General features: G+C 59.2%; 81 protein-coding genes and 2 pseudogenes (1 of these 83 cut by a window edge). 49 read left to right on the top strand and 34 right to left on the bottom strand.

Annotation, left to right across the window (positions count from 1 at the left end; all coding sequences use genetic code 11):
- Positions 1-928, bottom strand: partial view of an MFS transporter gene (locus ACWKWM_RS23395; protein ID WP_483848418.1) — the 5' portion only. Its footprint begins 488 nt before the window's first position; only the first 928 of its 1,416 coding nucleotides appear in the window; the start codon lies at positions 926-928; the stop codon falls past the left edge of the window.
- 415 nt (positions 929-1,343) lie between these two features.
- Here ACWKWM_RS23395 and ACWKWM_RS23400 point away from each other — a divergent pair, with 415 nt between their 5' ends.
- Genes ACWKWM_RS23400 through ACWKWM_RS23410 form a run of 3 tightly spaced genes read left to right on the top strand, consistent with a single transcriptional unit; the run spans position 1,344 to position 4,069 of the window.
- Complete coding sequence (locus ACWKWM_RS23400; protein ID WP_483848419.1) at positions 1,344-1,880, top strand: cytochrome b; 537 nt, start codon at positions 1,344-1,346, stop codon at positions 1,878-1,880.
- Positions 1,881-1,938: 58 nt separating this feature from the next.
- A complete protein-coding gene (locus ACWKWM_RS23405; protein ID WP_483848420.1) occupies positions 1,939-3,036 on the top strand; it encodes a glycosyltransferase in 1,098 nt (365 codons plus the stop codon).
- Entirely contained in the window at positions 3,029-4,069 is a 1,041-nt protein-coding gene (locus ACWKWM_RS23410; RefSeq protein ID WP_483848421.1) for a hypothetical protein, read from the top strand. The genes ACWKWM_RS23405 and ACWKWM_RS23410 overlap by 8 nt, the downstream gene beginning before the upstream one ends.
- Here ACWKWM_RS23410 and ACWKWM_RS23415 read toward each other — a convergent pair.
- Together ACWKWM_RS23415 and ACWKWM_RS23420 are read right to left on the bottom strand one after the other, a co-directional pair.
- Positions 4,050-4,892: a glycosyltransferase family 2 protein gene (locus ACWKWM_RS23415; RefSeq protein WP_483848422.1), complete on the bottom strand. Its 843-nt coding sequence runs from the start codon at positions 4,890-4,892 to the stop codon at positions 4,050-4,052. The two genes, ACWKWM_RS23410 and ACWKWM_RS23415, sit on opposite strands and share 20 nt — an antisense overlap.
- 281 nt (positions 4,893-5,173) lie before the next feature.
- Complete coding sequence (locus ACWKWM_RS23420; protein WP_483848423.1) at positions 5,174-6,115, bottom strand: LysR family transcriptional regulator; 942 nt, start codon at positions 6,113-6,115, stop codon at positions 5,174-5,176.
- 108 nt (positions 6,116-6,223) lie between these two features.
- Here ACWKWM_RS23420 and ACWKWM_RS23425 point away from each other — a divergent pair, with 108 nt between their 5' ends.
- Together ACWKWM_RS23425 and ACWKWM_RS23430 are read left to right on the top strand one after the other, a co-directional pair.
- Positions 6,224-7,708, top strand: coding sequence for an MmgE/PrpD family protein (locus ACWKWM_RS23425; RefSeq protein WP_483848424.1), 1,485 nt, complete (start codon positions 6,224-6,226; stop codon positions 7,706-7,708).
- Positions 7,709-7,723: 15 nt separating this feature from the next.
- On the top strand, positions 7,724-9,181 hold the full coding sequence (locus tag ACWKWM_RS23430; protein ID WP_483848425.1) for an MmgE/PrpD family protein: 1,458 nt from the start codon (positions 7,724-7,726) through the stop codon (positions 9,179-9,181).
- 114 nt (positions 9,182-9,295) lie between these two features.
- Here the strand turns inward: ACWKWM_RS23430 and ACWKWM_RS23435 are convergent.
- Positions 9,296-10,201 (bottom strand): annotated as a pseudogene (locus ACWKWM_RS23435) (LysR family transcriptional regulator).
- Between the two features lie 137 nt (positions 10,202-10,338).
- Between ACWKWM_RS23435 and ACWKWM_RS23440 the strand changes: the two are divergent.
- Entirely contained in the window at positions 10,339-11,337 is a 999-nt protein-coding gene (locus tag ACWKWM_RS23440; RefSeq protein ID WP_483848426.1) for an NAD(P)H-quinone oxidoreductase, read from the top strand.
- A 71-nt stretch (positions 11,338-11,408) separates the two neighbouring features.
- On the opposite strand, the gene ACWKWM_RS23445 is transcribed toward ACWKWM_RS23440, so the two are convergent.
- Complete coding sequence (locus ACWKWM_RS23445; protein ID WP_483848427.1) at positions 11,409-12,308, bottom strand: alpha/beta fold hydrolase; 900 nt, start codon at positions 12,306-12,308, stop codon at positions 11,409-11,411.
- Positions 12,309-12,796: 488 nt separating this feature from the next.
- On the opposite strand from ACWKWM_RS23445, the gene ACWKWM_RS23450 reads away from it, so the two are divergent.
- The gene (locus ACWKWM_RS23450) at positions 12,797-15,046 is read left to right on the top strand and encodes a putative bifunctional diguanylate cyclase/phosphodiesterase (protein WP_483848428.1); all 2,250 of its coding nucleotides are present in this window, start codon (positions 12,797-12,799) and stop codon (positions 15,044-15,046) included.
- A 104-nt stretch (positions 15,047-15,150) separates the two neighbouring features.
- On the opposite strand, the gene ligD is transcribed toward ACWKWM_RS23450, so the two are convergent.
- Positions 15,151-18,591: a DNA ligase D gene (ligD, locus tag ACWKWM_RS23455; protein ID WP_483848429.1), complete on the bottom strand. Its 3,441-nt coding sequence runs from the start codon at positions 18,589-18,591 to the stop codon at positions 15,151-15,153.
- A gap of 157 nt (positions 18,592-18,748) precedes the next feature.
- Between ligD and ACWKWM_RS23460 the strand changes: the two genes are divergently transcribed.
- The 4 genes from ACWKWM_RS23460 to ACWKWM_RS23475 all read left to right on the top strand — a co-directional run bounded on the left by ACWKWM_RS23460 (position 18,749) and on the right by ACWKWM_RS23475 (position 21,794).
- Complete coding sequence (locus tag ACWKWM_RS23460; RefSeq protein WP_483848430.1) at positions 18,749-18,970, top strand: hypothetical protein; 222 nt, start codon at positions 18,749-18,751, stop codon at positions 18,968-18,970.
- A gap of 292 nt (positions 18,971-19,262) precedes the next feature.
- Positions 19,263-20,285 (top strand): hypothetical protein, encoded by a 1,023-nt coding sequence (locus tag ACWKWM_RS23465; RefSeq protein WP_483848431.1) that lies wholly within the window; start codon positions 19,263-19,265, stop codon positions 20,283-20,285.
- Positions 20,286-20,610: 325 nt separating this feature from the next.
- A complete protein-coding gene (locus ACWKWM_RS23470) occupies positions 20,611-21,513 on the top strand; it encodes a manganese catalase family protein (RefSeq protein WP_483848432.1) in 903 nt (300 codons plus the stop codon).
- Between the two features lie 71 nt (positions 21,514-21,584).
- Positions 21,585-21,794, top strand: a complete 210-nt coding sequence (locus tag ACWKWM_RS23475) for a hypothetical protein (RefSeq protein WP_483848433.1) — start codon at positions 21,585-21,587, stop codon at positions 21,792-21,794.
- Positions 21,795-21,899: 105 nt separating this feature from the next.
- Here the strand turns inward: ACWKWM_RS23475 and ACWKWM_RS23480 are convergent, their stop codons facing one another.
- Positions 21,900-22,271 carry a hypothetical protein gene (locus ACWKWM_RS23480; RefSeq protein ID WP_483848434.1) on the bottom strand — a complete coding sequence of 124 codons (372 nt, stop codon included), beginning with the start codon at positions 22,269-22,271 and terminating at the stop codon, positions 21,900-21,902.
- A 200-nt stretch (positions 22,272-22,471) separates the two neighbouring features.
- Positions 22,472-25,468 carry an ATP-binding protein gene (locus ACWKWM_RS23485; RefSeq protein WP_483848435.1) on the bottom strand — a complete coding sequence of 999 codons (2,997 nt, stop codon included), beginning with the start codon at positions 25,466-25,468 and terminating at the stop codon, positions 22,472-22,474.
- Between the two features lie 502 nt (positions 25,469-25,970).
- Here ACWKWM_RS23485 and ACWKWM_RS23490 point away from each other — a divergent pair.
- The gene (locus ACWKWM_RS23490; protein ID WP_483848436.1) at positions 25,971-26,303 is read left to right on the top strand and encodes a hypothetical protein; all 333 of its coding nucleotides are present in this window, start codon (positions 25,971-25,973) and stop codon (positions 26,301-26,303) included.
- A gap of 91 nt (positions 26,304-26,394) precedes the next feature.
- On the opposite strand, the gene ACWKWM_RS23495 is transcribed toward ACWKWM_RS23490, so the two are convergent.
- Entirely contained in the window at positions 26,395-26,748 is a 354-nt protein-coding gene (locus ACWKWM_RS23495; RefSeq protein WP_483848437.1) for a hypothetical protein, read from the bottom strand.
- A 253-nt stretch (positions 26,749-27,001) separates the two neighbouring features.
- Here ACWKWM_RS23495 and ACWKWM_RS23500 point away from each other — a divergent pair, with 253 nt between their 5' ends.
- Positions 27,002-27,547: a glutathione peroxidase gene (locus tag ACWKWM_RS23500; protein ID WP_483848438.1), complete on the top strand. Its 546-nt coding sequence runs from the start codon at positions 27,002-27,004 to the stop codon at positions 27,545-27,547.
- A gap of 17 nt (positions 27,548-27,564) precedes the next feature.
- Here the strand turns inward: ACWKWM_RS23500 and ACWKWM_RS23505 are convergent, their stop codons facing one another.
- From ACWKWM_RS23505 to ACWKWM_RS23525, 5 genes are all read right to left on the bottom strand, one after another.
- Positions 27,565-28,743, bottom strand: coding sequence for a GGDEF domain-containing protein (locus ACWKWM_RS23505; protein ID WP_483848439.1), 1,179 nt, complete (start codon positions 28,741-28,743; stop codon positions 27,565-27,567).
- A gap of 204 nt (positions 28,744-28,947) precedes the next feature.
- Positions 28,948-29,340 carry a glyoxalase superfamily protein gene (locus ACWKWM_RS23510; RefSeq protein ID WP_483848440.1) on the bottom strand — a complete coding sequence of 131 codons (393 nt, stop codon included), beginning with the start codon at positions 29,338-29,340 and terminating at the stop codon, positions 28,948-28,950.
- 153 nt (positions 29,341-29,493) lie between these two features.
- On the bottom strand, positions 29,494-30,426 hold the full coding sequence (locus tag ACWKWM_RS23515) for a GlxA family transcriptional regulator (RefSeq protein ID WP_483848441.1): 933 nt from the start codon (positions 30,424-30,426) through the stop codon (positions 29,494-29,496).
- Positions 30,427-30,895: 469 nt separating this feature from the next.
- Positions 30,896-31,291, bottom strand: a complete 396-nt coding sequence (locus tag ACWKWM_RS23520; protein WP_483848442.1) for a hypothetical protein — start codon at positions 31,289-31,291, stop codon at positions 30,896-30,898.
- Positions 31,292-31,327: 36 nt separating this feature from the next.
- Positions 31,328-31,876, bottom strand: a complete 549-nt coding sequence (locus tag ACWKWM_RS23525; RefSeq protein ID WP_483848443.1) for a carbonic anhydrase — start codon at positions 31,874-31,876, stop codon at positions 31,328-31,330.
- Positions 31,877-32,106: 230 nt separating this feature from the next.
- Between ACWKWM_RS23525 and ACWKWM_RS23530 the strand changes: the two genes are divergently transcribed.
- Positions 32,107-32,880 carry an SDR family oxidoreductase gene (locus ACWKWM_RS23530; RefSeq protein WP_483848444.1) on the top strand — a complete coding sequence of 258 codons (774 nt, stop codon included), beginning with the start codon at positions 32,107-32,109 and terminating at the stop codon, positions 32,878-32,880.
- A gap of 17 nt (positions 32,881-32,897) precedes the next feature.
- On the opposite strand, the gene ACWKWM_RS23535 is transcribed toward ACWKWM_RS23530, so the two are convergent.
- On the bottom strand, positions 32,898-33,863 hold the full coding sequence (locus ACWKWM_RS23535; RefSeq protein ID WP_483848445.1) for a site-specific integrase: 966 nt from the start codon (positions 33,861-33,863) through the stop codon (positions 32,898-32,900).
- A 781-nt stretch (positions 33,864-34,644) separates the two neighbouring features.
- Here ACWKWM_RS23535 and ACWKWM_RS23540 point away from each other — a divergent pair.
- Genes ACWKWM_RS23540 through ACWKWM_RS23555 form a run of 4 tightly spaced genes read left to right on the top strand, consistent with a single transcriptional unit; the run spans position 34,645 to position 39,495 of the window.
- Complete coding sequence (locus tag ACWKWM_RS23540; RefSeq protein WP_483848446.1) at positions 34,645-35,286, top strand: hypothetical protein; 642 nt, start codon at positions 34,645-34,647, stop codon at positions 35,284-35,286.
- 4 nt (positions 35,287-35,290) lie between these two features.
- Positions 35,291-37,177 carry a Mu transposase C-terminal domain-containing protein gene (locus ACWKWM_RS23545; protein ID WP_483848447.1) on the top strand — a complete coding sequence of 629 codons (1,887 nt, stop codon included), beginning with the start codon at positions 35,291-35,293 and terminating at the stop codon, positions 37,175-37,177.
- Positions 37,170-38,156 (top strand): AAA family ATPase, encoded by a 987-nt coding sequence (locus tag ACWKWM_RS23550; protein WP_483848448.1) that lies wholly within the window; start codon positions 37,170-37,172, stop codon positions 38,154-38,156. The genes ACWKWM_RS23545 and ACWKWM_RS23550 overlap by 8 nt, the downstream gene beginning before the upstream one ends.
- A complete protein-coding gene (locus tag ACWKWM_RS23555) occupies positions 38,149-39,495 on the top strand; it encodes a hypothetical protein (RefSeq protein ID WP_483848449.1) in 1,347 nt (448 codons plus the stop codon). The genes ACWKWM_RS23550 and ACWKWM_RS23555 overlap by 8 nt, the downstream gene beginning before the upstream one ends.
- A 23-nt stretch (positions 39,496-39,518) precedes the next feature.
- On the opposite strand, the gene ACWKWM_RS23560 is transcribed toward ACWKWM_RS23555, so the two are convergent.
- Positions 39,519-40,508, bottom strand: coding sequence for a DNA-binding protein (locus tag ACWKWM_RS23560; protein WP_483848450.1), 990 nt, complete (start codon positions 40,506-40,508; stop codon positions 39,519-39,521).
- Positions 40,509-41,213: 705 nt separating this feature from the next.
- On the bottom strand, positions 41,214-41,384 hold the full coding sequence (locus ACWKWM_RS23565; RefSeq protein ID WP_483848451.1) for a CGNR zinc finger domain-containing protein: 171 nt from the start codon (positions 41,382-41,384) through the stop codon (positions 41,214-41,216).
- Between the two features lie 576 nt (positions 41,385-41,960).
- On the opposite strand from ACWKWM_RS23565, the gene ACWKWM_RS23570 reads away from it, so the two are divergent.
- Positions 41,961-42,533: a P-loop NTPase family protein gene (locus tag ACWKWM_RS23570; protein ID WP_483848452.1), complete on the top strand. Its 573-nt coding sequence runs from the start codon at positions 41,961-41,963 to the stop codon at positions 42,531-42,533.
- A gap of 15 nt (positions 42,534-42,548) precedes the next feature.
- Positions 42,549-44,075: a GNAT family N-acetyltransferase gene (locus tag ACWKWM_RS23575; RefSeq protein WP_483848453.1), complete on the top strand. Its 1,527-nt coding sequence runs from the start codon at positions 42,549-42,551 to the stop codon at positions 44,073-44,075.
- 60 nt (positions 44,076-44,135) lie between these two features.
- Here ACWKWM_RS23575 and ACWKWM_RS23580 read toward each other — a convergent pair whose 3' ends face one another.
- The 10 genes from ACWKWM_RS23580 to ACWKWM_RS23625 all read right to left on the bottom strand — a co-directional run bounded on the left by ACWKWM_RS23580 (position 44,136) and on the right by ACWKWM_RS23625 (position 56,031).
- On the bottom strand, positions 44,136-45,569 hold the full coding sequence (locus tag ACWKWM_RS23580; protein ID WP_483848454.1) for an aldehyde dehydrogenase family protein: 1,434 nt from the start codon (positions 45,567-45,569) through the stop codon (positions 44,136-44,138).
- Between the two features lie 64 nt (positions 45,570-45,633).
- Positions 45,634-47,133 carry a purine-cytosine permease family protein gene (locus tag ACWKWM_RS23585; RefSeq protein WP_483848455.1) on the bottom strand — a complete coding sequence of 500 codons (1,500 nt, stop codon included), beginning with the start codon at positions 47,131-47,133 and terminating at the stop codon, positions 45,634-45,636.
- Between the two features lie 159 nt (positions 47,134-47,292).
- Positions 47,293-47,682 (bottom strand): YybH family protein, encoded by a 390-nt coding sequence (locus ACWKWM_RS23590; RefSeq protein ID WP_483848456.1) that lies wholly within the window; start codon positions 47,680-47,682, stop codon positions 47,293-47,295.
- A gap of 504 nt (positions 47,683-48,186) precedes the next feature.
- Positions 48,187-49,023, bottom strand: coding sequence for a CmcJ/NvfI family oxidoreductase (locus ACWKWM_RS23595; RefSeq protein WP_483848457.1), 837 nt, complete (start codon positions 49,021-49,023; stop codon positions 48,187-48,189).
- Positions 49,024-49,053: 30 nt separating this feature from the next.
- Complete coding sequence (locus tag ACWKWM_RS23600) at positions 49,054-49,791, bottom strand: SDR family NAD(P)-dependent oxidoreductase (RefSeq protein ID WP_483848458.1); 738 nt, start codon at positions 49,789-49,791, stop codon at positions 49,054-49,056.
- Positions 49,792-50,129: 338 nt separating this feature from the next.
- Positions 50,130-51,743, bottom strand: coding sequence for an ABC transporter ATP-binding protein (locus ACWKWM_RS23605; protein ID WP_483848459.1), 1,614 nt, complete (start codon positions 51,741-51,743; stop codon positions 50,130-50,132).
- Positions 51,736-52,557 (bottom strand): ABC transporter permease, encoded by an 822-nt coding sequence (locus ACWKWM_RS23610; protein WP_483848460.1) that lies wholly within the window; start codon positions 52,555-52,557, stop codon positions 51,736-51,738. The genes ACWKWM_RS23605 and ACWKWM_RS23610 overlap by 8 nt, the downstream gene beginning before the upstream one ends.
- Before the next feature lie 3 nt (positions 52,558-52,560).
- Positions 52,561-53,556: an ABC transporter permease gene (locus ACWKWM_RS23615; RefSeq protein WP_483848461.1), complete on the bottom strand. Its 996-nt coding sequence runs from the start codon at positions 53,554-53,556 to the stop codon at positions 52,561-52,563.
- 4 nt (positions 53,557-53,560) lie between these two features.
- On the bottom strand, positions 53,561-55,108 hold the full coding sequence (locus ACWKWM_RS23620; RefSeq protein ID WP_483848462.1) for an ABC transporter substrate-binding protein: 1,548 nt from the start codon (positions 55,106-55,108) through the stop codon (positions 53,561-53,563).
- On the bottom strand, positions 55,105-56,031 hold the full coding sequence (locus ACWKWM_RS23625; RefSeq protein WP_483848498.1) for a homocysteine S-methyltransferase family protein: 927 nt from the start codon (positions 56,029-56,031) through the stop codon (positions 55,105-55,107). Before ACWKWM_RS23625 ends, ACWKWM_RS23620 begins: the two co-directional genes overlap by 4 nt.
- Positions 56,032-56,625: 594 nt before the next feature.
- On the opposite strand from ACWKWM_RS23625, the gene ACWKWM_RS23630 reads away from it, so the two are divergent.
- Positions 56,626-58,827 carry a TonB-dependent receptor family protein gene (locus ACWKWM_RS23630; RefSeq protein ID WP_483848463.1) on the top strand — a complete coding sequence of 734 codons (2,202 nt, stop codon included), beginning with the start codon at positions 56,626-56,628 and terminating at the stop codon, positions 58,825-58,827.
- A gap of 529 nt (positions 58,828-59,356) precedes the next feature.
- Here ACWKWM_RS23630 and ACWKWM_RS23635 read toward each other — a convergent pair.
- A pseudogene (locus ACWKWM_RS23635) lies at positions 59,357-59,809 on the bottom strand (PhnD/SsuA/transferrin family substrate-binding protein); the annotation flags it as partial.
- A gap of 203 nt (positions 59,810-60,012) precedes the next feature.
- Positions 60,013-60,651 (bottom strand): helix-turn-helix domain-containing protein, encoded by a 639-nt coding sequence (locus tag ACWKWM_RS23640; RefSeq protein ID WP_483848464.1) that lies wholly within the window; start codon positions 60,649-60,651, stop codon positions 60,013-60,015.
- 611 nt (positions 60,652-61,262) lie between these two features.
- Between ACWKWM_RS23640 and ACWKWM_RS23645 the strand changes: the two genes are divergently transcribed.
- The 13 genes from ACWKWM_RS23645 (at position 61,263) to ACWKWM_RS23705 (ending at position 73,947) form a co-directional block, all read left to right on the top strand.
- Positions 61,263-61,991 carry a GntR family transcriptional regulator gene (locus tag ACWKWM_RS23645; protein WP_483848465.1) on the top strand — a complete coding sequence of 243 codons (729 nt, stop codon included), beginning with the start codon at positions 61,263-61,265 and terminating at the stop codon, positions 61,989-61,991.
- Positions 61,988-62,749 carry an ABC transporter ATP-binding protein gene (locus ACWKWM_RS23650; RefSeq protein ID WP_483848466.1) on the top strand — a complete coding sequence of 254 codons (762 nt, stop codon included), beginning with the start codon at positions 61,988-61,990 and terminating at the stop codon, positions 62,747-62,749. Before ACWKWM_RS23645 ends, ACWKWM_RS23650 begins: the two co-directional genes overlap by 4 nt.
- A 1-nt stretch (position 62,750) precedes the next feature.
- The gene (locus ACWKWM_RS23655; RefSeq protein ID WP_483848467.1) at positions 62,751-63,521 is read left to right on the top strand and encodes an ABC transporter permease; all 771 of its coding nucleotides are present in this window, start codon (positions 62,751-62,753) and stop codon (positions 63,519-63,521) included.
- An 18-nt stretch (positions 63,522-63,539) separates the two neighbouring features.
- Complete coding sequence (locus tag ACWKWM_RS23660; RefSeq protein ID WP_483848468.1) at positions 63,540-64,523, top strand: ABC transporter substrate-binding protein; 984 nt, start codon at positions 63,540-63,542, stop codon at positions 64,521-64,523.
- A gap of 17 nt (positions 64,524-64,540) precedes the next feature.
- Entirely contained in the window at positions 64,541-65,557 is a 1,017-nt protein-coding gene (locus ACWKWM_RS23665) for a zinc-binding dehydrogenase (RefSeq protein WP_483848469.1), read from the top strand.
- An 89-nt stretch (positions 65,558-65,646) separates the two neighbouring features.
- Complete coding sequence (locus ACWKWM_RS23670) at positions 65,647-66,069, top strand: PaaI family thioesterase (protein ID WP_483848470.1); 423 nt, start codon at positions 65,647-65,649, stop codon at positions 66,067-66,069.
- 3 nt (positions 66,070-66,072) lie between these two features.
- Positions 66,073-66,861, top strand: coding sequence for a VOC family protein (locus ACWKWM_RS23675; protein ID WP_483848471.1), 789 nt, complete (start codon positions 66,073-66,075; stop codon positions 66,859-66,861).
- Positions 66,858-68,378, top strand: a complete 1,521-nt coding sequence (locus tag ACWKWM_RS23680; protein ID WP_483848472.1) for a class I adenylate-forming enzyme family protein — start codon at positions 66,858-66,860, stop codon at positions 68,376-68,378. The genes ACWKWM_RS23675 and ACWKWM_RS23680 overlap by 4 nt, the downstream gene beginning before the upstream one ends.
- A gap of 45 nt (positions 68,379-68,423) precedes the next feature.
- On the top strand, positions 68,424-69,485 hold the full coding sequence (locus tag ACWKWM_RS23685) for an ABC transporter substrate-binding protein (RefSeq protein ID WP_483848473.1): 1,062 nt from the start codon (positions 68,424-68,426) through the stop codon (positions 69,483-69,485).
- The gene (locus ACWKWM_RS23690; protein WP_483848474.1) at positions 69,482-70,789 is read left to right on the top strand and encodes an acyl-CoA thioester hydrolase/BAAT C-terminal domain-containing protein; all 1,308 of its coding nucleotides are present in this window, start codon (positions 69,482-69,484) and stop codon (positions 70,787-70,789) included. The genes ACWKWM_RS23685 and ACWKWM_RS23690 overlap by 4 nt, the downstream gene beginning before the upstream one ends.
- Positions 70,786-71,544, top strand: coding sequence for an ABC transporter ATP-binding protein (locus tag ACWKWM_RS23695; RefSeq protein ID WP_483848475.1), 759 nt, complete (start codon positions 70,786-70,788; stop codon positions 71,542-71,544). Before ACWKWM_RS23690 ends, ACWKWM_RS23695 begins: the two co-directional genes overlap by 4 nt.
- Complete coding sequence (locus ACWKWM_RS23700) at positions 71,537-72,313, top strand: ABC transporter permease (protein ID WP_483848476.1); 777 nt, start codon at positions 71,537-71,539, stop codon at positions 72,311-72,313. The genes ACWKWM_RS23695 and ACWKWM_RS23700 overlap by 8 nt, the downstream gene beginning before the upstream one ends.
- An 11-nt stretch (positions 72,314-72,324) precedes the next feature.
- The gene (locus ACWKWM_RS23705) at positions 72,325-73,947 is read left to right on the top strand and encodes a gamma-glutamyltransferase family protein (RefSeq protein WP_483848477.1); all 1,623 of its coding nucleotides are present in this window, start codon (positions 72,325-72,327) and stop codon (positions 73,945-73,947) included.
- Between the two features lie 106 nt (positions 73,948-74,053).
- Here ACWKWM_RS23705 and ACWKWM_RS23710 read toward each other — a convergent pair whose 3' ends face one another.
- A complete protein-coding gene (locus ACWKWM_RS23710; protein ID WP_483848499.1) occupies positions 74,054-74,782 on the bottom strand; it encodes a class I SAM-dependent methyltransferase in 729 nt (242 codons plus the stop codon).
- A gap of 88 nt (positions 74,783-74,870) precedes the next feature.
- Positions 74,871-77,036, bottom strand: a complete 2,166-nt coding sequence (locus ACWKWM_RS23715; RefSeq protein WP_483848478.1) for a TonB-dependent receptor family protein — start codon at positions 77,034-77,036, stop codon at positions 74,871-74,873.
- A 592-nt stretch (positions 77,037-77,628) separates the two neighbouring features.
- On the opposite strand from ACWKWM_RS23715, the gene ACWKWM_RS23720 reads away from it, so the two are divergent.
- The 15 genes from ACWKWM_RS23720 to ACWKWM_RS23790 all read left to right on the top strand — a co-directional run bounded on the left by ACWKWM_RS23720 (position 77,629) and on the right by ACWKWM_RS23790 (position 98,900).
- A complete protein-coding gene (locus tag ACWKWM_RS23720) occupies positions 77,629-79,290 on the top strand; it encodes an ABC transporter substrate-binding protein (RefSeq protein ID WP_483848479.1) in 1,662 nt (553 codons plus the stop codon).
- Positions 79,287-80,219 (top strand): ABC transporter permease, encoded by a 933-nt coding sequence (locus tag ACWKWM_RS23725; protein WP_483848480.1) that lies wholly within the window; start codon positions 79,287-79,289, stop codon positions 80,217-80,219. Before ACWKWM_RS23720 ends, ACWKWM_RS23725 begins: the two co-directional genes overlap by 4 nt.
- 21 nt (positions 80,220-80,240) lie before the next feature.
- Positions 80,241-81,536, top strand: coding sequence for an acyl-CoA dehydrogenase family protein (locus ACWKWM_RS23730; RefSeq protein ID WP_483848481.1), 1,296 nt, complete (start codon positions 80,241-80,243; stop codon positions 81,534-81,536).
- Positions 81,533-82,885, top strand: coding sequence for an LLM class flavin-dependent oxidoreductase (locus ACWKWM_RS23735; protein WP_483848482.1), 1,353 nt, complete (start codon positions 81,533-81,535; stop codon positions 82,883-82,885). The genes ACWKWM_RS23730 and ACWKWM_RS23735 overlap by 4 nt, the downstream gene beginning before the upstream one ends.
- Before the next feature lie 38 nt (positions 82,886-82,923).
- A complete protein-coding gene (locus ACWKWM_RS23740; protein WP_483848483.1) occupies positions 82,924-83,976 on the top strand; it encodes an NADP(H)-dependent aldo-keto reductase in 1,053 nt (350 codons plus the stop codon).
- A gap of 198 nt (positions 83,977-84,174) precedes the next feature.
- Positions 84,175-85,062 (top strand): ABC transporter permease, encoded by an 888-nt coding sequence (locus ACWKWM_RS23745; RefSeq protein ID WP_483848484.1) that lies wholly within the window; start codon positions 84,175-84,177, stop codon positions 85,060-85,062.
- Positions 85,059-86,717 carry a dipeptide ABC transporter ATP-binding protein gene (locus ACWKWM_RS23750; RefSeq protein WP_483848485.1) on the top strand — a complete coding sequence of 553 codons (1,659 nt, stop codon included), beginning with the start codon at positions 85,059-85,061 and terminating at the stop codon, positions 86,715-86,717. The genes ACWKWM_RS23745 and ACWKWM_RS23750 overlap by 4 nt, the downstream gene beginning before the upstream one ends.
- Positions 86,718-86,746: 29 nt before the next feature.
- Entirely contained in the window at positions 86,747-88,147 is a 1,401-nt protein-coding gene (locus tag ACWKWM_RS23755; protein ID WP_483848486.1) for an LLM class flavin-dependent oxidoreductase, read from the top strand.
- 494 nt (positions 88,148-88,641) lie between these two features.
- Positions 88,642-90,327, top strand: a complete 1,686-nt coding sequence (locus tag ACWKWM_RS23760; RefSeq protein WP_483848487.1) for an ABC transporter substrate-binding protein — start codon at positions 88,642-88,644, stop codon at positions 90,325-90,327.
- On the top strand, positions 90,324-91,313 hold the full coding sequence (locus ACWKWM_RS23765) for an ABC transporter permease (RefSeq protein WP_483848488.1): 990 nt from the start codon (positions 90,324-90,326) through the stop codon (positions 91,311-91,313). Before ACWKWM_RS23760 ends, ACWKWM_RS23765 begins: the two co-directional genes overlap by 4 nt.
- Positions 91,313-92,176, top strand: a complete 864-nt coding sequence (locus ACWKWM_RS23770; protein ID WP_483848489.1) for an ABC transporter permease — start codon at positions 91,313-91,315, stop codon at positions 92,174-92,176. The genes ACWKWM_RS23765 and ACWKWM_RS23770 overlap by 1 nt, the downstream gene beginning before the upstream one ends.
- Positions 92,173-93,888 (top strand): dipeptide ABC transporter ATP-binding protein, encoded by a 1,716-nt coding sequence (locus ACWKWM_RS23775; RefSeq protein WP_483848490.1) that lies wholly within the window; start codon positions 92,173-92,175, stop codon positions 93,886-93,888. The genes ACWKWM_RS23770 and ACWKWM_RS23775 overlap by 4 nt, the downstream gene beginning before the upstream one ends.
- Positions 93,889-93,914: 26 nt before the next feature.
- Positions 93,915-95,123, top strand: a complete 1,209-nt coding sequence (locus ACWKWM_RS23780) for an acyl-CoA dehydrogenase family protein (protein WP_483848491.1) — start codon at positions 93,915-93,917, stop codon at positions 95,121-95,123.
- Positions 95,124-95,354: 231 nt separating this feature from the next.
- Positions 95,355-96,719, top strand: coding sequence for an MFS transporter (locus tag ACWKWM_RS23785; RefSeq protein WP_483848500.1), 1,365 nt, complete (start codon positions 95,355-95,357; stop codon positions 96,717-96,719).
- A 357-nt stretch (positions 96,720-97,076) separates the two neighbouring features.
- A complete protein-coding gene (locus tag ACWKWM_RS23790) occupies positions 97,077-98,900 on the top strand; it encodes an ABC transporter ATP-binding protein (protein WP_483848492.1) in 1,824 nt (607 codons plus the stop codon).
- 47 nt (positions 98,901-98,947) lie between these two features.
- On the opposite strand, the gene ACWKWM_RS23795 is transcribed toward ACWKWM_RS23790, so the two are convergent.
- The 3 genes from ACWKWM_RS23795 to ACWKWM_RS23805 all read right to left on the bottom strand — a co-directional run.
- A complete protein-coding gene (locus tag ACWKWM_RS23795) occupies positions 98,948-100,048 on the bottom strand; it encodes a sigma-54 interaction domain-containing protein (RefSeq protein WP_483848493.1) in 1,101 nt (366 codons plus the stop codon).
- An 8-nt stretch (positions 100,049-100,056) separates the two neighbouring features.
- On the bottom strand, positions 100,057-101,244 hold the full coding sequence (locus ACWKWM_RS23800; RefSeq protein ID WP_483848494.1) for an acyl-CoA dehydrogenase family protein: 1,188 nt from the start codon (positions 101,242-101,244) through the stop codon (positions 100,057-100,059).
- Between the two features lie 236 nt (positions 101,245-101,480).
- Positions 101,481-101,630 (bottom strand): ExbD/TolR family protein (locus ACWKWM_RS23805; RefSeq protein WP_483844995.1); only part of this gene is annotated, 150 nt, incomplete at its 5' end.

The following is a 101,630-nucleotide window of genomic DNA, read 5'->3' on the forward strand; positions in this document are numbered from 1 at the left end:
GCGGAAGCACAATGGCCTGGCCTTTCATGCCGTACTGCGCGGACAGGTACGTCGGCAGCCAGAACAGGAAAAACCACCACACTCCGTCGGTCATGAACTTGCCAAAGGCGAACGCCCACGTCTGGCGGTAGGTGAGCAGTTTGAACCACGAGACCTTTTTGGCAGGCGCGCCCGGCACTGGGGCAACCTTGCCTTGCTCGGACTCGTCACTGCGGATGTAGGCCAGTTCCTCGGAGGTCAGGCGTTTCTGCTGGTCCGGCTTTTCGTACAGCGCAATCCACACGCCAAGCCAGACGAAACCCAGCAGGCCGATCACGATGAACGCCGATTCCCAGCCCCACATCGCAGCGATCAGCGGCACACAGATTGGCGCCGTGATCGCGCCGACGTTGGCACCGGAGTTGAAGATGCCGGTGGCAAACGAGCGTTCTTTTTTCGGGAAGTATTCTGCGGTGGCCTTGATGGCGATCGGGAAGTTACCCGCTTCGCCAATCGCCAGGACAGCTCGCGACAACATGAAGCCTGCGATGGACACCGGAATCGCGGCGAAACCCAGCGCGGTGGTGATCGCACCAATGCCTTGCCCCAGCGGCACCGCGAACGCGTGCATCACGGCGCCGGTGGACCAAATGCCAATTGCCACCACGTAAGCGGTTTTGGTGCCGATCTTGTCAACGACGCGACCGGCGAAGAGCATCGCGATCGCATAAATGAATTGAAACACCGACGCGATGTTGGCGTAGTCAGTATTGCTCCAGCCAAATTGCGTGGACAGATCGGGGGCCAACAGACTGAGCACCTGGCGATCCAGGTAGTTGACCGTCGTCGCGAAAAACAGCAGCGCACAGATCGTCCAGCGGTATTTGCCGACGGACCGAGTGGCCGCCTGGGTGATGCTTTGCGGATGGGTGGACTCGTTCAAGTTCATGACGTCACTATTATTATTGGATGGGTGCTGGATCGCGCGACCGTTCTGGCGAGCGCGCAGAGGTACGTCTGCGAAATCGCAACATTGAAGTCAGCGGTCTAACCGCTGCTACACAGCCTGGTGTTTGAATTATCGAAAGGAGGGCGCGACTTGACGCAACCGCAAACCGCCAGGGCAGAACCCGCGGGCACGGCATTCGAACAGATGAACAAGCAGGTCGAATTCATTTTAATGACCGACATTTTTATTGTTAGGGATGACCCGACGTTAATTCGTCTGTCGTCGTACAACGCTATAGTTATAGCGACCGTTTCGGCAGACTGTCAATCTCCGCCGCAGATATACGCCCTTACGCAGCTGGTTCGCCAACTGCGCTACCCTCCATGCCTGGATGTTGAGTGGGTATAGGATTTCCATGGAACGATACACCGGCGTCGCTCAAGCTTTGCACTGGCTGACCGTTGCAGCGCTGTGCCTCTTGTTGCCTTTTGTCTGGGTCGCAGAGAATTTTCCACCGGGCCCGGTGCGCGTCTTCTGGTACATGGCCCATGAGTCCATGGGCATCAGCGTAATGTTGATGGTGCTTATCCGCCTGACCTGGCGTTGGCGCCATCGTGCGCCGGCTTATCCGTCTGGCACCGGCCGGGTGACCGGGATGCTGGCCGGGCTCAATCATGGCTTGCTCTACGCCGTGCTGCTGGTGATGCCTGTCACCGGTTATCTGATGGCCGGCAATGGCCAGGACGTACCGTTTTTCAGAGTGATCGCATTGCCCGGCTTTGCCAAGAATGAACCCTTGGGGGTCTTCGCCGACACGGTGCATGTGTGGTGTCAGTTCGTGGTCTATGGACTGATCGTGCTTCACGTGGCAGCAACGGTCTGGCATGTGGCGGTGCGCCGCGATGGCATGCTGGACCGGATGCTGCCGCCCCAGCGTGGCCCGGAGGGCTGATTCGCGGAACCAATGCCGTTTGCCGCCGCCTGAATGAATACTCAGAAGGAGGCAACGCATGTGGCGTAGCTATCAGGACAACGATCCCCTCACCCCGTTAGCAGGCGCACATCAGCCGCTGCGCATCGGCATGCTCACCCACATCAGGTTCCCGGTGTGCCAACCCTTTGCGGGTGGGCTGGAGGCATTTACCCATGACGTTACCCTCGGGCTGCGAGCACGCGGCCACAGCGTGACGTTGTTCGCCAAGGGTGGCAGCGCGGCGGAGCTAGACGCGGTGGCCGTTCCCGATGAGGACCTGTGCCGCCATCCCAGCCTGAGTAGCGCCTATGTCGCCGAGCATCATGCCTACCTGAAGCTTATGCAGGGGATCGACGACTACGGCTTCGATGTGATCTTCAATAACAGCTTGCACTACGTCCCGGTGACCATGGCCTCACTGATCCGCACGCCGATGCTGACCGTGTTGCACACGCCGCCGTTCTTCGAAATGGTCAACGCGTTAAGCGGCAATCGCCAGACGGGTCGTTTCAGCACCCTGTCGGCCGCGAACGCGCGGGAGTGGAGTGGCTTGGTCCCGCACTGCGCAGTGATCCCCAATGGCATCGATCTGCAGTGTTGGCAGCCCGGGGCGACTGTGGGTGAACACGCGCTGTGGTTCGGCCGGCTGGTGCCGCAAAAGGGCGCCCATTTAGCCATCGACGCCGCGCGCCAGGCCGGCGTGACCCTACGTTTGGCGGCGCAGGTGGAGGACGAGGATTATTTCAAAAAGCAGATCGAGCCCCGGCTGGGTCCGGGCGTCGAGTATGTGGGCCACCTGCAACGGGCTGAGCTGGCGGCTGAACTGGCGAGCGCCGCCGTGGCGCTGGTGACCCCTTGCTGGGATGAACCCTTCGGCCTGGTGGTCGCCGAGGCATTAGCCTGTGGCACCCCGGTCGCCGCTTTCGATCGCGGCGCCATGCGCGATCTGATCAGCGACGACGTCGGGTGTCTGGTTCCGCCAAACGATGTGCCAGCGCTGGCCGCCGCGATTGCGGTGGCTCGCGGTAAATCGCGACCAGCCTGCCGGGCGCGGGCCGAAGCCCTGTGGAGTCAGAACCTGATGCTGGACCGTTACGAAGATTTGCTTGCCGACGTGGCTGTGCATCATGGCTGAGCCCCACATTGGGTATTACGTTCACCATCACGGTGCCGGCCATGGCGTACGAGCCGCGCACATCGCCCAAGCATTGCGCGTGCCCGTCACGTTGATTGGCTCGCAACTGCCTGGCGAGCTGCCTGCTGGCGTGCACACGTTGCAGTTGCCCGGCGACACGGCGGCGGGCATGACCGTAGAACGCTTCGATGTGATGCACTACGCACCTTTGGCGGTGGACGGCGTACGTGAGCGCATGGCAATGCTTGCTCAATGGTTTGCTGCGCACTGGCCCTGCCTGCTGGTGGTTGACGTGTCGGTAGAAATCGCCTTGTTCGCGCGGCTGTGTGCGGTGCCAGTGGTGTACGTGCGCCAGCATGGCGTGCGTGACGATGCCGCTCACCGCCTGGCCTATGAAAGCGCCAGCGCGCTGCTGGCGCCTTATCCGGCCGAGATGGAAGCGCTGGATACGCCGCAGTGGCTGCGGGACAAAACCACTCATTGCGGCTGGCTGTCGCTTTTTAGCGGCGCACCTTCCTCCGCGCCGCAGTCCGGGCGCGTGCTGATCATCACAGGGCATGGCGGTACCGGGCTGTCTGCCGCACTGATCGAATCAGTGGCGCGCCAATGCCCTGAACGGCAATTCCGGGTTGCCGGCAGTCTGCCGCCCGGTACAGCGGCGTCCAACCTGAAGTGGCTCGGGCAGTTGAGCCAGCCGCAGGACGAAATGCGCAGCGCTGAAGTGGTCGTCGGCAGTGCCAGCGATAGCCTCGTGGGCGAGGCGGCTTCGCTCGGTTGCCGTTATATTGCGGTGGCCGAAGACCGTCCCTTTGACGAGCAGCGGCTGCAGGCGCGGCGCCTGAATGAGTTGAACGTGGCCATCGGGCTGGAACATGGCTGGCCGGCCGCCCCGCAATGGCCGGCCTTGTTCGATGCAGCGCTTGGGCTCGCTCCCGAACGCTGGCGTGGCTGGGCAGACGTCGAAGCCGCAGCGCGTGCGGCGCGGCTAATCGAGGACACAATGGTGCGGACGATCAGAACCCCGGGTGTTTAGTATTCAACGCCTGCGCCACACGGTCTGCAGACGGGACCTGGATGATTTCGAGGCGTTCGTCCGTCCAGCGCAGCAGCCCCTCTTCGCAGAACCTGCGTAACCAGCCTTCCATCGGCCATACACCCCAGCGGCTGTGGAAGCGTCGCGCATTGGCGACGATGTCCGCGAAATGGTTGAGTGGCGGATCGTACGTGGGGTGGTATTGATGGAACGCCGTTGCCAGGTTGTCGATCAGGGCCACACCTTCGTGCCGCGCCCGAAAAGCGAAGTCGGTGTCTTCGCCGCCATACCCCTGATAATCCTCATCGAACCCGCCAATGCGCGCAAAGGTAGCGCCGGTGCAGGCAAAGTTCAGTGACCAGAACAGATGATGGAGCAGGGCGTTGCCCGGTCCGGTGCGAAACTTTGCCAGCGGGTGCTCGACACCCTTCGCATAAAGCGTGGCCTCGTTCCAGCCTGGACGATTCGCGCCTTGGGGGAGGTAGCGAACCTGGCCCATGTGCAGCGCATCGGGTTGCGCCTTCAAGCCATCGCGGTAATGCGCGAGCAGGTCGTGCGCCGGAATGCAGTCCACGTCGAGAAAAACCCATTGTGCGTCAGGGGCAATGGCGGTCACGCTGTTGCGCGCCCTGGCCAATGGCAAGCCACCGGGGCCATCCATCTGCAGGGTGGTAATCGGAAACAGGCGACTGCTGAATGCGCCGGGGGCTTCGTTCATGTGCACGATCCACAAGCCCTGCGGGACGACGCTGGAAGACTCCAAACCCTGAATCAGGTTCGCAAGGTGAGTGCTGCGGCCGTGGACCAAGGTGATGACGTTCATGAGCTGCCTGCCAGCCCTGACAGCTGAGTGCCGAAACCACCTGGTGCTCGCAAATCATGTCTGGTGCTGGTACGTGCTGGCACGTCGAAACTCCTGGCAATTTCCATTATGGATGAGCCTCGCGGTTGAAAAACAATGTGTTGGCAGACCGCAGTACGCGGCGGGTCGCTTGATCCGGGTCTTGCATTCAGACGTGGGGTTGACTGGCTGGCTGCGGTGGCGGTTTCGCTCATCCGACAGAGTGTCTGTTGCAACTTTCAGATTCGCGTAACGACTGATGTTCAGCTCGCATTCCCGACTTTAATCGGCGCAGCGCAATTGGCCTCCGAGGTTGACGTCACGATCATCTGATAAAGACGCTCCGCAGCCGGGGACAGCACCCTGCCTCTGTGCTTGATCAGTCCGATAGTCCGGTTGACGACGGGCCGGGTGAGCGGTACTGCGCGTAACGCTGACTGGGTCATGTGCGCAGGGATGGCCAGTTGGGGGACCGCTGCGATCCCAAGACCTGCCGCTACCATGTCGACCACGGTGCGCACATGCCTGGCTTCACAGACCGCGTTGGGCAATTGCGGAGCTTCAGCCAGCGCCAGGTCTAGCAGCAAGCGGTTGCCGCTGGCCTTGGTCACTGCGATGTAGTCGTGCTTGGTCAACTCCGCCCAGGTCACGGATCGTCGATCAGCCAGCGGATGATCGTGGCGGCAGGCAACCACGAAGCGTTCTTTGAAGATCGGGACGAACTCCAGGTTCGCCTCCTGCACACCAATGTAGTTGATGCCGAAGTCCGCCTCATTGCGCACCACGGTGGAAAGCACGTCGCCTGCACCGTCATCGAGAACCCGCACCAAAATCCGTGGATAGAGGCGCTGATATTCCGCCAGCACCCCCAATAGGCAGTGATTCACTGCAGTTGGCACACACGCTACGGTCACCTCGCCACGGATTTTGCTGGTCCCTTCGCTGATAGCCAGCAACGACTCATCGAAGGTGTTCACCACCTGTCGCGCTTTACGTGCGAAGTCGCGTCCGCTCGCTGTCAGCTCCACGCGCCGCGTCGTTCGTTCCAGCAACCGGACCCCCAGGTTGCCTTCAAGTTTTGAAATACGCCGGGACAACGCGGGCTGTGAAAGATGCAGCTCTTTGGCCGCCGCGCTGAAGCTGCCCAGCTCTGCGACAGCGACTAACGCGCGCAGATCGCCCATCTCAACATTCATGTTCGCCATGCATAAGTACCCAAAATTATTGCAATTAACTTAGCAGACGTTGTGCCTCATGATCATTCGGTGCGTATGAGCACGTGCATCCAGACAATTACAAACACAGGAGCACCCATGAATCCATTCAATCGCCGCACCCTCCTCAAAGCTGGCGCCATCACTTCTGTCGCGGCCGCCGCGCCGGGGCTGGTGTTTTCAGCCGAACCTGCGGCGCCGCTCACAAACAAGTCTGCTGCAGATGCCCAGGAGGTAGAGGGCGTGACACGCATCCTCGCGGCCTATCTCGTCCAGGCGCGTTATGAAGACTTGCCGGCCAAGGTGCGCAAGGAAGGCTGTCGGACACTGCTCAATTGGGTCGGTGTTGCAGTGGGAGGTTCTCATCACGAGACGGTTGAAAAGGCTATTGTCGCGCTCAAGCCCTTCTCCGGCCCCGAACAGGCAAATCTGCTGGGTCGCACGGAGCGTTTCGACATCATGAACGCAGCGTTCTTGAACGGCGTGTCCAGCCATATCTTCGACTTCGATGACACGCACTTAAAAACCATCATTCACCCGGCCGGCCCTGTGGTCTCGGCGATTCTCGCGCTTTCGCAATACCGGCCAGTGTCCGGTAAAGAATTTTTGAACGCGTTGATTCTTGGCGTAGAAACCGAGTGCCGCATCGGTAACTCCGTTTATCCCAACCACTATGATGTTGGCTGGCACATTACCGGGACGGCTGGCGTATTCGGCGCCGCTGCGGCGGCAGGCAAACTGCTGGGTTTGACCGAACAACAAATGGTCTGGGCGCTGGGGCTGGCGGCGTCGCAACCCGTCGGGCTGCGGGAGTCCTTTGGTTCGATGAATAAGAGCTTTAACCCAGGTCGGGCAGCCAGCAATGGTTTATTCGCGGCCTTGTTGGCTGCGCAGAACTTCACCAGCTCAGACTCGATGATAGAAGCCAAGCGTGGCTGGGCGCATACAATCAGCACCAAGCAGGATTTTTCTGAAATCACCGAGGGCCTGGGCAGTCGCTATGAATCTGCGCTTAACACCTATAAACCCTTTGCCTGCGGCATCGTGATTCATCCAGCGCTGGATGCTGCGATCCAACTCCGAAATGAGAACTCACTGACGGCAGACCAGATCACCCGTATTGATCTGAAAGTGCACCCTCTGGTGCTGGAGCTGACCGGTAAAAAGACGCCGAAGACGGGGCTTGAAGGCAAGTTCAGTATTTACCACTCGGTGGCTGTCGCGATCATTCAGGGGGCCGCCGGGGAGCGCCAGTACAGCGACAGTGCGGTGCTTGACCCGACCGTTATAGCGCTGCGTGAAAAGGTGGTGGCGATTGTCGACCCCGCCATAAAACCCGAGCAGGTCGACATGACCATCACCCTCAAAGACGGGCGCACCCTTCACAAATTCATTCAGCATGCGATCGGCAGTCTTGAGGTGCCGATGACCGATCAACAGCTGGAAGCCAAGTTTCTCGACCTGGCCAAAGGTATTCTGCCCGAGAAGCAAACACGCGAGCTGATAGCGACGTGCTGGGGTGTCGAACAACTCGACAGCGCAGCCAGGATTGCCAACGTGGCAACCGCCACTGCCGGCGTTTGAGCCCAGGAGTTCTTCATGTCCAATCACTTGTTATGGTCTCGACGCAAAATGCTCCAGGGCAGCGCGGTGTTGATGGCTGGGCTCACGCCGTGCCGTATGCTGTTCGCAGCCGAAACGAGCACTGATGTGACCGCTCAGTTAGCGCGCTATATGGTGGCTTCCCGCAATACACCGCTGCCCGCGGAGGTCGCCATCGCTTGTAAAAACCACATTCTGGATACATTCGGGGCAATGCTCTCAGGCTCGCGGATGCGTCCAGGTCAATTGGCCACTCAATACGTGCGGGGGCAGGGCGGAACGCCACAAGCCAGCATCGTCGGTTCGAATGTGCGCACAAGCGCAGTCAACGCAGCACTGGCCAATGCCATGTGTGCACACTCCGATGAAACCGATGATTTTGAACCCGTTACCAAAGCTCACCCTGGCAGCTCGGTCGTGCCTGCGGCGTTGGCAATGGGAGAATGGCAACACAGCAGCGGCGAGGCGCTCATGCGAGCGGTCGCGCTGGGATATGACACGGGTTGCCGACTCCTCATGGCGTTGGGTCCAGACCGAGTCCGAGGCAGTCACCGTAGCGCGGAAGGGACGGCTGCCACATGGGGTGCTGTCGGCGCGGCGTCAGCTCTGGCGCGGTTCGACGAGCAAAAGACTCGCTTTGCCCTGTCGTATGCGGCGCAGCAGGAGTCGGGTCTGTGGAGCTGGGTCAAGGATCACGATCACATCGAGAAGGCTTTCGACTTTGCTGGTATAGGTTCGCGTAATGGCGTTCAGGCCGTGACGATGGTCCAGGCCGGTATGACAGGTGTGGATGACGTGCTCGACGGCACCCATAACCTGTTCATCGCGTTATCCACTGAGCCGCAGCCACTGCGCATGCTGGAAGGGCTGGGCAGCCGGTTTTATGTGTCTGAAACCGCAATCAAGACCTACTCGGTCGGCTATCCGATTCAGGCTCCGCTGGATGCGTTGCTCACGCTTCGCAAGGAGCACAACCTGACGCCCGACAAGGTCAAGAGCATCGAGGTGAAAGTGCCGAGCGATGCCATTGGTATTGTGGGAGACAGCGCAATGCCCGATGTCAATTGCGCGCATATGGTGTCTGTCGCACTGGTCAAAGGCGCAGTCTCATTCGTTGACAGCCATGACGGCGCACTCATGCATCAGCCGCAGATGGTGGAGCAACGCGCCAAGGTAAGCGTCGTAGTGGACAAGTCGCTGGACGATCCCGCCGCTCCTCGCGGCGCCATTGTGACCATCGTCCTCACCAATGGGCAGACTGTTACCCACCACACTCGCTTTCCTTCGGGTACCAAGGAAAATCCCCTGAGCGTGGAGGCCGTCAACGCCAAAGTCAGGGACCTGATCGTCCCGGTGATCGGGAGTCGGCGGAGCGAGAAGTTGATCGATCACATCAATCACTTGGAGAAGGTCAAGGACATTGCCTCGCTGCGCAGTCTGTTTGTTCAAACATGAGCAGTTGTCAGGCGGGCCGGCATGGCATTCTCCACTGCATCCATGTTGCTCGCGGGTGGCTTTGTCCGTTGCAGGAGTGCCAGGCCTGTTCAGCAGAACAGGCCGACTGCGGTCTTACGCTATTTGGCCGTTCTCATCCCGACCTCCACCGTGAGGCGGCTCAAACGCCGCCACCAGGTACTCAATCACCTTGCTCACGCGCGCTGTATGGCGCAGGTCTTTGTGGGTGACGAGCCACACGTCGTACGTGTGCGAACGTGTTCGCTGCGGCCAGACCTGGACCAAACCGGCGCGCTCGCCCATATGAAGAGGCAATTCCCCCAGCCCCAGTCCCGCGGCCACTGCGGTGCGCACTAACAGACTGCTATTGGCACTGGCTACGATGCGTGCGTCTGGCACTGTTTCCTGCGCAAGGTTGTAGCGCTCGCCGGCGTCGACATGGGCTTGAAAGGCGACGATGTCGTGCCCGACGAACCCTCTGCCGGGCGTAGGCGTGCCTCGACGCTCAAGGTATTGGCGTGACGCGAACAACCCGATCGGCCAACTGACCAGACGACGCACCAGCAGGTCTGGGTTATCGGGCTTGATAGTCCGCAGGGCAATGTCCGCTTGGCGTTTAGCCAGATTGAGCATTTCGATTCCAGCTTTGATTTCGACTCTAACGTCTGGCTAGGCCTCGTGCAGCCGAGCGACCGCGGGGATCACAAAATCAAAAGCAAGCGAGTCGGTCGAAGCAATGCGCACCAGCCCCGTCGGACGCTCATCCAGCCCTTCGATTCGGCGCTGCAACTCGTTGCCTGCCTGCTCCATTTTTTCCGCGGCGTCCAACGCAGCTTCCCCAGCCGTGGTAAGCGCGTATCCGTCGGAGGTGCGCAAGAACAACGTAGCGTTCAACGCTCGCTCCAGGGCAGCGACTCTTCGACCCACGGTCGCTTGATCGACATTCAGTGCGCGAGCGGCGCCTCTGAGTGTCGAGACACGTGCTACTGCGAGGAAGAACCGCGCGTCATCCCAATTCATGTTTCACCTAACTGATGCATTTGTGCATCAGTTGTATGCCGAAACGCTGCACTATTCCAGAGCCGCGAATGAGTATGCTGAATGCCTTCAACGTGCCGATGTCAGAGCCTGTACTTACTGTTGAATGAGGTGTTGCCATGAATGTGCCAAGCCGTATGAACTACATCGAGATTACTCAACCCGGTGGGCCGGAGGTCTTGAAGTTGGCCCAAGCCGCTGTGCCGGAGCCCGGCGGCCGTGAGGTGCTGATCAAGGTTCACGCTGCGGGCATCAATCGCCCTGACGTGATTCAGCGCACTGGCAAATACCCGATGAAACCGGGCATGAGCGCCGTGCCCGGGCTGGAAGTGGCAGGCGAAGTGGTCAAGGTCGGTTCGGCGGTCTCAGGATTCAAGGTCGGTGACAAAGTGTGCGCACTGACTAACGGCGGTGGCTACGCCGAATACTGCGTGGTGGCAGCAACTCAGGTGCTGCCAATTCCAGAAGGCGTGGACATGGTGCGCGCGGCAGCCATTCCGGAAACATTCTTCACCGTCTGGGCCAATCTGTTCGAACTGGGCCAGGCCCGTAAAGGCGCGACGGTATTGATCCACGGCGGTACCAGTGGCATCGGTACCACCGCGCTGATGCTGTGCAAAGCGTTGGGGATCAAGGCATTCGCCACCGCAGGCAGCGAAGAAAAATGCGAGCAGATCCGTGTGTTGGGTGGCGAAGCGATCAACTATCGCGAGGCCGATTTCTCGCAGGTCATCACCCAGAAAACCCAAGGCAAGGGCGTTGATGTGATTCTCGACATCATGGGCGCCAGCTATTTCGAGGGTAACGTAGCGGCTCTGGCACGGCGCGGACGTCTGGTGGTGATTGGTTTTCTGGGAGGCAGTTCGGTCAAGGACTTCAGCCTGCAAGCACTGGCCGACAAACAGGCTTCGGTGACCGGCTCGATGATGCGTTCGCGCAGCGCCGAGGAAAAAGCCGAGATCGCCCAAGCGGTGAAAGCCAATGTCTGGCCATTGCTCAGTGAAGGACAGTGCCTGCCCATCATCGATCGTGTGTTCCCGCTGGCCGACGCCGTGCTGGCTCATCAACGGATGGAAGAGGGCGAGCACATCGGCAAGATCGTTTTGCAGGTGGTGTAAGACCTACCTGATGCGTGGGAGCGGACTCGTTCGTTCCCACACTAGGTCTTCACCGCATTGGGTTTGGCGTCTCAAATGGCGCTGCTTACCGATTTATTCAAATCGAGGATGATACCGGCCAGCTCATCGGGTTTTTCCTGAGGCACGTTATGTCCGGCACCTTCGATTTCTCGGTACTGATAGTCACCGGTGAAATGCTTGCGATGTGACCGCGTGCCTTCTCTGGAGAACCCTGTAGCGCCTGCATCCAGAGCAAAGGTCGGCACCGTTATCGCAGGAAGTTTAGCCAAGGCAGCTTCGGTGGCTGAATATTCCGGAGCACCGTCCACCAGGCCGAATCGATGACGATAGGAGTGGATCACTACATCGACGAAGTCGGGGTTGTCGAACGACACTGCCGACTGCGTGAAGACCTGCTCCGAAAACGCCCAATCCGGCGACCATTGCTTCCAGAGAAGATGGCAGAGGGCTTTGCGATCTTGCAGCAGCGCATTACGTCCCCGCTCGCTGTGAAAGTAATACTGGTACCAATAGGGGACCTCGGTTTCAGGCTTGGCCGGTTGCATGGCTGACGCGATGTCTTGAATCGCATATGAACCACACGTGACCAGACCCGAGACACGCTCAGGCCATAAAGCGGCAACGATGCAGGCAGCACGGCCACCCCAGTCGTACCCCACCAGACAACCCGCGCTTATATCCAGTGCGTTCATCAGCTCGAGAAGATCATGGGCAATGGCCGCCTGTTGGCCGGTGCGCATGGTTTTTTCTTCCAGAAAGCGAGTCGGGCCAAAACCCCTGAGAAAGGGCGTGATGACGCGGGCACCGTTTGCTACGAGGATTGGCGTGATCTGATCGTAGGCATGGATGTCGTACGGAAATCCATGGAGCAGTATGACCGGCCACCCGTCTGCCGGGCCCGCATCTTCAAACACAATATTGAGTACGCCAGCATCAACATTTTTCAACATGGCCAACTCCAGATTTGGACATAAGTGTCGATATTAAGTCTGAGCGTGAGGATTGACCGTCGGTTCAGTGCAAACGTCTTTGCTGGCGCTATCACGCCAACGAGATGTCCCGGGGTAGCGCACAGAGTGCTTTTGCCCATTACATACACTTCAACTGGATAGGTTAATGGCAGTTTATCCAGCGAAGATTGCTATATGTTTATATAAGGTGCAGAACGAGAGGCTGTGCGCCGAAGCTCTTTAACTCAAAAAGCGCGGGCAACAGATTTATGAGTATTTAAGGCCCGCTTTGTAATGTAAGCATTGAATGCTGGCCTGCCGGACTTTGGCGATCAATTGAATGGTTTATAGGGTCTTTCAATCCGTGCGGATGCTTGATGTTGATGTTTTTGTAGAGCGCGCTATAAATAACAAGGCACATGATAGCCAAGTGATATCATACATTTTCATTCTGGCCCTCTTGATGGGCGTCTCGTTGAGCGATCGAAATGCCACCTGAAAAGAGCACCCAGCCTGCAAATGCTTTGAGTTTAGTGGTGCAGGCTGCTGCCCATTCGGCAGACTGTACGAGTGCATTACTTATCAGCGGGCGTCCGGCGCAATGGGAAGTTTCTGCCAGCTTCGGCGCCGAAGTTGGCTGGCCGCTGGAAAGCTCAGTGGAGCCTTTTTTGCGAAATGCTTTTTCGCAAAGCGATCTGGTCGTGATTACTGAGGTGCCCGGGCAAACACTCCCTGTTTTGTTTCACCGACTTCTAGACTTCAGCAATGGCTTGCTCATTGGGGTGGCCATTCGTGGGAGTGATGCAGACCTGCTGGGCGTAATGCTTATCAGCAGACCTCAAGAGCGACTACGTTTAAGTGCCGCCCAGACCTACGCTTTGCAGACTCACGCTGCAATCCTGAGCGGTGTACTCGAGGCTAAAAGTGCAGACTCTTTGCCCAGGGATGACCAATTAATCGAGCGCTTGCGGCTGTTGGAGTCGGTTGTGGTCAACGCAAAGGATGCAATCCTGATCACCGAAGCTGAGCCAATCAATCAACCGGGGCCCAGAATCGTCTATTGCAACCCGGCGTTCCTGGCCACAACCGGGTTCGAATCTTCAGATGTGATTGGGATGACGCCCCGTATCCTCCATTCCAAGCAAACTAACCGAGAGACCCTGGACCTCATCCGCGACTCCCTGCAGAAGTGGCAGCCCATAGAGGTTGAGCTTATCAACGCGCGCAAGGATGGCAGTGAATTCTGGGTTCAACTGAGCATCGTTCCTGTCGCCAATGAGCGTGGGTGGTTCACCCATTGGGTGTCAGTCCAGCGAGATATCAGCGAACGCAAAGAAGCGGAGCTGCTGGTACGCCAGGCGCAGGCCGACAGGGATGCGAAAATGGCGTTGGAGACCCGATTGCGCGAAAGAGAGCGCATCGAAGAGGAGCTTTCATACGCTGCGTTTCATGATGACCTGACCTCGCTGCACAATCGGGCCTACTTGATGTCCCGGCTGCTAGGCATGTTCGCCCGCGAGGAGTCGGATACGGTTCCAGCAGCCACTGTTTTGTTTCTCGATCTTGACCGGTTCAAGTTCGTGAACGACAGCCTGGGTCACCGGGCAGGTGATCATCTGCTCAAGGTGGTCGCTCGACGCCTGGAGAGTTGCATTCGTGAAGACGACGTTTTCGCTCGCGTGGGCGGTGACGAGTTTGCCATCCTGCTCACGGGTGACGAGAGGTCGTCGCTGGCGATCGATCTTGCTCAGCGCATCGTCAGCCAATTGAGTCTGCCGGTTGTCATCGATGGGCAGAATATCTTTACCTCCTGCAGCCTGGGCATCGTCACTGCGGATGTCTCGCACCAGTCGCCTGAAGATCTACTCAGAGACGCCGATGTCGCGATGTATGCCGCGAAGAAGCAAGGCCGTGGACGCTGGACAATCTTTGACGCATCCATGCGCAAAGCCGCGGTCGACGCCCTGTTGATGCAAAATGCGCTGAAACAGGCCATCGCGCGGGAGGAATTCTCAGTCGTCTATCAGCCTATTTACAACGTCAAGACCGGCGAAATCAGTGGTGTCGAAGCGTTGGTAAGGTGGCTGCATCCCGAGCTTGGCCACGTACCTCCCGATGTCTTCATTTCAGTAGCAGAGGACAACGGCGTCATCCACGAGCTGGGTCATTGGGTCATGCGCCAGGCGTGCCGTGAGTTGCAGGGCTGGAAGCTGGAATTTCCGTCGATGCGATTGCATCTGAATGTGAACGTGTCGGGAACAGAGCTGAACCGTCCCGGGTACGCGTCTCAAGTCAGCGACATCCTCACTTCATCCGGTGTGGCTGCCCATGACCTTCAGATAGAGATCACAGAATCTGTGTTCCTTCACGAACCCGAGGCCACGGCAGAGGTTTTGGAAGACCTGCGAGCACTGGGTGTTCGTGTCGCACTGGATGACTTTGGCACCGGCTACAGTTCACTTGGCTACATAGATCGCTATGCCTTCGACGTCATAAAGATCGACCGTTCTTTCATCTCTCGAATGATGTCCTTCGACCGAAGTGACGCCATCGTGCGCAGCATACTTTCATTGGGCAGGACGCTGGATCTGGACATCACGGCGGAAGGAATCGAGACCATGGCGCAGCTTCAGCGCCTGAAAGAAATGGACTGCCCGTTCGTCCAGGGCTACTTGCTCAGCCCACCGGTACGAGCGGAGGAGGTATCCACTTTATTACGCACATGGTCGAAGGTTTGAGGGGCTGGGTCACGCGTGCATGACTCACGCACCAAGCGATGACATGAACCCAGTCGGGCCTGGGACGTGGTAATTGTGCATTTTATCGTTCCGGTTTCAGGTGTTCATTTGAGACCGACGCGTCTGCGCATGTCAGCCGTGATCGTTTGTCGGGTCTGGCTCAGCTCAGCCCAAGGATCGGCGTCGAGTTCGCCCAGTCGCTCGTGGATGTTTCGGATATTCCAGGCATTGGCGCCTTTGATCTCCAGCAGCTCTTCCCGAAAGATCGGTACCGACACTGGCAAACCTTCGCGCGAGCGCACGGCGTAGGCACAGATGGTTGTGGCGCCCAACCCGTTGCGCAGGTAATCGATGAAGATGCGGCCCACGCGATTCTTGGGCCCGGAAACACCCGAGAAGCGATCCGGAAGCAGTTTTGCGATGTGCTTGACGATGCCGTGGCTAAAGCTTTTAACCGCGTCCCAATCGGCCTTCGGTGTAAGGGGCACGACCAGGTGGATACCTTTGCCACCGCTGGTCTTGAGAAACGACTTTAGCCCCAGTTCATCCAGCACGGCCAAGGTCAGTTGCACGGCCTCGACCATGCTTTTCCAGGGCAGTGCTGGGTCCGGGTCGAGATCGAGGATAAAGCGATCGGGTCGTTCGAGGTCTTTTGAAACCGCATTCCAAGTGTGCAATTCGATGGTGCTCATCTGCACGGCGCCAATCAGGGCTTCGACGTTGTTGATCAGCATGACCGGATGTCCGGTGTATTCCTTGCCCATGGTTTCGATGCCAGGGATGGCCAGCCGCTCAGCGTTTTTCTGAAAAAAAAGCTCGCCAGCGATGCCTTCGGGTGCTCGCACCAGCGCAACCGGGCGGTTAGCCAACTGAGGCAGCAGCCAGTCGCAAATACGGATGTAATAATCGGCAAGGTCGCGCTTGGTCGAACCGCTGCCTGGATCAATCACGCGCTCCGGGTGAGTCAACCTGATCTTGCCGGAGGTCGCGGATTGAGGCTTGGTCGCTTCAGCGGCTTGCGCTTTTGCGCGTGACGTTTTCGATTTACTGGAGTGAGTGGCTGTCTTTTCATCGATGGTTTGAGGACGTTCTTCAGTAATCGATTTGGCGGGTTTGTCATTGCGCATACCGTGAAAGACGGCGTGACGAACCGAGCCCTCTTTGGTGATTTGCGCGAAGGCGACTTCCGCCAGAAGAACGGGTTTGAGCCAGTGCACGCCCTTCGCTTCAAAACCTACAGGCGGATTGACCACTGAAGCTTTCTTCACTTGCAGCGGTGTGAGTTGATCGTAGATCGTGTTCAACGTGGCTTCGTTGAAGCCGGTGCCGACCTTACCTGCGTATCTCAACTCCCCGCTGTCGGTGTCGTGCAGCCCCAACAGCAGCGCCCCGAATTTGCTTCGGGCGCCTTTGGGGTCGCTGTAACCCACGACCACGAATTCCTGTCGCCGTTTGCACTTGAGCTTGATCCAGTCGTTGCTGCGGCGAGAGGTGTAAAGACTGCCAACACGCTTGCCGATCAGCCCCTCCATTTTCATCTGGCAGGCACTGTTCAACAGGGCGTCAGGCTCCTCGCCAAAGTCTTCCGAAAATCTAAGGGTTTCGTCCTCACTGCCTTCCAGCACTTTGGCCAGTGCGGCGCGCCGCTGTTCAAGCGGTACTTCGCGCATATCCATGCCGTTGAGGTAGGGGAGGTCGAACAGGTAATAAACGATGTTGCCGCTTCTGCCGACCTCGAACGCATTTTGCAGCGCCTGAAAATCAGGAACGCCTTCGTCGTTGGCGACGACCATTTCTCCGTCCAGCCAGGCCGACTCCAACGCCAGGCTGGCAATGGCTTCTGCCTGACGAGGCAGCTTGTGCGTCCAGTCGTGACCGTTGCGCGTGAAGAGTTGAACCTTGCCATTATCAACTCTGGCCATGATGCGATAGCCGTCGAACTTGATTTCGTAGCGCCAGTCACCTTCAGGCGCTGATTCAACCAACGTCGCCAGTTCCGGTTTAATGCTCTCAGGCAGATCTGAACCCACCGCTGCGTTCAACTGAGCCTTGCCCGGTTTCTTCCTGGGCGCTGGCACCTTTTCGACGGGCCTGGGGCTGGCGGCTTTGCCCCCACGTTTTTTCGGCACCAGTGTTCGCTCGCTCAACACGCTGTCGGGCAATTGTTGAACGATGTCGTATTCGGACTCGGGACGGGCAGCGTCATCTTGGTGCTTGATCAGAAACCACTGTTCTTGCTTGCCAGCAATATGAGTTTTGATCAGGTTCCAGATGCCGCTGAGTTTCTCTCCTTGGAGTTCAAATTTGAGGCGGCCCTTGGCGTAGGCCTCGGCGGGATCAGACAGCGGTTTCCAGACGCCACGATCCCAGACGACCACATCGCCGGCTCCGTAATGGCCCTCGGGAATGCTGCCTTCGAACGTGGCGTAGTCAATCGGGTGATCTTCGACGTGCACAGCCAGACGTTTTATCTTGGGGTCGAGTGAGGGGCCTTTGGGCACTGCCCAGCTTTTCAGCGTGCCATCCAGTTCCAGACGGAAATCGTAATGCAGGCGGCTGGCGTCGTGCTTCTGGATGCAAAACTGCAGCGCGGTTTGGGCTTTGGCTTTGTGCCTGGATGAGCTTGTGGGTTTCTGGGCGCCGGAGGGCTCCGGAGTCGCGTCGAAGTCTCGCTTGCGGTTGTACGTTTCAAGGTTGGGATGCGAGGGCGAAGTCGCAGTGGAGAGGTCAGCTTTCTTGGAGGGTTTTTTCGGCTTTGGCTGGGCAGCGTCGATCTGTATCCAGGTCGGTGCGTGGTCGCTGGCGTGTTCTTCTGCGCGCACCCACGCGTCCACGCCGGCCGCTTGAAGACGGGGAGCCAGTACCGGATTTAACAGCAGATGGTCGATGCGAAGCCCGGAATTCTTCTCCCAGTGCTGACGGAAGTAATCCCAGAACGTATAGATGCGTTCGTCTGGATAAAGATGCCGCAGTGAGTCAAGCCAGCCTTGCTCCAGCAATCGCTCAAAGCATTCACGACTCTCAGGTTGGAGCAGCGCGTTTTTCAGCCAGGAGCGCGTGTTGTAAATATCCTGATCGGTGGGTACGACATTGAAGTCACCAGCCAGAACAACGGGATGTTCCGAGCCCTGCAACGTGTTGACGTGTTCGATCAGATGCTCGAACCACCGGAGTTTGTAGTCAAATTTCGGCCCCGGCTGGGGATTGCCATTGGGCAGATACAGGCAGGCGACGACCACTCCGTGTGCGGCGGCCTCCAGATAACGGGCTTGGGTATCCTTCTCTTCGCCAGGCAGACCTTTACGAATCAGCAGCGGCTGCGCGTCTCGCGCCAGTATCGCCACACCGTTCCAGGAAGATTGACCCAGGTGCAGTGATCCGTAACCGGCGTCCTGAAGTGCTTGCGCGGGGAAATCCTTGTCCTGCGCTTTAAGCTCTTGCAGGCACACGATGTCTGGCTGCTCACGCTCAAGCCATCGCAACAGGTTCGAAAGTCGTGCGCTGATCCCGTTGACGTTGAACGTCGCTATCTTGAGCGATTGCATCTTTCGTTCCTTCGATTGTCCGGACCTTCTTATCTGAGGGATAGCAATCGGCGGAGTTCGGCATTTATGAGGCCGTACGAAAGATTTACCGAACGACCTCGCAATTTGCCCTTCGAACATTTATGCCGCGACTCATTCGGGGCAATCGGAGGCACACATGAACAGCAAGTCAGAGTTGGAAGGTGGATCAGGAAACGGCGCATCAATCGCGCCACTGGAACCAGGCAGACCTGATGTGATGCCCAATCCTCCCCGCGAAAACTCCAAGCCATTAGTCGAGGGTGACAGACCTTTGGACGACGAGGGAGCTGCTGAAGAAGACATGGGAGATGTGGACATCAACAATTCGGTTTCCCAGGAAAGTCCTCCACAGCAATAAATAACTCGGCCGATGAACCCGGCTACGCGCCGGGTTGATCCTTGTACCGAAGTATCAGGAACACTCCAAAATCGCATTCAACAACTCGTTCGTGCATTTCGTCGGATCTCGAAATATTCGAATGAACAGTTTTCGAATGGCAAAGGTCAAGGGATTAGCGGGCTGGGATGCATCACATTCCAGCAGCTAAAAACCAAACCCAGAAAACGTCGTGCCCTACAACTGACACTATCCGTTCAGGCACGACAACTGAGCTTTACTGCGCAGTAACTGCCACCAAAGGAATAAAACAATGATCCAAGACGAACCTGTTTATCGCTCCCCGTCTGCCTATGACCGAGTCGAAACCTACGCGCCGTTGCTCAAGCGCATTTCCTGGAGCGCAGTGATCGCGGGTGTTGTTCTGGCCATGATCGTTTCGCTGATCCTGAGCTTGTTGGGCACTGCAATCGGAACGTCGGCAATCGAGCCGTTGCGTGAAGGTAATCCTGTCGAGGGCATGGGCACCAGCGCTGGCATTTGGGTCATCGTCAGTGCCGTGATCTCGCTGTTCGTGGGTGGCTGGGCGGCGGGCAGACTTGCCCATCGCGAAGGCGGCCTGCACGGTCTGCTGGTGTGGGCAACTGTTTCTCTGCTCACCGTTTACCTTGTATCGAGCGCAGTGACCGGCGTTGTCCGCGGTGGCTTGAACCTGGCGGGTAGCGGGCTCTCTGCGATCGGCAGCGGCATCGCACAAGTTGCGCCGTCGGTAGGTGGCAAGATTCAGGATCAACTCAAGCAGCAGGGCATCGATTTCAACTTGAACGACATTCAAGGCGAACTCGAACAAGCCATGCGCCAGACCGGCAAGCCTGAGCTGAACCCTGATGCGGTTAAGCAGGATGCGCAGAACGTGCAGCAAGATGCGAAAAACACCGCGCAAAACAGCATGTCCGCACCGCAACAAGCTGACACTCAGCTGAGCGATCTCATGGATCGTGTCAAAGCCAAGGGCGATAAAGCATGGGATGCGGCTGACCGCCAAGCGATGGTTAACCTGATCAAGGCGCGCACCGGTAAAACCGACGCCGAAGCCAATCAAATGGTTGATCAGGTTCAACAGAGCTATCGTGAGGCCTACGCCAAGTATCAGCAGCTGAAGGCTGATGCCGAGCAGAAAGCCCGTGAAGCTGCTGATGTAGCAGCCAAGCGTGTTTCCCAGGCCAGCTGGATTCTGTTGATCACTCTGGTGATCTCGGGTCTGGTGGCCGCTGGCGCAGGTACTTTGGGTCGTCGCACACAGCCTGCGGCCAAGGTGGTTGCCGGTACTGTTTAAAGTAGAAGAAACAAAAAGACGCCGCTGAAAAGCGGCGTTTTTGTGTCTTTGGTTCACGCTTTTGATTGTGTATTGCCAGCGTCTAATCCATATGAATGATGATTTGTCTAAATGTTTCCGTCCGTCGTCAGAAGCGAATTCTATAGAACTAATCGGGCTGAACCACCGGTCGTGGATGTGAATATTTACTCGAATTAAATTTATAGCGTGATGCTCCTAGTTGATGAGCGTTACAGCTCTCCAGCGAAACCTGCAGTCAGCGATGTTGAATCGTTAGTTCGCTTTCGCCTTATAACCAGCAAAAGCCTGAATTAGGAGATACGCCATGTTTCTTCACAACAAACGACTTCAATACACTGTACGCGTTGCCGAACCTAACCCAGGGCTGGCCAACTTGTTACTTGAGCAGTTCGGCGGCGCGCAGGGCGAGCTTGCCGCTGCAACCCGTTACTTTACCCAGGCGTTGGCCGAAGAAGATCCAGGCCGCAAGGATCTGCTGCTGGATATCGCCACTGAAGAGTTGAGCCACCTGGAGATCATCGGCTCGATCATCGTAATGCTGAACAAGGGCGCCAAAGGCAAAATGGCCGAGGGTGTGCAGGCCGAAGGCGAGTTGTACCGCGAGATCAACGGCGCGGGCAACGATTCGCACATCACCAGCTTGCTGTATGGCGGCGGTGCTCCGCTGTGCAACTCGGCGGGCGTGCCGTGGACAGCCGCTTACATCGACACGATTGGCGAGCCCACTGCAGATTTCCGCTCAAACATTGCAGCGGAAGCCCGGGCAAAAATCGTTTACGAGCGCTTGATGAACGTGACCACCGATCCCGGCATTAAAGATGCACTTGGCTTTTTGATGACTCGCGAAATCGCGCACCAATTGTCGTTCGAAAAAGCGTTGCATTCCATCCAGCCAAACTTCCCGCAAGGCAAGTTGCCGGGGATGCCGGAGTTCAGCCGTACGTACTTCAGCATGTCCAATGGCGAGCCGAATGTGCGTGGGCCGTGGAACGATGACGCCGAGTTTGAATACGTCGAAAATCCACATCCGGCAGTCGATGGGGGGGATGGCACAGCGTCCGTGACGTTGAGTGAAGAAGACTCTGTGACGCTGACCATGATGAAAGAACGTACCAAATCCGATCTGTCGGCTGACCCGATGACTGGAGCGGACTTGGGTTCGGGTCTGGCCCAGGGCAAACCTGAGCCAGACGCCGCTATGCAGTAAGCCCTCGACCCGGCTGCAGCCTTCAAGCGTTGCAGCCGGACTTTAATGACCTTGTTCGTGAGACGGTAATTATGGCTAATCCAACGCCTGCGGGCCCATTCGAAGATGTGTTTGAACCTGTTGACGATAGCGTCACGCTGATCGACTTCGGTCGTTGCGTCAAAAGTTATGAAGTTGAGGCCACGGCGTTGAGTCGCGGTTTCAAAACGGCATTATTCATTCAGCAGTTCAAATCCGGGCTCTTGCGTGTCGATGACCAAAAAGCCCTACGCGTGCAATGACGCATTGCTTGATCGCATAAACAGTGCAAAAAAAAGGCCGCTGACGGCAACGTCAACGGCCTTGTTTTCATGACTGCGGGTCAGTCACTTGATCAGCGGCGAGACTTACCAACGGCCATCGCCACGGCCTTGATAATGGCCGTTGCCATAGCCGCGATCATCAAAGCGCGCAGGACCACGATCGTAGTAGCCGCGGTGCGGAGCCTCGAACCTGCGGTATTCAACCCTTGGGCCTACCGGCACGTAGGCCACCGGTTGGTACTGCGGCTGATAGCGGGGCACCGGCTGATAGCCCTGGTATTGCGGCCGCTGATAATTGTCGTGCCCTGATTTGCTGCTGATGATGGTGGCCAACACCGCGCCCACTGCAGCGCCTGCGATGACGGGCACGATCACGTTGCGATCATTGGCTGATGCAGCACCGGCTGCGACCAGGCTGCCTGACAGCACAACGGCTTGGATCATCTTCGAAAACATGGTGTCTCCTCTGGCGGCATGTGTGGGTTCGCCATGAACGTATGAAACACCCATTACGTGTAAAGCCAGGTCTAGACTTGGTAAAGGTTGGGTAAAGCGCATGTCGCGCGTTGCCCCGCAGGCCTTAGGTGCAGAGATTGAGTAAATCTTTTAGCGCGCTCTCCCTCTGGGCGACGATATGGACTGCGCTATCGTCAAAATCAAAAACTTCCCTGTGTCGTTTCGATCCAGGGAATGAGCATCGAACAACTGAACCCGCAAGGCTTGAAATGAACCTCGGCCTTGCCATTGAGTTCACGCTCGATACTGCGCCGTACCAGGCGCAGGCCACCCCCCTCGACAGTGCGGGTACTTGATCCAGAACCGCCTGTTTCGACCCAGTGGATGTTCAGGTTGCGCGGCGTATCGGTCAGGTTCAGTGCCGAGGTAATGGTGACGTGGCCATCGGGTACCGACAGGGCACCGTGCTGCACTGCATTGGCCATCAGTTCATGCAGCACCATCGCCAGTGTCAGCGAGACTCTCGGTTCAAGTGGTACCGCATCACCGGTGAAAGTGACTCTGTCCGAACCGCCATCGGGTTTGCGCACCAGATCGACAAGCGTTGCCAGCTCCACCGAAATCCACTCGCCTTGTGCCAGTGCATCGTGGGCCTGACTAAGGGCGAATATCCGGGCGTCGAAACCCTTTGAGAAAGACTCCAGCGAATCCGAATTGCTCGCCGTCAGCGAGGCAATGGCTTGCACCGTCGACAAGGTGTTTTTTACCCGTTGATTGAGTTCGTTGAGCAAGGCGGTGCGGGCGGCACGATCTTCAAGCTGCTGGTGCTCCAGTTTTGCGGAGATCGACTGAGCAAGATTTTGAGTAGTGCCGTTTTGCTGGAGAAACATCGACTGGCCCGCAATCAAAGGCCCATCGTAGGCGGGCAGGCTGAAGGTAAAAACGGCGCCCGCCCCAGGTTGGCTGCTAGCCCATAAATGACCGCCGTGAGCGGCAATGATGCCTCTGGAGATGTACAACCCCAGGCCGTTGCCGCTGGGATTGCCTTCCTTGACGGACCAGTAGCGCTGAAAAATATGCGGAAGGTGCTTGGCCGGAATGCCAACACCGTTATCGCGGACGTTGATCAGCACGTCGTTGCCATGGCTGACGGCGTCGATGTTGATCTGCCCGTTATTGGGAGTGAACTTGATGGCATTGCCTACCAGATTGGAGAGCACCTGAAAGATACGCTCGGGGTCGGCATTGACCACCAGCCCTTGCGCTGCGGTGCAATTGAGTTCGATGTTCTTTTCAGTGGTGAGGGCAACGAGCAGGTTACAAGCCTCTTGCAGCAAGCCGGTGACATCCAGCCCCACGCACGACAACTGGTAGCGGCCGGCGTCGATCTTGGCAGTGTCCAGCAAGTCCTCCAGAAGACTGTTCATCCGGGTGGTGGCTTTTTCGATGGTGCCCAAGGCGCGCCGGATCTGCCGGTTCTCCAGCACTGCGTCGTTGCCAGCCCAGCGCTGCATCATGCCGCACTGCATGATGATGATGGACATCGGATTGCGCAGATCATGGGAGACCACCGCGACCAGTTCGTCGCGCAGGCGAACCGCTTCCTGCTCGCGATGGACCTGGCGCTCCAGATCGTTTTCCAGCGCCGAACGCCGAATGTCTTCGGCGGCGTACAAGTCGGCGCGAGACCAGGGTTGCGCGATGCCGGTCACCTGCTGCTGCCACAGATCAAAGGACTGGCGTGGATGCAAACGGTGAGCAGCCGAGCCCGGCGTGCCAGGGCTCAAGTGCTCGGCAGGGTTACCACTCCAGTTCATGGTTGAGGTCAGTTGCGGGCGAAACCACATCACAGCATTGGCAACGGGTTTGGGCAGAATGAACGCGATAACGCCACTGGCGACATCGCCGTACGCCGCACTCGCGGCAAACTCCTGCTGCATGGAGTCGCTGTGGAACACGCCCAGCCCCTGCAGCCCGATGTGTTGTTGTCTGGATTCTCTACGCATCAAGCCGACGTCGCGGACCCATGCATGCAAGGCGCGCACTTGCTCCGGGGTCGGGCATCGGCCGAACAGGTGGAGCTGATCTTCGATCAGTACCGCAGCGCCCTGGGCCATGGTCAGGGACTGAAGCACTTCGGGGCGGCTCACCAGCCCGTCCAGAATGTCGCGATCAGCCCGGCTCATGGCCAACGCCAACTCGCCGAGCAGGACCACTTTGTCTTCGCGCTCACGTTGGATCTGCGTGGCAACAATCGCGACGATCTTGGCCGACAGCAGTTGCCCTATCAGGGCGCAGGCATCACGAATTTCGCGGGGTACCAACAGGGGTTCAGGATGGCCACAAGCGATCAGGCCCCACAACTCACCGTCGTCCAGTAGCGAAATGCTCATTGCTGAGCGCACGCCCATGTTTTTGAGGTATTCGCAGTGCACCGGCGACACGCTGCGCAATGTCGAAAACCCCAGATCCAGCGGCAATCCGGTGAAGGGTCTGAGCAGGGGCACCAGCGGTACGGGCACGTACGTCGCGTCGGGGATCACGCGAATCCAATTCAAGCGGTACAACTCGCGTGCCTGCGCCGGAATATCGGAACCGGGGAAGTTCAAGCCGCTGTAGCTGGGGAGACTGCCAGTCAGAGCCTCGGCTACCACCTTGCCATGACCTTCAGGCTCGAAGCGATAAATCATCACCCGCTCGTAGCCGGTCAACGCCTGGATCTCGTGGACGCTAATGTCGAACAGTGTCTCCAGCGTTGTGGCGGCCTGCAGGTTGCGCAACACCCGGGTAATGATCCGAGACTGGTCTTGGGCGGGCTCGACGTAGGGCTCAAGCTCAATGACCAGCGCGTCTTCAACTCTGTGCAGGGAGGCGCTGTAATCCACGGGGCCAATACTCAAGCGCAACGGATCGCTTTCGACCTCTCTATCGCTGGCGTACGCCAGTGCGATCAGCGAAGACTGCTGCGCAGACACGATCATCGAAAAAGGCTTGCCGAGCAACTCGCTGCTGTCCAGGCCCAGGTGCCGAGCGCAATTGGCGCTGATCTGCTCGATGCACAATGGCTCGCCACTGACGGTCAGCAACATCCCGTGGGGCTGGATTGCGCCGGGTACGCGAATGGGCTCGCGCGCGCAGTCTGCAAGCGCGGTCTCCAGCGTTGCATCATGCGTCGCTTCTTGCGTGTACTCGTTCATGGTGCCGCTCCGGGGTCTTGCAAACGCGAACAGTCAAATGCTGCACACGGTGTCGCAATACGGGTAAACGATGGGAGCTTTAACTAGTCACAGCAGGTAGTGCGAAGCTGCCGCAGGGAGGCGGTGTGAGGACTTCAATGAGGTAGCACTGCGCGTGTATGAGGAGGGGGGCAGATACTGGCTACCTGGCGCAACCGCCTCACCTTACAGCAGATCACGCGGTGGGTACCGGTTAATGCCGTTATACGTAAGAGCCAGCGAGAGATACTTCTATAAAAAGCTTTTTAAACAGTTTAAGTATTCATTCGAATGACTTTTTTGGGCGTAGTTGAACTAAAGGTTGATCAGGTTCCAGAACTCTTCGCGAGCAAGCTCACTCCGACAGGAAACCGAAGCCCTCTGTAGGAGTGAACTTGCTCGCGATAGTGGCTGCACAGGCGACAAAATGTCTGGATCTACAAAGTCGCCCGAATTCCTGAAAAACGAACGAGGAAAAACCAGAATGGCCTCCTATCCGCAAACGCCTGATGGCCGCTATTTCATCGTCAAGGGGCAACTGTGGCGATGCTCCAACCCGGCCCTGTCTGAAGAGGATCGCCAGCGCTACGTGAACGACTTGATGGCGGCGCGCAGAGGTGTGCGGCAGGCGAAATCTTCGCACGACCCCACGGCGTTGCAAGCAGCGCGGGCGCAGGTTCAGGCAGCGAAGGTGGCGCTGGGAGAACGGGGAGAGGTGTGGTGGAGCGATGGGGCGCCGGACTTCAATCAGCACAAGATACAGAACAGTCCTTATGCGCAGTGGTTCGAATCCCTCGATGGGCAGAGTCCGATCTAGCGAGTGTACGGTAGCAACGACCCGATGACGCGCATTCAATCTGCCGGACTGGACCGGCAGATTGATCACTCATGCTGCGAGGACGGCAGAATCAGCTTCGCAGGTCACGGGCATCGCTTTCCACTTCAGCACCGAGCATTTCCTTCGGGAAAAACTCCCCGGTCAGCCCTTGTTCGGCAAGACGGTCTTTCAGAGTGTTTTCCACCAGGCTGATGGCCTGCTTGTCGGTCAATGCATCCACTTTCAACCAGAGGCAAGGGAGATCCTGAAAATACTCGTCGTCAATTTTGACGTCGGTGGTCATCACCCGGTCTACCCGCCACAGGCACACGCTGTGCTCCAGGGACGGATCTTGCGGATGGGTCTCCTGGGAGGTCAGCCAGACTTCGTGAAAATCACCAAGGTCGGTTTCTGCCAGCTTTTCGAGTGGGATGAATGTGTTCATGGGGTCGCCTTGTCAGTGGGTTCATTACGCTGTCCAGATGCGCGCAACGCTGTCAGCAACAGCCGCGTGCTGCGCCAGAAAAATAGAGGCTTTGGCGACCAAACAGTTCAGAAAATCGCGCTGCGCGGCGAGCATTCACGCGGACCTGGCAAATCAGGAAGGACATTATCCGGCGCACGCTTTAAGGTGTCCCTGGATGCAAAGCGGTCATTTTTGACCAAAGACGACTTGGCAGTGACAACAGGAGACAGGCATGAGCGATTCTCTGTACGACATCCCCCTGAAGCAAATCGACGGTACGCCCAGCAACCTTGGCCAGTACAAAGGCAAGGTGCTGCTGGTGGTGAATGTCGCGTCCAAGTGCGGGCTGACGCCGCAATACGAAGGACTTGAGCGCCTTTATCAGAGCAAGAAAGAAGCAGGGCTTGAGGTGCTGGGTTTCCCGGCCAACAACTTCAAGGAACAGGAGCCCGGCAGCGACAGTGAGATTCAGTCGTTCTGCTCGACCACTTACGATGTGCACTTCCCGCTGTTCTCGAAAATCTCGGTCGCAGGCGATGACAAGCATCCGCTCTACAGCCAATTGATATCCGCTCAACCCGCCGCAACCGGAGACGGGCCGTTCCGTGAAAAGCTCAAAGGTTATGGCATCGAGAGCGGCGCAGGCAGCGAAGTGCTGTGGAATTTCGAGAAGTTTCTGATTGGCCGTGACGGCAAAGTGATTGGCCGGTTTGCACCGGATGTCGCGGCGGATGACCCTCGTCTGGCGGCGGCTATCGATCAGGCACTGAGTGCCTGATACCGGTATTTGCGGCGTTAGGTCGTTCGCAACGGCTCGGCCCCGGCCAAGGTTCGGTCGACCAGGCGGATGCTGTCGCGTCCGCCGCGCTTGGACTCATACAGCGCCGCATCGCCTGCCTCGACCAGCGCTGTCAGACTGGCGGGCGGCTGATCGAACAGGGTCGCGCCGATGCTCAGGGTTACCGCCTTGGGCGTGGCGAATGTTTGCGCTGCGTAGGCGTGAAAGCGCTCACGCAGCGCGCTGCCAAGAGCAACCACACGTTCGTTCGAAGCATGATTGAGCAGGATGATGAACTCGTCACCGCCCAGCCGCGCAGCCAGTGCCCCTTGGGGCAAGACGGAGCGAACCATCTCGCTCATCGCCACCAGTAAGCGGTCGCCAGCGGTATGGCCGCACGAATCGTTCACCAGTTTGAAGTTATCGATGTCGATCAACAGAAGGGCGCCAGGCCGCTCCGTAGAGACGTTGTCCAGCAAGAGCGGTGCGCGCTTTTCCAGGGCGCGGCGATTGTACAGAGCGGTCAAAGGGTCGCGCTCGGCCAGTCGCGCTATCTGCTCCTCCCGTCGATAGCGTTCGGTGCCAGTCATAGACAGCGCAATCAGCATGATCGCCATCGCGCCTTCGACCAGCGAGATCTGAATGATTTCGCCACGAAAGGCTGCCAGATCGATCAGCGTTCCGGAAATCACTGCGGTCAGCGCCTTGGCAATGTAAAACAGCCCGTGAACCAGCAGGACATAGCGCAACTGCCCGGCACCCACGCTCAATGACGTGCCATGGGGCCGCAAAAGCAGACTGGCCCGCAGCGTCACCAGCGCCACCAGCAGTGAATTGACCACGAGCATGACCTTGGACCACGACGCTTCGTCCGGTAATAACAACAGGCCCAGCCAGACAGCGAAGATCAGATACCACCCCGGCGAAAGGCGTGCCTGGGTGAACCTCGCGACGCCCAACAGGAACAGCCAGTGCGCCGTGACCAGAAGGCCGTTAGCGAACCAAATGCCGATCAGTAAAAAACCGCTGGCGCGCAGCAATGCCAGTGTCGAGCCCACGGTAATGGTGGCAAACCCGGCGCTCCAGAACACAAGCGAAGGCTCACGAACGCTGCGCCACTCGACCGCCAGGTACAACGCAGCGGCTGCGGCGAGGGCGATGCTGAGGACTAAAAGAGTGGGCGGATCGAGCGACATATCCTGGCGAGCCTTCCTGTACGGCAAAAAAAGGGCGCGATTGTAAGCGGTCAGGACAGATTGCGCAGCGTTATATCGGTTGGGCCGTTACGCTGCGGCTGTATTCTGTCACGCCTCAATTGCGCCATTTCGGGCTAGCAGCCTTCGTGCCAGATGCTCTTTTGAACACCCGCCAGGTAACGTCGCTCAGGTTCGCCGGCCGGATCAGCTTTGACAGAAACGGATTCGATTGCCGAACGGATCGCAGACTTCCAGCACTTTTCCCCACCCTTGCTCGACGATGTCTGGACGCCCGTAGCCATAACGCTTGGCCAGCAGTTCGTCTCTCAATCGTTCGATGTTGTGAGTGGGAATGAACACCGCAGAACCGGGTGTCGCGTCGCCGTGATGTTCGGACAGATGCAGTTGCAGACCGTTACGGACGATCCCCAGGTAAAGCGGCAGATCGGCCTCGAAGCGGTGCTCGAACTCGACGCTGAACCCGAGAAAGTCCAGATAGAATTCGCGCGCTTTGATCTCGTCGAACATTCGCAGGATCGGGATGGGGCTGTCGAAGGTGACGCTGGGCGGGGTGTTGTCGTGCGCAGTTGAAGACATTGTTCCTCCTGGAGTTCAAGCCGTTCGACACAGTGGGCGGCGCCGGGTCGGGGTGATCATACACAGCGGTTCAACAGCGCGGAAGTTATCCAGATCAAGGAAGTGATCATGCGCAGCCCCCCGCAGGCGGCGTTGCGCTGGCTTGGGTCGGGGTCAAGCGCGATGCAGCTTTTGGAAGGCCTGAGGGGGTTGTCCGTACGCCCGAATGAACGAACGGCGCATGCGCTCGCGATCACCGAAGCCGGTCTCTGTAGCAACGACGTCGATGGGATGATTACCTGTTTCCATCATCAAGCGCGCCGACTCTACGCGCAGGTGTTCGACAGCCTTGGCCGGCGACTTCCCGGTTTGCGCCTGAAATATACGGCTGAACTGGCGGGGGCTGAGGTTGGCGACGTAGGCCAAGCGCTCCACCGACAATTCGGCTTTGAGATGCTGCCGGGCGTAGGTCAACGCAGCCTGTATCCGATCGGTCTTGGGGTCCAGGTCTTGCATCACCGAGAACTGCGACTGACCGCCCGCGCGGCGATGGTAGACCACCAACTGCTTGGACACCTGGCGGGTGAGCTCGCTGCCCAGATCATGTTCCACCAGTGCCAGAGCGAGGTCGATGCAGGCGCTCATTCCAGCAGCGGTCCATACCGGGCCGTCGTTGATGAAGATGCGGTCTTCGTCCACCATGATGTCGGGATAGAGCCTCTTCAGGTCGGGCGCATGGGCCCAGTGAGTAGTGACGCGGCGGCCATTGAGCAGCCCGGCCTCGGCCAGCGCGGCGGAGCCCGTGCAGATCGAACCCAGGCGGCGGGTCATGGGGCTGGCGTCACGCATGTATTGGATGAGACCGGCCGACGCGGGCCTGACGACGTTGTCGCCTAACACCAGCAAGGTGTCGAAACGGCGTTGGTCGAACGGCTCGGTCTCCACGCCAAAACCCGCCGAGGATCGCACCATGCCGCCGTGCTCCGAGAGCAGCGTGATTGCGTAGACCGGTCGTCGGGCGATGATGTTGGCGACCTCGAAGATGGCGGACATCGACAGCCCCAACACTTGAAACTCTGGGTAAAGAATCAATCCTACGTTCTGCATGACATTGGCGCCTTGACCGCAACAGTGGCCCGGATGGGCCTTTGCATTACGGTTGTACGCTTAAAAGTCTTCGGCGCCAATTGCAAGCGATGGCGTGCGGCCGGTCTTTGAGCCAGCTTCTGGCCGGCGGGCGCAGGCGTCCGGCTTACCGACGAAGGGGCGCGATGCACGTCAATCCTGTTGGAGCGTGGCTTGCCCGCGAACGGGGTGACGCGGATTGTCAGACGTACCGCGTCGTCAGCTTCGCGGGCAAGCCTCGCTCCAACAAGAAGCGGTGGATCCCTCGGATTATCGCAACGTCGTTTCTGCCGGAGGGCTCGGGATTGCGCCCGACGACGGGGCGCGAAGCAACGTCAGTCCTGTGGGCGCGGTGGATCCATCAGATTATCGCAGCGTTGCTTCTGCCCGAAGGGCGTAGGAGTCCGGCTTGCCGACGATGGGGGGCGAAGCGACCCCTGTCATCGCGGTATCAATGCGCAGGCGGGTTCAGCAATACCGACAACGGCGCCAACGGGCCGACAGGTATGAATTCGAATGAGATCAACCCCGCCCGATCCAGCGGCATTTTGGCGAAGATGGCTTTGGCTTCTTCGACATCGGTCATGTTCAACACGAACACAACGCCCAGCTTGTCGTTGCGCACGTTCCATTGTTCGATCTTGCCGTCCAGATGCAGCTGCACGGTTTCGCGCACTTCCTGAGGCAATACCGCGCTGATGGCTTCCTGAGTGGAGCCCGGGGTTACAGTGCCGATGGCGATGATTTTGGTGGTCGGCACTTTGGGCAGCGGTGCAGCTTGGGCGGTGGTCAATAAACTCAACGCCAGGGTGCTGGCAGCAAGCAACGCTCTAAAGGTGATGTTCATGAATTCGACTCGTTGGCTAGGGGGTGGGTAGAAGCGTCAAACAGCGGCTGGCGCACGCAACAGCGCGGGGGGGACGACCACCTGGACTTTGCCGGTGACCACGTCGTAAACCATGCCGGTGACCAGAAACTCGCCCGGTAACTGCGGATTGGCCTTGAGTGCCGCGACGTCCAGCGCTACCGCGGAGTACGGGTCGGAAATGGCCAGGTGGTCCAGATCGGCGGGTTCAACGCCAAGGTTCTTGGCCAGCAGAGCCGGCGCATGGACCAGGCAAGGCGTGATCCCGCAATCGGTGTGATGCAGCACGATGAGGTTCCAGCCGGGCCCGACTTCTTTGCCTTGCGCCACCGCAACGGTGCGCACCAGGGCCATGTTCTGCAGGGCGGCCGGATTGACGCGGCCTCCGACGTTGCGAATCACCGCCGCTTCGCCCGTCTTGAGACCCAAAACGTCGGCAGGGTCAACGCGTGGATCAACGCAACCGATGATGACGGTCTTGAGCGTCGGCATAATTTTTAGCTGGTCACTGAATTCAGTGCTGGCGAACAATTCATTGCGCTGGGTCAGATCGTCGATAACGGTCATGAGGGCATCTCTATTGAACAATGGGATAGTTTTGGTTCGGCTGAGATGAATATTCCCGTGTTCATATGATGGCTGCAATGTCGTTTAACCCACCTTTTAGGACGTTGTTCATCCCAGGTCCCTATGAATAGCTGAATCGGCAGTGGCCCACTTTCATTGCAGGTGCAGCGCCGGTGCACTCTGGCGTAAGGTGGCTGCCGACTATTCACTCCAATCAAGGAACCACCTCCATGAAGAGCTTCGAGGCAAAGGTTGTGCTGGTGACGGGCGGGTCCAAGGGCATTGGTTTGGCATGCGCTCAACAATTTGCGGCAGAGGGCGCCCGCGTGGTGATCAGCTCTCGATCACAAGCGAACATCGACAGCGCACTGGCGCAGCTGCCCGGCGCGGTGGGATTTGCTGCCGATTTATCGGATGCGCCGGCCGCTGCAGCCTTGGTCCAGCGTGTGGAGCAGGAGGTTGGGCCGATTGCGGTATTGGTCAACTCGGCTGGCGCGGCGAAGCGCTCGCCGCCTGAAGACCTCACCCCGGATTTCTGGCGTGCAGCGATGGACGCCAAATTCTTTTCAACGATCAATGTCGTCGATCCGGTGGTCAAGCTCATGGCGGCGCGAGGCCACGGAGTGATCGTCAACATCATTGGCGCCGGTGGCAAAGTGGCAAAGCCCATTCACCTCGCCGGTGGTTCGGCCAACGCGGCGCTGATGCTGGCGACGGCGGGGCTGGGCAATGCCTACGCCGCGTCAGGGGTGAGAGTATTGGGCATCAACCCCGGGCTGACCGAAACCGGGCGCGTGGCTGAAGGCATGGCGGCGGACGCGCAGCATTCGGGGCTTTCGGTGGAGGCGGCGGTAAAGCGCAGCGTCGAAAAAATCCCCATGGGGCGCATGGCCAGGCCTGAGGAGATTGCCAACCTGGTGCTGTTTTTGGCGTCGGATAAAGCCAGCTATATCACCGGCACGACAATCACGATGGACGGCGCGGAAACGCCAGCAGTGGTGTAACGAAACCGTTTGATCAGCTACTTCAGACCGATAACGGCGCCCGGCTGCTGCGGCAGTCGTTGTGGTCGAGCCAGGGCTCCGAATGGGCTGATGGCGTCCACGTAGCGAACGGCTGACTTCACGTCCTTCCAGCCGACGTAGCTCATCAGCGACTTAAGGTCCCAGCCGTTGGCCGAGGCCCAGGTCGCGAACCCTCTGCGCAGGGAATGGCTGCTGTACAGCTCGGCCGGAACACCAGCCTGCGCGAAGATCCGCCGCAGCATGGGGATCAGGCTGTTCTGATTGATGCCGCCTTCGGCCAGATTGCCCCAGCGATCCAGTCGCCTGAACACCGGCCCCCGCGCAATGCCCGCCACGGTGATCCAATTGATGTAAGCGTCCACCGGACAGAGTGCGTTCAGCGCCGGGGTGCGAAAGGTCGTGCCGACGTTCTGTCGATCGCCTTTGGTGTGAGGCAGATAGAAAGAAATCCCGACCCCGGCCTCGGCCTGAATGTTCTCAACCTCCAGTCGCGCCAGCTCATCCCCACGAAACCCCCGCCAGAAGCCGATCAACACCAGCGCGATGTCGCGGCGGTGCCGCATGACGCTTTTGTGATCGTTACGCTCCGACGCCAGCCCGGCCTCGCGCTCCAGCCAGCCGACAGCCTGTTCAAGATGGGTGAGCAGCAACGGCGCGGCTTGCTTCTCCCGAGCGGGGTGTACGGCGCGAATGCCCTTGATCATCTGCCGGACGGTGGGTGTTTTGGTCGGGTCGGGGAAGCCCTGAGTGATGTGCCACTGAGCCAGAGCAGCCAGTCGCTGTTTGAGGGTGCTGATCGCGTGTTGGTCAGCGTAATGCGCAAGATAACGCACGATGCTGTCGCCGGTTGCCGGCAGGAACCCGCCCCACGTCACTTCGAAATGCTCGACCGCCGCGCGATAGCTCTTGCGGGTGTTTTCCCGCGTGCCGGCCTGCAGATACCGTTCAGCCTTGTTATTCACCCCGATTGCTCCGCAACGTACTTTCTCGGCACCGCCACAGCCGTTTTTCAGCTATCACATGCGATAACGCTCAATTATCTTATCAGAGGCTTAGAAACATTTAGTCATTTGTTTCAGACACATCTAGTATGATTGTACGTAGTACGCGGGCACTGAGGTAATTACTGGATAATTTAGTTCTTGGAATATATCAGTCAGCGATGGAATCCAGCCGGTTTGATTACAATTTTATCTCTTCAGCTCGTGTTTAACGTCTAAGTATCACACCACTCGGCATTTCTCCAATCGTATCTTAAGTAGTAAATTTTGTATTAATCGTCGTAATTGAGTAAATCTGGGAAATTAAGTCGTAGACTTGGTTATTGGAGAATAGCATCCATTGGTCTCAAGCCCTTAGTTTAAAAAGATTTTGTCACCTCAATCATTTCCCAACTAATAAATCCATAGTCTTTAGCTAATTATCGCATGCTGGTAATAGTTTATTGCTATTTGTGAAGGCGCGAGCTTGGTGTAGGCTTTGACCGATATGTGAGGCGGCCCCCGCTAAGAGGAATCGGACGACCTGACTTTCCATGAAGCTCATTTTGGAGAGTTGGTATGTCGTTGTTCGAATGTTGGACCTTCTATATCGGAACCGCAGGTGCCGTTGCGGTATCAATAAGAGTCTTAGTCGGTCGCGCATCTGACAAGCACTCTATAGACAAATGCATGTCGCAGCTCACAAAGCATGCTATTCGGTCGATAGTTAACCTCGACCGCAAGCCGCGATCGGGTGTCCTCAATGCCTGAGTTGCCGAACTCTTCATTCCCGTACGTTGGACTTCGCGAAGCATCCCGTCCGAAGGGTGGACATTTGTACCGCGTATTTAGCGTGACCAATCACGCACCGATTACATTGTTCTACCGGTGTCAACTGGCGACGTGGACCACGTTAGAGTTTGATCCAGCTGTCATCAGTTTCGAAGCCGTAAACCGCTGGTTCGATCATGACAATGGATCGATCTTTGTTGGTTTCCTCGTTCGATACATGGAGCATAATCATCTTCTTTATATCCCTGACCCGAAAGAGCAGGATACTTTGCAAGCACTTGAGGTTTATGCAGGCGCTCTGAATATTGTCCTGTATCCTATGGTCTCTGCCACAAGTTTCCAAGATAATTTAATTTTCTGGAATCGAGTAAGTATGCTGTCGGCAATTACTAGCGAGAACGAAAAAATTACATCAAAAGCTCTAAAGATCTTTTCTCGCGCCTTTAAAGGAAATGCATTAACTGTTGCCGAAATAGAACGGTTTCCAGAATATCACGAGAATTTAGCCCTTGCGTATGCCTTTGAGATGGTGAGGATAGGGCACTTTAGTTTAGATAAGCTTCAGGATGAGCTGATCAACAGTTCAACTCTTATTCGTCCGTCGAGATCGTGAAGTCATGAAGATATCTAAACCACGGTTTTCCAAGTACCGCTTGGTTACAGATGGAGCAGATCCAAGCTCGTGGCCCGTGTTGAACGTCGCCGCCTTGCCGGAGAAGATAAGGAGTAAGGTAGAGCAGCGTCTAAAAGCACTGCAAGCCTATTTGATACACGGTGCTTCGGTAGAGGACATCCAGGAGCTCCACAAGGTGTCTTCGTCGACGCTGTTCACAATGGTGAATAAAGCGATGGATTTTGGTCCGGACGGTGACATAGTTGGTTATCGGGCGGCACTCAATAATTTTAGAGTGACGAAATATAACCGGACAGCGTCAGTAGGAGATCAGTTACCCGATAACTCGACCAGTGGCGATGCAGGTATATTTGGCCAGTTGCTGCATAATCACCCTGACCTGGCAAAAAAAATTCAGGGCTGGGCTAAAAAATACAAGTCGCGCGAGGCTGGAGGAGTAAAACGTCTTTCTGCTTATCACGGACTTTTTCTTCAAGAGTGCAAAAAAATAGGACTTTCCACGACGGAGTATCCATTCAACAGGCGAGGCAAAGCGCGACGGGCTTTCGTGGAATGCCTAAAGCAGGTCGCGGTCAAACATTCAAACGCGCTAAGAACTCGACTGGCAGAGCAGCTTGACGGACCAACCGAAAGTGGTGTTTCAGCTCCATTGCAGGAGGTGCAAATGGATGGTCATCAACTTGATCTGCGTCTGACTGTTCAAGAGCAGGATCAGTACGGCCTGACCTTCGTTTACGAAATCCTTTGCGTTTGGATTATTTTGGTGATTGATGCGCATACTCGCTGCGTCCTTGGTTATAGCATTGCGTTGGGTAGAAATTACGATCAGACCGATCTGCTTAAAGCTATTTACCATTCAATCGCTCCTCATGAACGACCTGTGCAGGTTATCCGAGGGGCTACCTATAAAGTCGCGGGCGGATTCCCTGCTGAAAAGATGGCCGAGTTGGCTTGGGCAAAGGGACTTATTTACAAGTTCGATAATGCAATGTCCCATCATGCGACAGATGTTTGGGGCAAGATGGAATCTCTGCTTGGTTCAACTGTGGATTATGGACCACCGCATCGGCCCAATGATCGGGCAATAGTCGAGTCTTTTTTTAGATACCTAGTTGATAACTTTTCCCATCGTCTCGTGGGTAGTACTGGTTCTCATTCACGTGATGAAATCATTAAACGCTTAGCGCCAAAGGGGGGCGATTTGTCTCTTTTGCTGACTTTAGAGGAGATGCACCACGCACTAGATATTACGCTGTCGGACTACAATGGAAGGCCACATTCAGGTATAGCACCTCATTCGCCGCTGGGATTATTTGTGCGGTCCGCACAGGAGCGGGAACATTATTTCACTCGGCTCCCAAAGCGGTTTCGTGATATTCATTCCTTCACAAATAAAACTGCTGTCGCAAAGGTGCGAAGTGACGGCACACTTAGCGCCTATATAAATTTTAAGCAGGTGCGTTATCGGAATTTACCCGCTTTGAAGAATTCTGTGGGTGAGGATGTTCTTGTTGAATGGGACCCTTATGATCTGAGTTATCTAAAGGTCTACACTCGTAGCGGCGACTACCTTGGCGAAGTTTACCCACCCAGGCCCTGGACCACTCCTCACAGTGAAAAATTACGTAGCCGTTTAATGAGCGCCGTCAAGCATGAGCAGATTGAATACAATTCAGACTCGCTGGCTGACATGCTGCATGCACTGCAAGTGTCCAACGGCTGGGGCCAGCGGGATGTTGCAACCTATAATCTCAAACACACAGGGGCTGCGGTTTTGCCCGTCTTGCCGCGTCCCCCATTGCCTCCTCCCCGCGCGCCTGTAGAGCGACTGCGCCGAAGCTATATCACCCGGGGTGGCAATGATGACTAATTACGATCCTGCTTTGATCCGTCCATATCTGGTAGAATTACATCCGGTCATCAAACGAAACTATCTTCTATCCAGCGATCCTATCTCCCATGCTTGGCAGCACCTTAATAAGGCCATTAAACGCCGAAGTGGAGGATTAGTATTTTGGGGTATGTTTCGCGCAGGTAAAAGCAAAATGGTCGATTACTTGGAGTTGGAAGCTAAAGCACGATATCCCGGTATGCCAATAGGGAAAGTGAACGGTGAAGAACGGAGTGTCGCGTCCCATAAAGAATTCTATGTGACCCTCTGCGGCGCAGTAGGTGCCCCTATCAGCGGTACTGCTGGCGATTGTAAACGTCAAGCTATTAAACGCATGGTGGAGAAGGGCAGGGGAAACCAAAATCAGGTGTACCTTCTTTTTATTGATGAACCGCAAAAATGGACGGATCTGCAACTTACATGGTTATGCGAGGTCTTTGATACACTGGAACAGAACAATGTGCGTCTAATCTCGATCCTCGTAGGGCAGCGCGAGCTGGAGTCATTTCGCAAGCAATATCTTGAGAGGGGCAATGGAGTATTCATCACGCGCTTGATGAATACAGCTATCGAATTTCTTGGGCTGCGTAGTACGGACGAAGTAGCCTATGTCCTGCAAGGGTATGACACACTCGTAGACAAAGATCCGGAGTGGCCAGCTACCCGATTTTTTTTCCCCCGGGATTTTGCGCAGGGTTTCAGACTTGAAAATTGTGCAAGTTGCTTATGGCGCGCATTTAGCAACGCCTTTGAAGGTCATGCGGTATTTGTCGACTGCCAGATCCCGATGAAATACCTGACTGCTCTAGTGGAAATCTTTTTTGAGGAGTACCACGAACTGGATGACGATGCATTTGACCTGGACCCAGCTTGGTTGGAAGGCCTGCTTTCGGAAGTTTATTTCCCTGACTACTTAATAATGGCCGCCGTGAACCTTCATGGACGAGTACATGTCTGATTTTAGCGACCCATTTTACGAAGTGGACGTCGGAGGTTATCGGGGCAACGTTAGCCCTTCAGTAGAGTACTGGCCAGATGAGTCGATATACACCGTGTTGTCGCGCTTCGCTATCGCCCGGGGCATTTCGGGCGAGGCCATTGAGCGGCAGTTCAAGACCACCATTAGCATCGCTGCGCGCTTAGATGCAACGGTGGGTCTTGAAACGATGGTCGCGCTGAATCTCAACGCTGCAATGAGGGCTTTGGGAGTGAGCAGTAAAGGCTTGGAAAGCATGTTTTTTCGCGCTGTCGTTGTAGGCCGGAGTGGAGCGCTGTCCCCTTACCTGCGGTTCTGTACCATTTGCATGGGTGCTCGGCGGCACTTTGTATTCTTCCAGCAAGAGCAAATATGGCGTTGCCCATTTCACGGCACGCTCTTGCAAAGTCGCTGTCCCTCTTGCGGGCATCATATGGGCTATGCTTGGGGCGAGGATCTGTTTCTGCAGGCGTTCTGCTGTCCATCTTGCAAAGCTCCGTTAGCGGGCGCTCGCATCCGGCAAAGTTTTTACGATCTGCTGACTCCGCATCGTGAGGCGATTTTCCAACTCTACTCGAGATCCAGACGCACACAGGTACCCATACCCATCACGCACTACCGTAGCCCAGGGTTTCTACTTACGCACCCGTCCACTGCGTCTGAGGACTGGGTCGGGCAAGAGCAACTCCCGTTGCTTGAGCTGCGCGCGAGCGATGTTGACTGGCACCTCGAACACGGTATCGTGCAGATCCGGACTTTACTGGATGGCGGTTGCGAACGTTTCTGGCCTAGCCAAGTAAGGGTATGCGAACTGATCCCCCATCTTAAATCCATCCTCCGGCATGCGCGTAAGGTTTGGCGGCTTCGACTGCGCCTTGATGGCGACGTAGTCGAAGTCAGGAAGACGTCCAAGGAAGCACACTCTATGACGCGGACTTACAAAGTCTTTTGTGCCAGTTGGGCGATCAGCCAAGATCGGGTAGTGTCAGAGCAAATGGCTGACTCAATCGTGGCGGCCGCTCAAGCTTGGCTCGATCGGCATAACGAGGTCCAAGACGCACTCCGTTGGCCCCGAGCGCCCCTCGCGTGGTTCACCACCCATTGTTTTGGGGCACATATTTTGGAATGCCTCAACCGTTGCGCCGAAACCGCCGCGTGGTCTACAGATGTCGACTCCGCCTTTGTTATGGAGTACGTAAAGATAGCCGAACGAGCGCCGTGGCCGTTGGAACTGATCCGCGAAAACGAACGGCGATCCTACCGACTTTTGCATCACCGGCGATTCCTCACTCAGATGCTCTACCGTGAGCCGCCGGGATAGCTGCATGATCAATTAGAAGAGTGTTATTCCAGGGTTCGCCTATTGTGACTGCTCCCATCAGATTTTTCCTGCGCGGCATCCTCAGCCTTATGACCAAGCTCACGAGCGAGTTTACTCAGTGCGCGTGCGCATGCTCCGTGGTCGCAGTTGCAAAATGCTCTGAATCCGCATTCAGGCGTGGTCACTGGCCTCGGAACATGCGTACCTGTATGTGGTTTTTTTTGAGTCGTTGTAACAGGCCGCCTGCGGCACGTCTCGAGATCAGATTGAGTACCTATTAACTGGTACTCAAGCACCTTTGCTTTTAAGCTCAAGTGATCCCGCTCCGACAGTAAAGCCGCGTAACTAACTTTGTCACTATATTCACGCTTCAGCCTCTCCTCGTATTGGCTTACGAGGTGAAGCGCACGAACGATAATTGGGTGTTCTATCGTTGGGTTTACAGTCGTGAGGGGATAAACCTCAGGCCATACCAAAATGATGGGTCGGATATTAATCTCTTTGTAAGCCAACCTCATGCGGCTAAGGTCGGCGATCGTCCACCTTAGCAAGTAAAGTTCCCAGTAATAGCGCTCGTGCACTCGTTCCGCATTCAGCCAGCGCTCATTTTTACCCTCTAAAGCGATGATCTTAGATTGATTATGTCGATTGAGTTCTGCGGCGGTATTTATTTCGTTGTTAGCGTCGACTAGGCGTTTACGCATTTCCTCTTTTTGCGTACGTTCGCTCCGAAGCTCTTCGCTCAAACGGTAAAGAGCGAATTCAGCATGGCGTAGCCGTTCAGTATAGCGCGGCTCGGTCACGTCTAGAATGCGTGAGGATGCGGGCAATGGAGTAGTAATTACTGCTTCGCGATAGGTTTCTTTCGCTAAGCTTTGTAAGCGAGCATTAATCGAGGCAGCAGAATAGTGTCCGCCCAAGTGATCAAAAACAGTCTTTGTTGTTGGCACCCGGCCTTTGGCTGTCAACTCCGTAGCAGCTTGACGGACTTGGTCTAACGTTACGAGTGCCATACGTTTACCCCTAAATGAGCGTTTCCGTGGAGGAATTGCTTAGCCTCGTTCATCGCCTCGCCAAGCGCGAGCCTACCCATGTGATCGCTATTCGGTAGCGTGCCGAGCTTAAGCGTAGCCGATTAGCTGCAAGTCGTTAAATAAGGTTTCAGCGCGGTGTTAACTCGCTAACGAGTTTTGGTCGACGCTGGCTTCATATCGTCACAATGGTACGGTACTGTAGCAAGATGTGCTTTGCCACAAACTCATTTGACTACTGGTACTAATCACCATGTTTTGTCGCGTTGAGTCTCAACATTCCAATGAAAAGTTCGTGCTCTTGGTTTGGTAGACCACAACGCATGCGCCAGTAGGTACCAGTGGCGCTCCGTTTATTTTTTTTGGTAGCCCCTGAATTGCAAATCAGGTCTGAATAACACGACCTTATCAGACCTAACCGCAGGAACAGTAGACGATGCGGCTACAGGCGGGAGCAACACGTTTCTCGCGCTGCGGACGTAACCTAGCTCGATGCTCGCGGCCGACCATGCCGCGGACGTGCGATACACGGTAGCCTGGCCGTTTTTGCCGAAAATAGTTATTGACGCCAGCGACTAGCGCCCGCTCTTGGCCGGTCGCCGCCTGTTTGCCAACAGATAAAGTCGAGTTGGTCTCGGCCTCTTTCAGTTCCCTAGCAACTCGTTCAGCGTCGCTGGGTCACTAAGCTTACCGCCTCAATCGCTTCGCTTTTGAGCGATTACAGCAAGTCGACATAGCACACCACAGTAGTCGATGATTCTTGGCGGCATCGAAGAACAGCCGAGAGGACCCCTCACATTTTTCAGGTTGGAGATTATCAAGGTTTACCTTTGGTTTCGCTCTACGCCAGTCATTCATTGCAATGCGCTTCAAAGGCCGTGGGGGAGCATTGGCACAGTAAGAGCGGTGCCGGTAGAGACGTGAATGTCGATGTCTCGCCGTCCGGCGCAAGTTAGGCAACTTGCTGTGGTTGCCTGAGCAAAGTGTCGTTCAGGTGTTGTTTATGGGTCATCAAAGAACAGCTGCTCTGACATTTATGGCGCACCAGGCCGGCTTGTTTTTTGTAAGGATCTCAGGACATATCGAAGTGGCTGCTCGCGCCGCCGTTTATTAGAGGAATTTTGGATCGGTACGATCTCGCCCGCATGCTGGAGGACATCCCGGTGATTGACGATATAAAAAAGACAGTCAACTGGGTTCAGCGACATGGCATTCCCTCAGTGGTATGCACCTTCGCCTGCTTCAGCGTCGGCAAGGTTCTTGCAAATTACGGACAAAGCGCACGTTAGCCCGTTCAGCCATTCGTTATGTGATGTCATTGACAAGGTGCCCGGCCTCGATGCACGGGTCAGGCAGTGAGCCGGAACGCAGTAGGGCCGTGGACACATACCTTAAGGGTGTTTGCATTCGGTTTTGCGATAATTAGGAGCTCTAATGCAGCGTGTCATGATCATCGGCCAACCTGGCTCGGGAAAAAGTAGGCTGGCTCGGGAGATGGGTGATCGCACAGGTCTGCCGGTAATACACATCGACACTATCCATTGGCAGCCCGGCTGGATCGAGCGATCCATCGATGAGAAGACACGGCTGTGTCGCGAGGTCGAGGCTGGCGATCAGTGGATATTCGAAGGAGGTCATTCCGCAACCTGGGACAACCGTATCGCCCGGGCTGATCTCTTGATATGGATTGATCGCTCGTCGGTGCTCCGCTTCTGGCGTGTGCTTGTGAGAACACTGATCTACCGAGGCAGCCCGAGGCCCGATCTTCCAGAGGACTGCCCAGAGCAGTTGGGCAACCTCCCGGAATTTTTCAGCTTCATGTGGACGACCCGAAAAACGGCGCGTGCCAAGATGAGTCAGCTTGCGGCCACCGCACCCTCTACATGTTGCGTCGTCTGGCTGCGATCAAACCGTCAGACCAGACTCTTTCTCTCGACGGTCGCACCGGCGTCCTGCGCAGACTCGCCTCGAACCGTTACGGCTCAGACAACACAGCTGCGCGACTGAAGGACCTCATTTTTTATGACACAAACCTCCGAAATTCCAGTCCTGACGTTCAAGCCTGTCGATCTGAACGCCCATCTCGACGTATGCCAACGGTTCAGAATCGATGCGCATACCTGCGCTTTCGGTTCGGCGGAGGGTTTTAATAGTCTCGACCGCGGGGCAGAAGGTTATGCCGCGTGGTTATGGCAGAAGGCGATAAAGCTGCCGGGGTGTCTGGTGCATGTCTGGCGCGATGAGGAGATCATCGGCCAGATCGAAATGGGCAGGGTGGCGGGCGATCCTTCGATCGGTTATGTGAATCTTTTCTACCTCATTCCAGAACTGCGAGGGCAGGGGCTTGGCACATTGCTCGAAGCTTACGCCTGGCGCTTTCTGAGTGAGCAGGGTTGTCAGTCCCTGCGCTTGTCTGCCAGCCCGGATAACCATCCCGCCTGGACGTTTTACCAGCATGGCGGTTGGCGAGATCTGGGGCCGCGCGAGGATGTTTCGGACGTCCACTTGCTGCACAAACACGCAGACGATGATGTCGTCGGTTCGCCGCTGTTGATCAACCCGGATGACTACCTGGAAACCGAATTCGGAAGAGAGTTCACGCCTGAACGCAATCGCCACGCTTGGGAATTGGCATATGCCCGCTTGAGTGACGAGCTGTCGAGAGCCAGGCCAGGTGCGCATGTCTACCTGGTGATGGGCTTACAGGGCGCAGGCAAGTCTCGCTGGGTGTCGGACAACCTCGGCCGATTAGGCCATCGTGCGATTGTTTTCGACGCAGCGTTGCCTGCACGTCGCCACAGGGAAAGGTTGCTTGCCATTGCTCGCGACCATCAGGTGCCGGTGATTGCTATTTTTGTGAAGGCCTCCCTTAATCTGGCTCTGTCACGCAACGCCCGGCGCAGCGCTGACAAGCGCGTGCCCGAAGACGCGGTGACTAGTGTATTCCAGCTGCTGGAGCCACCCACGCAAGATGAGGGATTTATCTGGGTGCAGACCATCGAACAACACGCAAGCTTGCCCACGACGCTACAAACCGTTCGACTCAGGCTGGTGATGCCCGATGTCGGTCTTGCTGCAAAGCTGGCAGCTGCGCTGAACGCGAGCTACGAGCTGCATCGTGATTTTCTGGTGTGGAGCAAGCTGCACTGGACGCTGGAGGACACCGAGCAAAGTCTCAAACGTGCCGTTGAAGACTTCTGCACCGCCGAGGCGGAGAAACGGTATTACCTGCTTCTGCGCGACGACGATCAGCCACTGGTGGGGTGCATAGGAGTCAGACCCAGCGCAGATCAGGATCATGGTTTCGAGATCGGTTACTGGGTGGTCAAGGACCACGCTAACCGTGGATTGATGAAGGAAGCGTTGACCGCACTGGCGTCGAAGCTTTCAGGGCACACGCTGCGATTAACGACATCATCGGCCAACATCCCTAGTCAGAAACTGGCCGAAGCGGCTGGGTTCGAGCGTGTCGGCGTCCTCCCCGCCGCGCGGGTTTCAGGGCGGCTTGGAGTGTGCGATACCCTGATTTATCAGCGCGGGGCGAGGTGAAAGATCGGTTCCACATACGAGTGATGTGTGGACAGCATGACCAGCGATTTAGCCAGCATTTCAACCCAGGCAGCGAGTTACATGTTTCACCGATTGATAGGCACTTAGGCCCCAAGGCCCTAGTTCCCTGCCAATTCCGCTGCCCTTGGTGCCGCCCCAGGAAGTTTCCACGAACACTGCCTGAACAGAGTTAATCCAAACGTGGCCAACTTCTAATGCATCGGCTACCCGCTCAGCGCGTTGCAGGTCAGCGCTGACAACCGTAGCAACGAGGCCAAAACTGCTGTTGTTGGCCAGAGCTATTGCCTCTTGCTCAGTGCTGAAGCGACGTGCGCAGAGCAACGGACCGAATATTTCTTCTGTCCACAGGCGGCTGTTCTGCGGCACTTCCACATATAAGGTAGGTGTAACAAACCAGCCCTGACGATCTGGCACTACGCCGCCTGCCAGGCAGGTCAACCCCTCATTCTGAGCAATGGCGAAATACTGACTGACCTTGTCGAACTGCGCCTCGCTGGTCATAGGTCCCATATCAATTTCATGTTTAAGCGGGTTGCCAATGCGCAACTTTTCCAGTGCTGCGGCCAATCTCGGCAACAGGGTATCGGCAATCCCTTCTTGGATCAGCAGTCGGGAAGTGGCCGAGCACATCTGCCCGGCGTTCCAGCAGATACCGGCAACGATCCATTCGATGGCCTGATCAATCTCGCAATCGTCAAATATGATGATCGCCGACTTGCCCCCTAGCTCAAGTGTCACCGGTCGACAGTATTGCGCGGCGCTGTGCATGACCTGGCTACCGATTGCATTGCTGCCGGTGAAGGACAGCTTGTCCAGCCCGGGATGGCTGCTTAACGCTGCGCCGGTTTCAGCCTTACCGCAAACGATGTTCAGCACACCGGCCGGCAATCCAATTTCATCAGCGATCTCTGCGTAGCCCAACTCGATCAGCGGAGTAATTTCGGACGGTTTGAGCACTACCGTGCAGCCAGCGGCCAAGGCCGGGGCGATTTTCCAGGCGCTGGTCACCAGTGGGAAATTCCACGGTACGATCAGGCCCACTACGCCAATGGCGTCCAGGCGGGTATACGAGCTGAAGCCTGGCACAGCGAGAGCTACGTTGCGGTTCTGTTGTTCAACAAGATCCTCGGCGAGCGCCGCGTAATAGGTGAAGGTAGCGATGGCGTCGTTGAGGTCTGCCTCGGCTTCATGGCGAGGCTTACCACTGTTGCGCATCTGCATCGCGATCAGCGCTTCATATCGCTTGGCTATGGCGCCAGCAAAACCGTGGAGATAGCGAGCACGTTCCCCGGGTAAAGTATTTTTCCAGTGGCGCAGTGCCTGGCGGGCGGCAGCGATGGCTTGATCCACTTGCGCCGGGCTGGCAGCACGGACTTCGTCGAAGGGCTCGCCAACGGCGGGTTCGAAAATGCTGAAGACATCACTGCCTTCACCTTCGACCCAATCGCCACCGAGGTAGTGCGGGGTTTTCATGGTTGTACTCCTAGCGTCATTCGTGGGCACTGCGCCCGGATATGCAAAGCGGCTGAAGACGCTGTCAGGCAGAATCTGCGTTGTTCAGCACAGGTGCGGAACCACTTTTCAGACGTATCCAGCGCGGCCCGGCGGGGCCGTAGACGCTGGCGGGCTCGGGAAACAGGTTCAGTAGGCAAAGGTAGATGAAAGCGGCCATGCTCAGGGTAATCGGCAAGCTGATGTCGATGCCGCCTGCCAGATTTCCCAGCGATCCGACGAACTGACCAGGTAAGTTGACGAAACACAGGCCTACTGCCGCACTGGGAACCCAGGCACTCAGGCCGCGCCAGTTCCAGCCATGGTGGAACCAGTAACGGCCGCCCCGTTCGCCTCGGGTGAATACTTGCAGGTCATCGGGGTGATAAAAGCCACGGCGCACAATCAGGCCGAGGATCATGATCACCATCCACGGGCTGGTGCAGGTAACGATCAGCACGGCGAAGGTTGATACGCTTTGCACCAGATTGAAGGCAAAACGGCCGATAAAGATGAAGGCGATGGCAGCCACTCCAATCAGCAACGTAGCGCCTGCCCGACTCATTAGACGCGGAAACAGGCTCGACATATCCAGGCCAGTGCCATAAAGCGCTGTCGTGCCGGTGGACATGCCGCCGATCACGGCAATTAAGCATACTGGCAGGAAGAACCAATTCGGCGAGATAGCCAGCAGACCGCCGACGTAGTTGTTGGCTTCAATGTATTGCGGCGCTTGCGTGGCCACCAGGGTGGCGGTACACAGGCCAAACAGGAAGGGGATCAGAGTAGCAACTTGGGAAGCCAGCACCGCTAATATGATGCGTCGCTTAGGAGTGTGGCGCGGTATGTAGCGCGACCAGTCGCCAAGAAAAGCGCCAAAGGAAACAGGGTTGCTCATGGCCAATAATGCTGCGCCAATGAACGCTGCCCAAAAGCCAGGCACCTGCATGTTGGTACTGCCCGCATAACCAAAATCGAAAGATCCCGCGAAAGCGAAAAGGCCGAGCAAGAACAGCAGACTGGAAGCCCAAACCGCGATCTTGTTAACCCATAGCATGAAACGGAACCCGTAAATGCAAACTACGAGTACCAGTACGGCGAACAAGCCGTAAGTCAGCCCCAGCGTCAGGTCGCTCTCGGGTAGACCGACCAGCCGTTTGGCACCGCCCACCAAAGCATCGCCTGAGCTCCACACAGACAGCGAAAAAAACGCTACTGCAGTCAGTAGCGACAAGAAGGAGCCGACTATGCGCCCGTGCACGCCAAAGTGGGCACCGGAAGACACAGCATTGTTAGTGCCGTTCAGCGCACCGAAGAGACCCATGGGGGCTAAAATCAATCCGCCTACGGCCATACCTAAAATGATCGCCCATAAACCCGCCTGAAATGACAGCCCGAACAACACTGGAAAGCTACCGAGTACCGCAGTAGCGAAGGTATTGGCTCCGCCGAAAATCAGGCGGAACAAATCTGTGGGGGTAGCGTTACGTTGGTTGTCGGGAATTTGTTCGACACCAAAGGTTTCGATACGCGTCGAGTGGCTCATTTGTTTCTCCAGCGCCTGGCACTATATTTTTGTAAGGACAACGCAGACGCGTGATCCCATTGGGTGGGGTTGGCAGTGTGAAACTGATTGAGCGCTAAGCGGTAAAGGTGGTGTAGCTGGCATGGCAAACTTCAGTTGGTTCGCTCATGCCTGTTGCATTCAACTGGGGGTTGTCGCCGAAAGATGTTCATGGCACGCCAGCCAGCGCTGTTCATGTTGGCGGAACACAATAGTTTCCCGTTCGCGAAGGCGCAGTTCTTCATCACCCATACGCAGGTGGGTAGCTACGTCATGAATAAAAACAGCGATATCGCCTTGCAGGCTGACATGGGCGTTACTGGAGCGACAGCCCAGTACAGCGAAACCTTCTGCTTGCCACTGATTCCATGACACCTGATACGCCTCGCGGGACTTCAGCGGGTGTGGAAGGGTGTGGAAAACGAATGTTGCATCTTCGCTGAAGCAGTCAAAGTACCGAGCCGTATCGTTGCTGGCGAATGCGTCCACCAGCTCTGCGGCGGCCGCTCGCACTTCGGCCTCGCGGCTCATGAGCGAACGACCTGAGGCAGCACGCAAGACATGTCACAGAGCCAACTTTTGATGTTGGCTGCGGCGAAGGAAAGAAGGGAATTATTATTCAAGAGAGTCTCACAATTTTTATGATAGTCGTGAGGTGATTCTGCCGTTATTAGGGCTTGGATAAATCCCTGCGAGCAAATAATCAGTTCATAGATTTCAGAACTGATGGCAAGGAAATCATCAAGCTATTCGTATTAGGTCTTTGCTACCTCGCATAGCTGGCCCGAACCGATGCGGGCTTAGAATTCTCAAGAAAGAGGACTAAATCACGTTAAATAACAGGTGCTCTTTTTATTGCTCCGCACATAAAGGACCCGTTGTGCTGAGCGCTGGACTCCATAATTCCCTACCCGTTTCGGAGTGTAGGCGCGGCATGGCCGTCACACTGTTCAATCGGCACGCTCTGCTTCAGCGAGTGACCGCTACCAAGCAGAACGCCTGAACACGGGAAGCCGTCATGCCGATGGCGCGCACTCAGTCCGCAAAAAAAACCAGCGCACGCAATTCGATGCTGCGCCGCGGCGGCGCCTCTGCGGGCGTAGCGGGGTCGTCGAACGCGGTATGCGCGCCAGCACGGGCGATGCCATCGGTGCGCGAGTCGTAAATCTTCAGCAGCAACGCTTCTTCGGGGCGCAATTGCGGGTAGTAGTACCAGCGATGCTGGGGGTTGGCGCGCACGGAAAAGGTCTCGCCGACCTTGTCGCGATACACCAGATCGCTGGGCAGAAAGTCCGCCGAGTCGATGGTGCGGGCATCGCACAGCGCCAACGGCGTGGTGAACACCGGACCTCCGATGGGCCGCCACAGATTGATGATCGCGAAACGCTTGAGCAGTCGCTCCTCGGCTTCCTCGCCGGGCAGGTGATCGCGTACGCGGCGGATCGCCGAACGTTCGGTCTGGTCATTGTGCACGTAGCGCACGGGCTCCCGAAGGCCGGACGCTTCGCGTCCCGGCTCATCTACGCGGATCGTATGGTCGAAAATGACGGTCTTGACCGCACCGGTCTGAGCGCGGATTAGCGCGTCGGCCTCGGAGTAATACAGCTGGACGACCTGGTTTTCGTCCTCCAGGTCGGGCACCTTGCTGGGTGATTCCACGCGCTGGAAGCCTTGCACATCAAGGCTCGCGGGATGGGCCAGCAGCCGCGCGTTATGGATATCGACCCGCGTGGGCTGCAGGATGCCGGTGCGTTGCGGCTGGCCTTCGGGTTGTGGAAAGGTGTAATTGACCGGGCGGATGCCGTTGTCCTGCAGGTAGTTGAGTTCTCCGGTGACGCAAATCGGTTCGAGATTCTGTTGATGAGCACCCATGAGGTATGCCTCCCGTTGAAGTGGTTCGCTTCAGAATGATTCTTTAAAAGGGCGCAGATCGAGCTCCTGAGTCCAGGCGCTGCGCGGCTGCGAATGGAGGTACCAATACGCGTCGGCGATGTCTTTCAGATGCAGGGCACCTCCGTCGCCCAGTTGTTCGAGGCGCTGCGGCGCATGGGTGCGCACGCGTTCGCCGTTGATGCTGCCGTCGATCACCACGTGGGCGACATGCACATTGCGCGGGCCGAATTCCCGCGCGAACGATTGGCTCAACGAACGCAACCCGGCCTTAGCCGCCGCGAACGCCGCGTAAGGCGGTTTGCCTCGCAGCGAAGCGGTCGCTCCGGTGAACAGCAGCGTGCCGCCGTGATTGTCGAGCAGGGCGCGGGTGGCCTCTCGGGCAAACAGAAAGCCGCCAAAGGTCGAGGCGCGCCAGGTCTGTTCAAACACCTGCGCGCTCAGCTCCAGCGATGGGGCGGCGACCGAGTTACCGACGTTGAAGATGGCCACCCGCAGCCGCCCCAACGCCTGAACCGCTTCAAGGGCGGCGAGGGTGTCGCTTTCGCTGCCCGCATCGGCCCTGACCGCTAGCGCCTGGCCGCCTTCCGCCTCTACGCTCTGGACCACGGCGTTGAGTTTTTCAACGCTGCGGCCGCTGACCACCACCTGAAATCCGCCTTGGGCAAAGCGCCGGGCCAGCGCGGCGCCCAAGCCTTCAACGGCACCGACGCCGAGAATCCAGGCCACTTCTTTTGCAGTTGAAGACATGAGCTCATATCCCATTATTCGGGGTTGAGCGTAATGTAACTGGGCATAGCGCATCGCAATTAGATTTTCGGGCGCTAACGATATAGCTCATGCTGATGCTTGCGCTTGACCGGACCAGCGCACATCGTTGCGTTCGCTGGACCCGTGGGAGCGCACCTGTCCGCGAATAGGCCGGTTCAGTCGACAATTATTCATCGCCAGACCTACCGCCTTCGCGGGCAAGTCGCGCTGCCACGCCTTCGTCAGAAGCACATGGCTTCGCGAACAATCTCGCTTTTGCACGAGCAATTGGAAGGGGAACGGACCGGGTGCAAAGGTCGAAATGGAATGACAACGCATTATCCCGTCATCTGCGCTAACCAGTCCTCTCTCATCTGCGGTACGGCCTCGATCAAACGCTGGGTGTAGACATCAATCGGCCCGCTGAGCGCTTCATCCACGCCGCCTTGCCGGACGATGCGACCGTCGCACAGCACCGCCACATCGTGGGCAATTTCTTTCACGACGTGAAGATCGTGGGTGATGAAGAGATACGACACGCCGGTGTCGTGTTGCAGCTTTCGCAACAACTGCAACACATCCCGGGCAACCAGCGGGTCAAGCGCGGAGGTCGGTTCATCACAGACGATCAGATCCGGTTGCGCTGCGAGGGCTCGTGCGATGCAAACCCGCTGTTTCTGGCCCCCGGACAGCGTATGCGGATAACGCTGCGCCACTTCCGCATCCAGCCCGACCTGGCCGAGCAATTCAATGACACGTCGTTGTCGCGGCTCCCGGCCCAGGGCGGTGAATTTTTGCAGCGCGCGATTCAACTGATCCCCGATCAACAATTTGGGATTGAGGGCGTTATCCGGTATCTGGTGAATCATCTGAATCCGTTGCAGATGCTGACGGGTGCGCTGGCGAAGCGTCGAGGGCAACGCCACGCCGTTAAGCGTCATTGAACCCCCGTCGGCGGCCAGCAGCCCGCAAATCACTTTGCCGAGTGTTGATTTCCCGGACCCCGATTCGCCGATGAGTGCCAACGTACGGCCCTTTGACAGACTCAGGGAGACTGCATCCAGAACCGATTGATGGTGATAACGGGCGCTAAGGGATCGAATGGCCAACAGCGGCGTGTGCGCGGATTGCCCCGCCCTAGGCCGATGGCCTCCGCGTTCGGCGCTGAGCAACTCCTGCGTGTAGGCCTCGACGGGGGCATGCAGAATCTGCCGGGTCGTGCCGTACTCGACCCGCCGTCCATGGCGCAACACCATAATGTGGTCCGCCAACTGCGCCACCACAGCCAGATCATGGCTGATATAGATCGCCGCCACACCTGCTTCGCGGATGACCCCGGCGATGGCTTGAAGAATCCCCAACTGGGTGATGACATCCAGCGCGGTCGTCGGCTCATCGAACACGATCAGATCCGGCGCGCTGCACAGCGCCATGGCGATCATCGCCCGCTGCAACTGCCCCCCGGAAACCTGGTGCGGATAGCGCAGGAAAAACTGTTCCGGATTGGGCAGGGCGAACCGTTGGAACAAGTTCAGCGCCCGCTCCTTGGCCATATGAGCGTCCATCAGCCCGTGCAGCCGGGCAGCTTCGACCACTTGCTCGCCGATGGTCAGCGCCGGGTTGAACGCGGCGCCGGCAGACTGCGCGACGTAGGCAATGCGCTTGCCGCGGATCTGGCGCATCTGAGGTTCCGATAACCGCAGAAGGTCCTGGCCGTTGAACAGGATGCGTCCACCGCTGAGCGCCATGCCTTCGCGCAAATGGCCCAGGATTGCCTGGCCGATGGTGGATTTTCCGGCGCCGGACTCGCCGATCAACCCCAGCACTTGCCCGGCGTTGAGAGTGAAAGAGATGTCATCGACCAATGTCCGTGGTGGTTTGCCCTTGGCAACAATCCGCAGCTGTTCGACGCGCAACAGCGGGGTCGGTGTGATGCTCGGAACGTCAGCCATGATGGCGGGCTCCCCAGACGCGGGTATTCGCGCCGAGCAGCCAGTCGGCCAGCGTGTTGATGCACAGCGCCAGCGTCGCGATCGCGGCTCCCGGTATGAGCGCGGCCCAGATACCGAACAGGATGCCGTCCTTGTTATCCCGAGCCAGCCCACCCCAGTCGGCGGTAGGCGGTTGAATGCCCAGCCCCAGGAAAGACAACGCCGAAAGAAACAGCAAAATGAAGACAAAGCGCAGTGCGAACTCGGCAATCAATATCGGCAGAGCGTTGGGGAGAATCTCTCGCAGCAAAATCCAGCTCAAGCGTTCGCCACGCATGCGCGCAACATCAATGAACTCCATGGCGGCGATATCGGCCGCCAGGGCGCGAGCCACCCGCAGGATCCGCGTAGCCTCCAGCAGCCCGAGCACGAGAATGATCACACCCAGGGTTTTGGGCAGCGTCGCCAGAATGACCAGCGCCAGAATCAGGGTCGGGATCGCCATCAGCACATCGTTGACCCGCGAGATCAACTGATCGATCCAGCCACCGCTGACCCCTGCGATGAAGCCCAGCGTGGTGCCGGTGACGAACGCGATCAACGCCGCGACGGCCGTCACCGACAAGGAGGTGCGGGTGCCCCAGATCAGACGGGACAACAGATCCCGACCCAGATTGTCGGTCCCCAGGGGCGCCAGATCCGACGGTACATCCCAGGCCATCCCGATCACTTGATCGGGCGCATGGGGTGAGAGCCAGGGGGCGAGCAGGGCGACGGCCACAAACAGCAGCAGACCGACAATGCCAGGCAAGTGGACGATTCTTATGGCGGGCATTAGCTATTTTCCGTGGCGTATGCGGGGATTCGTCAGCAGGGCGACTACGTCGGCGAAGAGATTGAGCAGGATGTAAATGGCCGCCAGCACCAGCGCGCAGCCCTGCACCACGGGCACATCGCGTTTGCTGATGCTGTCGACCATGTACTGGCCGAGTCCGGGATAGACGAAGACGTTTTCTACAATCACCACGCCCACCATCAGGTACGCCATGTTGAGCACGATCACGTTGATGATCGGCCCCCAGGCATTGGGCAACACGTGGCGCCACAGAACCCCCATGGGCGACAGGCCCTTGAGGATCGCGGTGTCGACATAACTGCTGCGCTGGGCACTGAGCAGCGCTGCTCGCGTCATGTTGCTCATGTGCCCCAGCACCGCCAGAACCAGCGTCAGTCCAGGCAGGATGATCGCCACCAGCCGGGCTGACAGCGGCATGTCCATCTGCACACTGCTGTTGCTGGGCAGCCAGGCAAGGGTCATCGAGAAAATGAAAATCAGCAGATAGCCGGAGAAAAACTCAGGCAGCGCCACCGCAGCGCGAGTCAGCAGGTTCAGCGTGCTGTCGACCCACCCGCCGTGAAAACGCACTGAGACAAAACCAATGATCAGCGCCAGAGGCACCGCCACCAACGCAGTGCTGCCGGCCAGAAACAGGGTGTTTTTCAGCCGGTCCCACAGGGCCACGGAAATGTTTTCCCGGGAGGTCAGGCTGATGCCGAAATCCCCCTGCAACACACCACCCAGCCAATGCAGATAACGCCAGCCTGCCGGCTGATCCAGGCCCAGTTGCAGCTTGAGTGCCTGGACTGCAGCGGGCGTGGCCGACTGCCCGAGAATCGCGGTGGCGGTGTCGCCAGGCAGCATATTCAGCCCGGCGAAGATCAACAACGAGATCGCCAGCAGCATCAAAACCCCGGCGGCCAGGCGCCGGGCAATCATGCTGCTCAGAGGGTTTCGCCCGTCTGCACGAGCGAACACCTGCAGTGTCAGCGCCATGAAATTATCCTTCCAGCCAGACTTTCTCGGCGGCGCGGTTGCCGCTGAGGGGCACGCCCGGCACGGAGGTAAAGCCCCGCACATTTTTGCGGGTCGCAGACAGCGCATCGGCATAGAGCGGGATGATTTCACTGCCTTGATCCACCACCATCACCTGGATGTCATGGTAGATCTGGCGGCGCTTGTTCTCGTCGGTCTCCCCACGCGCAGCCTTCACCAACTGATCGAAGGCCGGCACTCGCCAGGCAGATTCATTCCACGGTGCGTTACTGGTGAACACCAGCGACAGCAGCGCATCTGCCGTAGGGCGTGCGCCCCAGTTGGAGGTGCAAAACGGTTTTTTCAGCCAGGTGTCGGTCCAGAAAGCGTCGTCCGGGACGCGCTCGACGTTCAGCGCGATGCCGGCTTTTTTCGCCGATTGCTGATACAGCTGGGCCGCGTCCACCGCACCGGGGAAACCCGCGTCTGCCGCCGAGAGCACCAGCGGGCCCTCGAACCCTGCCTTTTGCCAGTGGAATCGCGCCCGGTCAGGGTCATACGGCCGCTGCGGGATGTCCCGGGAGAAATACTTGTTGGAGGGGAAGAGCGGGTTGTCGTTGCCCAGGGATGCGTACCCTCCCAGGACCGTGTCGATCATCTGCTGCCGATCAACCGCGTACTTCAACGCCAGACGCCCATCCAGGGACGTGAACGGCGCAAGGTTGGCCAGCCCAGGCAAGGTGAATATCTGGCTGTCCTTGTCGCGCACCAGCTGGATCGAAGGCATTTTTTCAATGCGCCCGACGATACGCGGATTGACCCGGTTGATGATCTGCACCGAACCGCTGATCAGCGCTGCGACCCTGGCGGTGGAATCATTCATGGCCAGCGTTTCAACCGAGTCCACATGGCCACGCGCAGGGTTCCAGTGGTTAGGGTTGCGCTTGACCAGCATTCGCACGCCGGGCTGGAAGCTTTCGAGGATAAAGGCGCCAGTGCCGATGCCTTTTTCAAACGCTTCGTTCTCGGCGGTAATCACAAAATGAACCGCAGACAGCAGCGCAATAAACTCTACGTTTGGCTCTGCGAGGGTGATGGTGACCTCATGATCGCCGGTGGCCGCCAGGCCTGTGACGGCTTCCAGGTATCCCTTGACCGGGGAAGACGATTTCTCATCGCGATGATGGTTGAGCGACCAGATGACGTCTTTCGCGCTCAAGGAGCGGCCGTCATGGAACTGCACGCCTTTGCGGATGTTCAGCACCCATTTGCGGCCGCCGTCGCTACTGGCCCAGGACTCGGCCAGGGAAGGCACGATCTCGCCCTTGTCGTCGATTTCGACCAGGGCATTGAACAGCTGGCTGCCGGTGAAATACATCCAGCTTTCGAACCAGAACGCAGGGTCCAGCCGATCGGTGGTGGAGGCGTTGTCCAGCCCGATAACCAAGTGGCCGCCCTTTTTAGGACGCGACGGCTCGTCCGCGAAGGCGTTGGACAACGACCAAGAAGAAGTCATGGCCGCGGTCATGGCAATGGCGCCAGTCCCTTTGATAAACGAACGACGATCGATCATGCCGGGGTATCCAGTGCAGCGGTTGAGGAGTCAACGGGAGGAAAGGCAGCCGACAGCGCGGCGATGTGTTCAGGCCCGATGCCGCAGCAACCGCCAACGATACCGGCGCCCTGATCGACCCATTCTTTTGCCCAGCGCAGATAGTTGGGGGGCTGGGTGTCCCGACGCAGTTCGCTGATGCCCACGTTGGCACCGCGCTTGTTATCCGACGGCTCGAAGGCATTGGCATATACCCCCAGCGGCAGGGCGCTGTGGGATGCGGCCTCAAGCAGGGCTGCGCTCATGACTTCCGGAGGGGAGCAGTTGAACAGCACGGCTGCGGCGTTCAGTTGCGCTGCCGCTATCACTGCGTCGCTGATGCTTTCGCCGGATCGCAGCCGGGCGTGACCCTGCGCGTCGGGGGCATCGTCGAGGGTGAAGGAGAACCAGCGCGGACGCGGGTCGTCTTTGAGCAACTCAGCCACCAGTCTTACTTCGGCGATGGAGCTTTGAGTCTCGGCCAGCCAGAGGTCGACATCGTCACTCAGGGCGTCAATCAGCACCCGTAGAATCCGGGCGGCCTCGACTGGCTCGAACAGATCCGGGCGGTAGGAGCCGAGCGGGGGAGGCAAAGAGCCCGCGACGCGGACCGGAAGGGCGCTGGCGTCAGCCGCAGCCCGGGCGATGGACCCCGCCAGACGTGCCAGCGAAGGGCCGTTTTCTTGAAAACGTGCTTCGCCGATGTGAAACGGCACCACCGCATAGCTGTTGGTGGAAATGACCTGAGCCCCGGCCTGGATATAGGCGTCATGGGCCTGGCGCACATACTCCGGGGCTTCGATCAGCGCCAGCGCCGACCACTCCGGCTGACGGAATGGCGCACCATTGCGCGAGAGCTCCCTGCCCATGCCGCCGTCCAGAATCTGAATCTGTTTCGCCATCATATTCACCAGAGATCTTGATATTTAATACATAACCCATGCTGCAGCGTTAATTGTTTTTGCTGAGTTAAACCGCTGCGGTATTTCTTCTGACCATAGAGCAATTAACAAAATGAAAACACTTAACTATCGGGAGGGGACGGACAAGTTTCTTTCAACACGACATCTTCAAAATAGGCAAAATCTGCTTAGATTGAAACGCAATATAAAATCAGCCGCAACGTCTTTTATTGCATAAGTCACTTTGATTTCGGCATATCGCTATCGCCGCATCGGATTACTCGGGAGGCTCAAGGCGGGCTTTTTCGCCCGATGGAGATATCCGGCTGTTTCCTTTGGGGAAGATCAACTCAATGTGGGTCTCAATACAAGACCGCCGACTTTCACCCGCCATTCGAAATGCGCAGCGCAACTGTCGCGAATCAAACAGCAACCTATCAGCAAGTGTTTGTCGCAGTTCATTCGCCCGGATTTTTCTCTTCTTATTGCCCGTTATAACAACTAAACCAGCTGGCACGATCCGTGCTCTACGGTTTTTGCCGACACTTTTCGCCTTTATGTAAGGCGCTAAAATTAGAACTTATGCAGGAGCTGAATATGACCAGGGGTAAAACATCGAGTGTATCGGCGCGCAGCCGGTTGCCATCTGCCGTGGGGGCGGGGGCGACGTTTTTGTTGATCGGACAACTGCATGCAGCACAAACCGAGGTGAACGAAACCACCGGGCAAAAACCGGCGAGCCAGTTGAGCACGGTGGTCGTGCAGGGGCAGAAACTCGACGACACGCAAAAAGCCGAACGCGCCCTCAAGGACGTGGCGGGCGGGGTCAACTTCATTGGCGCCTCGGCGGTTGAAAGGGGCAGGGTGTCCACCGCCACGGATGTGTTTGCCTTGCAGCCCGGCGTGATCGCGACTCAGGGCGGCGGTAACAACGACGGTGGCCGTATTTCGATTCGCGGCTCCGGCATCAACAAGGGCGTGGGTTACTTTCGTGCCGGGATCTTCTTTCTGTTCGATGGCTTGCCGGTCTCAGGTCCTGGCGGTACGCCTTATGAGCTGTTCGAGCCGCTGGGGCTGAGCCATACCGAGATCCTGCGGGGCGCCAACGCCTTTGATATCGGCTCGTTGTACCTGGGCGGTGCGATCAACTACGTCACCAAAACCGGCTACGACGCGGCGCCCCTGCAGGTGCGCTATGAGGCGGGCAGCTACGGCTACCAGAAGCGTCAGATCAGTTCAGGGCAAGTGTTTGGCCCGCTCGACTATTACGTCAGCCTCACCGACTCATCGTCGAACGGCTTTCAGGATCAGACCCAAGGGAAAAGTGCCGGGTTTGCCGGTAACGTCGGCTACCAGTTCTCGCCACAATTGAAGACCCGTCTGTACTACCGCTACCGCACCACCGACAACGAAACCCCGGGCTACATCACCAAGGAACAGCTCAAGGACGACAACAAGCAGGCCAACCCGACCAGCGTCAACGTCCAGGCCCACCGCAAGCAACCGGGTTCGACCTGGATCGCCAGCAAGACCCAATACACCTTTGACGACGATTCCAATCTTGAAGCGGGGCTGGTCTATCACGACTATCCGATCGACGCGTTGCAAGGGGTGAACCGCACGGTATGGGGCTTCACCGATTATTCGGCCAGCCTGAAATACGACCGCCTGGATCAGCTGTTTGGCAAGAACAGCACCACCCGCCTCAATGCGCTTCGCACCGAGCATTTGAACGGCTATGCCAAAACCAGCGTGCGTATTCCTTCTGGCGTTACCGCCAATCTGCCGGCTGGCAGCGAGGTGCGCAAAGCCGAATACCAAGGCTCCGACACGGTTCTGAGCGCCAGTAACGAAACCGAAGTGGTCGACAATAAATTGTGGCTCAGTGCGGGGCTGTCTGCCGTTCAGTTCGAGCGCAAGGCCAGGGTTTCGTACCCGGTAGGAGGGGAAGCCGACAACCCGAACAACCCGATCGAGAAGGACGACTGGGAGTTCGCCCCACGCGTCGGTGTGCGCTACCAGATCAATCCGAACTGGCAGCTGTTCGGTAACCTAAGCCGCACCGTTGAGGCCCAGCAGTCGTGGGCATTTGTGTCCGGCGCTCAGGTGTTCACCTCCGGTCCCGCGACCGGACTCAACTCCGGTGGCCAGAAGCTCGAACCGCAAATCGCCGACACCTTGGAATTCGGCACGCGTGGCCAATTTGGCCGCAACAACTGGGACCTCACGTTCTACCGCTCCCAGGTGAAGGATGAACTGCTGTCGGTGATCATCAGAGAGGCGACCTCGTCGGCCGATGCCCTGACATCCGAATACAACGCCAGCAAAACCATCCACCAGGGTGTCGAGCTGGGTCTGGACTCGGTGCTTTACCAGGACGGCGGCGATAGCCTGCACCTGCGCCAGTCCTACACCTACAGCGACTTCTTCTACCGCGACGACGACCAGTTTGGCGGCAATCAACTCCCCGGTATTCCGAAGCACAACTATCAGGCGGAACTGCGCTATAACTTCGACAACGGCGTGTACGTGGGCGTGAACACCTATTACGCGTCCAAGACCTCGGTGGATTTCGCCAACACCAGTACCGCAGGTTCGTACACGTTGTGGGGGGCAAAATTGGGCTGGGACGCACCGAAGAAAGATTGGTCGGTGTACCTGGACCTGCGTAACCTGACTGACGAGAAATACGCGGCGTCCGTCAGCCCGACTTACGATGCCAAGGGCGCCGGTGCGCGAACGATCATTCCGGGCGACGGAATTGGCGCGTACGCAGGGGTGCAGTACAGCTTTAGGTGATGCAGCGATTTGGGTGAATGTCAATCCACACACGACCAACCCTTGCTTGGGGGATAGCGACTTAACCGCGTACCCGCGCAGCGATGAAAAGACGCAACTTTGTCCTGAGGTCCAGGCTCGTGATCAGTGGGTATTCGAGGAGGGTCATTCAACCACCTGGGATAACCGGATCGCACGGGCCGATCTTCCTGGTGTGGATTGATCGCGCGTCGGCGCTGCGGTTCTGGCGTGTACTTCTGCGCACGTTGGCCCACCGAGGCGGTACTCGACCCGATCTCCCGGAGGACTGCCCTGAGCAGTTGAAGAACTCCCGGAATTCTTCCGCTTAATGTGGACGTCCCTCACATCGTCGCGGGCAAAGATGAAGCAGCTTGCGGCCACGGCCCCCTCGGGATTCCGCGTTTCTCGCCTGCGATCCAACCGCCAGAGTGCGGATGTTCTTTCGACTGTCGGGTAGAGCGTTCGCGTGACGGAGCTTCCTGCTCCACCGTTAATCCTCCGCCAGTAAGGTCTCGTTCAAATCGCCTTGATCGATGTTCCAGTGCTTGAGCGCGGCCAGCGGGCTGTAATGGCCGATGGAGACGAAAGGCACCGCGATTTTCTTACCGACCAGATCCTGCGGTGAATTGATCCCTGAGCCGTTGCGAGCGACCAGCGCTGCAGCGGCGCCGATCTGCGTGGCAAATCAGAAAGGTTTCGACCGGAAGCTTACGTGTTGCCGCCGCCGTCAGCGGGCTGGACCCGAGGTAACCAATTTGCACATCACCCGAGGCAATGGCGGTGATCACATCCGCGCCACTGTCGAATTTGCGCCAGTCGATTTTGGCGTCGGTGGCCTTTTCATAAGCGCTGTCCGCTAGAGCGACTTTAGCCGGGTCGACCGTTGTCTGATAGGCAACGGTAAAATCCGCCGCCTGCGCCAGGAATGAAGCATGGTGAATGACAGGGCCGCCAAGAGGCGATAGGAGAAGTGTAGTTTCATCAAGAAGCTCCGGTTCAGGCGGCAGAGGACTGGCTGAAAAACAGGCTAAATGATCTAAGAAGCGGTAAATAAATAAGTTATCGGAATAACGTTTTGAGGCAAAAGGTTGATGAATTCTGTGTTTAAAACGAGCGAACCGCGCGGCCCCGATTTGACGGCAGCGCCCGGCTGCGGGTGTAACGGAGCTGCCGAGCCGCCAAAGGTCAATCAAGTCGCTCAGGGTAGGTCACTACCAGAAACGCCACTGCTTCACTGTCGGCAGGGTTTCGATAGCAATGGGGTTGGTCGGCGTAGAACAGGATCGAGTCGCCAGTAGATAGCAGATATCTCTCCTCGTTGACGCTGACTTCCAGAACGCCTTGGGCGATCACCAAGTTTTCCTGTATCCCCGGTCCGTGTCCGTGTGACCGTTCCTCGCCCAATGCGCTCAGGCGTATCTCATAAAACTCCGACTGCCGCGCCATGTCGTAGGGGAACAACGCCCGGCTGACGAACGCACCATTGGCACTGACCAAGCGCTTGCTCTGCTGGGCGGGTAACAGTTCAACACCTTCGAAAGCGCGGTTTTCCAGAAAAGCCGCAACTGAAACTTTCAGCCCCTTGGCAATCTTGCACAGCACCTTGATCGACGGCACGCTGCGACCTGACTCGATCTGCGCCAGCATGGCCCGGCTTACCCCACAGGAGCGCGCCAACGCATCCAGCGACAAATAGCGCTTACTGCGCAAGCGCTGCAAATTCTGCGCGACCCGTTGACCAATGGAGTCGTCATCGACGGTGCTGCACTCCTTGGCCTCTGGGCTGGCGTCGGGTTCATCAGTCACAGAGTGCAAGTAATTCATCGGCTCAAGCCTGACGGGAGTTAATGGGCCCTGTCACCATTTGCACGGTCATCGCAGAAAGCCCGGCCCGGGATGTATACATGGCCCACATCAGTTGTGCCGCGGCCGTGGCCTGTCGGCGTTTGCGAAATAGGGTGAAGTCGACGACGTTGTCAGAAAGATGCATGGGGCAATTCTCTATCGGCAGGATGATCCAAGTGAGATCAACAATAAGGCCTGGGCGATATTTCCATTAATACTGAGTTTTCATTTGGTAATGCTATTTCGGACTTAGCGTCCGTCGCGCTGACTCCCGCGCACTGACTCCACCCAATGGGGCGCGCTTGAATGACTGCCGAGACTGATTCGGCGACAGCGACATTACTCCCATCGACCCAAAGCTCGGCCTGGCAACTGCATCCCGCATGCTTTCCGGCGTCCTAATACGCCCAGACGTAGCCATTTTTTATCACTAAAAATACAACTGAGCCGCCCACGTTATGCGATGACGGCATATGTATATCGGAAACAAATCGTTCGAAATGGCCAACGTTTGTTCTAGCTTAGCGGCCTTCGGTAAGCGTCATAGACAGCCTCTGTGAGCTGCCTACGACTTTCCATTGAGGCCTTTCATGTCGTTGTCCTCCGCCGCTTCGGGCGCGATTTTCGAGACTGCCAGTCAAGGCGACTCTGCGTATGCGCGCATTCGCCGGGACATTCTGTCGTGTCGACTGATGCCGGGGGTGAACATCACCGAGCCTGGGCTGATGCAAGCCTATGAAATCGGTAAGAGCAGTTGCCGCATCGCCCTGACCCGGCTCTGCCACGAGCACCTTGTGACGTCCCGCCCGCGCAAGGGCTATCAGGTCGCGACCATCACGATCAAAGACGTGGAAGAAGTCTTCACCTTGCGCGTTCAGCTGGAGCCACTGGCGGCGCGGCTCGCCGTTGGGCGAGTGGATATCGACCGGTTGAAGACACTGGAAGCGGCGTGCAGGGTCAAGCACCTGGTGCCGCTGCCCGACCAGATCGACGTGTTCATGGACGCCAACAAGGCGTTCCACCTGGAAATCGCCCAAGCCACCGGCAATGAACGGTTGATACGCACCTTGTCCAGTCTGATGGACGAAATGAGCCGTCTGGTGGCCTTGGGCTTCAACGTGCAAGGAACCAAACCCGAGATCAAGCACGACCACAACGCCATGATCGCCGCGTTCGATGAAGGCGACGCCAAGCGCGTCGAGCTGATCGCCCGTCGTCACATCGAAACCTTCCAGGCCATGACGCTGGAAAAGGTCTACGCCAGCCTCAGCGAAGCCGGTGCCTCCCTGCCCATGCTCGCGGCGAGGTTCGCGCGATGAACGCGGCGCTGGAAGTCAAACGCGAGCTGGCAGCCCTGAGCCTTGCCGGCGTGGGCAAGCATTTCGAGGCCCTTGAGGTGCTGCGGGATATCTCGTTTGAAGTCAAAAACGGCGAAATCGTGGCCTTGCTCGGCACCTCGGGCTGCGGCAAGAGCACGCTGCTCAATATCATCTCGGGACTGCTGAAACCGGATCGCGGCAGCTTTGCCATCGACGGCGAGCCCGCCGAGCAGTTCCACGACTGGCAGCGCATCGCCTACATGTTCCAAGAAGATCGTTTGCTGCCATGGCGCAGCGTCCAAGCCAACGTGGCGTTCGGCCTGGAGGCAACGTCGCTGGGCAAGCACGAACGTGCAGAACGGGTGGCGCAGATGCTGCGTCTGGTGGGCCTCGAAGAGTTCGCCAACGCTTGGCCCCATCAACTTTCCGGCGGGATGCGCAGCCGCGTCGCCCTGGCGCGCAGCCTAGTGGTGCACCCGCAGATTCTGTTGATGGACGAGCCTTTTTCCAAGCTGGACCCCCACACCCGCAGCCAGATGCATGACGAGTTGCTGCGCCTGCAGGCGCTGACCTCAATGACCGTGCTGTTTGTCACCCATGACGTTGAAGAAGCGGTGGTGCTGGCGGACCGGGTGATCATGCTGGAACCGCGGCCGGGGCGCATCCGCGCCATAAAATCCATGAGCCTGCCCCGGCCGCGCATCCCCACCGATGCGGCGGTGACCGAGCAGGTTCGTCAACTGCGGCTGGATCTGTGAGATGCAGAACGCCAAACGCTATTCCAGTCTGTTCTTGCAGCGCCTTGCCCTGATCGCTGTCTTCGCCGTGCTCTGGTGGTACGCCGCCGGGCGGTTGCCCTCGTTTGTCTTGCCGGGTCCACAAAAAGTCTTCGCCGCACTGAACAGCCTGCTGCACAGCGAAACGTTTTTGCATGACGTCGGCGCCACCATGGGCCGGGTGTTCAGCGGTTTTCTCCTGGCCGTGGCGGTCGGCACGCCCCTGGGCCTGGCGTTGGGCACCAGCCGGGTGCTGGCACGATTTTTCGAGCCGTTGCTGGCCGTGTTCAACACCGTGTCGTCGGCCATCTGGGCGATCTTCGCGATCATCTGGTTCGGTATTTCCGATGCCACCACAGTGTTCGTGGTGTTCATGACCGCCATGCCATTGATCCTGACCAACGTCTGGCAAGGCGCCCAGACCGTTGAGCGCCAGTACGTCGAACTTGCGCGCTCGTTCCGCATGTCGCGCCTGCAGATCCTCCTGAAAATTTCGCTGCCCAGCATCCTGCCGTACTTCTTTTCCGGCGCGCGCCTGGCGTTTGGCTTCGGCTGGCGAGTGTCGCTGGTGGCCGAAACCCTGGGCGCGTCGGACGGCATCGGCTATCGCCTGCGCCAGGCCGCCGATCTGGTGCAAAGCGATCAGGTGTTCGCCTGGACGGTGCTGCTGGTCGCCCTGATGTTGTTGCTCGAAGCCGGTGTGCTCAAACCCCTCGAACGCTGGCTGTTCCGCTGGAAAACCCACAGTCTTTAACCCATAAGGTTCTGCCCCATGCGTAAATTGATCGTTGTCGCCGCGTTGGCTGCGGCCGCTGTGTTGTCCGTTGCTGCCCACGCGGCGGACAAGGTTCGAATCGGCTACTGGACCAGCGGCGTCAGCCTGGGCTACGGCTCGGTGCTGGAAGCCAAGGACTTCCTGGCCAAGCGCGGCATCGAAGCCGAATTTTTCCACTTTCCGGACGTCAATGCGCCGAACCGCGCCCTGGCGGCAGGCTCCATCGACCTGGCATTCGGCGCGCCGCTGGCCGGGGTGTTCAGCTCGGCGGCGGAAGGGGTGCCGATCAAGATTTTTGCTGCCACCCAGCCGGCCGATGTGCAGTTCGTAGTGCCGGCCGATTCGCCCATCAACTCCATCGAAGCGCTCAAGGGCAAGAAGATCGGCATGTCCCCGGCAGGTTCGTCCGTGGCGGTGATCGCCAGTGCCGTGCTGGAAGGCAACCACGGGATCAAGGTCAATGACTTCTCGCTGGTGGGCGGCAACGAAGCGCGCCTGGCGCAGTTTCTCGCGCAGAAGCAAGTCGACGGCGCCGCCTTGCGTTCGGTGACCATCGCGCAGCTGGGCGACGAGCTCAAGCTCAAGCGCCTGGGCAGCTTCGCTGACGAATGGAAAACCCTGACCAAATCCGACGCGGTGCCTTACATCGGCGTCGGGGCGGTCAGTGCGCAACTGGTGGACGCCCACCCAGAAACGGTGGCACGGGTGATAGCCGCCCTGCGCGACACCCTGGCCTGGGGCGACGCGCACCCCGATGAGGTGGTCGCGATCCTGAAGAAAAGCGCCAACCTCCCGGAGAGCGACGCCCGAGTGTATGTCGGCCAATGGAACGCCATGAACCGCCTGGCCTTCGAGCCCCAGGACCTCGACACCCTGCGCCGCGAACATCAGGTTTTTGCCGACGGCGGCCTGATCAAGGGCGAGCTCAAAGCCGACCTGTTCGCCACCCAACCGTACGCCCAATCCAAGAACCTCAAGTAATCACGGAGACAACGACTGTGAGCAAAACCATGAAAGCCCTGGTACTCGACGAACACGGCGACCTTGACCGGCTGCACGTCGTCACTGACAAGCCGGTCCCGGCAGTCAGCGCCGGGCATGTGCTGATCCGCGTAGGCGCCTCGTCCTTCAACTATCACGACGTGTTTACCGTCAAGGGCATGCCCGGCATCAAGGTGCCGCTGCCGGTGGTCATCGGCCTGGACCTGGCTGGCACCGTTAGCGAAATCGGCGAAGGCGTCGAAGGCTGGCAGGTGGGTGACCGGGTCTTGATCAACCCGCTCAAGCCTGACGTCGGCTTGATGGGCGAGATGGTCGACGGCGGCATGGCCGAATACGCATTGGTCGATGCACGCCAGTTGATCCGCCTGCCGCAGGCCGTGAGCTTCGAGCAGGCCGCCGCGCTGCCGGTGGCCTACGGCACGGCACACCGGATGCTGATCACCCACAACACCGTCAAAGCCGGCGACCGGGTGCTGATCCTCGGCGCCAGCGGCGGTGTCGGTACGGCCTGCGTGATCCTCGCCAAACTTCTAGGCGCCGAAGTCATCGCCTGTGCCGGCAGCGACGAGAAAGCTGAACGGCTTAAAGCGCTGGGCGCCGATCACGTCATCAACTACCGCAACACCGATTTCTCCAAATGGGCCATCTGCCAATACGGCAAGCCGCAACGGCGCAACCATGAGGGCGGCGTTGACGTGGTGATCAACTTCACTGGCGGCGACACCTGGCTGCCGTCGCTCAAGTGCATCAAGCGCGGCGGCACCTTGCTGGTCTGCGGCGCAACGGCCGGCCACGACCCCAAGGAAGACCTGCGTTACGTCTGGAGCTTCGAGCTGAACATCAAGGGCTCCAACAGCTTTTACGAGGACAACCTGGTCGGTCTGCTCGACCTGATTGCCGAGGGCAAAATCGACCCGATCATCGACCGCGTCCTGCCGCTGGAACAGGCCGCCGAAGGCCTGGCCCTGATCCGCGATCGCGAGGTGCTGGGCAAGGTGGTTGTCACGCCTTGATCGCCTGATCGCCATTAAAAACCTGCGCTGGCGGTGTTCAACGAGGCACTGCCGGTGCCGGACCTCATCGCTTTTAAGGAATCACATTCATGACCGACGTCACGCTCCCTACCGCTACCGACATTCAAGCCCGTTTGCGCAAGGCCCCGTACCACCAATGGCTTGGCCTGCAAGTGCTTGAAGTGGGCGAGGGCACCATCGAGCTCAGTGCCACCTGGCGTGAAGAATGGGTGGTCAACGTCGAGGGTGGTTACACCCACGGCGGCATCCTCGCGGCGCTGGTGGACCTGACCGCCGACTGGGCGCTGGTCTCGCGCACCGGCAAGGGCGTGCCGACCATTGACCTGCGCGTTGATTATCACCGCCCGGCCAAAGGTGATTTGCGTGCGAGCGGCAAGGTGATCAAGTTCGGCAAACAGTTCTCGGTGGCCGAGGCCCAGCTGTTCGACAGCGAAGGCAACCTGGTGGCCAGCGGTCGCGGCGTGTATTCCACCCCCGTCGAGAAGGCCTGAACCATGAGCGCCGCACTGGACCATCTGGTCATCAACACGCGCTTCGACACGGATGCCGCTGCGACGCTGTTCACGCAGTTGGGTTTCACCCTGACGCCGCGCGGGCATCATTCCCTGGGCTCGATCAACCACTTGATGATGTTCGCCGAAGGCTATCTGGAATTGATCGGCCTGCCGTTGGGCACCGAGACCCTGCGCCAGGAAGTGCTCGACAGCACCCTGGGCATCGACGGTCTGGTGATCGCCACCCCCGATCCGAAAACCAGCCACGCGGAACTCGTGCGCCAGGGGTTTCTGGTGCAGCCGGTGCAGCACTTTTCGCGCCCTGTGGAGATCGACGGCGTCAGCCGCGATGCGCGGTTCGGCACGGTGCGCCTGGCGCCGGGGCAGTTCGCCGCGGGCCGCGTGTACTTCTGTCATCACGAAACACCGGAGCTGGTCTGGCGCCCAGAATGGCTGGGCCACGAGAACAGTGTCACCGCCGTCGCGGGCTTGACCGTGGTCAGCGAAGATCCGGAAACGACGCGGCAGCAATACGCAAAACTGGGCGTGTTCGATGAGCGTTTCGTGCTGGACGTCGTCGACGCGCAAACCTTGGCCCTTCGCTTCGGTGAGCTGGCCAAACCGCTGACGCAACGTCCCGAGTGCTTTGCCGCGATCACGCTGCGCGGCGCCGATCTGTCGAGAATCGCGCAGCGTGCGGCGCGGCTGGGTCTGGCGCATCAAATAGAAAGCGCGCGGGTGGTGATTGCCATTCCCGCCTTCGAAACCCTGCTTGAGTTCATCCCATGATCAGCGCTGTTCGCAATCTGGGTGATGTCGTTGGCGCCCACAGCCCGGGTGATCAACTGGCGTTCATTTGCGTGAATGCCGATTTGGGAGAATCCCTGTACCGCTTCAATCAGCTGGATGAGCTGGCGAGCGCCGTCGCCCGTGGCCTGAGCGCCCGCGGTTACGCACAAGGTGATCGCATCGCGTTGCTGGCCGCCAATTCGGTGGAGTTCATCGCCGTGGTGCTGGGCATCATGCGCGCAGGGCTGGTAGCGGTGCCGGTCAATCACCGTTTCCCAAAGGCGCTGATCGAATACGTGGTCAGCGACAGCGGCGCGTGCTTGCTGTTTTGCGATGCGGCCCATGCGGCGCTAGGGCCTGCGGATGTGCCGCAGGTGTCATTGGCGCGGGGCGTCGAGGCAGGCCTTGATCAGTTCATCGATCCGGGAGCGTTCGCCTCGTTTCAGCCAAAAAATGATGAACCGGCGATGATCCTCTACACCTCCGGCTCCACCGGCAAACCCAAGGGGGTGGTCCTGAGCCACGCCGCTCATTTGTGGGTGGTGCGCAAGCGCCTGCATGCAACGCCGCTGGCGCAGGAGCGGGCGCTGATCGCCGCGCCGCTTTACCACATGAACGCGTTGGCCCTGGGCCTGTTGACCCTGGCCAGTGGCGCCACCGCCGTACTGTTGCCGCAGTTCACTGCAGGCGGCTACATCGATGCCATCGAGCGTTACGGCTGCACCTGGCTGACGGCGGTGCCGCCGATGATCGCGATGATGTTGCGCGAACACGCGCTTCTGGCCCGCGCCGATCTGAGTTCGGTGCGGGTGGTCCGAATGGGCTCGGCGCCAGTCAGTGCCAGTCTGCTGGAGCAGATTCATCATTTGCTGCCCAACGCCCGGGTCATTAACGCCTACGGCACCACCGAGGGCGGCCCGGTGGTGTTCGGTCCGCATTCACAGGGCTTGCCAAGTCCGCCGCTGTCGGTGGGGCAGGCGCACCCTGACGTGCAGCTGCGCCTGCGCGACGAAAACGGGAACACCGGCGATGAAGGCGTGCTTGAGCTTAAAAGCCCAGGGCTGATGTCCGGTTATCACAACCGGCCCGATCTGCGCGCCCCGTTCACCAACGATGGCTTCTACATCACCGGCGACGTGTTCCGCCGCGACGGCGACGGTTTCTTCACCTTCGTCGGCCGGCGTGACGATATGTTCGTCAGCGGCGGCGAGAACATTTATCCCGGCGAAATCGAAAAACTGCTGGAGCGTCACCCTGCCGTGCAACAGGCCTGCGTGGTGCCTATGGCCGATGACATCAAGGGCTTCAAGCCCATGGCGTTCGTGGTTCTCAGCGCGGGCGCCCAAGCCAGCGAAGCACAGATCAAAGCCTTCACCCTCGAGCATGCACCGGCGTATCAGCACCCACGGCGCGTCTGGTTTGTCGACGCGCTGCCGCTGGCGACCACCAACAAGATCGATCGTCCGGCCTTGCTGCAGGAAGCCAACCGGCGACTGCACGCGGGTACGTCGCAATAGAAACATGGCTCAACTGAAACAATCATCCAGGTCAAGGAACCCGATATGCGCCTCACTTATCTGCTGCCGCTCACTCTGGCGTACGCCGCTTCGGCCCACGCCCTCGACGAGGTCACCGTCGCGCTGGCGATCCCGCCGGCCGTGCATGACGGCGCGCCATATGCGGCTGCCGAAGAGCTGGGGCTGTTCAAGGAGCAAGGGCTTTCGGTCAATGTCGTGGTGTTTCAAGGCGCCGGTGCCTTGCTGCCGCAGGTGGCGAGCAAGCGAGTGACCTTCGGTTTTCCGGTGGCGGAGCCGGTGATCTCCACCTACTTCAACGGCAAGAACCCGCTGCCGGTGCGCTATTTCTACAACGGCGTGCCGAACCAGACCCTAGAGTACGCGGTGCTGGCAGACTCGCCGATCAAGACATTGGCCGATCTCAAAGACAAAAAAATCGGTGTGGGCGCGCTGACCTGGGGGACGCTGCCCAACAGCCGTGCGGCGTTGAAAGTAGCGGGCCTCACGCCGGGTGAAAACGTTGAGTTCGTCGCCGTTGGCGCACTGGGCTCTGGCTTTCAGGCGCTGCGCAGCAGGCAGGTGGACGCCCTGAATTTCAACAGCAGCTGGGATGACATGCTGGAATTGTCGGGCACCGCCATTCGGCGCATCGCCTACCCGCCGGTGTTTCAGGAGAATCCGGGCAACGGGTTCATTGCCCACGAGGACACTTTCAAGGACAACCCGGATTTGATCCGGCGCTTTGGCCGCGCCTACACCCAGGCGCAGTTCGTGTGCGAGGTCAATCCGGGGTTCTGCGTTCAGGCATTCTGGCGCCAGCACCCTGAGAGCAAACCCGTCGACGCCGAAGGCAAGGGCCTGGAAGATGCAAAAAAGCTGCTGACTCGTCGCCTGCAACGGACCCTGTACCGAACCGATGGCAGCGCGCGGGCACCGGGGGAATACGACCTCGACGTGATCCGCCAGGCCATCGCAGCCATGGCCAAGACCGGCGAATTCCCTACCGCAGACGTCCCGGTGGAGCGCATTTTCTCCAACGAATTTGTGCCTGCATTCAGCGATTTTGACAAGACGGCCCTGCGCCAACGTGCGGAGGCCGCCAAGTGACCCTTCGTTTGCTCATTGATGTGGCCGACGCGCTGATTGACCAGCCACGCCGGATTACCGCTACGGGCCTCGCTCCCGGCATCGCGAAACTCACCATCACCCTGGCTCATCCCGACGGCAGTCGCTGGCGCAGTCAGGCGAACTTTCTTATCGCAGCGGATGGTGCGCTAGATGTCGACAGCCAGACGCCTGTATCGGGGGACTGGAGCGAACCCGAACCCATGGCCTGGCTGTGGGCCCTGCAGCAATCCAGCTTACCAACAGCACCGCAGTTCAGCGAAGGCGTGGCGCCGCTCAGCATTGAAGTCGAGCTTGACGACGCCTCAGGCGCGTGGGCATCAACGGCGTTCATCCAGCGCTTTCAAGCGCATGGGGTGACCCGTCGCGAGCTCCGCGATGAAGGTTTGTCGGGCACGCTGTTCGTACCGGCTGGAGTAGGGCCACACCCGGTGGTGATCGTCCTCAACGGCTCCGGCGGTGGCACGCCGGAGCAGCGGGCCGCGCTGTATGCGGCCCACGGTTACATCGGCGTTGCGCTGGCGTACTTCAAGGCGCCCGGGCGCCCGGACCATATTTCCGATACGCCGCTAGAATACTTCGAGTTGGCGCTGGACTGGGTTAGCCGTACCCTAGCGCCCCAGCATGGCTTTATTGCGGTGGCCGGGCTTTCGCGGGGTGGCGAGCTGGCGCTGTTGCTCGCAGCGACCTTTCCCGAGCGCGTGTCCGCCGTGATCGGCTATGTGCCCAGTGCGGTGGTCCACGGTACCTTGCGCGCCGGGCGCCCGGAGCAACCCCGCGACGCTGACGCCTGGACCTGGCAAGGACAGCCATTGCGCAATGTCTGGCGCGATAATCCCCACGCCGACTGGACAGCGTTTGATCAACCCCCCACGCCTGGCGCACCGATTCGCCAGGCGCCGGCCTTCAGCACGGTCGAGCATGGGACAGCATTCGTCACAGCCGCACGCATTCCCGTAGAGCGCATAGCAGGGCCCGTCTTGCTCATTAGTGGCACCGACGACGGGTTCTGGCCATCCACCGAGTACAGCGTGCGCATCGCCACCCAGTTGCAAGCGGCAAATCATCGCTGGCCGGTCGAGCACGTGCGCAACGAAGGGGCAGGGCACGGGATTGGTTTTCCGTATGTCCCGACCACGATCATCGCCCGATTGCACCCGGTGGCCGGCGTGCTTATCAGCGGCGGCGGCACCGCCCAGGCCAACGCAAAAGCCAACCGCCTGAGCTGGGCGCGGGTGCTGGACTTTCTGGCCGCAGCGGTTGCGGCCAAGGGCGATCAGGCATGACCGCCGCACTCGCATTGCGCGAAGTGGGCCTGACCTACGCCACCCGACGCGGCGAAATCGAGGCGCTGGCGGACATCGACCTGAGCATCCAGCCGGGGGAATTTGTCGCGCTACTGGGACCTTCCGGCTGCGGAAAATCCACCGTGCTCAAGCTGGCGGCGGGACTGCTCCCGGCGTCTCGGGGGCACATCGAACTCGCCGGCAAAGCGGTGGCGGGGCCCAGTCGCCACACCGGCGTGGTGTTTCAGAAGCCCAATTTACTACCGTGGAAAACCGTGCTGGACAACGTCCTGCTGCCCGCGCGCACGTTGGGCCTGGCGCAGCGGCCTGCTGTGGAACGGGCGACGCAATTGCTGGAACTGGTCGGGCTTGCGGCCTTCGCCCATGACTATCCGTTTGAGTTGTCGGGCGGCATGCAACAGCGTGTCGGCATCGCCCGCATGCTGTTGCACGACCCGGACCTGCTGCTGATGGACGAGCCGTTCGCGGCGCTGGATGCGCTGTCTCGCGAATCCCTGACCCTGGAGCTGCAACGAATCTGGAGCCAGCAGCGCAAGTCGGTGTTGTTCATCACCCACAGCATTCAGGAGGCGGTGTTTCTCGCTGACCGGGTGTTGGTGATGTCCCCACGTCCGGGGCGAATCATCGACGAACTGGTCATCCCGCTGCCTCGGCCGCGTACCCTCGACACCCTGGCCGATAGTCAATTCACGGCCCTTTGCCAACACCTGCGCAGGCATTTCACCCATGAATAGATTTCTCTCGCTGCTGTATCCGCTCATCAGTCTGGCGGCGCTGATCCTGGTATGGGGGTTGTTGGTGAAGGTATTCGCCATTCCGGACTACGTGCTGCCGCCGCCATCGGCGGTCTACGACGCGTTGGTCAGCGGCTTTGCCAATGGCAGCCTGTGGCCGCACATCGGCGCGACCTTGGGGGAAATGCTCAGCGGATATTTGATCGGTTGCCTGCTTGCGATTGCGCTCGGTGCGTTGCTGGCCGAATCCCAAACCTTCGAGCGCTTCGTCTACCCGCTGCTCATCGGCCTGCAAGCTACACCGAAAGTCGCCCTCGGGCCGATCATCCTGGTCTGGTTCGGTTTCGGCCTGGCCTCGAAAATCGTCCTCGTCGCCCTGGTGTGTTTCTTTCCGTTGTTCGTCAACACGGTCAACGGTATCCGCCGAACAGATCCCGAACTGCTGGACGCCTGCCGCGCGTTTTCGGCGTCGCGTCTGTACTTACTCTTTCACGTGAAACTGCCATCGGCGGCGGGAGAAATCTTCGCCGGTTTGCAGATTGGTGTCTCGCTGGCACTCATCGGCGCGGTGGTCGGGGAGTTTCTGTCGGCGCAACGGGGCCTGGGCTACATGATCGCTTCAAGCTCGGTCAGCATGAGCCTGTCGACCATGTTTTCCGGTGTGGTGTTGCTGGCGTTGATCGGCTTGTGCGGCGCGCAATCGGTGCGCTGGCTGCAACGGCGAGTGATTTTCTGGGAGCCCGGCGCGGCTCGCCAATCCAAGCGGTAACGGAGAAGTTCATGTCTTTCAATTGGCAAAATCCTTATCCCACCACGCGCATTCCGTTGTTCGCGCGCAACGTGGTTTCGACGTCCCACCCGATTGCAGCCCAGGCCGGGGTGCGCATCCTGCTGGCAGGCGGCAACGCGATCGATGCGGCAATTGCAGCCGCCGCGACGCTGACTGTGGTCGAGCCGGTGTCGTGCGGGTTGGGCAGCGATGCGTTCGCGATTGTCTGGGACGGTCAGCAATTGCATGGGCTCAATGCGTCCGGGCATGCGCCCAAGGCCTGGGATCTTGAGCACTTTCGCAAGCGCTACGGCGAAGACAGCCTTGGTCACGCCAAGCGGCCGGTGCGCGGCTGGGACGCGGTGACGATACCTGGCGCAGTGGCCGGATGGGCCGCGTTGCATGAGCGCTTCGGCAAACTGCCCTTCGCCGATGTGCTGGAGCCTGCTGCCGAAATCGCCGAGCGCGGGATCACACTGGCACCGATCGTGGCGCACAAATGGGCGGCAGCGATCCCGGCCTTGCATGACCAGCCGGGCTTTGCAGAGACCTTCATGCCCGGTGGACGAGCACCGAAGACCGGCGAAAAGTTCGTGTTCAGGGACGCGGCGCGTACGCTGCGTTTGCTGGGTGCACAAGGCGGCCGGGCGTATTACGAGGGCGAGATCGCCGAGGCCATCGTGGGCTACGCCAAAGCCACGGGAGGTTCGTTGACCCTGGACGATTTGCACGGCTATCAGCCGGAGTGGGTCAAGCCGATTTCGCAGCGTTATCGCGATCATGACGTGCATGAAATCCCGCCCAACGGCCAGGGCATCGCGGCACTGATCGCGTTGGGCATGCTTGAGCATTTCGATCTCGCCGCGTTGCCGGTGGACTCCGCACAATCGCAGCATTTGCAGATCGAAGCGATGAAGCTGGCGTTCGCCGACGTCTACCGCTACGTGGCAGACCCTACGAGCATGGACGTGACGCCGGAGCAGATGCTCGATCCTGCTTATCTGGCGAGCCGGGCGCGATTGATCGATCCCGCAAAAGCGAGCCATCCGGAGTTCGGCATGCCCAAATCCGGCGGCACGGTTTACCTGACGGCGGCCGACGAGGACGGCATGATGGTCTCGTTCATCCAGTCCAACTACATGGGGTTTGGCTCAGGGATTGTGGTGCCGGGCTATGGCATCAGCCTTCAGAATCGCGGCGCGGGTTTCTCCAGTGATCCGGCCTCGGCCAACGTTGTGGCGCCGGGAAAGAAACCCTTCCACACCATCATTCCGGCGTTCCTCACCAAAGACGGCGTGCCGCAAATGAGCTTTGGCGTGATGGGCGGTGACATGCAGCCTCAAGGCCACGTCCAGACGCTGGTGCGGATGCTTGATTATCAGCAACAGCCGCAGGCAGCGTGTGACGCGCCGCGCTGGAAGGTCAATCAGGACTTCTCGGTGGACCTTGAATCAAGCATGAACGCCGACGCGGTGGAAGGCTTGGCGAGCAAAGGCCATCGCATTAAATCAGTGGAAGACCCGTACATGGACTTCGGCTCAGGGCAATTCATCTGGCGACTGTCCGATGACGCGGACCACGGCTATGTCGCGGCCAGCGACAGCCGCCGCGACGGACACGCGGCGGGGTTCTGATCCGGCTTTCAGGAAGATGTGGCAGGCCGCCTGGCGGCAGTCGACATCCTAATCAGGGAGAGCTTTCAACGCTTTGAAGTATGTTCGTAGATTGAGCATCGGGTATTCAGCGACTGGCTGCGACGATCAGCATCATGGGGCGCTGCACTTCATCAGCCAGCGACGGATGATTGGACAGGTCTTGCGCCGATGGGCCCCATTCATTGATGTGGTCAAGGTTAAACCCGTTGTCGATCAGCAGATTCAGCAGCGTACCGAGCGTGCGGTGTTGTTTGATCACGCCTTCGCTGAGCCAATCGGTGCTGCGTGCGCCTTCGACCTGATAATGGTCCACGGGCCAGGTTTTACGGCCTTCGGCGTTGATGATCCAGTCCGGACGCAACGAGGCCATGAAAATCGGGTGCTCTATGGAAAAAACCAGCTTCCCGCCAGGTGTCAGCGCGTCATAAATAGTGCGCAGCAACGCTCCCAGGTCGGTGATGTAGTGAAAGGCCAGCGAGCTGTAGGCGAGGGTGAAGCTGGCGCTCGGGAGTTGAAGGTGTTCCAGGTCAGCCAGCCGGTAAGTGATGCGCGATTCGACGCCAGCAGCAGCGGCACGCTCAAGCATTTTTTCCGACACATCGAGACCGAGCACACTGCGCGCACCTTGCTCGACGGCCCATCGTGAAAACCAGCCGTAGCCGCATCCCAGATCGACCACCTGCTGCCCGCTCATTTGCGGCAGCAAAGCGCGCAATGCCGGCCATTCAGGGGCGCCTGCGAGTCCGTCGACGGAGCGAGGCAACTGGCTGTAGCCTTCGAAAAAGGCTGGGGTGTCGTAAATGTTCTGTGTCACGTCCTGCACCTCCACTATCAAGCAGTGATTGTCGCCCTGAACGACGAACAGGGCCATCGCGGCCCTGTTTTTTTCCTGAGGACGCTCCTCAGTAGCGGTATTCCACGCCCACGTAAGCGCCGATGCCATCGCCTGGATACAGCGAGGCGGTGTCTTGACCCTTGGCATCATAAAGCGGCTGCACTGCGGTCACGTATTTCTTGTTCGCCAGGTTTTTCAGATCCAGCGAGACCTTCCAGTCTTTTTTCGGCGTTTCGTAACCCACGTTGGCGCCGAAGATCGTGTAGGAGGGCGCGTAAAAGCTGTTGGCGTAATCCACGGCAGTGCGCGAGGCGGACAGCACGTTTACCCCGGTATAGAAACCTTGGGGATGCTGGTACTGAACCTCGCCCTGATAGATATGTTTGGGTATACCCGGCAGTTGGTTGTCGCCGAAAGTCGGGTCATGACGGTAGTAGAAATCGTTGTAGGTGTAGACCTGACGCCAGGTCACTTTCTCGCCCGAAGCGCTTTCCCACAGTTGCGTGTTCAGCCCGGCCTCGATGCCTTGGTGAATGGTCGGCGAGGCGTTGAACGCACCGGTGACCGCTGCAGCAGTGGGGGTCGCTGCGATGAACTGCACGTTGAGCAACTCGTCGCGCACCCATGAGCGGTAGAGCGCCAGGCTGCCGTCGAAAATCCCCACCGAACCTTTCACGCCGATCTCGACGGTGTTGGCTTTTTGCTCCACGAGCGGGCGCACATAGGGTTGGGTCGGCCCCGAACCTGAGTATTCCCAGGAAGCAGGTGGATCGATCGAACGGCTGACGTTGGCAAACACCTGCAGCTGAGGCGAGAACTCGTAGCGAAGTCCCAGGCGCGGCGCCAGGCTCCAGTTATCGTAAGTTTCGCTCGAAGGGAAGGCAGACGTATTGGCCTGCAGGGCTTCCTTGACCTTGACGTCGCGTTGCACGTTGATGGCCGACACACCACTGGTGAGCCACAGGCCATCGACCAGTTCCAGATCGTTGCCCAGCGAGAACACGTGATCGAACGAGGAGCCATAATCGACTAACTTGCGGGTCTGCTTGTTGGCGAAGGTGGAGTTGACCTCGCCCTTGAGGTGTTCGGTGGACGTAAACGCCAGGCTGGTCCGGCTTTCATGGCCGAACAGCTGATCGGTGCGGTCATAGCCGATCACCGCACTCAGGTCGTGCCAGTCCCAGTAGCTCGGGTTGCTCGGGCTGTTGGGGCTGTTGTTGTGGGCATACTCGTAGTAGGCGAAGCCGACCGAAAGTCTGGAGTCATCATCGAAGGTGTAGGTGGTCTTGCTGCCGGCCCAGACGCTACCAGGGCGACGACTGCCCGCCCCGCTGCTGGCGGCGGTGGCGCTGGCATCGCGGCTGTGATGCTTGACCGCATCCAGCGTGGTAGCGCTCGGATCGTTATGGTATTCGTCGCGGTAACGCAGCATCAGCTGGGTTTCCAGCTTGGGGCTGAACTTGTAGCCAACGTTGGCCACCACGCCCTGGCTTTTCGACAGGCTGTAGTCGCGGTATCCCTCGTTGCGGTAGTTGTCGACGTTGACGTAGTAATCGAAGTTGCCTTCGACACCGCCAAAACTGGCGGTCTGTTTGTTGTAGCCATAGCTGCCCGATTCGGCACGCAAGCGCAGGCCCGGTGCGGTGTAACCGGTCTGGTTGACGAAGTTGATCGCGCCGCCCAGGCTCAACGCTCCGTACTGGAAAGCGTTGGCGCCGCGCAGGATCTCGGTGTAGTTCACGCCCGAGCCGTTCAGGAACTCGTAAGGTGTCCCGCCGGGGCCGGTGATCGGCAGACCGTTGAAGAGAAATTTGATCCCTTCGCGAAAGTAACCGGGAGAGGTGTTGGCACCCGAGCCACGGATCGAAATCTTGGCCGCATCGTTGCCCCCCGTAGATTGCACGAACACGCCCGGCTGGTAGGCGAGCGTGTCTTGCAGGTTAGCGGTGCGGCCTTTGGCGACCTGTTCGCTGTCGACCACGCTCGTACCGCCAGGGACTTCACTCAGCTGGTTTTTCGAAGCCTCCACCGGTGTGATTTTCTGCGCCTGCACCGTGACGGTCTTGAGTCGAGGCGTCGTGGTCTGTGTCGAATCCGGCGAAGGTGCCCCGTCTTCGGCCTGCACCGCGCCACTGCAAAGCAGTGCCGATCCCAGACCAACCGTTGTCAGCCAGGTCGCGCGTCGGATGGCCTGCGGCAACTTTTGCAACTCACCCCGAAAACTTACATGCATCGAATATATTCCTTAGTGAATAGATAAATAAGTGCACGCTTTTCTATTCGAATAGTCATTGCCTGATTCGCTCTGAGCAGTTTTTGTGCCAATACTTTATTGCCTGAATAAGCGGGTGCTATGAGCGTCTCAGGAACATTCAATGCTCAGCGATGTACTTTGTTTGGAATGGCTGTCTGTTTTGCAACACTTGTTTAGTTTGCGGGCCGCTGTGTAGATTTTGGTCCTCTGTCGCAAATCCAACAGCGAATACACAATCTGTAAGCGAACCGCTAATTTGAAATCGTCACTTTGATCTATGCATATAAGGATTGGTCATGAAGGCTGGCCGCCCGCAGCTTCATGCAGGCGACACTCGCACCTTGCGCAGTGGGCCGCGAAGTCCCGACTATTGAGGCGCCGCTCGATTATCAACTTTGCGCAATACGTGTTTTTCATTCCCTGACATTTGTCCGGCCAGCCAGTTTGCATGGTGGTGGCATGTTCACTGCATAACCCAAGTAGTGCTTAGCCTGATTGCGATCACTCAAGTTCTATTAAGGAAGCTTCTTTGGCCTGTCTAATCAAACTTACGACTGTGCTCTCTTTATATATGGCGATCAGTGCCTGCTCGCCTGCAGCAGCACCTGAGCACGGCGAGCGTCAGGCCGATGGCACTATTAACAATGGTGTTATTTCCTACCCGGCATCGGACTTTCATGAGCAGTCGCCTGGACGCAAGGGCGGAACATTGCGCGTGTCCGCTGCGTCCGATGCCGGCAGTTTTGACATTCACGCGCTGTCCAACGGCAACATCCAGTGGATGGGAAGAATTCTGTTCGACTGCCTGGTCTACCAGGACGAGCAGGGCAACATCAGTCCCTGGCTGGCCAAGTCGTGGGATGTCTCCGAAGATGGCAAGACCTACACCTTTCATTTGCGCGATGACGTGACCTTCAGCGACGGCGAGAAATTCAACGCCGCCGCCTTGCAGATCAATCTGGAGCACATGCGCGATCCAGCGACCAAATCGCCTCTGGCGGCTGCCTATATCGCGCCGTATGAGGATGGCAAGGTGATCGACGAGTACACCTTCCAAGCCCACCTGCGCGAACCTTACACGCCGTTTCTCGATGTACTTGCGCAATCCTGGCTGGGGATGATCTCGCCGAAGCAGATCCGCGAAGCCCCGAAAACCATCGCCGAACACCCGGTGGGCAGTGGTCCGTTCCTGCTGCAGCGCTACACCCGTGATCAGGGTGCGGACTTCATCCGGCGCCCCGGCTATAACTGGGCGCCGCCGGTCACCCGCCACGTGGGCGAGGCGTACCTGGACCGCATCGAATTGAGTTACGTGCCCGAAGCCATGATCCGCTTCACCGCGCTGGAATCCGGGCAGTCTGATTTCGCCCTTGATGCGCCTGCGCAAAACGCCGTCGCGATTCGGGCCAATCCGCAATTGGTCATGCGCAGCCGGATTCGCAAGGGAAATCCGAGTCGCAGCATGACCTTCAACGTCGAACAGCCACCCTTCGATGACGTGCTGGTGCGCCGCGCCGTGGCCAAGGCCATCGATCGCGAGGGGCTGGCGTGGATTTCCGGGTTTGGCGAGTTCATCAGCAAGGCTGATTTCCTGGCTGCCAATACGCGGTTCTATCAACCGAACAACGACGCATTGGCCTACGACGTCAACGCCGCCAATGGGCTGCTCGATCGGGCTGGCTGGACCGGGCGGGATGCTCAGGGCTACCGGACCAGAAACGGCGAGCGCCTGAGGGCGACGTTGCTCAGCTACGACAACCCGGCGTTCCCGGCGAGCGTGTCGGTGGCCATCCAGGCCGATCTGAAGAAAGTCGGCTTCGACATGCCCATCGAGATGCTGCCCCTGACCCGGGTGTCGGAGCGCCGTTATGCCGGCAAGTTTCAGGCGCTGGCCGCCGGCTACTGGCATACCAACACGCCGGACGGGCTGTTTGTGCTCTATCACAGCCAAGCCATCAGTACCCCTAAGTTGATTGGCCAGAACGCCGGCAAGTTTCGCGATGCCGAGCTGGACCGCGTGCTCAGTGCGGCACGACGCTCACGGGACCCTGTTGAGTTACAGGCGCTCTATGCCGAGGCGCAAAAACGCCTGACCGAAACTGTCCCGGCGGTGCCTTCGGTGGAGAGCCAAGTGCTGACGGCCTACGGAAAACAGGTCAAGGGCGTGATTTTCGACACTTCGCACAACGTTCCGTTTTTCACCAGCATCTGGCTTGACCGGGGGCAACCATGAGCACGTTCAAACGGATTTCGCTGCGGCTGCTGGCAGGCATCGGCGTGTTGTGGGGCGCAGCGACGCTGACCTTTCTGGCGGTGAACTTCAGCGGCGGCGATACGGCGCTGGCAATCCTTGGCGGACCCGATGCGCTGCCCACGCCGGAGCTGTTGGCGCGGGTGCGCGCCGAATATGGGCTGGACCAGCCGCTGATCGTGCAGTACGGCGATTACCTGGCACGCCTGGTCCATGGCGATCTGGGTGAATCCTACCGTCTGCGCATTCCGGTGTTGCAAGCCATCTCGGAACAGATCGGCGCGACGTTGCAGCTGTCGCTCAGTGCTGCATTGCTGGCCATCGTCTTCGCACTGGCGTGCGCGATCCTCACCGCCAACCGCTCGCGCTGGGTCCGCTCGGCGGTGTCGGGCAGTGAGCTGGTGGTCTCTTCGGCGCCGTCCTTCGTGATCGGAATTTTGCTGCTTCTGGTGTTCTCGTTTCATTGGCATTGGTTGCCGCCGTCGGGCTCCTCGGGCTGGCGCTCATTGATCTTGCCGTCCATTGCCCTGGCGTTGCCGGTGGCCGCCGTGCTGACCCAGCTGCTGCGCCAATCGCTGGAAGACACCCTCGAGCAACCCTTCATTGCCATGGCCCGAGCCAAGGGCGTGTCCGAAACCGGCGTGCGGCTGCGCCATGCCCTGCGTCATGCGCTGGTGCCGTTGGTGACGCTAGCCGGGTTCATTTTTGCCAGCCTGTTGGGCGGAGCGGTGGTCATTGAACTGCTGTTCGCCCGGCAAGGCATAGGTCGCCTGATGCTCGACGCCACCACCAATAAAGACGTGCCAATGGTATTGGGCGTAACGCTGCTCGCCGCCACCGTCTACGTGGTGGTTAACCTGGCCGTCGACCTGATCAACCGCTGGATTGACCCGAGATCGGCCCATGAATGATGGGCAATCGAGGTGAATACGATGACGAACAAGGAAAACCAGATGAACATCGCCAATGCTTCTGCTGTGAAAATTGAAGACCTGCAACAGCGCTTTTCCGACGTTTTCGCCTGCATCGCCGACACGGCTGTCGCTCGCGAGGACACCCGGGAACTAGCGTTTGAGGCAGTGCAATGGTTACGCAATGCCCGCTTTGGCGCGCTGCGTGTGCCAGTGTCCCAAGGCGGCCTCGGTGCGAGCCTGCCGCAACTGTTCGAGCTGTTGATCAAATTGGGCGAAGCGGATTCCAACCTGCCGCAGATCGTGCGGGCGCATTTCGGATTCGTCGAAGGGCGCCTGTCCAGCCGTGATGCCGAGTCCCAGGACTACTGGCTGGCCAAGGTCTGCGACGGTCAGCTATGGGGGGCGGCCATGGCCGAGCGCACTGACACGACTCGCAACTCAGTTACCTTGACGGCGATCGAACCCGGCAACACCGCGGCGGGTTGGCTCCTCAACGGCGAAAAGTATTACTGCACCGGCACGCTCTACGCGAACTGGATCGCCGCCGTAGCACTGGATGGCGATGACTTCGTCAGCCTGGCCGTGCCCACCGACGCCACGGGCGTGACGGTGGAAGATGATTGGGACGGTTTCGGCCAGCGCCTGACCGGCAGCGGCACGACGCGATTCGAAGACGTGAAGGTGCCGGATCACTACATCGTGCGTCGCTTCAAGAAAGATGAATTGCGCGCCGAGTCCTACCTCTCGGCCTTCTACCAGCTGTTTCACCTGGCGACATTGACGGGCATCGCCGATGCCGTTCTGCGGGACGCTACCGATTTCGTGAAAGGCCGCACCCGCGCATTTGGCGTGCCGGGCCAGTCCAGCCCCAAGGACGATCCACTGGTTCAGCGAGTGATCGGACGGCTGTCGAGCCTGGCCTATTCGGCACGCACTCAGACCCTGGCCGTGGCGCAAGTGCTGCAGGACGTCTATGAGGCGGAGCAGGGCGGCTACGCCATCGAACAGCATTACACCGAAGCGGAAATCCGCGCCTATCAGGCCCAACAGATCGTGCTCCAACAGGTGCTGGAAGCAACCACGCTGTTGTTCGAAGTCGGCGGTGCCTCGGCTACCAGCACAACACGCCGCTTCGACCGTCACTGGCGCAACGCGCGTACGCTGGCTTCCCACAACCCGGCAATTTTTCGCGAGCGCGCGCTGGGTAACTTCTACCTCAATGGCATTACCCCCAACGCCGCCTGGAAGACCCTGCAAGCCGCTGACAGCGAGCAGCAGGCCAACGGCGCCCGTGACGAAGCGAGTGCCGTATGAGTACTTCAAACAGCAAGAACACTCGCGAAGGGCAGATGAGCCTGGGCATGAACATCCTTGGCTTTGGCGCGCATTCAGGCGCCTGGCGGAGCGCGGAGGTGCCGGCCAATGCCTATCTGGACGTCGAGTACTACCGCAACATTGCCCGGATTTCCGAGCGCGGGTGTCTGGACGCGATCTTTCTCGCCGATGGCCCTGCGTTGGCCGGTGACATCGCCCGGCAACCTGCAGGCAGGCTGGAACCTACGGTTCTGCTGACTGCCGTGGCACTTGCGACGCAGCGTATCGGGGTGATTGCGACCGCCTCGAGCACCTATAACGATCCGTTCAATATCGCCCGGCGCTTCGCCTCGCTGGACCACATCAGCGGTGGTCGCGCGGCCTGGAACGTGGTCACCAACGCAGGCGATGCCGCCGCGCAGAACTTTGGCCTGGCCGGCGCACCGTTGCATGTGGACCGTTACGCGCGGGCCGATGAGTTCATCGACGTCGCCGTGAAGTTGTGGGACAGCTGGGAGGACGACGCGATCATTGGCGACGCTCGCGGCGGTCGCTTCGCCGATCCCGAAAAAGTCCACGCCATTGACTTCGTCGGCAAGCATTTTTCGGTCAAGGGCCCCTTGAACGTGCCGCGTTCGCCGCAGGGCCGCCCGGTGCTGGTTCAAGCCGGTTCTTCGGAAGGCGGCAAGGCCCTGGGCTCACGCTATGCCGACGCCGTCTTCACTACCCAGACCACCCTGCAAGACGGGCAGCTGTTCTACAACGAAATGAAAGAGCGCGCCGCAGGTTGGGGGCGCAACCCTGAGCATTTGAAGATCATGCCGGGCCTGTCCACGGTCATTGGCAGCACCGAAGCGGAGGCCCACGCGCGCTTCGACGCGCTCAACGCCTGGAACGGCGAACACGGTTTGCTGGAGCAGGTGGCGGGACGCATTGGCATTCCCGCCCGCGAGCTGGACCCGGATGCGCCGCTGCCCTGGGATCGCATCGGCGCCGTGGCTGATTTCGAACGCGGTTCTCAGGGCTTTCTTGAAGCGCAATTGAATTTGGCCCGACGCGAAAACCTCAGTATTCGTCAGCTGTCGCGGCGGATTCTGGTCGGTCATCGCTTGCTGGTTGGCACGCCGGAGCAAGTGGCTGACACCTTGACCCACTGGTTCCAGTCCCACGCTGCGGACGGCTTCAACATCATGCCGGACATGTTCCCGTCCGGCGTCGAGATCTTCGTTGATGAGGTGGTGCCGCTGCTGCAAAAGCGCGGCGTGTTCCGGCATGAGTACACCGGCAGCACCTTGCGCGAGCACCTGGGCCTGCCATTCCCGACCAATCAATACGCGCCGCGAGCCTGAACCGCAGCGTTCGTACTTTTCAATACAAAGGATCAAGTATGCGTTACCGGAAATTGGGCAATAGCGATATCGACGTCAGCGTTCTGGGCCTGGGCACCATGACTTGGGGGCACCAGAACTCCGAGCAAGACGCGCACCAACAGATCGATCTGGCGCTGGCCGAGGGTGTCAACCTCATCGACACCGCCGAGATGTATCCGACGCCTACCAAAGCCGAGACCTGGCGCACCACCGAGCGTTACATCGGCACCTGGCTGGCGAACAGCGGCCGTCGTGCCGACATCGTACTGGCGAGCAAGATCGCCGGGCCTGCCCGTGATCCCAATGGCCAGGCGCACATTCGTGACGGGCTGAGCCATCACGACCGCCGCAACATCGTCCAAGCGCTGGACGGCAGTCTGTCGCGTCTGAAAACCGATTATCTGGATCTGTATCAACTGCATTGGCCGGACCGCAAAACCAATATTTTCGGTCAGCGCGAATACCCCTATCAGGACGATGCCGACAGCGTCGCCATCGAAGAAACGCTGTCGGTGCTCGCTGATCAGGTCAAGGCCGGCAAGGTGCGGCATATCGGTGTGTCCAACGAAACGCCATGGGGCGTGGCCGAATTTCTAAAGCAGAGCGAACGTCTTGGCTTACCGCGCATCGTCAGTATCCAGAACCCCTACAGCCTGCTGAACCGCCTATACGAAGGCGGCCTGTCGGAGTTCAGCCACCGCGAAGGCGTCGGGCTGCTGGCCTATTCGCCGCTGGCATTCGGGGCGCTGACCGGCAAGTACCTCAATGGTGCGCGCCCTGAGGGTTCCAGGTTGTCGTCGGTGTACCGCTCTTTCAACCGTTATGACAGTGCGTCGGCGCAGGAGGCGATTACCGGCTACGTGCAGATTGCGCAGCAGCACGGCCTGACCCCGGCGCAATTGGCGTTGGCGTACCTCATAGACAAGCCGTTCGTGGCCAGCGCCCTGACCGGGCAAACCACCCTGGCTCAGGTGCGTGAAAACCTTGGCGCGGTGGACGTGGTGCTCACCGACGAAATCAAGGCGCAGGTTCAGGCTGTTCACCAGAGGATTCCAAACCCTGCGCCGTGAGGTGCTGTTGGCGCGAGGCTGTTTGTGCTCGGGTTCTGTAGGAGCCAACTTGTTGGCGAAGGGTTTTGTGGCGTGCCAATCAATACGCTTCGCGAACAAGTTCGCTCCTACAGGCGAAAGGGTTTTGTGGCGTGCCACTCAATCCGCCTCGCGAACACGTTCGCTTCTACAGGTTGAGTCAGTCAGGAGAAATACTGAATGTCACAGGCTATTGAAACGGTCATCGTCGGGCCTGCAACCGGCGTTGGCGGCAGCCGCCCGCTGGGCCTTGCCGGATTCGCGCCTTTGCGTCCCGGCTTATGGGCGGCGGTGCTGTTCGTGGTGTTGCTGGTGATTGCATCGGCCGTGCCGCAACTGCTCGCGCCTTACGATCCGCTGGATGCTTCGGCGCGTCTGGCCTTCCAGCAACCGGACGCCGTTCACTGGCTCGGCACCGATGAAAACGGTCGCGACGTGCTGAGCCGCTTGCTCTATGGCGTGCGTTCGTCACTGTTCATGGGGCTGGCCGCCACGGCGCTCGGACTGGTTTGGGGCACGCTGCTGGGCCTCATATCCGGGCTCGGGCCGCGCTGGCTGGATGCCTCCATCATGCGGGGGGTCGATGTGCTGCTGGCGTTTCCCGATCTGCTGCTGGCGTTGGTGATCATCACCTTTTTCGGCCAGGGCACTGCCAACCTGATTCTCGCCGTCGGCATCGCCGGGGTACCGCGTTATGCGCGGCTGGTGCGGGCGCAAACATTGAATGTGCGCAACGCAGGCTATGTCGAAGCCGCTGTGACACTGGGTCAATCACATCTGGCCGTGGTGCTGCGGCACATCCTGCCCAATGCCTTCAAACCGGTGCTGATCCTGGCCACCATCGGCATCGGTGGGACCATCACCGCCGGTGCGGCTTTGAGCTTTCTCGGCTTCGGTGCACCACCGCCAGCCCCCGAGTGGGGTGGGATGATGGCCATTGGTCGCGCCTTTCTCGCCAACGCACCATGGCTGGTGGCCTGGCCTGCACTCAGCATCACCCTAACCGTTGTTTCCATCAGTGCCATCGGCCGCGAACTTCTGCGCCGTAGCGAAGGAAAACCCCTATGAATGCGAACATCCAGCCCCTCGGCCCGTTGGTTGATATCCGTGACCTGACCGTACGTTTCGGTCAGGCCGCGCCGGTTCTGCATGGCGTCAGCCTGCAAATTCATCGCGGCGAGTGTTTGGCGCTGGTGGGCGAGTCGGGCTCCGGCAAGAGCGTCACGGCGCGCACGTTGGCCGGGCTCACCGGTCAGGGCGCGCATATACAGGCGGCGAAGCTGGCGTTTCAGGGCGTCGATTTGCGCAGTCTCAACGAGCGCGGCTGGCAACGGCTGCGTGGCGCCAGCATAGGGTTTGTCATGCAGGACGCTCTGGGGGCGCTTGATCCGCTGCGCAGAGTCGGCGCTGAAGTCGAGGAACCGCTGCAATTGCACACCCCGCTGGGGCTTGAAGCCCGCCGATTGCGTGTGCTTGAGTTGCTGCGTGATGTGGGCATTCCCGAGCCGGAACTGCGCGCCAGTCAATACCCCTGGCAGCTGTCGGGCGGGCTCCGGCAGCGTGCGCTGATTGCCTCCGCGATTGCCTGCAATCCGCGGTTGATCATTGCCGATGAGCCCACCACGGCGCTGGATGCAACGGTTCAGGCGCAGGTGATTGCGCTGCTCGAAAGCCTGCGTGGTGAGGACAACGCACTGCTGATGGTCAGCCATGATCTGTCGGTGGTGTCTCGTCTGGCCGATCGCGTGGCGGTCATGCGCCACGGGGTCATCGTCGAGCAGGGCACCACTGAACAGATTCTGCAGGACCCGCAACACCCTTACACCCAGTTGCTGCTGCGTGCCGCCAGAGCCGTGCATTTCCAGCCGGAGCGCCGACTGCTCACGGCGGTGGAGGCTGACGCTCAGCCAGAGGGCGAGGTACTGCTCGAAGCCCGAGACCTCAGTAAATCGTTCGTCGGTCCTGACGGTCGCACACGCACAGTCGTCAAGCAGGTGTCATTGCAATTGCGTCGCGGCGAAACCCTGGGCGTGGTCGGCGAGTCGGGCTCGGGCAAGACCACCCTGACCCGGCTGATACTCGGCCTGGAAACCGCCGATGGCGGCGATGTTTGGGTCGCCGGGCAGCAGTGGTCCAGGCTCGATACAAAGCACAAGCGCCAGGCCCGCAAAGCGGTTCAGGTGGTGTTTCAGGACCCGCTGAACTCGTTCGACCCGCGTTACACCGTGCAGCGGGTGCTGTTCGAGGCGCTGGCGGTTGCAGGTTTGCCTCGCCGGGACTGGCGCGACAGAGCACTGCAATTGCTGGATCTGGTGCGGCTGGACGCCAGCGTGTTAGCGCGCCGGCCCATCGAGCTGTCCGGCGGCCAGCGTCAGCGCATCGCAATTGCCCGAGCCTTGGCATCGGAGCCGAAAATTCTGATCTGCGATGAGCCTGTGTCCGCGCTTGACGTTTCGGTGCAGGCACAAATCCTTGAGCTGCTCGACGATCTGAAACTGCGTCTGGGGCTGGCATGCCTGTTCATTTCCCACGATCTGGGGGTGATCAACCATGTCAGCGAGCGGGTGTTGGTCATGAAGGACGGCGAGGTGGTCGAATCAGGCTCTGTGCGGGCGGTGTTCGACCGTCCGGTACACGCCTACACGCGCGCGCTGATCGCCGCCATTCCGACACTGGACACCCAGCGCGAGCCGACCGAGTTCTACCTGCAAGTGGCGATCTGACGTCGCCCATTCACAAAGGAGTGTCCGCAGTGCCCAAGCAGCTGCACGTCAATCTGTTCGAGATGAATTGTGTCAGTCACATCGTGCACGGCCTGTGGGTGCACCCGGAAAACAACCGCCATCGTTTCAACGATCTGGACTACTGGACCGAACTTGCTCAATTGCTGGAATACGGCACTTTCGATGGGGTGTTTCTCGCGGATGTGATTGGCACCTACGACAAGTTTCGCGACGGGCCGCAAACCTCGTTGCGCGAGGCCATGCAGATCCCCAGTAATGACCCGTTGCTGGTGATTCCGGCGATGGCGGCGGTGACTAAAAACCTCGGTTTCGGCGCCACATTTTCCACCACCTACGAGCCACCATTCGCCTTCGCCCGGCGCATGAGCACCCTTGATCACCTGACCAAGGGCCGGGTGGGCTGGAACATTGTCACCTCGTACCTGCCCAACGCCGCTCGCAATTTCGGTCATGACACCGAGGTCGTTCATGATCGTCGTTATGAGATCGCCGATGAATATCTGGACGTCCTGTACAAGCTGTGGGAAGGATCGTGGGACGATGACGCGGTGATTCAGGACCGCAAGCGCCGGGTCTACACCGATCCGACCAAGGTGCGCTACATCGATCATGTCGGCGAACACTTCAAGGTCGCCGGACCACACCTATGCCAGCCTTCGCGACAGCGCACGCCGGTGCTGTTCCAGGCCACCGGGTCGCCTGCGGGCATAGAGTTCGCCGGTCGCCACGCCGAAGTGGTGTTCACGGGCGGTATGGACACGGCGGCGGTGCGGGCCAATATCCAGGCCATGCGGCAGAAGGCGATTGATCACGAACGTGATCCGGTCGGTCTCAAATTCATCGTCATGGCCGGGGTCATCGTCGGTCGCACCGATGAGGAAGTCAGCAACAAGCTCGACAGTTACCGCAAGTTGATGAGCGTCGAGGCATCGCTGGCCCATGCACAATCGGCGGTGGATCTGACGGCGTACCCTCGGGACGCGCTGATCAGTGACTTGATCGAGCGGCAGGTCAAGGGTTGGCAGAGCCTGGCGCGCTTCAAGCCGCAAGCGTCGGTGGGGTCGGTGCTGGCGCAACTGGAAGGGTTTAATCGTGAGCGCTTTTTCGTCGCCGGTACGCCGAGTGTCGTGGCCGATGAAATCGAGAAGTGGCTGGATGTGGACGGCATCGACGGCATCAACCTGCGCCAGTATCTGTCGTTCGAAACCGCGCGGGACTTCATCGAACTGGTGATCCCCGAGTTGCGCCGGCGCGGACGCTTCCGTGAGTCCTACAACGACGGCGAAACCCTGCGCGAGCGCTTGTTCGGCGCGGGCCAGGCGCGTCTGCCGGATGATCACTTCGGTGCTCGGTATCGGGATCCGGCTGCACTGCGCAACCCGGCCAAACCCTTGCGGTTTCCGGCCTGACGGCGGTTTCTTCAGCCGCGCCACGCTAACGATCAGCCAAGCGCAGGTGGACGAAGCAGCACAACCGGCGCAGATCCATTTGCAGACGTGGCAATTGTGGGAGGGAGCTTGCTCGCGAAAGGGCCCATACATCCGCCACATATTTTGGGCGCCGATTAACCAATCGCGAGCAAGCTCCCTCCCAAAGACCATATTTTGCTGCGCAACACCGATCCGCTTCTGCCGAAGGCGTAGGAGCGCAGCTTGCTCGCGATCTGCCGGGCACCGGCAGTAAAACAGGCGACCGGGTTTTGTCAGACTGACCGCATCCGCGCCGTTGACTGCCCTACGCGGCTACTGCTGTTGTTCGGCCATCTGTTGCTCTGCCAACAGTGGCCACACAGATTGTCTCCCTCACGGTTGTGCAACACGCCGCGCGCCCCGTGTTTAGTGGCCGAAAAACCCGGCATGGCTTGTGCAATAGCCCTGTTCCCGGACTAAAGGCATCAGGACCCATGCGAGAACGCGCCCCCTATCTGCGATTTCCCGGCACACGATCCCGGTCGTTGCTCAAGCACACTCCCGTTGTTGGTATCGCCACGCTCTGCGGCCTGTTGATGGGCTGCGGCCAGGGCACGTCGACCGTTGCCCGCAGCGACAAGCCGGTCAGCGGCGGCACGCTGGTATACGCCACCGACCGCGAGCCCACGTGCCTGGACCCCCACGTCGGCGGCGACATGCCGCAGGTGTTCGTCGGGCAACAGTACCTGGACTCGTTGGTGTCGATGGACGCCGACGGGCACATCGGTCCGTGGCTCGCCAAAAGCTGGGAGGTGTCCGAGGACGGACTGACCTACACCTTCCATCTGCGCAACGACGTGCACTTCACCGACGGCACGCCGTTCAACGCGGCGGCCGTCAAGGCCAACCTGGACCACATGGCCAACCCGAAAACCCAGTCCAGCACGGCGGGCGGTTACATCCGTCAGTACCGCAGCACCGACGTGCTCGATGCCGACACCGCCGTTGTTCATCTGGCAACGCCGTACGCGGCTTTTCTTGAGGTGCTCGCGCAGGGTTTTCTGGGGATCGAATCGCCAACCGCGTTGCAGCGCCCTCGGGACACTAACTGCGAAAGCCCGGTGGGCAGTGGCCCGTTCAAGGTCGTGCGCTGGGATCGACAGAGTCAGGTCGAACTGGTGCGCAACCCCAATTACAACTGGGCGCCGCCCACTGCCAAACACCAAGGGCCGGCATGGCTGGACCGCATCGTCTGGAAATTCATCCAGGAGCCATCGGTGCGCTTTGCCTCGCTGCAGGCTGGCGAGGTCGATGTGATCGAGGCGCTGCCGCCTGAATCCTATGAAGCGGCGCGGCGCAATCCCGACCTGCAACTGATCATTGCCCAGCGACCGGGTAACCCCACCAACGGCACCTTGAACATCACCCGCCAGCCGTTCAACGATCTGAAAGTGCGCGAAGCTTTCGTTCGCAGCGCTGACGTCGATGGCGCACTGAAAAGTGTGTATTTCAACGAATTCCCCCGCGCCGGCGGACCGCTTAGCCCGGCCACGCGCTTCTACAGTCCGAACTTCCAGCACGCACAGGATTATGACCCGGCCAAGGCGGCACAGCTTCTGGATCAGGCGGGCTGGACTCAACGCGACAGTGACGGCTACCGCACCAAAGCCGGCAAGCGCCTGCAAGTCCACGTGGTGATGGGCAACCGCACGCCGCCTTCGGAATACACCTTGTGGGAGCAAGTTCAGGCTACTACCCGACAAGCCGGTTTTGAAATGATCGTCGATCAAATGAGTGATGTGCAGGCCACCAAGCGCCAGGCCGACTGGGATTACGACATCCGTCTGGGCTACTGGAACACCAACACCGCCGACGTGCTGCGGATCATTTTTGGCAGTGAGTTCATTAGCCCGGCGGGAGTGGGCGGTTACCACCAGAACACCGCCGGGTTCAGCGACCCGACGTTCGACGGGCTGATTCAACAGGCCTTGACCACGCAGGACGCCGATCAACGTCGGGCGCTGTATTACAAGGCTCAGCAAATCGCCTCCAGCCAATACCTGCAACTGACGACCTATCCGCAAAGCACGCGGCTGGGCATCTACAAGACGACCCAAGGTGTGCGCCTGGAAACGTCGTTGGCAGTGACCTATCTCTATGACGCTTGGGTGAACAAATGACGGGTGCCTCGTTGAGCAATGAATTGACCCATCCGCGCCGCGAACGTTTGCAGCAACTGGGACGCCGGGCTTTGTGGCGTCTGGCTGGCGGGGTACTGGTGTTATGGGCCGTCGCGACGCTGACGTTCTTTGCCCTGCGCCTGATGCCCGGCGACCCGGTGCAGGCGATCCTCGGCGGGCCGAGCGGGAACCCGACGCCCGAAACCATCGCCGAAGCCACACGCGAGTACGGTCTGGACAAACCGCTGGCGGTGCAATACGCGCTCTATCTGGGGCGTCTGGTGCAGGGTGATCTGGGGGTTTCCTATTCCCAGCACCTGCCGGTGACCCGCGTTCTGGCCCAGCAATCCTGGCCAACGCTTGAGCTGACCTTTACTTCGCTGGCGTTGGCCTGGCTGTTGGTCCTGGCGCTGACGGTGTTGACGGCCGGACGCCGGCGCTGGGTCGGCAACCTGGCGTCGCTGGCAGAAACGCTGTCGGCTGCGCTGCCGCATTTCTGGCTCGGGATTCTATTGCTGGCGGTGTTCGCTTTCGGCCTGAGGCTGTTTCCTCCCGCAGGCAGCGATGGCTGGAGGACCCTGGTGCTGCCGTCGTTCGCACTGGCGATTCCGCTGGCGGGATTCATCGCTCAAGTCACGCGCGAGTCGCTGGATCTGACCCTCGAACAGCCGTTTGTCCTCACCGCCAGAACCCGCGGCCTGAGCGATTTCAAGGTGCGCTTCAAGCACGCGCTGCGTCACGCGGTACTGCCGGGAATCTCGTTGTCAGGCTGGGCCATCGGTGCGCTGATCAGCGGGGCGGTGGTGATCGAAGTGATCTTTTCGCGCAAGGGCCTGGGGCGTCAGCTCTATCAGGCCGTACAGGCCCAGGACCTGCCGTTGACCATCGGCATCAGTCTGGTGGTCGCCGGCGGTTATGTGCTGGCCAATATCCTTGTCGACCTGTTGTACCTGTGGGTCGACCCTCGTCAACAAGGGGATGCGTGATGAGCGATTTGACCCTGGATACTCCGCTGCCCGCGCTTCGGGTTCAGCGTACGCCCCGCGTTTTGCGACCGGGGACTTTGTTGGCCGTGACCTTTCTAGCACTGGTGGTCGCCGCGGCGGTTTTGCCGCAATTGTTCGCCCACAGCGATCCGTTGGCGATCGTTCCCCACGATGCATTTCACCCGCCGAGTTGGGAGCACTGGTTCGGTACTGATCAGTCCGGGCGCGACATCTTTTCCCGAGTGATCTATGGCACCCGTCAGTCGCTGTTCATCGGCCTGGCCGCTACGGCCATCGCGATGAGCATCGCGATCGTGCTCGGTTTGCTCGGCGGCCTGGGCGGAGCGCGCGTCGATCGTGGCGTGGGTTGGTTGCTCGAAGTGCTGTTCGCATTCCCCAGTCTGATTCTGGCACTGCTGTTCGTGGCGATCTTCGGCAGCGGCATTGGCCCGCTGATCGTTGCCACCGGCCTGGGTGGTGCGCCGGGGTACGCGCGCATGGTGCGGGGGCAGGTACTGGCGGTGCGTAACGCAGGCTACATCGAGTCAGCTAAAGCACTCGGGCATCCGCCGCTGCGCATCATCACCCGGCAACTGCTACCCAACGCCATGCGGCCGTTGATCGTGACCCTGACCATGGGCGTCGGCCAGGCCATTGTCTGGGCATCGGCCTTGAGCTTTCTGGGATTGGGCGCGCGCCCACCGGCACCCGAGTGGGGAACCATGCTTTCCATGGGCAGGGACTTCATCGCCAATGCCTGGTGGCTGACGTTCTTTCCCGGCCTGTTCATCGTACTGACCACGCTGTCGACCACCGTCGCCGGCCGCTATCTGCAACAACGTCTTGAGGGCCGCCTGTCATGAGCGAGCAGAAACGTTTGATCGTCGAAGGCTTGTCCATCGAGTTCGCCGGGCAGTCGGTGGTGCGCAACCTGTCGTTCATCCTGGAACCGGGCAAAACTCTGGCCCTGGTGGGTGAATCAGGATCAGGCAAGAGCGTGACCGCACGCAGCCTGATCGGGTTGGCGGGTGAGGGCGCGCGGGTCACGGCACGCCGCTTGAGCTACGCCGGGCGCGACCTGCTGAGCCTGTCGGAGCGTGGCTGGCGAGAACTGCGCGGCAAGGACATCGGTTTTGTCCTGCAAGACGCGCTGGTGTCACTGGACCCGCTGCGCCCGGTCGGTAAGGAAATCCTCGAAGTGCTGGAAACCCACCGCTGGGGCGACCGAAAAAGCCGTGCCGAACGCGTCATCGAGCTGCTGGAAACGGTGGGCGTCCCCGAACCGAGAATGCGCGCCAGTCAGCGCCCGGACCAACTTTCCGGGGGGCTGCGTCAACGGGCGTTGATCGCCAGTGCCCTGGCCATGAATCCGGGTCTGGTGATCGCCGACGAACCGACCACGGCTCTGGACGCTACGGTCCAGGCGCAGATTCTCGAAGTGTTGCAGCAGATCAAGGCGCGTGGCGATTCGTTGCTGATCATCAGCCATGACCTCGCCGTGGTCGCGCAACTGGCCGATGAGGTGCTGGTGCTGCGTCAGGGCGAGGTGGTGGAGCAGGGGCCGATGGAGCAGGTGTTGCGCAATCCCCGTCATCCTTACACCCGGTCGCTGCTCGACGCGGTGCCGGCCGAACATGCGCGCGGCACACGTCTTTCGCCTGAGCAAGGGAACGCCCCGGTTCAGTCGCGGCCCGGTGCCGATGCGCCGGTGTTGCTCTCGGCCAAGAGGCTGGGCAAGCGCTACGTCGGGCCCGACCAGCAGCCGCGCCAAGTGGTCGAAGGCGTCAGTTTCGAGCTTCGCGCCGGTCGCACGCTCGGCATCGTCGGCGAGTCAGGTTCGGGCAAGACCACGGTGGCGCGTATTGCCCTGGGGTTACTGGAACCTGACGCCGGTGAAGTGCAGTTTCTTCGCCTGCCGTGGACCGCAGCCGGCAGCGCGCGCGTCGAGGAGAGGAGTCGACGCCTGCATCGGCGAGACATCAGCGTGATTTATCAGGACCCACTCAGTTCGTTCGACCCGCGCTGGAGTGTCGGCCAGATTCTGGCTGACGCGCTGGATGTAGCCGGCATCGCGTTCGACCAGCAACGTGCACGCATCGCACAGCTACTGCATCAGGTGCGCCTGCCGCCAGAGCTGTCGACCAGAAGGCCTTTGCAATTATCCGGTGGCCAGCGGCAGCGGGTGGCCATTGCGCGGGCCATCGCCAGCAATCCGAAAGTGATCATCTGCGACGAACCGGTGTCGGCGCTCGACGTTTCGGTCCAGGCCCAGGTGCTCGACTTGCTGGCTGATCTGCAAGCGTCGTTGGGCCTGGCCTATCTGTTCATCTCTCACGACCTTGGGGTGATTCGCCACGTCAGCGACGAGGTGCTGGTGATGCGCCACGGCAAGGTGGTGGAAAGCGCCACCGTAGAAAACCTGTTTGAAAACCCGCAGCACGAATACACCCGACGTCTGCTGGGCTCCGTCCCGCGTTTGCCGGGTGCTGGAAGCAAACTGGTGGTGCCACCGGTGGAGCCGGAAAGCGCCGTGCTGCTGTTTGACGAATCCCGGCTGTGGAAAATCGCGATTTAGTTTCAAATTCTGAACAAGGAACTGCCATGAGTACGTTGTCTGTTGTACCCAAGCCTGATGTGGTCACTGTGCAAACGCTCAACGCCCGGCTTGACCAGTTATTGCCGCAGATTGCTGCAGGTGCCGCGCAGCGCGAGCGTGATCGGCAACTGCCCTACGAAGCCGTCGCCCAGATCGCCAAAGCCGGTTTGTTCACCACACGCATCCCGACACGTTTTGGTGGTGCCGGTGGTTCGGTCAGGGACGTGATCGCTATCCTGATCCGCATCGCCTCGGCTGACTCCAATGTGGCTCAGGCGCTGCGCCCCGGTTTCGGTTTCGTAGAGGGGTTGCTGGCGTCGCGGGCGCAAGGCGCCGAAGCCGAGCGCGAGCGTTGGTTCGCGCGTTATCTGCAGGGTGCAGTAGTGGGCAATGCCGGATGGGAAATCGGTGGCGCCAACGGTTCGGTCAGTGCGCGCATCGTGCGTGACGGGGAGCACTTTCGAGCGACCGGCAGCAAATACTACAGCACCGGATCGCTTTACGCCGATTGGGTCAGCGCAGTCGCGCTGGACGAGAACGAGCAGCCGGTTTCATTCATTCTGCCGCGTGATCGCAAGGGCCTGGAATTGCTGGACGACTTCGATGCCATGGGCCAGCGTCTGACGGCCAGCGGCACCACCCATTTGCATGATGTCGTTGTGTACGCCGACGAGATCCGCACCCGGACCGTGGAGGAGGGCAAACGCACGATCGTCACGCCCTTTCTTCAAGTGTTCCTGGCGTCGGTGAACGCCGGTATCGCGCGCAATGCGCTTAATGATGCGGTGAGTTTTGCCAAAGAATACGCGCGACCGATCAAGCACAGCACGGCAGCACGTTCAGTGGACGATCCGTATGTGGAACTGAGTGTCGGCGATATATCGGCCCGCGCCTTCACGGCTCAGGCTGTGGTGCTGCAAGCAGCCGAATCGATTGACCGGGCGTGGGCGGCTGATCTGGATTCAATGGCAGTGGATCAGGCGGCGGTCGATGTGGCGCAGGCGCAATACATTGCCGCTGAATCGGCACTCAAGGCGGCGGAGCTGGTGTTCGACGTGGGTGGGGCGTCGACCACCAGTCGCGCACACAACCTGGATCGTCACTGGCGCAATGCCCGGACCGTGTCCAATCACAATCCCCGGCAGTGGAAAGCCGCAGTGGTCGGCGCGTGGCAGTTGAAAGGCACGCCACCACCGACGTCCGGGCTGTTTTGAAGAACAGGGGATCGGACCGCGCGCTTTTATTAGGAGCGCGCTGGCTCGCGATCTGCTGCTCCTACGCCCTGCGGGCAGACGCAAGAACGTTCTTCAATAAAGGATGATTTCAAATACCCCATGGGCATTAACCAAGGCCTCGGCAGCCAGAGCAAAAGCAACAACGCCGCTGCGCTGATCGACACCCTCGCCGCAGACCGTTCTGGCGCCACGAACCTGCGGCGCATTCCCATGATCATTGGCTGTGCGCTGTTCATGGAGCTGATCGATGCCACGGCTGTGCTCACCGCGTTGCCACAAATGGCCCGGGATTTCGGTGAGCCCAGCGTGCGTATGAACCTTGTGGTGTCGCTGTACCTGCTGGCGGTTGCGCTGTTTGTCCCGGTCAGTGGCTGGGCGGCTGACCGCTTCGGGCCGAGGCGGGTGTTCATCAGCGCGATTGTATTGTTCACCGCTGCGTCGGTAGCTTGCGCCTGCTCGAGTTCGCTGTTGCAGCTGTCATTGGGCCGCCTGGTCCAAGGCTCGGCGGGGGCGATGATGGTTCCGGTGGGTCAGGTCATCCTGTTGCGCTGGTCGGCACGGGAAAACCTGTTGCGGGCGATGTCCTACCTCACTATTCCGGCACTGATAGGGCCGATTCTCGGGCCGCCGCTGGGTGGTTTGCTGGTGACCGTGCTGTCGTGGCAGTGGATTTTTCTGATCAACCTGCCGATCGGTGTGCTCGGTGTGTTGCTGGTGCTGCGTTATATCCCGGACTACCCGGGCGCTCGCGGCCAGCCGCTGGATGTAACCGGATTGCTGCTCAGTGGCATGGGACTGGGCGGTCTGGTGTTCGGTTTCGAAGCGTTGGGCCACGGCCTGCTGCCCAGCACATGGGCACTGCTGTTGATTGCTTTGGGCGTTGCGAGCGCCCTTGTGTATGTCTGGCATGCCAAACGCGCCACTAACCCCTTGATCGACCTGTCGCTGCTGCGGATTCCGACGTTCGCCGTGACGTTCTGGGGCGGCAATCTGATGCGCATCGGCAGCGCCTCGCAGCCGTTTTTGTTGGTGCTGCTATTTCAACTGTGCTTCGGCCTCAATGCGTTACAGGCAGGGTTGCTGAGTTTTGTGGGTGGCGCCGGAGCGTTCCTGATGAAACTGCTGGCGGTGCGGATCGTCAGCCGTTTCGGCTTCAAACGCACGCTGCTCGCGAATACGGTGCTGACGGGCCTGAGCCTCGCTGCCACCGGCATGTTCGACATTGCCACGCCGTATTGGCTGGTCGTGGTCGTGCTGTTTGCCAGTGGCATCATTCGCTCGCTGCAGTTCAGCACCCTTGGAGCACTGACCTTTGCCGATGTGCCGCCTGAGCAATCGAGCAGCGCCAGCAGTCTGTCGGCCATGAGCATTCAGTTGACCATGAGCCTGTCGGTGGGCGTAGCGGCCGCTTTGCTCAGCTCGATCATGGCCGTGCGTGGGCACGGGGCGATTGCTCAATCCGACGTGGCGCTCGTCATGGGCCTGGCCGGCGCGCTGTGTGGCGTTTCAGCGCTGGTCTATCGCAGGCTCTCGCCGCAGGCAGGGTTGTCGGTCTATGCCGCACAGGCCCGCTGAGCTGTTTGGTAACCGACAGGGATTGCACATCCACTGTCGCAGATCGCACTTTTAATCCCGCGATAACGGTCGTGGCCGCGTAAAACCGGGCGCTGGGGGCTGGCATGATTCCTGATAACAGAAGGACAGTATCCGCTGTCAGGAGTCGATCCAGAACGGCGAGCCGCAGGCTTCAGGCCGCAACACGCATCTTTATGCAGCATCAGCTGCAGCGGTTGGACACTGGAGGAAGTCCGCCAGCACTTGAATATGTGAAAAACATCGATCCAAACCACGGTCAGGACCGGGCACCCGCTTTGCCCACCTTTTGCCTGAAAGCTACGCAGCCACAGGCGTCATTCAGGAAAGTAATCTGTCATGAGCTCGTCTTTTTCATCCTTTGCTCCCCGCGACCGCAGGCTGCGCGGCTGGAACGTCCAGCAACTGCCGTCGACACCTGCCGCCTTCGTGCGATTTTTTATCGGTAATTTCAAAGGGTGGTATGTGGCTATCCTGCTGCTGCAAATCGCTGCAGTGATCTGCACCATTCTGATTCCGTGGGGATTGGGGCAGATCACGCGCACCGTCAGCAATGGCCTGGACGCGCAGAACGCCTTTGCGGTGCTGCAGTGGCCGCTGACGCTGTTCGCCGCATTGCTGTGCTGTGAACTTTTATTCACACGGGCGGCAGCCGGTTGTCACATCCATGTCCTGCCGCTGCAAAGGCGCACCGTGACACACGTGGTGTACGGTTACTTGCAACAACATTCACACCGTTTCATCAGCAATGAATTCGCCGGTGCGCTGGCCCATCGAGTGTCCGAAGTGGCGCTGGGCGTCAACCAGACCCTGAGTATTTTGCTGTTCGACCTCATTCCGTTGCTCGTCACCCTGAGCCTGGCCACGGTCTTGCTGTGGACCGCCTCGCCGTTGATGGCAGTGTTCATGGCGGGCTGGTCGGTGGTGTTTATCGGCGTGTGCTATTTGCTCGCGCGACGCAGCCATCCGCTGGCACAGCAATATTCGGCGGCGCGCAGCACAAGCTCCGGCAAGGTGGTGGACGCGGTGTCCAACCTGGCCAACATTCGGCTGTTCGCACGTCATGCCTTCGAGCACAGCTACCTGGGGACGTTTCTGGACAAGGAGGTCGCCGCTGCCTATCGATCGCTGGGCTACATGGAGAAAATCCGCTGGTTCCAGACCGGCTGCGGTGTGGTGCTCAAACTAGGCCTGTTGCTGCTGGCCCTGCAACTGTGGCGTACCCAACGCATCGACATTGCGGCGTTCGTCATGTCCACCAGTCTGTCGCTGTTGATCATCAGCGATGTCGGCAACCTGTCGCGGCGGTTTCTCGAGTTCTTTGAAGCCACAGGCAATATTTCCAATGGCGTACGCACCCTGATCCGCCCCCATGAAGTGATCGACAACCCTGGCGCAAAGGCCCTGCAGATCAAGCGTGGGGATATTGAGTTTCGCGATGTGGGGTTCAGCTACGGCAACGATCAGGCGATTTTCACCCACCTCAATATCGTGATTCCGGCGGGACAGAAAGTTGGATTGGTCGGATCTTCGGGGTCGGGTAAATCCACGCTTCTCAGCTTGCTGCTGCGCCTGTACGACGTGCAGAAAGGCGCAGTGCTGATCGATGGGGTGGATGTGCGCGAGGTCACGCAGCACTCACTGCATCAACAAATAGGCCTGATCCCCCAGGAGCCAGGGCTGTTTCACCGCAGCATCCGTGAAAACATTCACTACGGGCGTCTGGATGCCTCGATGGATGAAGTGGCCGAGGCCATTCACCGCGCCGGTGCCAGCGAGTTCATCGACAGCATGGAGCACGGTTACGAGTCTTTGGTAGGGGAGCGCGGGGTCAAGCTTTCGGGGGGGCAACGCCAGCGGATTGCGATTGCGCGCGTGCTGTTGAAGAACGCCCCGATTCTGGTGATGGACGAGGCGACGTCGAGTCTGGACTCGATCACCGAGCGCTTCATCCAGGACAAGCTGGACGAGATCATGGAAGACAAGACGGTGTTGGTCGTCGCGCACCGCCTGTCTACGGTGGCGCACCTGGACCGCATTCTGGTGTTCGACAAAGGCCGGGTGATCGAGGACGGCAATCACCATCAGTTACTGCGCCTCGGTGGGCAGTATGCGCAGCTGTGGAACCGCCAGTTCAGCAACGAGTTGGGCGAAGCGGTCTGATGGCAAGGCGCAAGGTGCGGCGGGCGGGACCCACCGCGTCGTGCGCTTCATATCGACAGGTGCAAGGTGCGCTCGTCGGGGGAGGGGTTCGCGGGGCGGCGCTTGTTGACCTTCAATTCGACCAGATTGATAAGCAACGTGCGCGTGATGTTGCGGCTCAGGCCCAACAACTCGGCCGTATGCACCTGATTGTGGTGACAGAATTTGTAGGCGGCACTCAACAGGGTGCGCTCGACGTGCTCGTGCAGGTTGTCCGGCTGTTCTTCGAACAGTCGATGCAGCGCCTGGTCCAGCAGTCCCATTGCTGACTCGTCTGTGGACGGATGTTCGCCGTGGCGTTCGATGCGCAGATTGGACATGCGCAGGTCTTCGCTGCGAATCACCCCGTCCCGGCAGATCAGCAGGGTGTGATGAATGACGTTTTCCAGTTCGCGGATGTTGCCAGGCCAACTGTAGGCCACCAATTTCTGTTCCGCTTCGCGGCTGAGGGTGATCGCTCCGTAGCTCAGCCGCTTGCTGTAGCTATCGATGAAGTAATGCACCAGCGGGATGATGTCCCCTGGCCGATTCTTGAGCGGGCTGAGCTCCAGATTGACCACGTTGAGACGGTAGAACAGGTCTTCGCGAAAATGCCCGGCGTTGATGGCCTTTTCCAGTTGCACATTGGTCGCGGCCAGCACCCGTACGTTGATCGCAATGCTCTTGCGCGAGCCAAGTCGTACTACTTCACGCTCTTGCAGGACGCGTAGCAGCTTGACCTGAATGGACATGGGCAGATCACCGATTTCATCGAGAAACAGCGTCCCGCCGTTGGCCTCTTCGAACCAGCCAGCCTTGGCGCTGAGTGCTCCAGTGAAGGCACCTTTCTCGTGGCCAAACAGTTCTGCTTCCACCAGCGACTCTGAAAATGCTCCGCAATTGACTGCCACGAACGGTTGCGTCTTGCGTGTGCTGAGGTTGTGAATGTGACGCGCCACCAGCTCTTTGCCGGTGCCGGTTTCGCCCATAATGAGCACGCTGGCTTCGCTGGGCGCGACCTGCTGCAGATGCTTGAGCAAAGCTTGGGATTTCGGGTCTTCGAACACCTGCGCGGTGGCACGGATCGAAGTGGCGAGGGCGGGTGAGGGCGGTAAGGTCAGCAGTTGCATGATGATCCCTATGAGTAAAAAGTCGGGATGGGTGGGGTGCCGTTAAGAGCCCAGTCCCCCAGTTCATGAAGCTTGTAGTCCAGAGGGTCGTGCAGGCTCTGGGTACGCAAGTTGCGCCAGTGCCTGTCCAGAGCAACCGAGGCATGGGTGGCACGCGCGCCGGTCACCTCGAAGACCTTGCTACAAAGTTCGAGGCCGTGGCGGCTTGCGGCGACCTTGGCCGTGGCGATGGCAATAGCGGTTTGGCCGCGCTCTTCGCTGGTCAATGCCGCGCCTTTGGCCCACGCCTCGTCCAGCACGCGACCGGCGCGCTCCACCAGCAGACGCGTGCTTTCCAGCGCTACCCAGAAATCGCCGTAGTGACTGAGCACGTAAGGGTCCTGGGCATTGTGCGTGGCGTTGGAGCGGAACCAGGGTCGGGTTTCCTGGCGGGTGTATTTGCGCGCTTCTTCAAAAGCGCCCTCGGCGATTCCGAGGAATATATTAGCGAAGTGCAATTGGGCGATCAGCGGGCGCAGGCAGGCGAAGGGCGTGCTGAGCGGGCCTGGCTCGAGCAGTAAGTCAGACTCTTCGACCCTTACGCGGTTGAAGGTCACGCTGCCGCTGTCAGTCTGACGCTGACCCATGTTGTACCAGTCATTGTGCAGCGTGATGCCCGTGCGACCACTGGGTATCGCGGCAATCAACAGCTTGCCGCCTGCCGCTTCGTCCACTGCCGAGGCGATGAGCATTTCCGAATCGTTGGCGCCGGAGCAGAAACTTTTTTGCCCTGAAAACTCACGCCAGCCTTCGCGTCCCTTGACCACGGTACGGGTGTCCAAAGGGTTGAGCGTGTTGCCCCAGAACCAGTTATTCCTGGCCGTCAGTTTGAACCACGTCTGCCATTGTGAAGGCTTGGCGAACAGGCGGACGGTCGCCAGCATCAAGTGGTGAAAGCCGAAGACATGGGCGATTGAGCTGTCGACCCGCGCGAATTCGCGCACTATCTCGAAGGTCTCGGACCAATTGGCCTCCAGCCCGCCTAACTGGCGAGGGATGCTCAGAGAAAGCAGCCCGCTGTTGCGCAGTCTGTCGCGCTCGACCTTGGGCGTACCGCCGCGCGCATCACGGTCAACGGCAGTGCGGGCGAATTCACTCGCCAGTTCACGGGCAATTTCCAGTGGCGCTTTCCGGGCGTTGAGTAGCGTGACAGTCACGGGCGTTACCTCTTCCTTGTGTTTTCAGTTCGGGGACTTTTTGCTTACGTGACGCAGACTTGGGTCTGACTGATCCCACTTTTTTGCAGGTGTGAAGCAGGGACTGCTCGACTGATCTCAACGTGGGAGCGGACCTGTGCGCGAAGAGGCCAATACATCCAAGACCTCTCCAGCGACCGGAACAGCGCATTCGCGGGCAAGCCTCGCTCCAACAGATTCAGGCACTTCAACCCCTGTTACTTGGCGGTCACTACCGACAATTTGGTAATCCCCGCCCGTTCGATCGAGGCCATGGCTCTGGCGACTTCGCCGTAGTTCACGCCGTTGTCGGCCTGCAATTGCACGCGTACGTCGGCGTTTTTGTCTTTGGCAGCCTTGAGGTTGGT

The sequence above is a fragment of the Pseudomonas rosaeacicularis genome (assembly GCF_057128745.1).

Excerpts from the sequence above, each read along its gene's own strand:
- ACWKWM_RS23400 (WP_483848419.1), top strand. The coding sequence starts at position 1,344 with ATGGAACGATACACCGGCGTCGCTCAAGCTTTGCACTGGCTGACCGTT.
- ACWKWM_RS23405 (WP_483848420.1), top strand. The coding sequence starts at position 1,939 with ATGTGGCGTAGCTATCAGGACAACGATCCCCTCACCCCGTTAGCAGGC.
- ACWKWM_RS23410 (WP_483848421.1), top strand. The coding sequence starts at position 3,029 with ATGGCTGAGCCCCACATTGGGTATTACGTTCACCATCACGGTGCCGGC.
- ACWKWM_RS23415 (WP_483848422.1), bottom strand. The coding sequence starts at position 4,892 with ATGAACGTCATCACCTTGGTCCACGGCCGCAGCACTCACCTTGCGAAC.
- ACWKWM_RS23420 (WP_483848423.1), bottom strand. The coding sequence starts at position 6,115 with ATGGCGAACATGAATGTTGAGATGGGCGATCTGCGCGCGTTAGTCGCT.
- ACWKWM_RS23425 (WP_483848424.1), top strand. The coding sequence starts at position 6,224 with ATGAATCCATTCAATCGCCGCACCCTCCTCAAAGCTGGCGCCATCACT.
- ACWKWM_RS23430 (WP_483848425.1), top strand. The coding sequence starts at position 7,724 with ATGTCCAATCACTTGTTATGGTCTCGACGCAAAATGCTCCAGGGCAGC.
- ACWKWM_RS23440 (WP_483848426.1), top strand. The coding sequence starts at position 10,339 with ATGAATGTGCCAAGCCGTATGAACTACATCGAGATTACTCAACCCGGT.
- ACWKWM_RS23445 (WP_483848427.1), bottom strand. The coding sequence starts at position 12,308 with ATGTTGAAAAATGTTGATGCTGGCGTACTCAATATTGTGTTTGAAGAT.
- ACWKWM_RS23450 (WP_483848428.1), top strand. The coding sequence starts at position 12,797 with ATGCCACCTGAAAAGAGCACCCAGCCTGCAAATGCTTTGAGTTTAGTG.
- ligD (WP_483848429.1), bottom strand. The coding sequence starts at position 18,591 with ATGCAATCGCTCAAGATAGCGACGTTCAACGTCAACGGGATCAGCGCA.
- ACWKWM_RS23460 (WP_483848430.1), top strand. The coding sequence starts at position 18,749 with ATGAACAGCAAGTCAGAGTTGGAAGGTGGATCAGGAAACGGCGCATCA.
- ACWKWM_RS23465 (WP_483848431.1), top strand. The coding sequence starts at position 19,263 with ATGATCCAAGACGAACCTGTTTATCGCTCCCCGTCTGCCTATGACCGA.
- ACWKWM_RS23470 (WP_483848432.1), top strand. The coding sequence starts at position 20,611 with ATGTTTCTTCACAACAAACGACTTCAATACACTGTACGCGTTGCCGAA.
- ACWKWM_RS23475 (WP_483848433.1), top strand. The coding sequence starts at position 21,585 with ATGGCTAATCCAACGCCTGCGGGCCCATTCGAAGATGTGTTTGAACCT.
- ACWKWM_RS23480 (WP_483848434.1), bottom strand. The coding sequence starts at position 22,271 with ATGTTTTCGAAGATGATCCAAGCCGTTGTGCTGTCAGGCAGCCTGGTC.
- ACWKWM_RS23485 (WP_483848435.1), bottom strand. The coding sequence starts at position 25,468 with ATGAACGAGTACACGCAAGAAGCGACGCATGATGCAACGCTGGAGACC.
- ACWKWM_RS23490 (WP_483848436.1), top strand. The coding sequence starts at position 25,971 with ATGGCCTCCTATCCGCAAACGCCTGATGGCCGCTATTTCATCGTCAAG.
- ACWKWM_RS23495 (WP_483848437.1), bottom strand. The coding sequence starts at position 26,748 with ATGAACACATTCATCCCACTCGAAAAGCTGGCAGAAACCGACCTTGGT.
- ACWKWM_RS23500 (WP_483848438.1), top strand. The coding sequence starts at position 27,002 with ATGAGCGATTCTCTGTACGACATCCCCCTGAAGCAAATCGACGGTACG.
- ACWKWM_RS23505 (WP_483848439.1), bottom strand. The coding sequence starts at position 28,743 with ATGTCGCTCGATCCGCCCACTCTTTTAGTCCTCAGCATCGCCCTCGCC.
- ACWKWM_RS23510 (WP_483848440.1), bottom strand. The coding sequence starts at position 29,340 with ATGTCTTCAACTGCGCACGACAACACCCCGCCCAGCGTCACCTTCGAC.
- ACWKWM_RS23515 (WP_483848441.1), bottom strand. The coding sequence starts at position 30,426 with ATGCAGAACGTAGGATTGATTCTTTACCCAGAGTTTCAAGTGTTGGGG.
- ACWKWM_RS23520 (WP_483848442.1), bottom strand. The coding sequence starts at position 31,291 with ATGAACATCACCTTTAGAGCGTTGCTTGCTGCCAGCACCCTGGCGTTG.
- ACWKWM_RS23525 (WP_483848443.1), bottom strand. The coding sequence starts at position 31,876 with ATGACCGTTATCGACGATCTGACCCAGCGCAATGAATTGTTCGCCAGC.
- ACWKWM_RS23530 (WP_483848444.1), top strand. The coding sequence starts at position 32,107 with ATGAAGAGCTTCGAGGCAAAGGTTGTGCTGGTGACGGGCGGGTCCAAG.
- ACWKWM_RS23540 (WP_483848446.1), top strand. The coding sequence starts at position 34,645 with ATGCCTGAGTTGCCGAACTCTTCATTCCCGTACGTTGGACTTCGCGAA.
- ACWKWM_RS23545 (WP_483848447.1), top strand. The coding sequence starts at position 35,291 with ATGAAGATATCTAAACCACGGTTTTCCAAGTACCGCTTGGTTACAGAT.
- ACWKWM_RS23550 (WP_483848448.1), top strand. The coding sequence starts at position 37,170 with ATGACTAATTACGATCCTGCTTTGATCCGTCCATATCTGGTAGAATTA.
- ACWKWM_RS23555 (WP_483848449.1), top strand. The coding sequence starts at position 38,149 with ATGTCTGATTTTAGCGACCCATTTTACGAAGTGGACGTCGGAGGTTAT.
- ACWKWM_RS23560 (WP_483848450.1), bottom strand. The coding sequence starts at position 40,508 with ATGGCACTCGTAACGTTAGACCAAGTCCGTCAAGCTGCTACGGAGTTG.
- ACWKWM_RS23565 (WP_483848451.1), bottom strand. The coding sequence starts at position 41,384 with ATGAATGACTGGCGTAGAGCGAAACCAAAGGTAAACCTTGATAATCTC.
- ACWKWM_RS23570 (WP_483848452.1), top strand. The coding sequence starts at position 41,961 with ATGCAGCGTGTCATGATCATCGGCCAACCTGGCTCGGGAAAAAGTAGG.
- ACWKWM_RS23575 (WP_483848453.1), top strand. The coding sequence starts at position 42,549 with ATGACACAAACCTCCGAAATTCCAGTCCTGACGTTCAAGCCTGTCGAT.
- ACWKWM_RS23580 (WP_483848454.1), bottom strand. The coding sequence starts at position 45,569 with ATGAAAACCCCGCACTACCTCGGTGGCGATTGGGTCGAAGGTGAAGGC.
- ACWKWM_RS23585 (WP_483848455.1), bottom strand. The coding sequence starts at position 47,133 with ATGAGCCACTCGACGCGTATCGAAACCTTTGGTGTCGAACAAATTCCC.
- ACWKWM_RS23590 (WP_483848456.1), bottom strand. The coding sequence starts at position 47,682 with ATGAGCCGCGAGGCCGAAGTGCGAGCGGCCGCCGCAGAGCTGGTGGAC.
- ACWKWM_RS23595 (WP_483848457.1), bottom strand. The coding sequence starts at position 49,023 with ATGGGTGCTCATCAACAGAATCTCGAACCGATTTGCGTCACCGGAGAA.
- ACWKWM_RS23600 (WP_483848458.1), bottom strand. The coding sequence starts at position 49,791 with ATGTCTTCAACTGCAAAAGAAGTGGCCTGGATTCTCGGCGTCGGTGCC.
- ACWKWM_RS23605 (WP_483848459.1), bottom strand. The coding sequence starts at position 51,743 with ATGGCTGACGTTCCGAGCATCACACCGACCCCGCTGTTGCGCGTCGAA.
- ACWKWM_RS23610 (WP_483848460.1), bottom strand. The coding sequence starts at position 52,557 with ATGCCCGCCATAAGAATCGTCCACTTGCCTGGCATTGTCGGTCTGCTG.
- ACWKWM_RS23615 (WP_483848461.1), bottom strand. The coding sequence starts at position 53,556 with ATGGCGCTGACACTGCAGGTGTTCGCTCGTGCAGACGGGCGAAACCCT.
- ACWKWM_RS23620 (WP_483848462.1), bottom strand. The coding sequence starts at position 55,108 with ATGATCGATCGTCGTTCGTTTATCAAAGGGACTGGCGCCATTGCCATG.
- ACWKWM_RS23625 (WP_483848498.1), bottom strand. The coding sequence starts at position 56,031 with ATGATGGCGAAACAGATTCAGATTCTGGACGGCGGCATGGGCAGGGAG.
- ACWKWM_RS23630 (WP_483848463.1), top strand. The coding sequence starts at position 56,626 with ATGACCAGGGGTAAAACATCGAGTGTATCGGCGCGCAGCCGGTTGCCA.
- ACWKWM_RS23640 (WP_483848464.1), bottom strand. The coding sequence starts at position 60,651 with ATGAATTACTTGCACTCTGTGACTGATGAACCCGACGCCAGCCCAGAG.
- ACWKWM_RS23645 (WP_483848465.1), top strand. The coding sequence starts at position 61,263 with ATGTCGTTGTCCTCCGCCGCTTCGGGCGCGATTTTCGAGACTGCCAGT.
- ACWKWM_RS23650 (WP_483848466.1), top strand. The coding sequence starts at position 61,988 with ATGAACGCGGCGCTGGAAGTCAAACGCGAGCTGGCAGCCCTGAGCCTT.
- ACWKWM_RS23655 (WP_483848467.1), top strand. The coding sequence starts at position 62,751 with ATGCAGAACGCCAAACGCTATTCCAGTCTGTTCTTGCAGCGCCTTGCC.
- ACWKWM_RS23660 (WP_483848468.1), top strand. The coding sequence starts at position 63,540 with ATGCGTAAATTGATCGTTGTCGCCGCGTTGGCTGCGGCCGCTGTGTTG.
- ACWKWM_RS23670 (WP_483848470.1), top strand. The coding sequence starts at position 65,647 with ATGACCGACGTCACGCTCCCTACCGCTACCGACATTCAAGCCCGTTTG.
- ACWKWM_RS23675 (WP_483848471.1), top strand. The coding sequence starts at position 66,073 with ATGAGCGCCGCACTGGACCATCTGGTCATCAACACGCGCTTCGACACG.
- ACWKWM_RS23680 (WP_483848472.1), top strand. The coding sequence starts at position 66,858 with ATGATCAGCGCTGTTCGCAATCTGGGTGATGTCGTTGGCGCCCACAGC.
- ACWKWM_RS23685 (WP_483848473.1), top strand. The coding sequence starts at position 68,424 with ATGCGCCTCACTTATCTGCTGCCGCTCACTCTGGCGTACGCCGCTTCG.
- ACWKWM_RS23695 (WP_483848475.1), top strand. The coding sequence starts at position 70,786 with ATGACCGCCGCACTCGCATTGCGCGAAGTGGGCCTGACCTACGCCACC.
- ACWKWM_RS23700 (WP_483848476.1), top strand. The coding sequence starts at position 71,537 with ATGAATAGATTTCTCTCGCTGCTGTATCCGCTCATCAGTCTGGCGGCG.
- ACWKWM_RS23705 (WP_483848477.1), top strand. The coding sequence starts at position 72,325 with ATGTCTTTCAATTGGCAAAATCCTTATCCCACCACGCGCATTCCGTTG.
- ACWKWM_RS23715 (WP_483848478.1), bottom strand. The coding sequence starts at position 77,036 with ATGCATGTAAGTTTTCGGGGTGAGTTGCAAAAGTTGCCGCAGGCCATC.
- ACWKWM_RS23720 (WP_483848479.1), top strand. The coding sequence starts at position 77,629 with ATGGCGATCAGTGCCTGCTCGCCTGCAGCAGCACCTGAGCACGGCGAG.
- ACWKWM_RS23725 (WP_483848480.1), top strand. The coding sequence starts at position 79,287 with ATGAGCACGTTCAAACGGATTTCGCTGCGGCTGCTGGCAGGCATCGGC.
- ACWKWM_RS23730 (WP_483848481.1), top strand. The coding sequence starts at position 80,241 with ATGACGAACAAGGAAAACCAGATGAACATCGCCAATGCTTCTGCTGTG.
- ACWKWM_RS23735 (WP_483848482.1), top strand. The coding sequence starts at position 81,533 with ATGAGTACTTCAAACAGCAAGAACACTCGCGAAGGGCAGATGAGCCTG.
- ACWKWM_RS23740 (WP_483848483.1), top strand. The coding sequence starts at position 82,924 with ATGCGTTACCGGAAATTGGGCAATAGCGATATCGACGTCAGCGTTCTG.
- ACWKWM_RS23745 (WP_483848484.1), top strand. The coding sequence starts at position 84,175 with ATGTCACAGGCTATTGAAACGGTCATCGTCGGGCCTGCAACCGGCGTT.
- ACWKWM_RS23750 (WP_483848485.1), top strand. The coding sequence starts at position 85,059 with ATGAATGCGAACATCCAGCCCCTCGGCCCGTTGGTTGATATCCGTGAC.
- ACWKWM_RS23760 (WP_483848487.1), top strand. The coding sequence starts at position 88,642 with ATGCGAGAACGCGCCCCCTATCTGCGATTTCCCGGCACACGATCCCGG.
- ACWKWM_RS23765 (WP_483848488.1), top strand. The coding sequence starts at position 90,324 with ATGACGGGTGCCTCGTTGAGCAATGAATTGACCCATCCGCGCCGCGAA.
- ACWKWM_RS23770 (WP_483848489.1), top strand. The coding sequence starts at position 91,313 with ATGAGCGATTTGACCCTGGATACTCCGCTGCCCGCGCTTCGGGTTCAG.
- ACWKWM_RS23775 (WP_483848490.1), top strand. The coding sequence starts at position 92,173 with ATGAGCGAGCAGAAACGTTTGATCGTCGAAGGCTTGTCCATCGAGTTC.
- ACWKWM_RS23780 (WP_483848491.1), top strand. The coding sequence starts at position 93,915 with ATGAGTACGTTGTCTGTTGTACCCAAGCCTGATGTGGTCACTGTGCAA.
- ACWKWM_RS23785 (WP_483848500.1), top strand. The coding sequence starts at position 95,355 with ATGATCATTGGCTGTGCGCTGTTCATGGAGCTGATCGATGCCACGGCT.
- ACWKWM_RS23790 (WP_483848492.1), top strand. The coding sequence starts at position 97,077 with ATGAGCTCGTCTTTTTCATCCTTTGCTCCCCGCGACCGCAGGCTGCGC.
- ACWKWM_RS23795 (WP_483848493.1), bottom strand. The coding sequence starts at position 100,048 with ATGCAACTGCTGACCTTACCGCCCTCACCCGCCCTCGCCACTTCGATC.